We start from the raw sequence: 115,343 nt of genomic DNA, 5'->3' as shown, positions 1-115,343 counted from the left end.
ATGCAAGCCTGTCGCAATTGAGAGCACTTGGTGGTCTCGATTTTGTTATTGCTGTGATTGAAGATTATCTTAAAGACACAACACAGTTACATCGCGATATTAAAGCTGCATTTGAAGCTCGGGATGCTGAGCTGTTACGGGCAAGTGCACACGCGCTTCGTTCTGCTTCAGTGAATCTTGGGGCAACGGAAGTTGCGAAACTGAGTGATGATCTGGAGAACTTGCCTGCGCCGCAAATACTGATCTTGGGTGAAGACATGCTGCGTAAGCTGTCAGGGAAGATAAAACGTGACCATGAAAATTTGAGTAGGTATCTACAGCAGCTCAAGCAGGAAGGAAATAATCCTATCAACCGCTTGAGCACATTGGATTTTTCTTAGAGACTGTGCGGTTCTAGAAAGCTTGCTTACGTACAGATGGAGCGCCAAGACGATCCTGAGCCTTGGTCAGGCGTTCCATCTTTTTCAAATCCTGATCGGACAAAGACAGAGCAGCGTCGACCCAGATTTCGACGACGTCAATCAGTTCTTCATAAGCAACTGGCTGCACGGTGCGGCCTGCGCGATAAATAGCAGAATGAGCGGTGTGTTTGCGTGCGTTCTTGGCGATGTACTGCTGAACTGCAAACGGCGCTTCGCCTTCTTCGACAACCTCATGAACAATTCCCATTTCATGAAGCTCTTCAGCTGAGTAGAGACGACCACTCATAAGCATTTTTTCTGCAGTGCGGCCATCAACCATGCGTGACAGGAAGCTGTAAGCACCCATGCCTGGGAACAGATTGAACAGAACCTCAGGAAGTCCGAATTTAGCTTGACGTTCTGCGATAATTACATCGCAAGAAAGCGCAGTTTCAAATCCACCACCTAATGCATCTCCCTGAATCATGCCGATTGTGACGATTGGCAGGTTTGAAGAGATGGCGTTGCGGTAAACAACATCAATGCAATCAACGGCATACTTGTGAAGCTTCTCGCGGTCTTTTTCTCGAATAAGCTGGATGAACAAGTTAAGATCACCGCCGAGATTGTAAACACCCGGAATGCGAGATGCGACGACCTTGAAGTTGATCGGGCACGGGTCAGCTGGCTGATAAGTCTCAAAAAGACGCTTCATCACGGCTTGTGACTGTGCAAGTTCGCTCAGTAACTCAGGTGCAAAACAAGGACGCCCTTCGCTTTTCATATAAAGCCAAAGAGCTTTTGTTGTTTCGTCGAATTCCAGATCAACCCAATTCAACTGAACAGACGCAAATTGCTGCGCAATTGAAACAGCGGCGACATCCATAACTGGATGTGTGCCAGACTTTAAGGATGGCTTTGTTGTTCCAATTAAGGAAGGAAAGTTGGATCTATGCCCCGTTAGATCAGACATCTCAGCCCCTACAAAATTTGCCTATGCGTTACAGTGGTTTTGGCACACCCCAGATCAGTCTATTTTTTGCTTTCGACTGTATTATGTGCAATCAAACATGGTAAATAATATATTAATACCAATATGTATGTCGAGTAAAAAAGTTTTTGCACTGCGAGCCTGAAGTAGTTACCCCGCGTCATTGTGACTAAAATTTTAGCTTTATTGTTAACCATAAATATTAACTGTTGGACTCTTGAAGCTTATAGATATGATTACTTAAGAGTTGGAGTGGGGGTTCCCAATAGGTAACATGAAACTAAGCTGAAGCTTGTAGTAAACAATTCAGTTATAAGTGGAAATGGAACCCGCATATACAAGCAAAAATAATCATCAGTTTTAGATCTCTCAAATTGTTACTTAAATCAAAGTATAATATTTAAAATATTAGTAATTCATACATTGCGAAAACTAGCTAACGCTCACTTGTTGCTTGTTTCGTGGGCTGAGCAGACAGTGTTCTCTGATTGAGATAGCGTATTTTATCACATGTTCTTGGTGCATAAGATCATCTTATGGACCTTTTAAGAAATCTGAGATCCATATAAAATATAATAAATACAATAGCTTATGTGATGTATGGGGCGCCTTGTGGGATTGTTGTCGTTGATTACTGCTATCACGATTTGCGGTTGCAGTTATCAGGCTTAACTAATTTTTCTAAGATGTTTTGCCTAAAAAATTGGCATTTATATGCTTGATGAACTTTTGCTGTCATAAGTGTCGAATTTTTTGCACAAAGCGTGGAAAACTGCTGAATTACGCTGATTTTGAGGTGTTAAACAGCAAATCACTTGTCCGGAATTACGTAAGAAGGACCGCTCTTGGTATAGCAGAGAGCGGTCCTAAGCTTCAGTTATGCACCTTTGGGAGCGTCAAATGCTGTGACGATTGGCGCTTCTTCTTCCAGTTTTGCAATGTCAACGAGGCACGTATTTGCAATGGTTGCCTGAGACAGTTTTGATGCACCTTTGTCAATGGTCAGAGTATTTGCATGGCCATACTTACAACGCGAGCCGATTTTGCCTGGCTCCTCTGGATCGTACCAGCCTCCTTCGCGCAGGCGGATAACGCCTTCGCGTAAGTCTGCTGTTACATATGCACCTGCGAGTGTCTCACCGCGTTCATTGAAAACGCGAACAACATCGCCGGTTGTGATGCCGCGTGCTGATGCATCGTCCTCTGATATCCATACTGGCTCACGGCCTGCGATGGTGTAGTTGTTGCGGGTGGAAATGTTGTTGGTCTGGGAGTGGATACGCTCAACAGGGTGTGGTGAAAGCATATGTAACGGATACTGTCTTGCTTTTTCAGAACCAAGCCATTCAACGGGTTCAATCCAAGTTGCATGGCCTTTACAGTCGTCGTAATCCATATCCGCGACGGTCTTGGAGTAGATCTCGATGAGACCAGATGGTGTACCTAATGGCTCAAGCAAAGGATCTTGGCGGAAATCTCCATGGCGGGTGTATTGTTTTGCTTCCTCAGTGGTTGGAAATTCAACATAACTTGTTGGATTGGACCAAAACTCGTCGAAACCGGGCATGTCGAGGCTCTTGGCTTTGCCCTGAGCCAATGCTTTGCCATAGAGTTCGCGAAGCCAATCTTTTTCGGATTTACCTTCCAGATATTTGTCGCCAAAGCCAAGTCTCTCAGCGATACCCTGATAGATGTCGAGATCATTCTTGGATTCGAACTGTGGTTCAACGACCTGATGCATAGGGAATAAGTATTTGCCTGAGGCTCCTCCGCCCATTTCCATGTCGTTGCGCTCAAAGGCTGTGGTTGCTGGCAGCACGATGTCAGCAAATTTAGCGGATGCAGTCCAGAAGATATCTTGAACGATTATGGTTTCAGGACGCTGCCATGCTTTCAGCATGCGGTTGCGGTCTTGTTGGTGGCTGAGGGGATTGCCACCTGTCCAGTAGATCAATTTGAACTCAGGATATGTGTACTTGCGACCGTTGTGATCGATGGTTTTACCCGGGTTCAGTAGAGCATCGGTGATACGTGCGACCGGCATTGCAGGAGGCATGTTTGCTGGTGCTTTTCCACCAGATAAACCAGGAACGATTGCGTTGTTTGCTGATGGAACACCTGCACATTCGTAGTGCCATGAATAGCCGAAGCCACCACCTGGTTTACCGATCTGGCCAAGCATTGCCGCAAGGGTGACCATCATCCAGTGTGGTTGCTCACCGTGGTCAGCGCGTTGCATGGACCAGCCACCCATGATCATGGTCGTGCCGTTAGCCATTTGCGCTGCGATTTCACGGATATCCTTGGCAGGTAACTCGGAGAGTTCGGAGGCCCATTCAGGTGACTTTTCGATGCTATCGGTTTCACCAAGTATGTAGGCTTTGAGTTCCTCGTAGCCAACGGTGAACTCTGATAGGAAGTCTTGATCTACCTTTTCGGTTTTGATCAACTCATGGGCGATTGCCATCATGGTTGCTGTATCAGAACCTGGACGCGGAGCGTACCATTTTGCATTCAGGTGCTTCGCAGACTCTGTCATCAGAGGATCGATAGAGATGACATTTTTTCCTGCATCACGCAATTGGTCCAGATAAGTGAAACCTTTGTGATCAGGAATGACCCAACCCATATTGAGCGTTTCTTGCGGATTACAGCCCCAAAGGATGATGTTGTCGGTATGCTCTAGAACGGTCTCATAGCTGGACATTTGGGCGTACACTTCCGGGTTGCCCATGATGTGTGTCATAATGATCTGAGCTGCGCCGGTGGAATAATCGCCCACGCCTTTGGTGTAGCCGCCGTTCATGTTGAGTAGGCGGTAAAGGCCTGCACGGCAGTTATGAAAGCGACCAACGCTCTTCCAACCAGGAGAACCGCCATAGATCGCTTCCGGACCGAATGTATCACGTACGCGGCTCAGTTCTTTGGCAACAAGCTCAAATGCCTGATCCCATGTTACGCGAACAAATTCGCCTTTACCGCGATCTTCAATGTTGGCCTGAGGACCGTTCTCAAGGAAGCCACGACGGACCATTGGGTACTTGATCCGGCTTGGTGAGTAAACAAGCTCAGGTGTGTTGGTAATATTTGAAGTCGGGCGAATGTCGTGCTCGAAAGGTTTCGCTTCAACAAATCGGCCATCCTTCACAACAGCGCGGAAAAGTCCCCAGTGCGCGCCATTCAAAACTTCCTTGGTGCCAGCAGCAGCAGCGTGAGCAACCTTCATCAATAATGGTGAACCCATGAACGCAATCGCAGAGGTGCTGAGCAAGGTAGACAGGAAACGCCTACGTGTCATCCCTTTGGTTGATCTTGTGTTTTCGGTGATCATGCTATTTTGAGCGGACATGATGTCCCTCCAATTTCCCAGTTTTATGTGTTTAGTGCAGGGTGCTAAGGTCACGCTCGATCTGAGCGCGGAGTAAGTTGGCGCAGGCGAGGTAAAATCCGTCACTGTCGTAGGTTGAACAGTCTTCGCTGAAGCCTTGTGAAAAGGATTTCAGATGCGTTTGTAGAAACGCTTTCAGTTCGATTTGCTTGTCTGGCAGTAAGGACAGCTCAGAGCAGAAGCTCAGCATGGTTGTGATGTGGTCAGCAGGTTCTGAGAAGCCTTGGTTAGGGGCCAGCTGATGCTCGCGATAGATGTCTTCTATTTCCACGACACAAGGGTGGTTGAGAGAAGTTTTACCGGTTGCATAGTAAGAGGCATAAGGCGGAGCGGATTTACGGCCGCCAGCTCCCAGAAACAAGCTTGAGAAGATGACACAAAGATCCATGATCGCGGATGCATTGTGGCTGCGCTGATCTAGATTGAACTTCAGAAGGTCTACGGCGTCCTTGAGCTGATTCTCGCAACGAAGCTCATCCAACAGCTGACGGAGTTCGCCGGAGGTTGCTGATTGCAGGAAGGACGTGTCTACCTCGGTGCCGAAGACACCAGCGAGAAAGCGATAAGCTGCTGCTCTTAAGAGGCTTTCTGTGGTGATGTCCGATAATTCATACATGGCATATTCCTTTGATAGAGGCGGTTGGTGCTGTTTGGATCAATGCTTGCCTTTGCCGCCTGTGTCCTGAGCATTGAGCTGCAGGTATCTTTGGAGAAGGCGTTGTTCGTCTTTGCTGAGTGCGGTGTAGCGCACCATCGATTTGAGAACGCCGATCCACTGGTTCGCCATGAAGTGACTTGGAGACGGTGCGTTATGACAAACAGAGCAAGAGTTTTCGTAGAGGTCGCCAGCGTAAGACCAGAGTGCTTTGTCCTCTGAAATCATGTTTTTTTTGTCCATGAAGCCAGTGAAGCTGACGGCTGTCCATTCCTGACCAGTGCTCTCAAGCGTGATGGTTTCGCCACGGTCAACAAGCGGGACTGCAGTTTTACTGAGTGCAGTATTGAAGATGCGCTGACCTTGCATTGCGTAGATGATTTTCTCTGCGCCTTTTTGGCTCCAGCCACTCACTTTTACCTTCACACGTTTGCCGCCGGAATCAACTGGTTCAACGGTTGTCGCAGGCAGGACGCGGCCAGCCGCTTTGCTGTCCTCGTCGTTGAGATAGATGCTCGCGGTTGCCAAAGTGGTGAGGTGAGATGAATTGTAATTGACGGTTTTGGATTGTTCTTTCAGCATTTCGAATGCTTGCTTGGAAGCTGCTGAAAGGTCTGGAAGTTTGTGTGCGATACCTTTGTGGCAATCGATGCAGGTGCTGCCCTCTTTTATGGCTTTAGGGTGCATCTTTTGTGCTTTTTCGCGCTGCCCATCTATTTTCATTGTTTCGAAGGAGTGGCAGTTGCGGCATTCACGGGAGTCTGTTTCTTTCATGGTCTGCCAGACATGCTTGGCGAGACGTAGGCGGTTTGCTTCGAACTTTTCTGGTGTATCGATCGAAGGGGCGATAAACTTGTGGTAGAGTTCGTTAGATGCCTGAATTTTGCGAATAATCTTCGGGCCCCATTCTTTAGGGACGTGGCAGTCGGGGCATTCAGCTCGTACGCCTGAGTTGTTCTGATAGTGAACTGAGGTTTTGTATTCTTGGTAGACTGGCTGCATTTCGTGGCAGGAGGTGCAGAACTCCAGCGAGTTAGTTACTTCCATTGCAGTATTGAAGCCGCCCCAAAAAATGACACCGCCGATGCCGCCTGCGATAATAAGAGCAGCCAGAGGAAGTGGGCTTGCTGCCCACATGTGTTGCCAGAGCCTTTTAATCATTTTTTTGTTCCTGAGTGCCCTACAGGAAATTGTGATCCTGCTGTCTGATTGGTCGCATTCCCAGCGACTGATTTATCTCTATGGTAGCGGGTGGATGTGAATTGGGTTCTGGCTTGGTATGAACAGACCGAAAGAAATTGTAAGAATTTGTAAGATCTTGATGGCAGCTCTTGTTGGCATTTCCCTCACGGGATATGCACATGCAGAAACTTGGACTGCAGTGACATGGGAGAAACTGCTGGATTTTTCGTCATCTCGAAAAAATGTTTCTTATGAACCACTTACTAAATCTCGGAAAGCGTGGCGTCTTTGTGCGCTTTATCCGCACTTGAAGGATTCATATTGGCTCAGCGTTAACTACGGCATGGTGAAACAGGCTGAGAAGCTGGATATAAGTCTTCGCGTTTATGAAGCGGGGGGGTACTACCAGTTGGGGCAACAGCAGAAGCAACTGCAGGCCTGCGCAGACAGCAAACCGGATGCGATCCTTTTGGGGACAGTTTCTTTTGAGGGGCACTATGATCTTCTTGAAGAAATCTCCAGGAAAACGCCAGTCATTGCTTTGGTGAATAACATCCGTAGTGATTTTATTTCTGCTGCCACTGGTGTTGACTGGGATGAAATGGGTAGCCGGACTGCACAAGTAATTACGCAGAGACACCCGGCTGGAACGGTGCCTGTGAATGTGAGTTGGTTTCCCGGTGCGGGCAAGCCCGGCATTTCCTCAACTAAGTTGAGTGCTTTCAAATCTGAGCTAAAAAAATCTTCGGCCAATCTATTGAATACACGCTATGGGGACACCGGAAAGCTTACTCAACTCTCGCTGATTGAGGATGAACTGGAGAGTGAAACTACTCCAGCTTATCTCATTGGGACTGGCGTTTCGGCAGAAGCGGCAATTGGTGCACTCAAAGTTCGCGGGCTTTCGGATGAAATTGAGGTTGTTTCTGGCTATCTGACACATGGTGTGTTTCGTGGCATCAAGCGTGGCAAAATCATAGCTTCACCCACTGATCAGCCGGTTCTACAGGGTATGATGGCTATTGATCAGAGCATACGCTTGTTGGAGGGCAAACCGTATCTCAAGCATTTTGCTCCTGAGATACAGTTGGTGACGAAGGGCAATATTGCCGAGATTGATTTGGAATGCTCGCTGTCTCCAGCTTCCTTTAGTCCAACTTATATGGTGGATGCGAAACGTAATGAAGAGAACAAGAGCAACTAGGTGATCCGTTGAATACTCGCAAAACCCGCATACTCGTTGTTGAAGACGAAGCGATTTCTCGCAGGAAGTTGGTTGCCTACCTACAGACAGAGAGCTTTGAGGTTTTGGAGGCCGCAGATGCTGGCCAAATGCATCATGTACTTGAAGAATTCACGATTGATATTGTCTTACTGGACATTAATTTGCCTGACGATGATGGGATCAATCTGGCCAGAACTTTGCGGGCTACATCCAATATCGGTATCATTTTGGTTACAGGTCGGACAGATGAAATAGATAGGATCATCGGCATCGAGGTCGGGGCAGATGATTACATCACCAAGCCTTATAATCCTAGAGAGTTACTTGCGCGTGTTAAGGCGTTGCTGCGCCGCTCCGGGCAAGTTCAGCCTCGTGTTGATGAAATCCATGCGCATCGATTTGGGCGGTGGACGTTGAACTTGATGAAGCGTGAACTGATGGCTGAAGGTGAGGATGGCTTTGCCTTGACGAGAGGTGAGTTTCAGCTGCTCAATACCTTTACTTCGAAGCCGGGAACTGTTCTGACCCGTGATTATCTAATGGATCATATCAGCCACCGCAGCTGGTCACCCAATGACCGCTCCATTGATGTACTTGTCGGCAGATTGAGGAAGATCCTGGAAGATAATCCGAGGAAGCCGACGATGATTCTTACTTCACATGGTGAGGGTTATATCTTTGTAGAAAGTGTTGAGGCTTTATAGTCTGCAAGGGCTTTAAGCGCTTTTTGCAGTGCATATGGCAGCGTATCAGGCTCTTGCTGTGTAGCTTCTACTCTTGCGCACAGCTCCCTTAGTTCCGAAAGGCCTAAACTAGCAGCAGCGCTTTTAAGAGCGTGGGCAGATCTTTGTTGCTGCTCGGGGGTTTGGGCTAAAAGAACACGATTCAGCAGCTGCTCAGATTCCGCCTTGAATAGATCAATGATTTCTACAAGAGCAGCTTCTCCTAACGTCTTAACGTCCTGATCGAGTGCTTCTTGATCAAGAATCTTTGTTTGCGGAAGCATGCAAGAGACTAGTGCGTTTTCAGCGGGTATTACTTTGTTGTCATGCAGTAGAGTAGAGCGAAGGATTTGATGCAGTTCTGTTTGCTCGAAAGGCTTAGCAATGAATCCATCCATGCCTGCTTCGTTGCATTTGTCGGCATCCACCCCAATAACATAAGCAGTTGTTGCAATAATAGGCGTTGTGGCGAGCGTAGTGTCTCGAAATTGCCTAATACGCTTGGTTGCTTCCAACCCATCCATTTCCGGCATACTGACATCCATCAATATTAAATCTGGATGTTCACTTTGTAGCAGCTGCAAAGCTTCTAGGCCGTTGTGCGCTTCAACAACCGTCATGCCCAGTTTGAAGAGCATACTACGTAGAATAAAGCGGTTGGTTTCGATATCCTCGGCGATCAAAATCTTAGCAACAGGTAGTTTTTCTTGATTAGACAACAATGGTTTACTGTGGTCGTGGTTGCACACTTCTATCGGCAAGGTGAAGGCAAATGTGCTCCCAACCTGAAGCTCGCTTTCAACGGCAAACGTGCCTTGCATTCCTGAAACCAGCTTGTCACAGATTGCAAGACCAAGCCCGGTTCCTCCATAACGGCGGCTGGTCGAATCTTCTGCTTGAGAAAATGCGTCGAATAATGATGGAATCTTATCGCTGGGAATACCAATGCCGCTGTCCGAGACTGAGAAGGTGAGTTCTGTTTGCTCAGAATTTGCGTTTACATGCAGTCTGATACCGCCAACCTCCGTGAACTTGATGGCATTGCTCAAGAGGTTAGAGAGCACCTGATAGAGGCGAGCAGGGTCTCCAAGGCATCCGTCCGGTACGTTCTGTGCAACATGATCGGTGAGGTTCAGGTTTTTTTTCTGGGTGAGCGGCGTGAAGAGAGAAATCAGGCGCTCGATAATGGTGTGTACTGAGAACGGAATTTGCTCAAATGCCAGTTGGCCTGCTTCAATCTTTGAATAATCCAGAATGTCATTGAGGATGCAAAGCAGGACGTTTCCAGACTCTGTAATTGTGCTTGTTAGTCGCTGTTGCTCTGTATTGAGCTGCGTGTCTTTCAGCAAAGATGCAGTGCCTAAAATGCCGTTCATAGGAGTTCTGATTTCGTGGCTCATTGTCGCCAGGAATGTAGATTTAGCTCGGTTGGCCTCTTCTGCCTGTTTGCGTGATTTTTTCAGTCTAACGGCCTCTTCTTCCAGCTGTTGGTTAACTTCAACAAGTTTTTCGGTGCGATCTTCAACAAGCTTTTCCAACTCGTTCTGGTAGCGCTGGAGTTCTTGATTGACCTTTACTTGCTGTTCTTCCAATCGACCTCGCACAACTGCTGTTTGTCGGAAGACTTCGAGTGTCTTGGCCATGGTGTGGAGTTCATCAGAGCCATAATCGTTGATCGTGGAAGATAAGTTCCCTGAGGCCAGTGTCGCCATGCCTTCGTGAAGGCGGGAGAGGCGTTTGAGGAGGTTGCCTTGCACGTAGAAGTAAACAACAGCGAAAGTGACGAGCAAGGAGATTGCGGCGAGGGCAACGAGTGTGATCTGCCCGGCGGTGATGGCTAAACCGGAATCTTTGATGGCTTGATTGATCCAATCCTGTGAGGAGGCGGTGATCCGCTCAACCGCGTTGGTGAGTTCTGTGCTATGTTCGGATGCTTCGATTGTGAGTAGTTCGACTTGTTTGTCTAATTTCAGCAATTGGTTACGCAGGTCAAAAACATCGGCGCTATAAGACCCTTCAGTCTCTATCTTTATGTGTTGAAGGAGCTCTGTGGCTTCAGACTGCCTGCCTGGGTCGCTGGCGAAGCGGAGGCGGCGTTCGATGATTTTCCAAGACTGTGCGAAGTCTTGTTTGAGTTGAGTGATGTTTGTGCTGTCCAGCTCTCTGGCGACTGTATTGAGTTTGTGCGTCAGCAAAGTAGAGAGAAGTCGCAGCTCTGTCATGCGCTCGAGCTGGTCGAGGTTGTCTTCAGCAATTCCATCTAAAGCACTCAGAAGTTTCTCTTCTTCCTGTGTTTCTTCAACAAGATCATAGGTACGGACGATGGCGGCCATAGAGCGGGTGTAGGCGTTCTCGACAAGCGTACGTGAGATTTGAGTTAATCGGTCAGAAGCGTTGAGTGCTTTTGTAAAAGCTGCGTTGAAATGTGAAAATACACGCACACGCTCAGCCATCAGCGCCTCTTGTTGTATGGTCACATTAAAAAGCGCATTTGCCGCGATGTGCACATGGTTGAGTTGTGGCTCCAACGTTTCGCGCTGAGTGAGATGGGTGATTTTGTCCTGAATGCTTGACTGGGCTTGTGAGAGAAAGCGACGTTGCTGAGCGAGTTCTTCGAGGTTTCTGGCGCGGGCTAAAGAGGGCAGGGAGGAGACGACGGCCTTGCTGGTTTCACTGATCTCCTGAGCCAGCAAGAGGTTCGGCAGTGCTTCCTGAGTGATGCGGTCTTTTGCATCTTCAACGGCGCTGAAGCCAAGCCAGCCGGTGCTTGCGGAAAGCAGCATGCATAAAACGATGGCGCCGAACGCCAATAGCAGCCGCCCTTTGATGCCCATTGCGATCATTATGCCATCCATAAATCCATCTCAGTTTTTGACTATCTGCCGGAGGGAGTACATGGCAACTCTGTATGACGCCGCAAGACAACGTGTCTCAGGGTGGAGGCTTGACCTAATTGTTGGGTATGGCTTCGTTGTTCTTTGCGCTCTACCTTTTTGGGGAGTTTGATGGGCTGCCTTGAGGAGAAAAATGCGGATGCGTTTGCGCCTGGTGCTTGGGGATCAGTTGAGTTTGTCTCTTTCCAGCCTGCGCGATGCCAAGCCGGGTGAGGATGTGATCTTGCTGGCGGAGGTGCGTGAGGAAGCGACTTATGTTCGTCATCACAAGAAGAAGATTGCGTTTCTGTTTTCGGCGATGCGCCACTTTGCTGAGGCGTTGAGGTCTCTGGGGCATCGCGTTGTTTACGTGAACTACGATAGCGCTGAGAATACGGGCAGCCTGTTTGGGGAAGTCCTTCGATTGATGGAGGCTGAAACTGTTTCTGAACTCATTGTAACGAAGCCTGGTGAATACCGCCTGCTGGATGAGATGGAGAGCTGGCAGGAGCGACTAGGTATGCCGGTTGAGCTGCGTGAGGATGACCGCTTTCTCTGTTCCTCTGAAGGCTTTCAAGAGTGGGCATCCGGGCGCAAGAGCTTACGGTTGGAGTACTTTTATCGAGAGATGCGACGTGATCATGCCATCTTGATGGAGAGTGACAAACCGCTGGGTGGACAGTGGAATTATGATCATGACAATCGCAAGAAGGCGCCAAAGGAGTTGGATGTGCCAGCTCCTTTTTCTGTTGAGCCAGACAGGGTTACAGAGGAGGTGCTGGCACTTGTTACGGACCAATTTCCCGAACACTTTGGTGATTTACAGCCGTTTTCTCTTGCAGTTACGCGTGAGGATGCACTTAAGACATTGGACCAGTTTGTTGCTGAGCGTCTTGGCAAGTTTGGGGACTATCAAGATGCGATGGTTCAGGGCGAACCCTGGATGTTTCACAGTCACATCAGCTTCTACCTCAACTGCGGCTTGTTGCTTCCGCTCGAATGTGTTCGGGCAGCGGAACGAGCGTATTTTGATGGAACTGCTCCGCTGAATTCTGTTGAGGGCTTTATCCGGCAGATTGTGGGCTGGCGGGAGTTCATTCGGGGGATCTATTGGCTCTCTATGCCTGACTATGCAGGACTGAATTATTTTGAGGCCTCTCGAAATCTGCCTGAGTTCTACTGGACTGGAGAGACACAGATGAATTGTCTGCACCAGTGTATTGTTGAGACAAAAGCAAATGCCTATGCGCATCACATTCAGCGGCTGATGGTGATCGGGAATTTCTCGTTGCTTGCCGGGCTTGCCCCCAAACAAGTGAGTGAGTGGTATCTCGCAGTTTATGCAGATGCTTACGAGTGGGCTGAGTTGCCCAATGTGAATGGAATGATCCTGTTTGCGGATGGTGGGCTGTTTGCTTCAAAGCCATACGCAGCCAGTGGAGCTTACATCAACAGAATGTCGAATTACTGTGAGCACTGCTCTTATTCTCACGCTACGAAGACAGGTGAGAAAGCCTGCCCCTTCAACTACCTTTATTGGAACTTTCTGCATCAGAATGAAGAGAAGCTCCGAGGCAATCCCAGAGTCTCGATGATCTACCGCAGCTGGGACAAGATGAGCGACAGCAAGAAAAACGAGATCAGAAGTGATAGCCGTCGTTTTCTTGCTCAATTGGATGGGACGCAAGCGTGATCTGAAAGTTTCCTCGCTGCGTAAGATCAATCAGAGAGGCGTTATGGCAGAACATGAGAAGCTTGTTTGGATCATTGGAGCGAGTTCCGGCATCGGAGCAAGCCTTGCCCTTTTGTATGCGCGTTCTGGATCTCAGGTAATTATCAGTGCGCGGAATGAGAAGAAGCTTCAAGCTGTTGCTCAGGATGCCAGCAATGTTGAAGTGATGCCGCTTGATGTGACTGATCGAGTGCAAGTTGCTGAGGCGTTGGAACGTTTTCAGCAGACCGGCAAACTGCCTGACCTCACGGTGTACTGCTCAGGCGTCTACTTTCCCGGTGGCATTGATGTGCTGAGTGAAGAGCACTCTGTGGCTTCCATGGATACGAATTATTTTGGTGCTGTGCGTGTGATTGCGGGGCTCTTTCCGTTGCTTAAACAGCAGGGGAATGGGCACATCGCAATTGTCAGCTCATTAAGTGGGTATTGCGGCCTTCCCAACGCTGCCTGTTATGGGCCAACCAAGGCCGCACTGATCAACCTTTGTGAGAGTCTGAAGCCTGACTTTGACAAGGCTGGGATTGACCTGTCGCTTGTAAATCCGGGCTTTGTAAAGACACCTATGACTGACAAGAACACCTTTGAGATGCCGTTTCTTCTGGAACCAGAGCAGGCTGCCAAGGATATCTATCATGGGCTTGAGAAGCGTAAGTTTGAGATTTACTTCCCATTCCGTCTTGCCGCTATCATGAAGATCCTGCGCTTGTTGCCATACGCTCTCTACTTTCCGGTTACGAGAAGGATGAGTAAACGATGACTGAGAGAGCTGATCTGAGGGCTACAGCAAAGAAATATGCGCTTTTCTTTGAAGAGGTTACGCCGGAACGTATCGAAGACGTTCATGAACTCATCAGTGATGATGTGCACTTCATTGATCCCTTTAATGATGTGAAAGGGCGCGCCAACTTCGAAAAGGTCTTTCACAAAATGTATGAGGATGTTCAGGAGCCTAGGTTCAATATTCTTGATCTGGCCTGGTCTGGTGATCTGTGTTTCATGCGTTGGGATTTTACCTGCAAGCAAAAACTGCTTGGCAACTGGGGCGTGCGAGGGTTGACAGAGGTGCATTTTGACAAGGATGCCAAAGTTTGTGCGCACTATGATTACTGGGATGCTTCACGCCATTTCTATCGCAAGCTGCCGGTTGTTGGTGCGATGATCAGGTGGATTGCATCGCGTGCTGCGATCTAAAGGAATGGTTGGGCCTGTATGGCCCAACTTCATCTTCTTCAACCTGGTTTCTTAATCTGAAACAAACCAACATTGATGGTTCCCTCAGCAAAGCCAGCTTCACAATATGCCAGATAATAATGCCACATCCGCTTGAAGCGGTTGTCGTAGCCGAGCTTAGCAATTTCTGGCCAACTCTGGAAGAATGACTCTCTCCAACGGACGAGTGTTTTCTCGTAGTCAGCGCCGAAGAACTCGCGCGTCACGAGTTGCAGTTTTTGTTGTTCAATTTGTCTTGCAAGTTCCTTAGCTGAAGGCAGTAAGCCTCCTGGGAAGATGTAGCGCTGAATGAAATCAACGTTCTTGCGGTAACAATGGAACTTTTCGTCCGAGATGAGAATTGCCTGAATGACAGCGGTACCACCCGGCTTTAAACGGGACTTCAGCTTTTCAAAATAACCGGCCCAGTTCTCTTCACCTACTGCTTCGATCATCTCGATTGAGACAATGGCGTCGTACTGGCCTTCCGTTTCGCGGTAGTCGCGCAGTTCGAAGGATGCACTTCCCTCAGTTTCTTTGGATTGAAGGCGGGATTGGGCAAATCTGAGCTGTTCTTGTGAGAGCGTGATGCCGTGTACATCACGACCGGCGGTGCATGCATGTTCAGCAAAACCGCCCCAGCCACAGCCAATTTCCAAAATCTGTTGGTCTGGCTGTGTGTCGGTCATTTGCAAGACACGGTCGTACTTTCTGCGCTGTGCTTCTTCGAGTGTTTCGTGCTGTTTAAGCTTGTAGGCCGATGAGTACGTCATGGTTTCATCGAGCCACTGGCTGTAAAAATCATTGCCAAGATCGTAATGGAACGCGATGTTGCGTTTGCTGCCGTTCAAGGTGTTTGCATTTGCCAAGTGACGCAGGCGTGCGAATGCGCGTGAAAGGAAGCCGCGCTTGGTGACTGACTGCATTATCTGTTTGTTGGCCACCAGCAAATCGAACAGGGACCTCAGGTCGCTGCATTGCCAGTCTTCTTCCAGATATCCTTCGGCCAGTGCCAGTGAGTTACCGGAAAGAAGCCTCCATAAAAGGCGAGTGTTTAAAATCTTTACGGTTACGACCGGGCCTTTCCCGGACGGGTTGCCATAGGAAAGCATTTGATCATTGGGAAGGATGATCCACAAATGACCTTCTGAGAGACGGTGGAGCACACGGTCTAGCAATGTCTTCCAGAGTTTTGAGGAGAGGTTAAGCTCCGTCATTTTTGCGTGGGTTAATGGGCTGAGGGAGGAGTGATCTCTGAGTGTCATGGTTGTCTCCCTGAGTGAATTTTTGTCTTTTTGAGTGCTGGAGCTTGCTTGTGCATACCCGTTACGATGGATGCAGGCGGTGATGGTCGCTTGTAAAAGCGGGCACCTTTGATCCAGAGCTTTAGAGCTTCAAAATGAATGAGACCGAGGATTTTTGCCGAATTCTGGAAGTATTGAAGGCCAATCTTCAGGAGGCGCGTGGTTGTTGCTGCCTTTTGTTTTCCCTGAAAACTAGCGGTTAATACAGGCGTACTGTCCTGTGTCAGCCGTATGATGAGTGACACATGATCTGTTGGAGGACGCGCAACAAAATGATAGTGGCCGGAGACTTCCAGAAACGGTGACACATGGAAGTTTTTTGGGCATGAGTGGCGGTAGGCCTGTTCAATGCCTTGATGTTCAGATGGCGCTATTTCAACGGCGTAATGGTGCATGTCACCAAAGGTGTTTCGAACCTGATAAAGAATGGCTTCCAATCTGCTCTTCGAATAGCAGTAAAACACACTGATTGGATTGAAAGCTCTTCCTAAAAATCTGGGGTAGGCGAGGAGCCGTATTTGCTCCGGAATGGTGGTTATCTGCGCTTGTTTCAACACAGCTTCTACATAGTCGCGCAGGGATGAATGACCATCTTCCATGTGATCTGATGGATGGAAGCTGAATAGGTTGAACCGGCCAACGGACAGCAGGCGTGACATCTGGTTCACATCCTGCAATCGGTCGATGTCGATTGAGAAGGAAACAGCCTTATAACTGAGTTTGTGTTTGATCTGATCATGACGGCAGTGCACGACATCTCCCAGGTAGATCCTGAGCGGTGCATTTGTGGATTTCTGCTGTCGTCTTGTCAGGATCATTCCGCAGCCTCCTGATAGCTTCCGTAGGGCCAGTCTTCAGGCAGGCTGATACGTCCGTTCGGATTTTCGCATGTCCATGGTCGCTGAACGTCACCAAGTGCTTCGGCCACGGCCAGACCAGATTGCAGTCCGTCCTCATGGAAGCCATAACCCAGGTAAGCCCCGCAGAACCAAGTCCGTCTTTCTCCCTGAATTTGCCAAAGTTGCCTTTGAGCGGACAATGCAGTTTGGTCAAAAACGGGGTGAGAATATTGGAAGGTTCGCAATACGGAACCTTCAGCAGGCTGATGGCTTGGGTTGAGGGTGACAAACACATCCTCAGAGGTGTTCAGTCTTTGAAGGGCATTCATCCAATATGTCACGCACAGAGCATTATTTCCCATCTGATTGCCGATGAAGTTCCAGGCGGACCAGGTTGTTTTGCGTTTCGGCATGAGGGAAATGTCGCGATGCAGGATGGCGATGTTTCGCTGATACCGGATTGATCCGAGGATCTGGCGTTCAGCCCGAGAGGCGTTGCCTTCCGCATTGAGCAGTGCAAGTGCCTGATCTGAGTGACAGGCAAACACGACATGGTCGTAGGAGGTTGCGTGACCGTTTCTCGCGTAGACTGTGATTGATCCGGGTTTGCGCTGAATATCTGAAATGCCAGCATTCAAAATAATTTTGCCGGAAATCTCTGAGGCGAGTTTTTGAACGTAGTTGCGCGACCCGCCTGAAACGGTGCGCCATTGTGGTCTGTCACGCACTTGTAAGAGGCCATGATTGCTGCAAAAGCCGATGAATGCACGGAATGGAAACTGCAAAAGCTGCTGTGGGGGCATGGACCAGATGGCTGCTCCCATAGGAAGCAGATGTTCATTGATGAAAGTGGCTGAGTAGTTGTTTTGGCTGAGATAGCTTCCCAGTGATATAGATTGGAGTTTTGAATCCTCAGCATCTTGAGGTGCTTCCTTATAGAAGCGGAGTGTCTGAGAAATCATGCGCAGGAAGCTGGGGCGGAAGAGGTTAGATTTCTGGGCGAACAGTCCTTTTAAACCTGAGCCAGAATACTCGCGCGATCCTTGTTCCAGAGAAACTGCGAAGGACATCTCGGTTGGGTCTGTCTGAACATCCAAATGATTGAAGAGTGCAGTCAGATTGGGATAGGTTTTCTCATTGTAGACGATGAAGCCGGTATCGACGGCTACGTCTTCGCCGGCAATTTTCACACTCTGTGTATTGGCATGCCCGCCAAGACGATCATCCTTTTCATAGATATCTACATCGTGGCTTTTTGAGAGAAGCCAAGTTGCGGAAAGGCCGGCAATTCCACTCCCAATGACTGCGATTTTCATAGCTCACATCCAATCTAAAGTTTCTCTTTTTAGGAGCGTTGATTGGAAATGGATCACCTTAGGCAGGAAAAAGTGATCCAATTGACAAGCTGTTTGGTAAAAAGACTATGTGAGACAACCCGGCGGTTTGTAGAGCGATGGTTACGATGCAGCTTCAAAACAATGATGGTGAGAGCGAAAATATCCTGACCTCTGCAGATTTGAGCGCTTTGCTCCAGTCGCTTGGACGGGAGCGGTCTCGTGAGATCTTTCGCCAGCTCTTTGAGTTCTTCGCTCCTCGTCTTAAGACCTACTTTTTGAAAGGTGGGGCAACCTCGGAACTTTCTGAGGAGTTGGTGCAGGAAACATTTGTGATTGTGTGGCGAAAGGCTGAGATGTTTGACAGTCGTAAGGCTTCAGCTTCGACATGGATTTATACGATCGCTCGTAACCTTCGGATTGATCGTTTTCGTAAAGAGCGGCGATATCTTTACAAAGATGATCAGTTTTTTGCCAATGAACTGGTTGGAGAAGAGACACAGCTTGATGACCACTACCAATCACAGCTTAGCGAGCGGGTGAAGAAGGCGCTTCCCCTGTTGCCAGCAGAGCAATCGACCATCATCAAGCTCGCGTTTTATGAAGATGCCAGTCACTCAAAAATTGCTCAGTATTTAGAGCTGCCGCTTGGGACCGTCAAATCCCGGATGAGACTTGCGCTTGCGCGTTTACGGAAACTTTTGGAAGGGGTGGACCTATGATCAACCATCACCTTAGCGATGAAATCGTATGGGCTTATGCGACAGGGTCTTTGCCTGCAGGACATGCCTTGCTCGTCTCCTGTCATCTGGAGCTTTGCCAAGGATGCAAGGCCCGCTTAGCTGAAGCTGAAGTCCTTGCAGGCGCGATGCTTCAAACGAGTGAACAGCAAAAACCTTCTGATGATATGTTCGATCTTTTGATGGCCCGAGTTGAAAATGAACCAACCCTATCTGCGGGCGCATATCTGGCCGAGCCCAAGCCCGAGAAGGGCGTGCCATCGGCGCTTTGGGATGTGCTGGGGCACGGCTATAACGGTATCAAATGGAAGATGGTTGGCCCGGGAATCAGACAGTTCATCTTGCCGATCAAGTCAAGCGAAGGCGAGAGTGCTCGCTTGTTGAAACTGTCTCCGGGTTTCGTCACACCTGAGCATTCACACCACGGATCAGAAATGACGTTGGTGTTGCAAGGGTCCTTTAGCGATGAAACCGGACGCTATAAGATTGGCGATGTTCAGGAAGCAGACGAGCATGTACATCATCAGCCAATCGCAGATACAGAAGAAGATTGCATCTGCCTTGCTGTGACTGACGCACCGTTGGACTTCAAAGGCTTCTTTCCCAAACTTCTGCAGCCACTCTTCGGGATATGATGTGATGTTGTGGCTGTAGTTGTTCTGAGCTGCTTTTGGGTGAGTTGACCTGAGAAATTTTCATAAGAAAGAATAGGCATAGCGTTGTGTTTTGTCTGCGCATATGGTGTGGGGCCTGTTGCATGGAGCGCCGATGTTGTACCTCAGGTTTGTCCTCGCTGTTGTTGCTTTGTCTCCTGCTTTATTGCTTTTGAGTTGCTCCAGCGACAAGGTGGAAGAGATGCAAGCGCCGTTGAATGATGTTTCTCGCTGGGGCGTCCAACTGCAGGATATTGAGATCAAAAAAATTCATAGATCAGATCTTGATCTTGTGGTGATTGATTACTCCAAGGACGGCACTGCGCAGGGTCGGTTTTCCAGTTATGAAATTGCAAAGGCCAAAGAAAAACCGGATGGTTCGAGACGTCGTGTGCTTGCTTATCTCAGCATAGGTGAAGCAGAGGATTATCGGGATTACTGGAAAGATACCTGGCAGGAGAGCCCTCCCGAATGGCTTGGTGATGAAAACCCCAATTGGCCCGGTAATTACACCGTCAAATTCTGGCAACCAGAATGGCAAGGCCTCATCATGGCCTATCTCAAGCACATCATTTCCGCCGGATATGATGGTGTATATCTGGACGGTGTTGATGTTTTCCAGCGGTATGATGAGCGTGATCTAGCGCAGGCCAGAATGGCGAAGTTTGTTGGCAAAGTTTCCAGGCTGGCGAAAGCGCAAGAGCCCGGGTTTATTATCGTTGCTCAGAATGGGGAAGAGTTGCTGAGGTTTCCAGAGTATCGCGATGAGATTGACGGGATCAGCAAGGAAGATTTGCTTTATGGGGCCTATAAAGATGGAGCCCGTAATAGCCCTCAACTGATTGATTGGAGTTGGGGCTTTTTAGCTGAAGCGCGCAGGGATGGCTTGTCTGTCTTCGTAATCGAGTACCTGGAGGATGGAGACAAGCGCAGGCGCGCGCGCGAAGAACTTGATGAGTTGGGTGTGATCTCTCTCTTTACCCGCAGGCCTTTGGATACGTTGGTCGCCTTTTAACGAAGAGCTTCGTACCAGGTGTTGGGTCTCAAGGAGAGCCGTGCCTGAAAGAAGATGTGCTGGTCCAGCTTTCTGAAGGCATTTTGCAATGTCGCCACAGCGAGGAAACTTGCGGTCAGGCAGGCGACAAAGTAGCCGAAGCCAAGATATTCCCGAGGAAGAAACAAGGTTGTGTAGGTACAGCTGGCGTTGAGCAATAAAAATGCGAGCTGCAGCAGCATATTCTCCATGTTTTTATTGATGAAAATGAGTGTTGTTGACGCTGCGAAAAACAGGAATTGAAAGAGCACACTGATTGCCGCAATTCGGATAATCGCAGCTTGTCGGTATTCAAAATTCAGATATTCGACCACCATTGGCGAGAACAAGACTAGCAGTGCACACAGCGCTAGCTGGATTAGAGTGATGCGTCCCAATGTATAGATCGCTTCTGTTTTCAGGTTTTCTGATTTCTCGCGGATCTCGACGAGGGTGCCATGTCCCGTGATTGTTTGGATGTAGGATCTGAAGTTTCGAAAGAAGTTGGTTTCGGCTTCAATCAGAAACAGCGCCAATGGCGGGATTAAAAGAAGCTGGGCTATGAATATTGAGCTGTCATAGGCGGGGGCATGCCGCAGGCCGCTGGGCAGAAGCTGGCCCTCTGCACTTTGCCAGATGATGACCTTGTCGACCCATAGGGCACTGATGTTGAATATTGCGGCCAGTGCGAGGGGCCAGTAACGCTTCATGGCCCCTGCAACGTATGTCAGCGTTGCTTTGAAAGCATAGTGCGATGTGGGGAAGGTGAAGAGGACTTCGATTGAAAGCCAGAGAAAGCACAGCAGGAAACCCAGACTGAAGGCGCTCAACAAATGAAACTCGCTGGGATTATGTACTGTGCTGTAAATGATGAGCCCGGTTGTCAGAAGTAAACCAGTTGCAAAAGAGAGGCTGACGCTTCTGTAGCTTTGCAAGCTTGAACTAAAGCCAAGGGCAATCCAGAGCAGGCTGGCGATCACACAGGAAATGATGATGCATATCACGTCATGAAGGGGGACATTCAGGAGCATTATCAGGATTGGTGCACTGACAATTGCAGTCACCAACGCGCAGACATAGAGCGCGCCTAAATAGATTTGCGGAATAAGATGGAATTTTCTGAAATATATGGAGTCTGAGGCCATCCTTATGGCGATGATCAAGACGGGTGCGCTTGTGAGAAGCGATAGGCCGAGGATGTAAATCAGTTTTGTTCTGAAGCCGGTGAGCAGCGGCAAACCTAGTTTCTGTTCAGTGAGAAGTGAGATGAACAAGACACAAAGGATGAACATGAGCCAAGGGCCTGCGATGACCATGCTTGCGTGGAAGACAGCCCGTACATGAGACGACAGATCGCCTTTGTGAGTTAGACGTTGCAGCTCAAAGCCGATGCCTGCCATTCAAAGTCTCCGGTTCCGTGATATGATCTTAAGTTTTATGCAAGCAAGCGCTTTGCTTTTGGGTGCTGTGTTTCGAAGTTTCGCTCATACAAGTCTCTGTAGGATTTGAGTGCTTGCTGCTCGTTGTAATCACGTTCTATGCGTTGCCGCAGCTGGGCTCCGTATTGCTGGCGAAGCTCATCGTCTCGGAGTAGTTTGGCCATGGCTTGTGCTGTTGCGGATGGGGACACGAGCTCTGTGATGATGCCGCCGGATCCGAGTGGGTGGGGATCATCTGCTCGCCCCTCCAGAACCTCTCTGCATGAGCCAACATCTGTTGCGACACAGGGAATTCCAGCGGCTCCTGCCTCTAGAAGGACGAGGGGTTGGGCTTCGCTCAAACTGGTGAGTGCGACGAGGTCGATGGAAGGTAGGTACTCGGCGACGTTGACCGGACCTGTGAATGTGATTGTTTCTTCTAGGTTCAGCTGCGTTGTAAGCTTCTGACATTCCTCGAAGTAGGTGGGCTCTTCGTCTGTTGGGCCCAAGATGAGTGCAGTCACATCAGGTAGTTCATTTCTCAACAAGCCAACCGCATGAATGAAGCTTTTAACGTCTTTAATTGCGACCACGCGCCCAATGAGCGCTACGGTTGGTTGGTGGTTGTTGTAGCCCGCTTGTATGGCCTTGAATTTGTTGAGGTTGATCCCGTTGGGGATGACTTGCACTTTGCTTTGGCAAGCTCCCTGAGACAGCTGCATCAGCTGGTTGTCTTTGTATAGTGTGGTGATGTCTGAACAGCTGTTGTAGCAACATCTTGCAAATGCTTCGAAGGCCGAGATCCAGAGATCACGCAGGTCGAGGCGAGGGTCATCCAGCGAAAACCCTTTATTGATGCTGTCTTCGATCCAGTCGGCAAGCAGGATCTCAATGCGGCGTTCGTTGGTGTAGATGCCGTGCTCGGTGATGATTGCCGGTGCATGTGTGCTTAAAGCTGCTCTTGCTGCAAAGAGGCCTGCGTATCCCGTTGAAATGGTGTGGTAGACCTTGGCTTGAGGCATGGGGGCTTTGAGGATTGCGAACAAGCCGCCGAATAGTGTGTACCAAGCCCAGAAGAAGTGATGGAATGAGGTCTCTGGCAGGATCTCCTCGTACATCTGGCAGATGACGTTCCATGTGAGATCTGAGTTTGTCAGCTGGTTTATGGACCAGGGGTGCTTTGTGGAGTTTACGAGACGATCAAGATTATACAAGCGGGCTTTGCTGCCGTTTTTCAGGAAGGCGCGAAGCTCTCTTGAGATGCCTTGTGTGCTGGATGAACTGTAATCTGGTGCGGGTGCTGGATCATGGATATCGAAGAGAGCAAGTTCCTGATAGTGCTTCACATTTGGGGGTAATTTGTATTTGGGTGTACCGTTTTGTGAGCTGGAGAGAACCGCAACAACAGAGAAGGTGAGATCTGGCAGGCCTGAGACAAGCCAATTGATCCAGGAGGATACGCCTCCCGCAACATAAGGGTAGCAGCCCTCAACGATTATGCAGACGTCTGTTGTTGACGAAGAACGCATACTACTCACTCTCTCAGTTGACCAAGGCCTTTTCGTGCGCGGGCAGAACTGCTCTTCGTTCAAGCCTTGTTTTTATTCGCTGGTTCATTGCACAGGCTTCCAGATCTTTGACGCGCGTTAACTGCTTCAGGCAAAGCTGTGCTTCTTTGAGAGCTTCTTTTTGAATGAGCCGGTCTGCACGCAAGAGGGTTAGAGCTTTCTCAGCTTCGGGGCGTACATCCGTTTTCAGGAACTTGCGCAGCGTGGATGTCACTTGCTCTCGCTGGGATATGTCGATGAGTTGAGAGAGAGCTGCAGCCTGTAAACGTGTGATTGCGTCACGTCGTTGCTCTGTTGATGCTTCAGCAGGGAGTGTGACGATCTCTGAGATATCGTTTTGAAAGCGTTGCTTGAGTTTGGTGTAAACAGCGGCTGCCTGAACGCGGATCTCTGGCTTGTCGTTTTTGAGTGCGGCCTGAAGGAACTCCAGCAACTCGGGCTTGTATTTGAGCGTAATTATGGAAAGAGCTCTTTTGATATCCTGAGTGTTTCCTGACGCAAAGATCTTCTGGAATGGCTTTGGTGAGCCATTTGTCATGTCCAGCGACCGGTTGCTTATGATCTTGCTGAAAACGTCGGCTTGTCTGGTTGGCGCATCCTCAAGCACAAGAGTTGTGTGCCATCTGGCAAGCTTGGCGGTTTGTCTTCTGCCATCCAATTGCATCAGGACAGAAGCTAGCAATCCTCCAAAGGGGCCAAACAATGCGAAGAGAAAGATGCCATAATCAAAAAGCGCAAATCCGATGCTGTGTATGTTTCTCATGAGCAGAAGGCAGAGCATTACCGACAGGCAATGAAACGCAACAGCAGGCCCGATTACCTCGGACTTTTGGCTGATCTGCGAGACGAACCAAGCCTCGATAATCGTTGCGGTTACGACGACAACCGGCAGCACGATTATTGAGAGGCTGAAAGGTTGCTTGGTGGTTGGTGTATCGAGCAACGTATCCTGAACCATACTAGATCACCGAGTTGTCGAACCTGTTGCTCGTTTGGGGAGCGTTGATTGAATAGAAGGCGACGAGGTTATCTGGTGCTGGTGTTATGTTGTGGTGAAGGAGGTTATTTGAGAGTGCGCTGCTGATGGCTTCTAACAGGACAGTGGAGTCTTCTTCGAGGAGGTGTGCTTCCAGTTGATGGAAGATGATTGCTCCTTGTGGTGTCCTGGTGTCCGTCTGTGTGCTGTTTGAGCTTGGAGTTCCAAATAGAAACATCAGACTCCCTTTGGGTGTGTGAGACCTGATCAGTCTTTTATCATTGGCCGAAGAGGTTGGTTTAGCGGTGTCCGGATGGTGGATCAGCCATGCTTGTTCTTGCTGCTCACGCGAAGGTTTCAGCTCAGATAATGTCGTGATGTTAGAATGAATAAGACCGAGGCGCTCATTTGAGTACTTGAAGAGGCTGTATCTGGTCGTGCCGATCAAGTTGGCGAGAATGTTGTCCAGCTGTTTGGTGTTGCTTTGAATATCCAGAGTGCTCAGCTCGTCAATTGCCCTGCACACGCTCACCGGGCTTGTGGTTTCCATCGAAGCAATACGACTTTGCAGGTTTTCGGCTTCAAGCGTGAGTGTGGTGCAGTAATCAGAGATTGTGTCTCGTTGTCCCAGGGCATGGGCCAACTGGCTTTGGAGCCTTTGATTTTTGCGAAGCAGCGATGTCCTGAACTCCCCGAAGATAATAGCTGTCAGAAGCCAGAGGGTTGGTTCCAAACCTGTATTTGTGAAGTACTGAAAGAAGCCTTGCCCGCCCATAGTTTGTGGTGGGATGTACCAAAGAGTGACTGCAAGTGCTGTCAGAACTGCAAGAATTCCGGAACGGGTTCCGAGAATGGAGCTGGCAATAAGTATCGGGATCCATACAGGGCTCGGTGAGAGGCTCCAGAGTGAGAGTTCGGCATGCAGCGTGGACAGTACCGGGAAGGGGAGGAACAGCAGGAAGACTTCCAAGACGTGGTATCGCTTCTCGGGTGCACGTTTTGTTTTCTTCTTTTTATGATGTCCAGTGTTACTTGAAAAATACTGATCCGAATACATCACGAATAAATAGTCCTATTGTCAAAAATATCAGTATAGATTGTGTTTAAAATCTTTGTTTATGGCCGGGAATATTTACTTGCTGTTTTATTTATATTCAACTCTATGGAAAGTTAGGGTATTAAGTTCGGGGTTGGATATAAAATGATTTGTTTGCAATAAGTATACAGTCTTAAATTACTTATTGGTGTCTTCAGGATGCGTGAAGTGCGTAACGATTGTTCTTTGTACTCCTTCGATATTGAAGGTAAGTGGCAATTGTTTTTAGGTGGAATTACTAGGCAGGTTCGCGCCCTTATTTTCTACGGTTTTGCGCTGTTTTGCTTTGTATGTTTCATCAATAATTCGCAGGCAGGTTTGGTGAAGCGAGAGATTATCGGGTTGTACGATAGCCTTCGTGAAGCGGAGCCATCTGCAACGGCAATACATAATTTCCTTGAGATGCCATTGAACCATCTTGGTTATTCGATCCGGTATGTTGACGTGAATGCGGGTTTGCCGAAGGTGAGCCAAGCGGAAAACGCGGCGGCTGTTGTGAGCTGGTTTCAGGGTGCATTGGTTGACCCTGATTTATATTTTGAGTGGGCTGATAAGCAGGCGAGTTCTGGACTGCAGTTTCTTGTGTTTGGTGAGACCGGAATTCGTGATCTGGAGGAGGATGGAGCAGCGTTGAATCTGTTTCTGCGGCATCTGGGGCTTCGGTTTGAGACGGGTTTTGTGATGCTGACAAGCGCCTCGTCAGAGCTTCGTCTGGATTCAGAACTGGTTGCCTTCGAGCGGCCCTTTTACAAGATACTTCCGGGATACTCACTGGTTACGCGCATATCCCCAGATGGGCTGTCGATTGCTTCCGTTCAGCCGCCCGTGCGTGTCGCGGCGGAGAGAACAGAGTTGGCGTTTATTGGAGCTGGAGGAGCTTATGTTCAACCCGGATTTGCGATTGCCACAGACGATGTGCTTAACCGGCAGAAGTGGTTGATTGATCCGATTGGATTTCTTCAACGTGCGCTCAAACAGGAGCGCTTTCCTATTCCGGATACGTCGACGCTGATGGGGCGCCGAATTTACTTTTCGCACATTGATGGCGATGGTTGGAACAACATCTCTTATTCCTCCAAGTATCAGGGACAAAAGGCATTATCCGGCGAAGTGATGCTGCGAGAACTGATCGAGCCCTATCCTGATTTACCAGTCACTTATGGTTTGGTGACGGCGGATGTCGATAGGAGTGAGGGAGGCGATGATCGTGGCGTTGGTCTGGTCAGAGAGTTGTTTGCTCTTCCGCAGGTGGAAGTGGCCAGCCATACCCATTCGCATCCGTTTCATTGGGCTTTCTATCGGAATTATGACCGTGCAAAAGAGCTGGCGCTTATTCGTGAGAAGAATGTTGCGCAAGAGCCAGCTGCCGTAGGGCCTGTAAGCTGGCTTTCCAGACGTTTCTTTGGTGAGAGTGGCAAGGCTTCTTTCAAGAACTATCTGGCACAGAATGTGTCTATGCCTCGCTATTACATGCGCAAGCCGTTTTCGCTTGTGGGGGAGATCGGCGGTTCTCTTGCTCAGGCTGAGAGCTTTGCACCGAAGGGCAAAAAGGCGAAGTTGTTCTTGTGGTCTGGTGACACGCAGCCGTTTGAGGAAGCACTCGCGCATACACGCATGCTTGGTGTTTACAACATGAATGGCGGTGACACACGGTTCGACCGGGACTGGCCTTCTCTGAGTTATGTGGCCCCCTTATCCCGTCAAGTTGGCGCAGAGCGGCAGATCTATGCTGTCTCCAGCAACGAGAACACATATACGAATGATTGGACGGGGCCGTTCTATGGATTTTCTCAGTTACATCAGACGGTTGATAATACTGAGAGCCCGATCCGGTTGAGGCCCTACAATGTGTATTACCATACATATTCTGCGGAACATGACGCATCGCTCAGAGCGGTTCGGAAGCATTTGGACCGTGCGCGTGATGGGGCTTATCTGCCCATTTTTGCCTCGCAGTATGCAGCGATTGCGAATAGCTTTTTTGGGGTGAAACTCTATCAGACTAGTGATCGCAGCTGGCTTGTTTTGAACCGGGGGCGTCTTCAGTCGTTTCGTTTTGATGATGCAAGACAATGGCAGATTGATTTAGCGAAGAGCAAAGGTGTTATTGGTTCTAAACACCACCAAAACTCGTTGTATGTCTCGCTGGATCCGGCAGTTCGTGTCCCTGAGATTGTGCTGAACTCATCGCATAACGCAGGCGATGAGCATGTCGCCAGCATCACGGAAGCCCGATGGCAGGTTTCCGATTTGGTGCGCCAGCCTTGTCGTATTGGTTTTCGTGCATTTGGGTTTGGGGCTGGGGAGTTCCAGTTTCGTGGACTGTCTTCGAGCCTTTATCGGGTGAAGGTGAGGAGAGAGAATGAGCTTGTCTTGAGTGATGACGTTCAGCCTTTGCCAGATGGATCTTTGCGTTTGGATCTGGCTGTATCCGGCATGGAACCGTTGGATATTTCATTGATATGTAAAAACTGGGCTTCGACAGCACGCATGGCGGTGAAGGGGAGGCAGCCATGATCCGCTTCCTCAAGTATCTGTCGCTTTATCTGCTGTTTCTGGGGATCGGTTATGCGCTTGTTCCGGGGCAAACAGAGAAGATTGCCGTCCAGATTAAAGAGCAAAAGTATCATGAGGCTCGGAAGCATTTGCTGGCCTCATTTGAGGAAGACGACAGTAGCCCGGAGGAGTTTCTTCAGCTTGCAGAAATTGCAGAGCAACTGGGGTTCGTTGAGGAAATGCACCGCATGCACGAGGCGTATATTGAACGCTCCCCTGATGATCTTTGGGTGCTGCGTAAGATTGAGCTTTACCATCGATTGGCAGGTGACTTTCGGGGATACGTGGAGACCTTAAAGGCGATTGCACGGTTGAGCGATGAGCCTGAGGATCGTGATAAGTTGCTCGCTACATTGCAGTTTGAAGGGCTTTATGAGGAAGAGCTCTCAGAGCTTTCCTTCTTTGAAGCCAAAGGGGTGTTGAAGCCTAAACAGCTCGGCCGGTTGGGCATGTTGCACTTTCAGGGAGAGAGGATGGAAGAGGCTGCTGCGGCTCTTGCCATGCATCACGAAAGTGCTTCTTTAGCACCTAAGCACTGGCCTGCACGTTTGGCTTATTTTCATAGTCTGCTTGAAATTGGTGACTTTCTCAGAGCCGAAACTGTTGCTCTCAGTCTGCGAGAGACCAAGGAGCCTTGGGCAGATTTTGACTTCCGGAGCGAGTTTTTGCGGTATGGCCGCGATGAATACATGCGGGAGGCCGAGGTGCCTGAGGGGCTAGCCACCATTTTGTCTTGTGTCATCAGACCCAAGGAGGGTGATCAAGACTGTCCATGACATCGTCATTTGAGAGGCTCTAGCTGATGCTTTTGAAGATGCACCAGCCTCAGTTGTTGGCGTCTCTAATGCTCTCGGCTACGCACTGCCGCGGATGACCAGTTCAGGTTCTACCACGACAGACATTTCCTTCTGGTCCGGGTCTGCAAGGCGGGCTTCCAGTGTGTTCATGAGGTTTTGGACAATCTCATCGATTGGATTGGTTGCTGCGGTGAGGTCAAAGCAGGGCCAAGCTGCCATTGGCATGTTGTCCGACCCAACAACGGCAACATCTTCCGGAACGCGCAGGTTCAATATGGATTTTGCTGCATTCAAAACTCCAAGAGCTGCAGCATCAGAGACACAGTAGAAAGCGTCGGGTGGATTATCACTTTGCAGAAGGTTCAATGCTGCCTGCAGGCCGCTTTCGAAATCAAACCGGGTTTGTGAAATGCCGTGGGGTTGGAGGCCCGCTTCGCCTAGTGCTTCCAGATATCCTTCGCGGCGACCAGTGTCCGCTGTGATGCCTTCAATACCGCCGATGTACGCAATCTTTTTACACCCGCGTTTGATCAGATGCCGTGTACCGAGTAAGCCGCCACGTTTGTAGTTCAACCACACACAGTCTGCGCCTTTTACGGTTGGACCCAGTCCTGTGTAGATCAGCGGCACGTGCATTTTCTTACTGTTCTCGATCACTTGCAGATCCACCGTACCAGCACGGACTATGGCGGCTGAGACTGGATACATCAGCGCTTTGCCAAGTGTTTCGGCAATATTTTCTTCTTCCTCAGAGCGAATTTGAAGGGCCCATTTTCCGCGCTTTTGCAGGGCGGTCGACAAGCGATTGAAGAAGTCTTTGTCGTACATGCCATCGGTGTTTCCAAAGACGACAGCTACCAGATCTGATTCTTGTTTGATGAGCGAACGTGCAAGTGCGTTGGGGCGATACCCCAACTCAGAAGCGACTTTTAAAATGTGATCGCGAGTCGCTTTGTTGAGGCGATTCTCTGCTGTGAACGCACGGGAAACGGCAGAGACAGAAACGCCTGCGGCACGTGCAACATCTTTACCTGTCAGTCTTTTCATCGCTTCTTACTATCTTGGATGATTGTCATTTTAACTTCAAAGAAGTCGCTTAGAAGACCTCTATTGCAATCGATTGCCAAAACTCATAGCATAATGCTTTGGTTGCTTAAAGGGGGGCAAGTTTCCGGAATGGTTGGCGTAGGAATCGAAATCGAAAAGCTTTGTGTTGGTTACGACAAGACCCGTGTTCTTCATGACATTGATCTTGAAATCAACTCTTCTGAGTTTGTTGCGCTGCTGGGTTCATCCGGCTGCGGAAAGACAACTCTTCTGAAAAGTCTCTCCGGTTTCATCAAACCCATGTCGGGACAGATCCGCGTTAACGGGAATGATGTTGCACAGTTACCACCCGAGCAACGCAACATGGCAATGGTGTTTCAAAGTTATGCGCTGTGGCCTCATATGACGGTTCGTCAGAACATGGGGTATGGCCTGAAGCTGCGTGGGATGTCCAAGGAGCAGATCAACCGGAAAGTTGATGAGCTGTTGACGCTGCTGGGACTTGCGGACTTTGGGGACCGCAAAGTACCCAACCTGTCTGGTGGTCAGCGTCAACGTGTGGCCCTTGGCCGTGCACTGGCCGTCGATTCCCCGATCCTGTTGCTGGATGAACCGCTTTCCAATCTTGATGCACGCATTCGCTTGTCCATGCGGCATGAGATCCGTTCTCTGCAACAGCGTATGGGGCTGACAGCTGTGCATGTGACCCATGACAGGGAAGAGGCGATGGTGATGGCTGATCGCATTGTTATTCTCAATGGAGGGCACATTGCGCAGGTGGGCACACCGCTGGAAGTTTATGAGCAGCCAAAGTCCAATTTTGTAGCGACTTTTATGGGTGCTGAGAACGAAATTGCCCTCAATGTTGAGCGTGCAAATGGAACTTTGAGCATTGCAAGGCAGGAAGCCGTCAAGGCTGCCAGCTTGAGCGTTTCAAACGAGATTGGTGATGGAGGTGTGAACTGGCAGGCATCAGCTGCCGGATCTGTTCGGGGGCGTTTCCGCTCCAGTGCAGCACATTTGCGTGCCGATGAAGCCGTACCTGAGGGGCATTTGGCTCTGGCCGGTAGGGTGACACAACTCAGCTATCCGGGGGGGGTATTTCGCTACGAAATAGAAAGCGCCGGGCAGCTCTACATGATCGACGATCCTTGTCGATATGCAGTTGGCGATGTGGTGACGATCTGCGTGCCAGCTGGTGGGCTTCACCTTTATTCCGAGGCGGCCTGACACCTTTTTTAACGTGAATAGAACTTTTTTCTCAACGATCTTAACCCAGGAATTTTGAGTGATGACACTTAAGTCAGTTCTTACAGGTGCAATCTCAAGTGCTGTGATTGCTGTTGCCCTGCCTGCGTCGGCTGAAACCCAGTTGAACGTGATGACTGGCGGCTCCCAGAACATGGTTGAATATGTGACCGACTATCTGGGCCCGCTTTTTGAAGAAAAATACCCAGGCGTGAAAGTTCGCGTCACTGGGACCGGTCCGGGAGATGCTGGTTCTCAGAAAATTCTTGAGAAGCTGGAAGCGCAGTCTGCCGCGGGTAAAGAGCAGTGGGACATCGACGTTATCGTTGCTGCACAGAAGAAAACTGGTGAGATGAAAGAAAAAGGCCTGCTGGCTGATTTCCGCAATAACATCGAAACCGGCAAACTGGTTACGCGTGCGACTGCTGAAAATGCGCTTGGCGTTTATGTTGGTGGTTATGTGATGCCAATGTTCCATAGCCAGACGGCGATTGCTTACAATCCGGCTTTGGTGCCAAACCCACCAGAGTCTTATGACGAGCTGCGTGCATGGGTAGAGAAGTACCCAAAACAGTTCGGCTATAACGGCATCAAAAACGGTATGTCCGGCGTCGCGTTTGTGACTGGCTGGATGTACACCTACGCTGGCGATACCAAGACTTTGCAAAGCGGTCCGTATGATCCGGCGAAGAAAGACACCTGGGCGCAGGCTTATGCTGATCTGAAAGCGTTCAACGAGAACGTGACTTTCACTCCGGGTAATGCTGGTACTCTGGACATGTTGAACCGTGGTGAGATCGTCATGGGTCCGGTTTGGGTCGACATGTTCTATTCCTGGCAGGGCGATGGCCGTATTCCACCAAATCTGAAGCTGAAACTGATTGCTCCGGGTATGCCTGGTCAGCCTTACTACTACGCAACACCAGCGAAGGCTGCGAACAAAGATCTGGCTGAAAAGTTCATCGAGTTGGCAACCAGCCCTGCTGTGCAGGCCGAAGGAATTGTGAACCGCTTCAACTGGTACCCAGGCATCGATGCAGACCACGTGAAAGCAGCTTTGGACGAGGAAGTGTGGACCAAGCTATTCACTGACGTCACACCTCTTGAACTTGCTCAGAAGGGTAAACCGTTCCCGATTGGCCCTTACTTTGACGACATCAAAGAAGGCTACGAGAAGCAGGTTTCTAACTAAGCACATCTGAGAGAAACCGGGAGAGGCGGCCTGTCTCTCCCGGCATGTTTGGTTTTGGTGAGAGGTGGTGTCCATGAGTGGACAAAGTATGTCAGTTGGGCCGGGTCGGATGGGAGCAATATTACTTGTTGCACCTGCATTGTTGATGATCGGCTTTTTGTTTGTTTATCCCTTTGGCTATTCTGTGGTTTCAGCCTTCACAGACAATGGCGAAGGCAGCTGGCATATCGCCAATTTCACCAAGGCTATTGAATTCTATTCCAAAGATATTCTGTTCACGATTGTGATTGTCAGCCTGTCTACGGTTGTTATCGGCGTGCTGGCTGTTGCAATTGCGGGCTATCTGACGCTTGGCGAAAACCCGACGGCTGTTGCAGTCCTCAAGTGGCTTTATCGGTGGCCGTTGTTTATTCCGTTTATTGTGAGTGCGCAGTTGATGCGCACCTTCTTGGCGAAGAACGGGATGATGAACAACATCCTCACAAGCTCCGGCATCATTGAACCATTGGCCGCCCAGAGCTATCTGGACTGGCGAGGGATTGTGATTACCTTTGTCTGGAAGCAAACGCCGTTTGTAGCACTGCTTGTTGCGGGCGCTATGGCTTCCATTGACCGCACCACGATTGATGCTGGCCGGATTTTTGGGGCTTCCCGACTACGCATTCTGATTGAGCTTGTGGTACCGCAGATTGCGACGACCCTGATGGTTGGATTGATCCTGTCTTATGTGGTGATGCTGTCTGTTCTTTCTGTGCCGCTCATGATCAACGCGCAGTCGCCGACTATGCTGACTGTTGATATGGCGTGGCGGATCAACTCCTACGGCGACTATGGTGTCGCTAATGCGCTGGGCATCATGTCCTATCTGTTCACCGGGGTGGTTGCGTGGTTCTATCTGCGTCAGAGCCTGAAAGATAAGGGAGCATAAGATGGTGCAAGCTGCTCTTTCTTCCACTTGGGTGCGCACAGTTACCCGCGTTCTCACCATGAGCCTGCTGGCTTTTGCGATCTTTGGTCCAATCACCAACATGCTTTTGTGGGCTGTTGCTGAGGTGTGGTACTTTCCTTACAAGCTGCCTTTGGAGTACGGCTTTTCCTTCTGGGAACGGGTTTTCCGCCCTGAGGGCAATGCGACTGAGGCCTTGTTCTCCAGTATCTGGATTGCACTGCTGACTGTGGTGGTCAGCCTGGCGATTGCCATTCCAGCTGGATATGCTTTGGCGCGTGGGAAAATGCCTTTCCGCTATCTCATCATGCTGCTGTTTCTATTGCCGCAGGCCTTTCCGGCGGTTGCTGTACATATGAATGTTGCGCGCATTTTCTATGGATTGGATCTGACTGGTTCAGTTGCTGGTGTTGTGCTGGTTCACGCCAGTCAGGGGCTTGTGTTTGCAGTATGGATTGCAACGGCTGCCTTTGCTGCTGTGGATGCGGAACTAGAAGCTGCTGCGCGTAACATGGGGGCAGGGCGTTGGCGGACGTTTACGGACGTGACATTGCCGCTGGCTCTGCCGGGTGTCATGGCGAGCGCGATCTTTGTGTTCCTTATCTCCATGGATGAGTTTACCGGAACCTACTTTGTTGGTGCGCCGGACGTGGTGACGCTGCCGATGTTGCTGTTTACCTCCAGCATGGAAGGCAACTATCAGATCGCGTCCATCTCCTCCCTGATCCTGCTGGTGCCATCCGTCGGCTTCATGCTGTTTATTGAGCGGTTCCTGAAAGCGGACGTGCTTGCGAAGGTGGGGAACTGAAATTGTTCCTTACCTCAAATGTTGTACCCAGGTCTCAAAGCGGCGGCCTTCGGTTTCTTCTTTTGTTGCGTGAGCAAGAAGCGCTCCTTTTTGCTCACGTGCATCGCTTGGAGACATGCCGAAGCGTTGCTTGAAAAGGCGGCTGAAGGAGCTTTCGTTGGTAAAACCGTATTCCTGCGCAATCTGATAGATCGACGTGAATTTATTGGTTGATGACAGGATTGCACGGGCAACCGCTCTTAATCGATACTGACGGATGTAGGAGCTTACGCCGCCCAGTGGTTCAAATAAAACGTAGAGGTTTGCTCGGGTAATTCCTAAGGATTTGCAGAGGTAGGCGGGGGTGAGATTAGGATTGTTCAGGTTTGCTTCGATAATCCGGCGGGCTCTGCCAAGGAGAGCTATCTTGATGCCGGATTGCTCCTGATCACTGTGACGTTCGTTTGATTGTAAGCAAGCAGCAAGAAGTCCGATAGAGGCGGGTATTATGGCCTGTGCTTGCTCGTAGCTCATGGATAAGCTTTGCTTTGCAAGCAGGCAGATGTGTTCCTTGAGAAGCGTCACCAATGGATCTGCCGCGTGCAGAATAGAGTTGTGCAGGTCTGCAGCATCTTTCACAAGAGGGTCTAACTTCGAGCGCGGAATGAGCATTGTGAAGTTTGAGTAGGCGGTTTGAGTTGAGAACGCCTCTTGAGAGAGGTCGACAAAGATGCAGTCACCTGGCTTGGATTGGTGGCGGGTTTTATTAGACCAGAACTCACCACTTCCAGATTTCTTTATGAGTAACAGATAGTGATCAAGGCCGTCGCGGGCCATTGCTGCTGAGCTGCGATTGGCGAGATGGCTTTGTGCTTTCGCGTCGGACAGGATGACGTTTTCCAGCAAAACCGATTTGATGTCACCAAAGAATGTCTGCCTGCTCTGTTTGCAGCTTGCTTCAACCTCATAAAGGCAACCGAGGCTCTCTCGCCAAAGATCAAACCGCTCGTGTTGTTCTACAACATTTAATGAGAAGTGATTTCGGGGAAGAGTAGATGCATCACTTTGTTGCGCATTCATCAAAAGGCTTTCAAAAAAAGGCGATAAGAAACTCTAAATACGAGAGTAAAGCGAAAAACATGTGTCATGCAAATTGTGGGTTTTAAACTTGTGCCTTTATCATGAGCAGGTGTGCTTCCTTATCCATCCGGGAGGCTGCTTTCTTCCGAATTTTTAGGGAAAGTATTATACAATTCAGATTGTTACGTGGTAACCGAGCAGTTACATCTGCTGTGGGATGTTCCGAGGATGTATCCTTCATAGGTGTAGTCGAATGCTTCAGCCTTTTTCACGGTTCAACCGCCGCTTAATTTTGATCGGATACGGTCAAAAGCTCTTTCAGGTCTCCTAATGGTAGTCAGGCAAGGCTGAGTGATGCCGATGGAAATGAATGCACTGCTTGTACTTCTCATTGAAGACGACATGGATCTGGCGGCGACGGTTGGTGATTTTTTGTCTTTTGAGAATATCGAATGTGACTTTGCCTTTAATGGTCAGGCAGGCCTCGATAGCGCACTGAAAAATCAATACGATCTTATTTTGCTTGATCTCACGCTGCCTAAGGTTGATGGGCTATCGGTTTGTCAGCAGTTGCGAGCACAGAACATCACCTGTCCGATCCTCATGCTGACTGCGCGTGATGCGGTGAGTGATCGCGTTGCCGGATTTGAAGCGGGTGCGGACGACTACCTGATCAAGCCCTTTGCCTTTCCTGAGTTGGCGGTACGTATTCGTGCTTTGCATCGCAGGAGTAAAGGCCATTGTAATGCAGTTACAATCGGGGATCTGGAAGTCAATTTGAGTGCTCGGCAGGCGGTGCGAGCTGGGCGTCAGTTAAAACTGTCACCGACTGGATGGATCTTGCTTGAGCAACTGGTTCGCAGCACCCCCAATGTTTTGAGCAAACAAGAGCTTGAGAGAGCTGTTTGGGGTGACCAGGTACCTGCCAGTGATAGTCTTAAAGTGCACCTTTATAAACTTCGCCGCCAAGTCCAGCGCCCTTTTGAAACGCAGCTTTTGCATACAATTGCGGGCTCCGGCTTTGTATTGAGGCCCTGAGGGAAGTGTCAGATGTTTCTATTTAGGCGAAAAAGAAAGAAGGCAAAGACCCTGAAGAGGGAGCTGCGCAACTGGCTGCTTGCTTTCGTTGGTTTGCTTGTCATCGTCTATACGATCGGTCTGTTTTCTTATCTGATTGCTGGGTTGAAGTTATCAAATAAGGTTGAGCTAAAGAGCTTTATACTTGCCTATGAAAAAGCATTAGAGAAGCAGCCAGCACACTTGCCTCCTGAAGACGCAAGGATCTTCTCGACCTTCAAATATGAAGATCTGCCAGAGATGGTAAAGAAGGCTTTTCCAAAAGATGAAATTGAGCTTGGCCATGCTGATATCGAACCAGTTGGTGAAAGCGGGAGAGCTCCAGAATTCGTCATCTTTTTCCTGGCTGAGCGTCTTAATGATGGTCGTACGCTCTATGTTGTTCGCATGTTAAAATTCAATGAGAATCTGGATACTGGGGGGATTCTGGATTTTGATTTTCTTGAGCGCGTCATGTTTGTTGGTGGCGCTATTATTCTTGTTCTTGTGTTTCTGTTGTCGCAGTTCCTTAATCGTCGTATCAATCGCCGCATTGCTTCATTGCAAGAATGGGCTGATACGTTGAATGAGACGAGTGCAGTCGAGCGACGGCCCGATTTTCATTATGATGAACTGAATAAAATTGGTGATCATCTGAGTGGTGCTGCGCGGAGACTGGGACGATTTGTTGAAAGAGAACATTCCTTCCTGCGTCATGCCAGCCACGAGTTGCGGACCCCGATTACGATCATCTCTGGCAGTACCAGTGTCATGGAGAAGATTGCGACAGATGACAAGCAGCGCAAAGTAACTGCGCGGATCAAACGTGCAAGCCATTCGATGGAAACAATTGTGGCGACGTTGTTGTGGCTGGGGCGGGAACAGGAACCTAATCCGGACTTTGAGAAAGTGGATCTGTCGGCACTTCTTGATGAAGTGATTGAGGATCATAAATACTTGCTTTGCGGGAAGGACATTGTGCTGAATGTGAACCTTCCAGCTCTAACTGTTGACGCGCCCAAGGTACCATTGAGCATTATTGCAGCGAACATCATTCGCAACGCTTTCCAGCACACACAGTATGGCCAAATTGATATTTCGGTTAGTGCTCAGAAAATCGTCATTTCCAACCAAGCGGCTGACCTTTCAGAACAGGAAAGTGAGATTGTTTTTGAGGAGAGTTATGGTGTTGGTCTGTCGCTTATTCGCCGGATTGCAAGCCGTTTGAACTGGACATTTCAGATAGAGCAGATTGGCGATCACGTCACGACACGTTTGATTTTTTGACGGATGTATCTGGAATAGTGTGTAAGCATAGAAGTGATTATTTATTAATAGGTTACGTCGTTACTCTGCGATAATCCCCATTGGGATATTTCTCCCCTAAGAATTTATAGGGGTTAGGATATGCGGTCTTTATCGCACATGCTCATTTTTGCTGCATCGGGTATTTTGCTGGCAAGTTGCGCAACCGGGTTGAGCACTCAACGGACGACGTTTACGGAAGAAATGGCCGTGAAACAGACACCCGCTGAGTGGAACCAAGGTACGTCTTCTCAAGCGCAAAACCTCTCGTCACTGCTTGCATTGAGTAGTGACAAGAAGCTGAACACACACGTGGATGCGGTGTTGGCAAACAACATCTCTCTTCGTCAGTCAGTGCTTGATTTACAAAAAGCAGAGCTGGAGCGAGATAAGGCATCTGGTTCACTTTGGCCAACACTAACATTTAACAGCAGCTCAGATCGACAACGCTCAAAGTCTGCCCAAGGGACGTCTTATGCCAGTTCTGTTGGCGGAGACCTCACCGTTAATTGGGAAGCTGATCTTTGGGGCAAGCTTTCTGATCGCGCGCGCGCATCTGGCCGGACCCTGAACGCGAGCGAACATGATTTGCAGGCGGCACGGGCTTCTCTTGCAGCGCAAGCGATGCGGAACTGGGTGCAGCTCACTGCATTGGAAAAACTGGCTGATCTGGATCGTTCCCGCATTTCCAGCTTAGGGAACACTGAGCAGATCATTTCTGATCAATTTACGCGTGGCATCGGGGAGCTGAGTGATTTGGAAGCGGCACGATCTGCCACCGCCAATGCGCAATCCGATCTGGCTGATCGTAAGCTGCAGATTGATCAACTTAAACGGCAAATGCAGGTTGCTGCCAGCCAGATGCCGAACACTCATTTTCGAACTGGTAGCTTGCTCCCCAACGTCAAGCTGCCTAAAGGCGCCATGCCAGCCACCACACTTGGACGGCGGCCAGATCTTTTAGCTGCTTATGAGCGGGCTGCAGCTGCGGACCTGCAACATAAGGCGGCTTATAAGGACTTGCTTCCGTCTTTTTCTGTCAACTTTACTGCAAGTGATCAATCTGCAAGTCTTGCAGATTTGTTGAATGGAGGTCCGGCATGGCGTCTCCTTGGTTCTCTGTCTGCACCAATACTGGATGGCGGCAACCGCCGGCTCACAGCAGAGCAAGCTGATCTGGATGCTGCCCGCCTTTGGCTGACTTACCGTCAGACGTTATTAACGGCTGTTATGGAGGTGGAAAATGGCCTTCAGAATGAACAAACATTACGTAGCCGCGAGCAGATTCTAGGCCGAGCGCTGAAACATTCTCAAAGCAATTATGAGCAATACGAGCGAAGGTATCGTGATGGTCTGACCGATATCGTGACCTTGCTGTCTGCGGAGCGTGATGCATTTGCTGCCCGGCAGGCGGTGGTCAACATCCGCAGCAGCAGAATGCAAAATCGTGTTGATCTGGCTGTTGCTTTTGGCATCGGCCTTTAGGCGGGCACTTTTATTCCTTCTCAAACTAACAAGCAGTTCCCAATATGCGTAGTACCCTTCGACCATTTTTGGCTTTCGGAGCATATCCTTCGAAAGCACTTCAGGCTGTTTGCCTTTCGATGCTGGCTCTTCTGGCTGGGTTGGCTGCTTCACAGCCTATTATGGCACAGGAAGCCACAACACCTACTTTGCCACGGCCTTTGGTCTCAGTGGTCACGCGAGAGGCCAGCCCCGAGGCTGTTGAGTTTACAGTCTTTGGTGCTGTGAGTGCGCACTATCAGCAGCAATTGACGAGTGAGGTGACGGGCCGGGTTGTGGGTCTATCCTCGCAACTCGAACCGGGTTTGATGCTCACAAAAGGCGATGTTCTGGCTGAGATTGAGGATAGCAGCTATCGGGCAGCACTGGCGACTGCTGAAGAAAATCTTGCTAGTTCAGAGCTCTCCTTGTTGCAGGAAGAGCAGCGCGGCAAGCAAGCGGAGCTGGATTGGGAACGGGCGAACATCAAAGGAAGAGAAGCTTCTCCGCTGGTTTTGCGAAAACCGTTTTTGAAGCAGGAGCAATTGAAGCTCAAAGCTGCTGCGGCCAATCTGGTAGAAGCACAGCGTAACCTTGCAAACACCCGCATTGTAGCTCCGTTTGATGCTGTCGTGATCTCGCGGAGCATTGCGCCTTCCAGCTACGTTACTGCAGGTACGCAAATTGCCGAGATTTATTCGACCGATACATTGGATGTTGAGGTGGCTCTGACGCCTGTTCAATGGCAATTGCTGCTGACCGAGAAGGGTAATTCTCTCAGTGTCAATGAGATATCGGCACGCGTGTTGAATGAGGCTGGTGTGGAATGGCCCGCCAAGATCACTTCAATTGGGGCAACTGCGAATGCTCAAACACGTCAGCAATCCTTGCGATTGCAGATTGAACCTCGCAATGCACAGGGCACTGTCATGCGCCCGGGTACATTTGTGCGTGTGATGCTCATAGGGCGAGAGATTCCAGACATAGTCATGGTTCCGGCATCCGCCATAACCTCTCAAGGATATGTCTGGACAGTTTCTGATGACAGCCAGTTGGAACGGCATCTTGTGACGCCTTTGTTTACCCGTGTTGACGAGGTGGCTTTGGATGTGAGCGCGTTCCCTTCGCGAGGGCCCTGGAAGATCGTGGTGAACCCGATCAGTCGTTATCTGCCACAGCAGATTGTAACCACTCAGGCTGCGGAGTAAGCCATGCAACAGAGTAACCACAAAGGGTGGATCGCCTGGTTTGCGCACAACCCGGTTGCGGCGAACCTGCTTATGATCTGCATTTTTGTTGCTGGTGTTTACACGGCAATGAACATTCGCACTGAGGGTTTCCCGGGATTTGAAGCCAATCAAGTCACCATCAGCGTTGAATACAAATCAGGTGCTGCGCAGGAAACCGAACGTGGTGTGACGGAGAAGATTGAGCGTGCATTGACGGGGACCGAAGGTATTAAAAAGGTCACCAGCACCTCCACGGCGAGCAACTCTTCGATTGTAATTGAAAAGTCGTCAGGCACTGATCTGGATAAGCTTCTTTCGGACATCAAAACCAAGGTGGATGCTGTTTCTCTTCCTTCCACTGCTGAAAAGCCAGTTGTGGTGCGCGCGGAAGAGATTGAAGACGCCATTCAAGTTGAGCTCTATGGTGATGCGGATCCAGATGTTCTGGATACTGTTGCACGACGTATCAAAGATCGCTTACTTGAAGACGCACTGATCCCTTCTGTCACCATCAGTGGCGAGCGGATACAGGAGATATCGATTGAAGTGCAAGAAGAAGCATTGCAGCGGTACAAGCTCAGCTTCGATGAACTGGTTCGGCAGGTAGGTAACTTCTCGCTCATTTCTCAGCAAGGCAGTTTGAAGAGTGAAAACGGTAGGATCCTAATCAAAGCTGACAGGCAGGGTTATTTTCTGCAAGACTTTGAAAGCATTCCGGTTGTGACTCTTTCTGATGGCACCGTTGTGCGATTGCAGGATGTTGCAAAGATTACGGATGCTTACACGGATGATCGCTCAATCTACCGCTATCAAGGACTACCTGCCAGAAAGCTGAGCGTGCAGCTGATCGGGAAAGCCAATCTTATTCCTGCTGCAGTGCGAGCACGTGAAATTATCAATGAGGTTGAAGCCGAAGACAGCTTGCCCACGAACATCAAGTTTGATTTTTGGGAGGACGAGAGCGAGAACATCTCAGACCGTCTTTCGCTGATGATGAAAAACGGCCTGATGGGGATGGGGCTTGTACTTGTCACTCTAGCGCTATTTCTCAACTTACGTACGGCTTTTTGGGTTGCGATGGGACTACCAATCGCTTTCGCAGGCGCACTCACTTTGATGGGAGATTCCTTTTGGGGAATGACACTCAATGAGATGACCACGTTTGGGTTCATCATTGCGCTTGGTATCGTGGTTGATGATGCGATTGTGGTTGCTGAGAGCGCACATAGTGTGACTGAGAAAGAAGGCGATGGGATTGATAACGTCATCAAGGGCGTCAAACTGGTCGCCACACCTGCAATCTTTGGTGTGCTGACGACAATTGCTGCTTTCTACCCAATCACGCTGGTGACTGGACGGCTGGCGGAAGTGTTCTCGGTGTTCTCCTGGGTGGTGGTCTTCTGCCTTGTGTTTTCGATCATTGAATCCAAGTTCATTCTGCCTGCGCATCTGGCTCATCTGAAGCATAATGCAAAGCCTGCTAATCCGCTTTCTCGTGGTTGGAAGGTTATTCAGAACGCTGTCAGCGGCGGCTTGGAGCGGTTTAAGCAAAGTGTTTATCGCCCCTTGGTGAAGCTCAGCCTCAGAATGCGTTATCTGTCTGCCTTGTGCTTTGTGGTGCTCTTTGTGGCGGTGGTCTACATGGTGCCTTCTGGGATTGTGCGTGTTGTGTTCTTTCCAGAGATCCCACGTCAAATCGTGACTGCGACCTATAAAGGCGAGCCTGACCTTGGTTATGGGCGACTGTTTGCTGAAGCGAACCGGATTGAAGCGGCGGCTCATGAATTGAAAGCGCAGTTGGATGCTGAAGTAACGTCTGGTGTTTCTCCGATCACTGGCATTGAGATGCAGGCCAGTGACGATGGAAACGTGACTGTGCTGGCAATTGCTACACCGCCAAGCGAGCGTGACATTACCGCAAATGAGATTGCAGAGCGCTGGCGCAAGCTGGTTGGACCTGTTGAAGGGGCGCAAACGATTAAGTTTGCGGCTGATGACTTTGATTTTGCTGATTTCAGAGTGGAGCTACTACTGGATGATGTTGATCAGTTGATTGCGGCTAGTCAGTACGTTGAGGATAGGCTCTCAACCCAGAACGGCGTTTTGTCGGTTACCAATGACTTCAGGGCTGTGCGTGGGCGATTGAACATTGAACTCACTGATTATGGACGCTCCGTTGGCCTGACGACCTCTGCCATTTCTGAGCAGGTGTTTCAGGCTATCGGCGGCGCAGAGATACAGGAGTTCCAGCGGAACCAGCAAGAGGTGAAGGTTAGGGTGCGTTACCCAGAGGCGCAGCGGAGCTCTGCTGCAGCCTTGCAAACGCTCTATGTTCGCACTCCGGCTGGTGATCCTATCTTGCTGTCCTCCGTTGCAAACTTGCATTCTGATCTGACTGTAGATGAGATCTATCGCAGTTCACGCAAGCGGGTGGCGACACTGGATGCGCAGATCAATAAAGACGAAATCGCCGCTGATGCATTGGTTACCTATTTCAATCAGGAAATCTTGCCAGAACTACAGGCAATGTATCCCGGTGTTGCCGTTGATTTTGGGGGAGAGGTTGAACAGCAACGGGAAGCAATTGGTGGGCTGATGACTGCCTTTGGAATTACGATCATCGCGATCTATGTTCTGCTTGCGGTGCCGCTCAAGTCTTACACCCAGCCGATTGTGGTCATGATCGCTATTCCGTTTGGTATTACGGGAGCGATTATCGGGCACTGGATTGTTGGTATCCCCGTTTCCATCCTCAGCATCAACGGGATACTTGCTCTCAGCGGTATTGTGGTGAACGACAGTCTGCTTCTGGTTTCTGCCTTTAATGACAATAGGGCTGTCGGTATGCCAATGCGTCAGGCTCTTGTTGCAGCAGGAACTCAGCGCATGCGTGCCGTGATCCTAACCTCGACGACCACGTTTGCCGGGCTGGCACCAATGATCTTCGAAACCGCTGAACAGGCTCAGTTCCTCATTCCTGCAGCGGTGTCCTTGGGCTTTGGAATTCTATTTGCAACCTTGATCACCTTGTTCCTGATCCCAACGTTCATGATGATCCTGGCTGATGTCGGGAGATTCAAAGCGGGGGTGATGAGGTTGTTTTTTCCAAGGCCAGAAGCTCCGAAAACACCTGAAGTTTCGGTTGCTGGTGAGTGAATGCAGGAAGCCTGAGGCTGATCTCAGTTAAGAAAACTGGTGCAAGCAAACGGTGTAAGCTGTTTGCTTGCTTTTTTTTGCATGGCATCACTAGAAGTAAGAAACTTGAGTGCAATAATCATAATAATGTTGTGCTATTAGGTGATAAAGATATTTGATCCGTTTGGCTGCAGAAGTTGCTGCACTCCTCCTTTCTGGGAAAAGAATATGCTGAAAAAAGCAATGAATGCGTTTGCGTTTGCGATCACCTACAGTGCACTTACTCTTGCCAGTGAAGCTGCTTCTGGGCAGAGCGGAGGCAATGAAAGTAAACTGGCTGAGAAGGTTCCGGTTGAGCTTTTGATGACAGATCATCCTCTCGTGGATACGGTCTGGGATTTGAAAACAGGCAAGCAAATCTCTCAGGCTGAACTGTGGAAGCGTGCTGCCGACAAAGATCATATTTTGGTTGGCGAAAAACACGACAATCCGCGGCATCATGAAATTCAAGCTGAAGCTCTCAAGCAAATGGGTGCTGCTGGCCGTAACCCATTTATTGTTATGGAGATGATTGAGCCAAAGTATCTTAAGTGGTTGAAAGAGCTTAAGCCTGAAGATGTTGCAGGATTAGCCGAAAAGCTGGAATGGGAACAGCGCGGTTGGCCAGCATGGCATATGTATGAGCCGATCTTCAATGAAGCGGCAGAGTTTGGCATGCGTGTTGTGCCGGGGGCACCTGAACGGGAGCTGCTTCTTAAGGTCGGTCAAGGGAAGCAACCTTCTGAAGAGAACGCCAAGAGCTTCAGATGGAACCAGCAATATAGTGAAGAGCAAAATAACAGTCTGCTGGATGAGCTTGAGCGCTCGCATTGCGGCGTTGTACCTCGCGAGAACCTAGGACCAATGGTGGGGATGCAACGCATCAAAGATGCCTCAATGGCATCGTTCATGCGGACAGCAAAGAACTCTGAGCGTGGTTCCATTCTGATTGCAGGGAATGGCCATACCCGTAAGGACCGCGGTGTTCCATGGTGGCTTGATAGCAAAGATAGCACACTGAATCTTGCGGCTGTTGAGGTGGGCGCTGGCAAAGATCAACTGAGCGACTACAGCCTCGCTGATGTAAACCGGTTTGATTACGTCTGGTTCACCGGCAGAGTTGAGACGACTGATCCTTGCGAAAAGTATGCTGAACTGCTGGAAAAAATGGGTAAGAAGCATACTCCGAAGAAATAGCGTTCAGGGCTGGCTTGAGGTTTAGTGAACTGGCTGTAAGCGAGAAGCAATTAGTTATTATCAGGACAGGTTATCAGCAGTGTAAGTTAACTGGAAAAAAGGCTGCAATTACAGAATTGCTACAATTTGAATTGACATGTTCTATTTATGCAACTCTAGATGGTGCTGTTTTGTCGGTTCTAATTTTGGTTATGGAATGAAGTATACACGTTTGTTTGTTTTAGGTTTGGCCCTGCTTGCTGCCGGTTGCCAAACAGTGACGGTTCAACAGGTGCAGTTTGACAAAAAACCAACAGCTGCACATAAGAAAATACTGATTAATGCAGTAAAAGAGAATTTTTATGATCCGTACAGCATTCGAGATGCTGAGCTTTCTAATCAATTAAATTTTTCTAACGGAAGTATTGGTTACTGTGGACGTTTAAACGCTAAAAATACGTTTGGAGGCTACACAGGGCGACTATATGTTCGAGTGATCATAAAGGGCAGCCTTATTATGCATTATCAATCAAATAGTATCTGGTGCAAGGCGAACCAAAGTCAGATTAAGTGGAATAGATTTCCCGAACTTGAGAGGCTTTAGCCGCAAGTTCGAGGGGCCATTATCGACCTAGAGGGCGCTTGTTGAGCGCCCTTCACGCATCAAGATGTTATATGAGGCACCAGCTTCTGTTGAGATTGATTGGATTTTGGGTGCTACTAAGGATGAGCTGAGCGAGATTGCAGATCAGGAGTTCTAATAACCGCTATCATGTTACAGCATCCAACCTGGTATTTTCCTGCTTTGTTAGTCGCCTCGGTCAGCCTCGCGTTGCGTTTTCCGCAAGCAGAGGGCGACGGAAATGGTCTATTTCTTGCTAAGTCGTGTGCTGAATTGGGAGATTGGTAATAACTGCGCGAGTGGAGGCAATGTCACTGCCGAATGCCACAGAAAAGCGCTAGCAGATACCCATGAACTTCGTGGCTCGCAATGTCTAGAATAAGTGATACTTGAGTGAAGCGTTTTTTGATTTGAAAATAGTGAATTGAAAAGTGTTTAGAAGCGCTTTGGGATCTAAAAACAAAAAAGACACCTTACGGTGCCTTGTCGTCTCGATCTTCGTTTGAAGAGAGATGGTAGCGAGGGAGGGACTTGAACCCCCGACACGCGGATTATGATTCCGCTGCTCTAACCAACTGAGCTACCCCGCCATCCGGTGCGCTATGTTGCGGTGTTGACCGCCGCGCTGTGAAGGGGTGTATAAGGCCCCAGAGGGATGGCGTCAAGCGTTCTTAGGTAAGTTTTGTGGAAATATGATCTCTTGTGAAAAACTCCATGAAAACCTAGGGTTAATGCCAATTTCGTAGAGCAATAACTGCCAGTTGTAGTTGTCAGGAACAAGAAAATCTCATTTTTTGCCAAGTTGGAAATTCTGGAGTAGCTTTTCTAGGATTTGTGGAGTGGTGTCGTGTTGGGGCTGAGCAAGGTACAGGCTAGAGAGCTCAAAATAAAACGCCCCGGTGACGATCAGGTCAGGCGGGGCGGTTTGAATAATTCGGTTAGTTGGCAATGCTTTAGCTTGCAGGAAAGCCTGCTGCTTCCCAGCCTTTTCCGAGCAGTGCTTTGAGGGCTGCTTCTGCGCCTTCTTGCTTCTCGGCCCGCTGAATCCAACCGCCGCCGAGAACGCGTGCTTCCTGACCGTCTTTGTCGAAGAAAACGCAAGCCTGGCCTGGGGCCACGCCGAATTCGCCTGCTACCAGCTCGACAAAAATGTTTTCGCCGCTCTTGCGCAGAATGGCTTCTGTTGGTGGGCGGGTAGAACGCACCTTTGCATAAACTGTGATGCCGTCTTCCGGCAGATCATCCAGTGTACCTGGGCCAATCCAGTTTACTTCGCGCAGTAGTAGGTTGTGGGTTGCTAACGCTTCTTGCGGACCAACAATCACGCGTCGTCCATCTGCATCCAGATGAACAACATAGAGAGGGTCACCAGTTGCAACTCCGATACCGCGGCGCTGACCGATGGTGTAATGGATGATGCCATTGTGTCGGCCAAGAATGCGGCCATCCACATGCACGATATCACCTGGTTCTGCTGCGTGCGGGCGAAGCTTGGCAATAACGTCTGTGTAGCGGCCTTCCGGCACAAAGCAGATGTCCTGACTGTCATGCTTGTCAGCAATTGCCAGTCCAAACTCATGCGCAAGTTCGCGAACTTCTGGTTTGGTCATGCCACCTAATGGGAAGCGCAGAAAATCGAGCTGTTCCTGTGTTGTTGCGAACAGGAAGTAGCTTTGATCACGGTCCAGATCGACAGGACGGAACATGGCAAGCTGATTGCCTTCCACGCCTGTACGGACATAGTGACCTGTGACCAGGACATCAGCGCCCAAGTCCTTGGCAGTTTCCAGAAGGTCTTTGAACTTGACGGTCTGGTTACATGTTACGCATGGAATCGGTGTTTCGCCATTGATATAGCTGTCCGCGAAGCGTTCTATGACCTGCTCTTTAAAGCGGGATTCATAATCCAGAACGTAATGCGGAATGTCGAGTTTTTCTGCAACACGGCGGGCATCGTGGATGTCTTGCCCGGCACAGCAAGCGCCCTTGCGTTGGATTGCTTCGCCATGATCGTAGAGCTGTAGAGTGACGCCGACCACATCATAGCCTTCGCGTTTCATCATTCCGGCAACAACCGATGAATCAACGCCGCCTGACATGGCAACAACCACCCGTGTGTCTTCTGGGCGGCCGGGCAGGCCAAGACTGTTTAGCATTCCAATTACCTCATCCTGTAGGCGCGTTTAAGTGAGAGCCGTATCTATAACATCACGAGCAGATTTCAATCCTGGGAGACATTGAAGTCTGAAGCGCAGATTAGTTTCTTTTGCTTGCTTAGTGCTTGCTGCGCTCTGGCGATGGCTAAACGCGGGCTCTCTTTTAAACGCTTCGCATGCGTACGCTTCGAGCGTGCTAGTTGGCGGGAATATACCTAAAACTCGACGGAAGGCCAATCTTTTTGATTGATGTTTTTACTTGCTGGGCATTTGTTGCCGAGGCAGGGGCAATAAATGATCTTGTTGTCTGTTCTTTGAAATGTTGAATTTAATTTATCTATTTGAAATTGTTTATATTTTCTTGGTTATGTGATTGGCCCGCTAATTGCATATCTGCGCGCAAGATGTCTTGACCATCGTTGCTGATGGTGTGTGCTGCGTAGTTTGAGGAATATATGTCGCAATCTGCTTTGCTGAGTTTAACCGGTCCTGTTCAGCCGCAAACGCCTTTAGGCCCCATTGTGGGGCAAGGTGGTAATGCGCTGCTTGGTGAGAGTGTGCTCGGCCAAAATGCCGATACTTTCTCCGGTCTGCTCGCCAAAGCTTCTGAGGGAGATGGTGCAGCGGCAACTGCAGTGGATCTCTTCTCTGGTGCTTTAACTACTGGCGGCGATCTACCGGCTTTAAGTCCAAATCTCATCAAGGATGAAAATGGTGAGAGTACAGTTGCTGGTTTGGCTGGTGATCTGCCGCTTTCCACTGTTTCTCAGGTTCCATTGTCAGGCGCGGTTCCGGGATTGGGGGCAGTTGCGACCACTAATGATGAAGCGCGTCGTGTCAATGGTGGCGAAGGGAAAACACCTTTTGTTGCTTTGCCACAAAATGTCCAGGAAGTAGGCAGTCAGCCAGCCTTAGCGGAGAAAGCAAGCGGAGCGGAAGTCGATCAGCCGGTCACTCATGTCCAAAACGCTGCTCCTGTTGCAGGTGAGGGTGAGGCTATCTCTTCCAAGACAGGTGAGAGTGCAGTTGCAAATCTTGGTACCTTACAGCTGGCGGAGCGTGGTGGGCAGATCTTGCCGCAGGCGGATGATAGACCGGTAACAGCTCTGGCGGGTGCTGCTGCTCAAGAGGCAGGCGTTGTAAGTGCTGCGCAGGAATCTAAAGACAACACTCGTAATGCTTCAGGCTTGCAATCGGGCGTAACGTCCGAGCGGCAGGTTACCACTGTCAAACAAAGAGATTCATCTGGGCCTCAGTTAAATGCGCTGGAACTCCCTGCTTCAGATCAAGTAGCTAAGGTTTCTCCTGAGCTGATTGCACGTTCTCCAGAGGTCTCTGAGCAGTCTCCGAACTCTGCTGCTTCACCACAAGTTCAGCCAGCGAGCAATGGGGTTAAGGCAGAGCAAGTCGCAAATATAGCTGGTAATCGTGCTGTCACGACTTCAGAGAGCGGAAGCGTTGAAACAACCGTTAACTCAGTCAGTGCTCCTGTCGAAAAGACCACTGCAGCGGCTCGTGTTGCGGTTGAGGCAGATGTCCGGTCATCTCAATCTGTCGCTGGTCGTCAGGTTAGTGAGCTGGCAACAGCGTCAGAAGTGAAGAGCCTCAAGGTTCAATCCGAGCCTGTGCAGGCGCAATCTGCTGAGGGTAAGGGAGCTGTTCAGACTACTCGCGGGGATGTTCTTGTTGCTGACGTTGAGGCAGACGCTTCCTTAGAAAAGCCGGTGCTTGTTCGACAAACTGATCGTGCAGGTTCAAGCTTTGTAGGAAACCAGCAACGAATAGCGCAACCTGCATCTGTTGACGGTGATGGTGACATCATTTTCCCGAATGTGACTTCTAAGCCTGATGCTTCTTCAGAAAAGAATGGCCAGGTTTCGCAGGTGCAGAAGGTTGTTGAAGTCGCCTCGGCGCAAGATCATGAAATCGGCGTTCGTTCTGCGGAACAGGTGAGCCGGACTGCTGCTGTGACCACAGCTGCGGCACCGATGGTTGGGAAAGACAAAGCCGCTGGTGGAGTTGTGCAAGTGACATCTAGCTCTGAAGCCGTCGCCGCGGTTGGTGATGCTCCCGAGACCGATGACCTTACTAGTGCTCTGACCAAGCCTGCAGAACAGACAGCATCTGCTGAAAAGAAAAATACTGCGTCTGCTGTCAGTATTCAGGTGAAGGTACCACAGGCAAATGAGCAGGCTGCCTCAACAACGGCACTCGGTTGGGGCTTGGCTGCCGGTCCATTGGATGGATCTGACACTGAATTTGATTGGGAAAGTTCTGAAGCAATCTCCAGCACTGCTGCACGTTCTGACACGGCATTCCGTTCAGTGGGTTCTCTGCCAACCTCTACACTGAGAAATGTTGCGAATGCTGTGTGGCCTGAGATTGCCCGGCAGGCAAGTGGCGGCGTTGATCGTTTTGAAATCCGGCTTGATCCCAAAGAACTGGGTGGAGTCGATGTTTCTCTTGAATTTAGTAAGGATGGCCGCGTACGGGCGCATTTGATTGTTGAGAGACCTGAAACTCTTGAACTTTTGCAGCGAGATCAACGTGGGTTAGAAAAGGCTCTTCAGGAAGCTGGGATCGAAAGCGATAAGAGCTCTCTTCAGTTCTCACTTGGAGGGCGTGGCTCGCAGACTTCAGATCAGCAAGAGAACCGACAGGCCAATGTTGGACAGCTGGATCGAGCGTCAGAAGGCACTGAGTTGCCAGATGAAAATTATCTTGCACATAACAACTTAAATAGTGCTGCCCGCGCTGGTGGACTGGATATCTCGGTTTGATGCCGCGCACGAGGATATAGACAATGACTACAATTAACGCTCTGACACCGAATGCAGACACCTCTGGCGCAAGCACCCAGAACAGCATCAATGCCAACTTCGATCTGTTTATCTCATTGCTGACCACACAGGTGCAAAACCAGGATCCGTTGGAACCTCTCGATTCGGCTGAATACACGAATCAGTTGGTTCAATACACGATGGTTGAGCAACAGGTTGCAACTACAGAGAAATTAGAGGAGCAGCTCACTCAGCTGAAAACGCAAAGTGCGAGTCAGTTTGTAAACTATATCGGTAAGGAAGTGACTGCTCAGAGTGCGTCAGCGCAGCTCAAGGATGACAAAGCATCTTGGAACCTTGATGCAGTTTCCGAAGGTAAGGCAACCATTACTGTTAAAAATAGTGAGGGTGCTGAGGTCTATCAGGAAGAGATTGATCTAAAGGAAGGTGACAACACCTTTGAATGGGATGGTGTGGCGACAAACGGCACAAAAGCTGGCGATGGCGCCTATTCCATTGATATTATTACCAAGGATGCCAACGGTGAGCCTTTCGCAGTTCAGACTGAAGTGAAAGGGAAAGTGGATGCTGTCGACTTCAGTACTGGCGACATCATTCTGCACATGGGCGACCTCAAAATTCCCGTGGGTGAGGTCACTGGAGTCAATGGAATTCTGTAGTAGTTAATATCCACTAAGATCCCCGGTTATGAATCTTACCAAAACATTGATGGGGGCTTAGCCAAATTTTAAGCGCCTTGTTCTATTCTCATCCTCAGCTTGGTCATGGTTTGTGTGAGAGTAGAATGACCGAACATATACGTTCACGAGTAAAATACGTCATCGGCCCCGATGGGAGCCCTCTGACGATAGCGGATCTTCCTCCTACCTCTACAAAGAGATGGGTTATCAGGAGAAAAGCTGAAGTGGTTGCAGCTGTGCGCGGAGGCTTATTGTCTCTGGATGAAGCATGTAACCGGTATACTTTGACGGTTGAAGAATTTCTGTCTTGGCAGAATTCGATTGACCGACACGGTTTAGCCGGCTTGCGCGCTACACGCGTTCAGGACTATCGCAGCAACTAGTAAGCTTCAGGCAAAAAGGGTGTCATGCCCAAACAGGTTTGAGGTTCTGAAAAGGCCGGCTGTCTCAGCCGGCCTTTTTGTATGCGGAAGCCACATTTTGTACAATTTTACAGATTAACCATGATGTCTTAACTGCTTCGGCAAAATCTGCCGAACAGGCCGCACAAGATTCATTCGACTCTTCAAAAGCCTAGTCAAAGGCCTTTCCTGCGATATTCCACAATGCTTCTTTGTGGGTAGATTTCCCGTTTACCGATTATTAGGGTTTCGTTAACCTTTTGTTAACTCTAAGGCGGGCAATTTTTACCTACCAGCAAATCAGGGGCAATTCACGCCAATTTCCAAGGTGTTGAGAGTATTGCTGGTACTTTTTGAATGAGCGATTTGAACGTACGGGGCGGCAACTGTGAGTGGAATCCTTGACTTCTTGAAAGGACTTGGGCCCGCGCGACTGGCAGCGATGGGGGCGATGGCTGTTACGTTGATCGGCCTGTTCGGTTTCATCATTGTTCGTGCGACAGCACCGCAGATGGTACCACTGTTCACGGACCTTACTCTTGAAGATGCTGCTGCGATTGTTAGTCAGGTTGAATCTCAAGGTGTTTCTTATGAGTTGGGTGTCAACGGACGTAGTGTTCTTGTACCTCAGGAGAACGTTCATCGTCTGCGCATGACAATGGCGGAAGCTGGCCTGCCATCTGGTGGTGGTGTTGGTTATGAAATCTTCGATAAGACAGATACGCTTGGTGCAACCAGTTTTGTACAGAACCTGAACCGCCTCAGGGCTCTTGAAGGCGAACTTTCCAGAACTATACGCAGCATTGGCCGTATTTCTTCTGCGCGTGTTCATTTGGTGATCCCTGAAAAGCAGTTGTTCCAGCGTGATCGGGAACCGCCGACAGCGTCTATTGCAATTAAGGTGCAGGGATCTTTGTCTGGTGGCCAAATCCGGGCCATTCAGCATCTTGTGGCTACGGCTGTTGAAGGGTTGGAGCCTTCTTACGTTTCTATCGTTGATGAGCGCGGCACTTTGCTTGCCAGCGGAACCGGCGATAAAGAGGGGCTTGCTGGTGGCTCTTCGCTTGATGAACGACGTTCGACAATGGAGGCTCGCCTGCGGCAACAGGTTGAAGAGATCCTCAATAACGTCGTTGGAACCGGTCGTGCTCGTGTACGGGTTGCTGCAGAAATCAACTATAACCGCAAAACCGAGACGCAGGAGCTGTTTGATCCTGATGGGCAGGTGTTGCGTTCCTCTCAGAGTAAAGAAGAGAACGCCTCTTCCACCAATGGTGAGGAGACGGTTTCTGTTGGCAACCAGTTGCCGAATGCAGACGCAGCTGGCAGTGCGACCGGGTCCAAGGATGCCTCTAATGTTTCTGAGGAAATCCTGAACTACGAGATCTCCAAGAGTACTGTGACGGAGATTTATGAAGCGGGTGGTTTGGAGCGGTTATCTGTAGCGGTTCTGGTTGATGGTACCTACACAACAAGTGAGGATGGCACGCAGACCTATCAGCCGCGTAGTAAAGATGAGCTGGAGCAAATTGCTACTCTGGTTCGGACTGCTGTTGGCTTTAACAAGCACCGTGGTGACACTGTTGAAGTGGTCAATATGCGCTTTGTCGAGGCTCCGCTTCAGGACTTTGGTGATAGCGACGGTGGGCTGTTCGACTTTACACGCGCTGACATCATGAAGTTTGCCGAGCTGGGCGTTCTGTTTGTGATCACCATCCTGCTGTTGATCTTCGCCGTCTCTCCGCTGATGAAGCGTATTCTTGCTAAAGAAGAAGAGAGAGCGGCAGCTGCAGAAGGTGGTGTTCAGATGCTGCCAGATGGTACGCTGGTTGCTGAGGGCCCTGCGCAAATTGGAGGTGTTGTTGGTGAAATGGAGGAGGTTCCTGCAGAAATGCCAACAGCAGAATGGATTGAAGACGCCAAAATGCAGGCAGCTCTCCATCAAAGTTCAATTCAGCAAATAAGTGAGTTGATCGAAGATTCTCCGAGCGAAGCGGTCAATATCGTTCGCGGTTGGTTGAACGAGGCAGCGTAGGATGAGTGAGGAGATACTGCAGCAGGAATCGACCGAGCAAGCCTTATCAGTCTCATCCGGAGTGGCTGAACGAGAGCTTGGAGGAGCAGAGCGCGCAGCCGTTCTGCTCTTGGCGCTTGGGCAAGAGTATGGAAAGGCCATTTGGGCCGGACTGGATGAAATTGAAGTGCGTCAGGTTTCTAGTGCGATGGCGAGCCTTGGCCCTGTGACGCCGACCATGCTGGAAGAGCTGTTTGTTGACTTCCTGAAGCGGCTTTCCACCCGTGGTGCATTGAACGGGAACGTGGATGTTACAGAGCGCCTGCTGAACTCTTTCCTGCCAACGGATCGTGTTGCGATCATTATGGAGGAAATTCGGGGTCCTGCAGGTCGGAATATGTGGGAGAAACTTTCCAACGTTCCTGAAAATGTTCTGGCGAACTATCTAAAGAATGAGTATCCGCAGACCATTGCAGTGGTTCTTTCCAAAATTCAGAGTGACCATGCAGCTCGCGTTCTTGCGCTTCTGAATGAAGAGCTGGCGCTGGATGTGGTGAACCGCATGCTGCGCATGGAGTCAATTCAGAAGGATATTCTGGAGAAGGTTGAGCAGACACTGCGGGTCGAATTCATGTCGAATCTGTCCCAGACCAGTCGTCGTGATAGCCATGAGATGATGGCCGACATCTTCAACAATTTCGACAGACAGACCGAAGGCCGCTTTTTAGCTGCGTTGGAGGAAGATAGCCGTGAGTCTGCAGAGCGTATCCGCAATCTGATGTTTACCTTCGAAGATCTGCTGAAGCTCGATTCCGGTGCCTGCCAAACCTTGCTGCGCAATGTTGAGAAAGATCAGTTGGCAATGGCCCTCAAAGGGGCGTCCGAGACTGCTGTTGTGTTCTTTACGGCCAACATGTCTTCACGTGCAGCAAAGATGCTGCAAGAGGACATGGATAACATGGGACCTGTGCGCCTGCGTGAAGTGGATGAAGCGCAGAACGGTCTCGTCCTCAAAGCAAAAGATCTGGCAGCTTCCGGTGAGATCACCATCAACAAGAAGAAAGGGGAGGACGAACTTGTCTACTAACCTCTTCTTTCCTTTGATCATTCCGGGGGCTTGCTAATGGTTACTGTGATGCCTCAAGGCGCTGTCCGGCAACGCTTTTTGTTCGACACAAAGTCAATCGATGAGGTTGAGGCCGATGCAGCTGTTGAGGATGTGCCGCCGCCGGAGCCAACCATTACTGTTGCTGAGCATAAGCAGCTTTTAAAAGCTGCTGAAGAGGCTGCGTTTGCTCGCGGTGAGATGCAGGCCCGGCAGGCGATTGCTGAGCAGCAGAAGCTGAGTGCACAAGAAGAACTGGTGGTGTTGCGGGAGCGACTGGAAGTTGCTCTGGGTGATCTTGAAAGCCAGATCCGCGCTCAAGAGCAGAACCTGGTCTCTATGTGCTTCCTGATTGCGCGCCGTCTTTGTAGTCACCTTATTGCGCGTGAGCCGCTTGCTGAAGTTGTGGCATTGCTTGCTGAATGTCTGGCTCCCTTGCGCAAGATCCCTCAGATTTTGATTGAGGTGCCGACAGAAGATACGCACGCGCTGGAAGACATGGTTGAAGGTCTGGTTCTGAACAGCAGCTTTGAGGGCAAGGTGCATGTTGTGAAGTCCGAGAGCATGTCGCGTGGCGATTGCCGAATTGAATGGCCAGATGGTGGGATTATTCGTGATCGTCGCAAGACGGTTGAGCATATTGAACAAGTCATAAAATCCCATTTCGACGCCCGTGAGCGGGCCAGTCGAGCGGCGTGATTTTAGTTTTTGCCTATGACCGGGCTGGCGATGGCCGGTGCGGGATCAGAAAGGTTGATTATGAGCAGTGATGAACAGGGAATGGTGCTGGACCAACACCAGAGTACCCAGCGCGCTGGTGGCCTGGATGAAGAAGGTGCAGGCGGCGTTAAGGCAGCTGAGGATTTAGAAGCTGTTTTTGATGTTCCGGTCCAACTGGCTGCTGTGCTTGGGCATACAAAGATGAAGGTTTCCGACCTTTTGCATTTGGATACCGGGATCGTCATGGAACTCGACCGGAAGGTCGGCGAGGCCATCGACGTTTACGTGAATAACAGGCTGATCGCACGCGGCGAAGTTGTGCTCGTGGAAGACAAGCTTGGTGTCACCATGACTGAAATCATCAAGGCGGATAAGTGATTGTCATGGGGCGTAATGGAAAGGAACTGACATGCGGCTCTTGATCGTTGGGACCCTTGGCGGTCAGCTGACGACCGCAACCAAGATCGCGATGGAGCGGGGGGCATCTGTTACCCATGCGCCTGGCGCTCCTGAGGCCATGAAAGTCTTGCGCTCTGGTCAGGGTGCGGATCTTCTGATGGTGGATGTCAATGAAGATATCGGTCAACTGGTAGAACTGACAGAACGCGAGCGTATCCATGTGCCACTCGTTGCGTGCGGGTTGGGAACGGATGCGCGCGCGGCTGTGTCTGCCATTCGGGCTGGTGCAAAGGAATACATACCGCTGCCGCCTGATCCGGAGCTGATTGCTGCGGTACTGGCTGCTGTTACGGAAGAGCGCGAGGATCTGATCTACCGCGACGCAGCAATGGCAAGCGTGATCAAGCTGGCCGAGCAAGTTGCTCCTTCTGATGCATCGGTTTTGATTACGGGTGAGTCCGGGTCTGGTAAGGAAGTGATTTCCCGCTTCCTGCACAGCAAGTCCAGTCGTGCTGATAAGGCGTTTATCTCCATCAACTGCGCTGCAATTCCTGAGCATCTTCTTGAATCCGAGCTTTTCGGCCACGAGAAAGGTGCTTTTACCGGAGCTGTTGCGCGCCGTGTTGGTAAGTTTGAAGAAGCCAATGGCGGCACCTTGATGCTTGACGAGATTTCCGAAATGGATGTTCGTCTGCAAGCCAAGTTGTTGCGCGCTATTCAGGAGCGGGTGATTGATCGCGTTGGTGGTAGCCGTCCGGTTCCCGTTGATATTCGCATCATCGCAACATCCAACCGTGATTTGGCTGAAGAAGTGCGGAATGGCGGCTTCCGTGAGGATTTGCTGTACCGTCTGAATGTTGTGAACCTGAAGCTACCGGCACTGCGGGAACGTCCTGCGGATATTCTGGAGCTGGCAAGTCACTTCATTGAGATTTATGCGAAGGCGAATGGCACAAAAGCTCTGCCGATCTCTCAGGAAGGGCGTCAGCTTCTGCTGGCGAACCAATGGAAAGGGAACGTACGCGAGCTGGAAAACACCATGCACCGTGCTGTCCTTCTTTCCTCTGGTGCTGAGATTGATGCGGACGCTATTCGTATGCCTGATGGATCGCCAATCGCGATGGGGGCTGGGCAGCAAACCGCTGCGCGTGCGGCTCATGCAGCTGAAGCAGTCTCGCGCGATATGGTTGGGCGTACCGTTGCTGATGTGGAGCGTGATCTCATTCTGGATACGCTGGATCATTGTTTGGGGAACCGTACCCACGCTGCAAAGATCCTCGGTATTTCGATCCGCACGCTTCGCAACAAGTTGAACCTTTACACCAAAGAGGGTGTTGAGGTTCCAGGGCCAGGCGAAGCACGCGCTGGCACTGCAGACGCATAAGAACGGATAGGGCGCGGCGATGTCTGAAGAGACAAATACACAAGCAGCTCAAGGGGGAAGCGACAGCGCTCCTTCTGCTGCTCGCGTGCCCGGATTAGGTGCTGCTGGTAACTCAGCGTTCTTTCAAGATCTTTGGGGCGCCATAAAGCAAGGCGACCTTGGACTTGCAGCAGGTGTGATGGTCATCCTTGTGATGCTCATTGTTCCGATGCCTGCGATGCTTCTGGATATGTTCCTTGCCATTTCGATCATCTTTTCCGTGATGATCCTGATGGTGGGACTTTTCATTCAGAAGCCTTTGGAGTTTTCTGCTTTTCCGACCGTGTTGCTGATTGCGACCATGTTGAGGTTGGCGTTGAATATGGCGTCGACGCGACTGATCCTGTCGCACGGACATGAGGGATCAGATGCTGCAGGCAATGTGATTGCGGCCTTCGGCAGTTTTGTGATGGGCGGTAATTTCGTGATCGGAATTATCGTGTTCGCAATTCTTGTGATTGTGAACTTCATCGTTATTACAAAGGGTTCTGGCCGTATTGCTGAGGTTTCTGCCCGCTTTACGCTGGATGCTATGCCCGGTAAGCAGATGGCGATTGATGCGGATCTGGGTGCAGGCCTGATTGATGAGGAGACTGCGCGGACCCGTCGTAAAGAGCTGGAATCTGAATCTACCTTCTTCGGCTCCATGGATGGTGCCTCCAAGTTTGTGCGCGGTGATGCGGTTGCCGGTCTGATGATCACGTTCATCAACGTGATTGGTGGTATCGTTATCGGTGTGATGCAGCAGAACCTGACGTTCGCTCAGGCTGCCGAAAACTATACGCTGCTGACAATTGGTGATGGTCTGGTCTCTCAGATCCCAGCACTGATTGTTTCCACCGCTGCGGGTATTCTTGTTTCTAAAGCGGGCGTTGAGGGTGCTGCTGATAAGGCGCTCGTCCGGCAGTTTACCGGCTACCCAAAAGCGCTTGGCATGTCTGCCTTCGTGATGGTTGTGCTGTCGTTTTTGCCGGGCATGCCGATGTTACCGTTCCTGGCATTGGCGGGTGCTGCTGGTTATCTGGCGCGCCAAGCAAGTAAGAAGCATGCTATCGAAAAAGCGGTGGAAGTCGCTGCAAAAGTAGAAGCTGAAGTGCCTGAGGAGCCGCAGGAAGCACCAATTTCCGACAGCCTGAAAATGGATGTGCTGCGGATTGAGCTTGGTTATGCACTGCTGCCAATCATTAATGGGCGCAATAAGCAGGAAACGGATCAGGTTACCGAGCAGATCAAAGCGCTGCGTCGTCAGATTGCCTCTGATATGGGCGTGATCATGCCGTCTGTGCGCATCCTTGATAACATTCAACTTGGCGCGAATGACTACATGATCAAGGTGAAGGAAGTGGACGCAGGTGGCGGGTCCCTGTTCCCGAACCAGTTTATGGTGATGGATCCTGCTGGTGGGCAAGTTCGCCTGCCGGGGACACATACCACTGAGCCAACCTTTGGTTTGCCTGCGACCTGGGTGGAAGCGCAGTATCGCGAAGAAGCCAATCTGCTTGGGTATACGGTGGTTGATCCGGCAACGGTTATTTCTACGCATCTGACAGAGACCATCAAGTCTCACATCTCCGAGCTCCTCACTTACGCAGATGTTCAGGTTCTGTTGAAGAAGTTGGATGAAGAGCAGTCCAAGCTGGTGGAAGATATAGTTCCGACCCAGATTTCCATCTCTGGTATTCAGCGTGTGCTGCAGGCTCTACTGGAAGAGCGCATTTCTATTCGTGATCTGGGAACAATTCTGGAAGGGATTGCGGAGGCGATTGGCTCAACGCGGAACCCGAATGCCATTGCGGAGCATGTTCGTACTCGTCTGGCACGCCAAATCTGCTCTGCCAATCAGGCGCCCGGTGGTTATCTGCCTTTGATCAGTCTGAGCCCCGTATGGGAGTCTGCATTCCTTGAAAGCATCATTGGGGATGGAGATGATCGTCAGTTGGCTATGGCACCTTCCAAGCTGCAGGAGTTCGTTGGTTTGGTTCGTGATGCTTATGATGCAGCGGCTAATCAGGGTGAAGTCCCTGTGCTGTTATGCTCAGCTCAATCACGTCCATTCGTGCGGTCCATTGTTGAGCGTTTCAGAGCGCATACGTTTGTTATGAGCCAGAACGAAGTTCACCCGCGTGCGCGCCTGAAAACAGTGGCAAGCATATAGGATCTCAAGTGTTTCGTGAGATCGGGACACTTGCGGCCTTTGTTTCTTCCCGCTACCCAGAGTGCATTGTTTCTTCCTAATTTGAGAGAGCGAGATGGCGCATATTCAACTGGATCTTGATGGATACACAGACTTGCCAGAAGGCAAAGTCGCGACTGTGGTGACGCATCTGGAGATGTTGGAGAAGCCTGCTCTCAAACCGATTGAGCGGCCTGACCTTACGCTGGAACGGGCCGGAAAGATCGACTGCACGGAATATCGAGCCCTCTTTAAACGTGTGGGTGAGCCGTGGCTTTGGTTTGGTCGTTTGGTGATGAATGATGCTGAGCTGGAAGCGACACTGAGCAAGCCGACAAATGAGTTCTATTGGGCTGTGAAGGACGGTGAGCCTGTTGGTATGCTTGAGCTGGATGTCGCCAAGGAAGACGAAGTCACGCTGAGCTATTTCGGGCTTGTGCCAGAAGCTGTTGGCGATGGGGCTGGTCGTTGGTTGATGAACCATGCGATCAGCAAGGCTTTTTCACGTCCTGAGGTGAAGCGCTTCTGGTTACACACATGCACAGGGGATAGCCCACAGGCACTGCAGTTTTACCTCCGCAGTGGCTTTAAGCCCTTCAAACGGTCCATTGAAGTTGCTGATGACCCGCGCCTCAATGAGATTCTTGACAGATCCTGCGCTCCTCACATCCCCTTTTTGCCATAGGCTAGAGCAGGTTGAGGGCTAGGAGTATCCGGTAAGCCTGATGCAATCGCGCTTGCATGCAGTGGTTTTCTTGCGCAACCTTGAAGTTGTGCGGCAGAAATCCTTCAGGGTTGGTGTTGGAAAAGTGGCCCAAAACGGGACAGTTAATGAGGTTTCATTAGAGTTTTATCTAGGATGTGTTAGTTTCCTTTTACCATGTACCTTTGATTAATCGTGGACGATGTGTGAGGGCTGCACGCAAATCGATTGGTTATACGTAGGTTGAGGGGCGGTTGAGACGGGGTGTGTTCAACCGGATATTCGGGAGCTGCCATGTCAGAGCTACATGACAACGTTGTGCCTCATGAGAAGGTGCGGTCGCTGAGAGATAGTATTCGCAAAGTGCGCGTTGCGGAGATGGAACGGACAGACGTTGTTGTGAGCCTTCAGGAGAGCGAGAAAGCACGCCTTGAACTGCTCAGCGAAGAGCTGATTGATGTGTTCAAGGAAGTCCCTGAAGACGATGACCAGTTTGCCTTCCAGATTGTTCCTGGTACCCAGCCTCGCCTATGGATCGACATGACCAGTCATGTGTTGATGGGCCGTGACCGCCACTCCTATCGCTTTGTAAAGGAGACCCGTCTGGGACGGATGGTCTTGCTTGAGACTGCCGATATTGATGATATGGCGGACTGCATCACCGAATATATTGCCGAACGGATTATCGAGAAGGAACGTGCGCTGGAAGCAGACTGGATGCTCAACCGTATTCGTCAGCAGGATGTTCCAACTGGTAAAGGGCTGGATCAGCTTAAGCAGGAGAATGCGCGTAAAGCTGTTACAGTCAAGCGTAATAAGGCGCGTGACTTCTTTATTCTGATCTGCGGGCTTTTATTGGGAACTGTTATCGGGGCAGCAGGTCTTGTTGCGCTGGCGCTTTATGCCAACCCGTTTGCTGGTTAAGCGCCTTCTTTGTGAGAGGCACCAGAATGCCTCTCTATTTTCACGCGTAATCTTGATCTGAAAGCAGGACCCATTTCTAGCATGCAGGCTCTACGCTGCCTGCCTTAAACCGGGTATGGACAGGTCGTGCTGTGCTATGTGATGCACGCCTTCTTCTGCCGTTGTAAAACCGCGTTCTTCCATAATGCATGACCAGCCATCGCCATCTTTTTCAATGGTGAAGAGGTTGTAGCGAGCGGGTGGCTTATGGCCACTCAGGCCATTTGATGCGGATGGAACGCAAATCACTGGCACCGGACCCTCTGGTCCGTTGATTTCCATGCGGGTTGCCCGGTGGGTGTGGCCATGGAGAACCAACTCTGCGCCATGTTCTGCAATGACATTGCGGAAGCGGCTGGAGCCTACAAGGCGCTTGTACCACGCTGTGGCGTTGCGCACAGGCGGATGGTGCAACATGACAACACGGAAATCACCGCGCTCTTTTGCGCGTCTTAGCTGATCTGCCAGCTCCCGCAGTTGGTTGCTGCTGATGTGGCCTGTGGCCATGAAGGGGCCAGTTGCTTTGGCAGTGGAGAGGCCAATAATCGTGACGTTGCCTCGTCTGCGAGCAAATGGAAAATGTGGATCAGTTCCCAGCGGCGGTGTCAGCCCTAAACCCGGATCGCTTTGCATGTATGGACGCCAAGCGCCATAGGCTTGCTTTAAAGCGCCAGGGACATAGGCATCATGATTGCCAGGTGTCAGGGATAAAGTCTCGGGGGAGCCAACGGTTGCGAGCCAATCTTTGGCTCCAGCAACCTCTTTAGGCAGTGCGATATTGACCAAGTCTCCGCAAAGCGCAATATGATCCGGCTGTTGTGCATGGATATCGCGGATCAGCGCATCAAGATAAGAGTTGGTCATTGCATGGGCGCGGTTGCGCCGCCAATTTATGTAGCCAAGAATACGCTTCGAGACCAACTGGACTGGCTGAACGTCCGGCAATGGACCCAGATGTGGGTCGGATATATGTACAAGCTTAAACATAGCCTGCGCATCATCGCTGCATTGCGCCTGAGGTCAAGGAGTTTTCCTTAATTCTGGGAATTACCCTCAAGCGCCTTTAACAGATCGGCAATGCTGACTTCCAATTTGCCTTAAAGGCAAGAAGATGGACGCAAAACAGCAGTGTCGTGGGTGTTTGCAGAATTAACTGCTGGTGCCCAATGGAAGCGTTTTGTACGACGGAAACGAGCGAGAACTTTAGTAAGCATGACGTGTTACTCCTGCGATCCGGGAAACGCGGATTGGGTGTCTATTATAAGTAGGTGATGGGGCCGCCCTGATTAATTTTTGGGCGTATGCTTATTCTTTGATCTCTTTCTACGCCTATCCTGTGGGTTGTGTAGTGTTAGTTTTGCAAGGGTGGTATGCACTTTTTGCATGAATGATATTTCAGAATATAGTGCTGTTATATCAGTGTTTTATATTGATTGTGAGGCCAGACGTGGCAAGCTTTAAGACGCGAATTATCAATATACTGGTGCAATCGGTGGCTCTTTTGAGTCGTGGAATGACGATGGGTGCGCGCGTTGCGGCATTTGATGCTGAAAACCGAGTCCTTCTCGTACGGCATCAATATCTGCCGGGCTGGTATTTTCCTGGTGGCGGTGTCGATTCCGGGGAGACGATGGCGGAGGCAGCTCGCAGGGAACTGGCGGAAGAAACAGGATATGGATGCGGGCCAGATGTGGCGTTGCTTTCCATGCATCTTAATCGTGGTGGAACAGGTCGGGACCATGTCGGCTTCTTTAAGGTGAGCCTGACTGAGCAAGATCCAAACTGGAAAAGACCGGCTCTGGAAATCTCAGATCTACAACTGTTTGCGTTGGATGCTTTGCCTGATGATGTGAGCCCGGCGACGCTGCGTCGTCTGCAGGAAATTGCGGGTGAAGCTGAGCCTGATCCCTATTGGTAGTTGTTTTTCAAGGACCTACATGAAAGTGGCCTACAACTAACGAATACGCATCTGCACTTAGTTTTGTGCTTTACGACAGAAAATTTGCGTGTTAGTTAGTCAGATGAAATTATATTTCGTGTGCGCTGGCATGCGATGAACCGAGAAATTGGGGTACGGGCCTTATGGCTATTTGCTGGGAACAGCGACGACGAATGAACGCGCGGGACTTGCTCTCGCGTGGTGCATCGTGCCGTCCTGTTCTCAGTGTGCTCCCAACATCGGTCTAACTGCCCGAGTCACACGGATCGACGGTCTTCCTCCTTCGATTTGTGGTATGTGACATGATAGTTTCAAAATGGCTGGTGCGGCAGGAAACCCCAGCAGATTTCTCCGAGATTGAGCAGATGCAAGCAGAGGCGTTTGGCCCTGCGCGTTTTGAGCGGACGGCGTTCAAGATCCGTGAAGGCGTTCAACAAGCTTCTCAGTTATGTTTTGTTGGAGAACTCAACGGTGAGATTGCCGGGTCTGTGAAACTCACTCCCATCATGATTGGCAATAGTCAGAGCATGTTGCTGGGGCCGTTGACCGTGAAGGCTGCCTATAAAGGGCAGGGGCTGGGTCGTCTTCTGCTGACGACAGTTGCGGCTGAGGCCAAAGCGCAGGGCGTTCAATCCATCCTGCTGGTTGGTGATCATCCTTATTATGGGCCTCACGGTTATGAGCAGGTGCCTCATGGACAGATCACTTTGCCGGGACCTGTTGATCCGGACCGGTTGCTCGTTTTGAAGTTGCAAGGTGGGCAAATGCCGACTGGGGCCGTGGTTGGTGGCTATGTGAAGCCTGCGTTGGTCGCCACAAAGCAGAGCGATAGCCAGCTGGTTGACATGATGCAGGGCTCGCTGGCAATGGCGACATGAAAGGCTGAGCAGGAGAATTAGATCATCCTGTAGATTACTTTTCCGTCTAAGATGCTTTTCTATCGTCCTTCGCGGTACCAGGTGAAGGACAACAGCCCTAACAGCAAGGCGAGGCCGAGGAAGCCGATGAGGAGTGGATAGCGGTCTATGCCATTCAAGATGCTGGCATCTGTTCGTTTGATGCCGATCCAACCATTCCCATGATATTGAGCGGATGACCGTTGTGCGATGACATTGGGTAGTGATAGGGATGCGCCGTCGTCGCCGCCGATCCGTAAGGCTGCTCCGCCTGTTTGTTCAGTGATGCCAGACAGTTTGTCTGCGGTGGAGACCACCTCGAGAAACTCTTTTGGATTTGGCGGGCCGACGTTGATCAGTGCGGTGTGTGCACCATCAGTTGCTGAATAGAGGCCGAGTTCATCTGCTTTGATGGATGCGGTCCAGTGTCCTGACGTATCCTTTATCAGCTCCAGCTGTTCTGTTTTGCCAGAGGGAGTTGTGAGGGTGACCGGATCAACCAGATTTGCAAGGGTTTGTCGTTCTGTTAGCAGATTTGAACCGCGCAAAGACAAGCGCAGGGCTTCTTCTTCCAGATCCGGTTCTTTCATGAGCCAATGCGCTAGCCTACGCAGAAGCGGGACGTGCGGGCCTCCACCTTCATATCCTCTTGCCCAGAGCCAGACATGATCAGAGAGCAGGGCGGCAACGCGGCCTTTGCCGACGCGGCTGAGGACGAGCAGAGGCTTGTCGCCCAGCGCAGTCATGATGGGCTGACCTTCTTGCACATTTGCGCCGACGAGGCGGAACCATTTGCTCCACTGTGGCGGGCTTTCGCCTGCTCCAGGTAAGTCGCGTGTTACGGGATGGCGCAGGCCGAGCTCTGAGACATTGGCAAAGAAGGGTTCTTCAAAGACCTCACCAGTTGGAGATGCTGGAAGCACACGGCCCAGCGGTGTTCGGAAGATGCTGTTGGCTTCTGCATAGTCAGGGCCACCTGCAATGAGGACTGCACCGCCGTCACTGACGTATCGTGCGATGTTGTCGAAGTAGAGCAGGGGCAGGACACCGCGGCGTTCGTAGCGGTCGAAGATGATGAGGTCGAACTCGTCGATTTTGACAGAGAACAGCTCACGGGTTGGAAAAGCGATCAGAGACAGCTGGTTGATTGGGGTTCCGTCCTGCTTTTCTGGTGGGCGCAGAATAGTGAAGTGGACGAGGTCCACGGAGGCATCTGATTTGAGCAAGTTGCGCCATGTGCGCTCACCTGCATGAGGAGAGCCGGAAACCAGCAGGACGCGAAGATTTTCGCGGACGCCATCAATGGTGACGAGTGCGCGGTTGTTCAGCGGTGTCAGCTCGCCATCGAGTGCTTCCACCTCAAACTCATAGATATTCTGGCCACCGTGTTCGATCTCAACAGCGATCTCAGCTGGATAGCCTGAAGCGATAAACTGTTTGGACAGGATGTCGCCATTGCGGCGCACTATGATTTCAGCGCGATTGCCGAACGGCTGCGGGGTTCCTTCCTCAATCAACTCCAGCTGGACAACCTGTGTTGAGCCGACCAGACCAAAGCGTGGGGCTTTGGCGACTTTCAAGCGGCGGTCAAACTCGCCTTCGCGGCCTGTGATGAGTGCATGAACCGGAGCGGAGAAGCCGAGCTTTTCAGCTGTGACTGGCACATCGTGTATCTGACCATCGGTGATCACAATGGCTCCGGCTATTCTTTCTGGTGGGACGTCTGCCAGCTCATTGGAGATTGCAGTGAAGGCGCGGGTGCCATCGCCGCTTTCCATGGAAGTGTCATTGAGAGAAACTTGGCGCAAATCAATGCCATCGAGGGCTTTAAGTTGGTTGACGATACCCTCTCGTGCAGCCTCGGTCAGCTCTGCACGGTTCTCCAGCTGTTGGCTTTGACTGTTGTCGGAGACGACGACAACGGTACTTGGCAGGTACTCTCGATCCTCTCGTAAGACTGCCGGGTTGAGCAGGGCCAGAACCAGCAAAGCCAGGGCGGCGGAACGGATCAGAGCACCGCGCATGCCGACGAAGAGGAGGTAGGCACAGACCAGAGCTATGATCACTCCAAGCGCGATAATTGCCGGAAGGGGCAAAAGCGGGTCGATGGAAAGAGACCATGTCATGTGTGTAGCTGTGCTCCGCGTCTTGTTTACTGGCTTACTATTGGCCGATACGTTCCAGCAGGGCAGGGATGTGAACCTGATCTGCCTTGTAGTTGCCTGTCATGGTGTACATGAGGATGTTGATGCCTACACGCGCCGCCATCTCACGCTGATTTCCGTCTGCGGGAATGGTTGGATAGAGGTAGTTCCCTTCCGTATCGATGGCCCATGCTGCGGCGAAGTCATTGCCACTGATCATGATGGGCGAAACGCCATCGCCTGCACGCACGGGGCGGCTGCCGTCAGAGGTGGTTGCGCTGGCCTGTACCCACATGGGGCTTTGATTGTAGCGACCCGGGAAGTTATCCAGAATGTAGAAGGTTTTCGTCAGTACATGATCTTGCGGAACAGGTTCCAGGCTAGGGATGTCCAATCCGCGTAAGAGCTGCTGAAGCTTCAGCTTGTTTGGTGAGTTTGAGCCGGTTCCAAATGCATCTCTGGTATCAAACAGGATTGTGCCGCCGTTGCGCATGTAGGCGCTGATCCGTGACATGGCTTCTGGGCTTGGCATCTGCATGCCAGCATCAATGGGCCAATAGATAATCGGGAAGAAGGCCAACTCGTGGTTTTGCAGGTCCAGACCAATTGGAGCTTCAGGTTCTAATGCAGTTCTGTCTGTGAGCAATCTGGTGAGTCCGAATAACCCGGAGCGGCTGATTTCGTCCACCTCTGGCACGCCTGTTAGCACATAGGCAAGGCGCGTATCTAATGAGGCGTCAAGGGCGAACTGTTCTGCGTTGTCTTGTGCCCGTGATTTATCTGCGCCTGTCAAGCTCAGGCTGGAGGCGATGAGCAGGAGAATGGCTGCGTGCGTGAACTGGCGGCGGCGTAGTTTACCAGAGAGCCAGAGAAGCGCGAGGGTGTCCAGCAAGGCAAGCAGGATTGCGATGGAGAAGAACCAGCCACGAAGGTCCAGCGGTTTTTCTGAAGGGTAGTCGAGTATCTTTGCCATGGACAGAGGCTTCAGATCGAGTGGGATCAGGTTGTCCTCATCTTCCATGAGGTTGAGTGCGCGGGCTGCATCGTCGGTGCCGTAGAGACCCGGGGGGGTGTCGCGGCCCGGATGGGTGGTTGCAAAGTCGCGCTCCAAAATAGGTTTATGATTGGCAGAGGGCGGCGTGAGTTTGCCATAGCCATCCAGCATTTTAAGCAGAGGCAGGGCAGATGCAGATGTTGTTCCTTCTTCGTCATCTGGATTGAAAACTGCGGTTGATGAAATGCTTGTGATGGCCCGTAGCATATCCACAAACCCACCGGACAGAGGCAGGTTGGACCACTTGGTATCAGGAGTGACATGGAACAGGACAATGGTTCCGTTACCATGTTTCTTAGCCGTGACGAGAGGTGTTCCGTCTTCCAGAGAAGCCCATGTTCTGTCAGGTAGGTCAGCAGTTGGCTCTGCAAGTACCTGGCGATTTACGGTGACGTCTTTGGGCAGGCTGATTGAGCGGAACGGGCTGTTTTCAGAAAAGGATTTGAGTGCCTGCGGCTCTTTCCAGGAGAGGGAACCTCCCAGTTTACGATCGCCCAATCGGAGGGCAACGGGGATGAGAGAGTCTTGCTTTTCCGGCAGCTGTGGGCCAGCGAAGCGTATCAAAGTGCCGCCCTTGGAAACCCAACTGGCGATGTCAGCCTCTGTGGTTTTAGGCAGGGTGCCGACTTCAGCAAGGACTAGAACGGAAATGCCTTTGTCAAAGTAGTCGGAAATGGCCGTGGTGATGTCTGTGCTTTTTGCTGGTGGAAGGTCTGCGAAAGGAGCCAGCGCGCGTTCTAGATAATAAAGTGGCGAGAGCAGAGGCTGGGAGCGGTCAGAAAAGCCGCCAGCGAAAAGACCAACCTTACGGCGCCGCCATTGTTCATCTACGAGTACAGTGCTGCCAGCGCTGGCCTTGCCTAAAATGGAGAGCTTAGTGATATCGTTGCGCAGCTCTGATGGCAGTTCCAATGAAATTTCGGCGGTGCTTTGGCCAGCTTTCATCTCGATGGTTTGTTCTGCAATAGCCCGTTGCTTGCGATCAAAGGCTCGGACCGTCAGTGTCTCGGCCAGTGGCGCAGGATGGCGGAGGACTGTAGTGGTCATGGCGCCAGCGGTGTTTTGTAACTGTTTGAGCGCGTAGACCGGGGTTTCGGAGCGATAAATGAGGAATGAGCTTTCGCGCACATCTGAAGCTCTTGCAATGCTGGCCAATCCCCTTGCAAAGCTTGTGGTGGATGGTTCTTCTAAGGGAGAGGAGAACCACAAAATTGCACCGGGAGCGTTCTGTTCTGCTTGCTTTTGCAAGGCTGGAATGAGCTCTGACCGGGCAGCTTGCCAACCTTGAGGCGTTAGGGCGCGAAGTTGATCGGCAACCTCCTGCGCACTGGAAAGGCGCATGGGCTGGGCTGGGCCATCTGCGGTGGTGACCAGCATGACGGTTCTGTTGTTCTGCGCTGCGCCGTCAACCATCAGCTCTGCCATGCGGATTTGGCGATCCCAATCTGCGGAGGCATCCCAGCCATTGTCGACAATGAGCCAAAGTGGGCCTGTTTTAGGCTCTGCAATATCCAGCGGTTTCCAGACAGGGCCAGCCATGGCGATGATCAGGATTGCTGCCAGCATAAGGCGCAGCAGGATTAACCACCATGGGGTGTGCTGCGGGGTTTCCTCTTTATTGCGAAGAGAAAGTAAGAGACGCAGAGGCGGGAATTTGACGTGTGCTGGCTGTGGCGGCGTGGTGCGGAGCAGCCACCATAAGACGGGTAGAGCCGCGAGTGCGGTGAGAACCCATGGCGCAGCAAACCCGATTGGGAGAAGAGAGCCCATCATTGATGATCTCCTCTCATTTTGTGTTGTGGTGCGTCTGCCAGACGGGAATGAAGCAACATTAACGGCTCGACCGCTGGGCGGTCTGTGTGGTGCAACGTATAGCTCCAGCCGAATTTACGGGCGAGTGAGTTGATCTGGTCTTTATGCGCAGCGAGGCGGTGCAGGTATTCTTGTTGCCAAGTTTGCGCGCGGCCTGCCTTAAGCTGCTCTCCATTCTCTGGGTCTTCGAACTGGGTAGGGCCAGTGAAGGGAAAGGTTTCTTCAATCGGGTCCAGCAGTTGAATGAGATGCCCCTTGGCGCCTGTGCTGGCGATGTTGGCCATCCACTCTTCCAGCTTTTCCGGTGGGTCGAGCAGGTCAGAGAAGAGCACAATCTCAGAGAAGCGGCGGATACCTTCCGGATTTGGCAGTGTTGCCTCTGGGTTTTCGTGGGCTAGAGTTTCAGCAATGGTTTGCACACCATTTCTACTGGCAAGTGGTCTTGTCAGGCCTGCCAGGCCGACACGCTCGCCTGCTTCATTCAAAGCATAAGTAAGAGCCAACATGAGAAGCAGAGCGCGGTCGCGTTTGGAGGCGGTGGCTTGTCTGCTTTGGAAACGCATGGAGGCGGAGAGGTCTGCCCAGACCCAGATGGTTTGGGCTGCTTCCCATTCGCGCTCACGCACATACAAGTTGTCGTCTCGGGCAGAGCGGCGCCAGTCAACTTGCTGGGCGGCTTCACCAGAGAGGAAAGGGCGGAATTGCCAGAAGGTTTCACCGGGGCCTGCGCGGCGGCGTCCATGCCAGCCTGCGGTGACATTGGCTGCAATGCGTTTTGCCTCAACCAGCAGCTCTGGCAGGGTATCAGCAAGGGATTGCGCTTCGCCCGTTAAGCCGAAGATGTTTTCCTGTCTGTCTTGAGGAGTGGTCCTCGAAGATAACATATGCGATCCTGTCGGCTTGTTGTTAGGCGATGCGTTCTTTTATGTCTTTGAGCAGTTGCGGAATGGTTTTTCCGTCGGCTCTGGCGGCAAAGGTGAGTGCCATGCGGTGCTGCAGCACAGGTTCTGCCAGTGCCATGACATCATCAACGCTTGGAGACAGGCGCCCGTCCGCTAATGCGCGAGCGCGAACAGTCAACATGAGTGCCTGACTGGCGCGCGGACCGGGACCCCATGCGATATAGGGCGTGAGGTCTTCAAAGCCATCGGCTTCGCCGGGGCGGGCTGCTCTGACCAGTTTCAAGATGGCGTCCATGACGGTTTCGCCGACCGGAATGTGACGCACGAGTTGTTGCATCTCGCGCAGCTCTTCAAGTTGCAGCACCTGTTTGGATTTGGCTTCCGTTGCACCTGTGGTTTCGAGCAGAATACGGCGTTCTGCATCCATGTCCGGATAATGGACATCAATCTGCATGAGGAAGCGGTCGAGCTGGGCTTCCGGCAGAGGGTAGGTGCCTTCCTGTTCAAGCGGGTTCTGAGTGGCCAGTACGTGGAAGGGGGCAGGCAAGTCGTGGTGATGGCCTGCGATCGTAACGTGGTATTCTTGCATGGATTGCAGGAGAGCGGACTGGGTTCGCGGGCTGGCGCGGTTGATCTCATCCGCCATGAGTAGCTGGGCGAAGACCGGGCCGGGAATGAAGCGGAAGGAACGCTTGCCGTCCGGGGCTTCCTCCATCACTTCTGAACCCAGAATATCAGAGGGCATCAGGTCTGGTGTGAACTGGATACGGCTGGAATCGAGGCCGAGCACTGTTCCCAGAGTTTCTACCAGTTTGGTTTTTGCAAGACCGGGAACGCCGACCAGCAGGCCGTGCCCGCCGGAGAGAATCGTCACCAAAGTGCGTTCGACAACGCTTTCCTGACCAAATATGGAACGGGCGATTTCCTCTTTTGCCTGTCGGATTTTCTCACAAGCCGCCTCTGTACGTGCGACTATATCCTCTGGTTTGGGGGGCATGCCTGTCATATTGGTGTTCATCGCTGCTCTCTTTTCGTCGCGCGTTGCAACCCTGCCTAGCTCACCTTTGCATCATACTCGGTTTTAAAAAAGGCGATCCCTAGCAAATTTATAGGCCTGTACTTTTCAGCAATAGGCTGACTATGCAGGCAGAAGTGCAATGCAAGGCGCGAAAGCCAGTTTCAAAATGTTTTGATATGATCGGGGTCAGAGCATCCCTGGGTTATAGTTTGGTTGGCTCTACCCTAACGGCATTTCTGTGAACAGATAGTGAGTCTGAGGGCTGAGAATCCGTTAGCCCCTGAGAATTGAGAGCATTGCGTGCTGAGTTGAGGACGCCAATGACGTTTCTATCTTGTAGCCTTGGTGCTTATCGCAAAGGTATAACTTGGCGCGGGCTTTGGGGGAGGGTAGCGTTAGAGCTTGCGTGACACCATATTACCCCAATAGTGGTGTGTTCCGATGTATTGGTAGAATGACCGTGGTGAGCGAACTTAAAGAAAAGAGCATTCCGGAAATCAAAGAGATGCCCAAAGGGCTTCAGGCTTTGATTTCGCGTGCAGGACAGTCCAAGAGCCTGCCTCCCATCCATCTTTGGAACCCGGAGTTCTGTGGTGATCTGGATATGCAGATCAAACGGGATGGATCCTGGTATTACATGGGCACGCCCATTCTGCGTGAGGCTCTGGTGCATCTGTTTTCGACTGTGTTGAAGCAGGAAGAAGACGGCAAGTACTATCTTGTAACGCCAGTTGAGAAGATTGGTCTGACCGTTGAAGATGCGCCGTTTGTAGGCGTGGAGATGGATATTCACCAGCAGGACGGAGAGCAGGTGATTACCATTCGGACCAATTGTGGTGATGTGGTTGAAGCAGGGCCTGATAACCCGATCCGGTTTGTGCAGCAGGACGAAGATGGTGGGTTGAAGCCTTACATCCTTGTGCGTGATCGGCTGGAAGCGTTGTTTGCGCGGACACTGGTTCATGAGCTCGCACCGCATTTGCAAGAGCGGGAAGGCGAGGGCGGACGGGTTGTTGGCATTGAAAGCCGTGGTGCATTCTTTGTGGTGGATACGGTCCAGAACCTTGGATTTTAGGAAGAGACATTAGGACGGCGTATTATCTTGTCTGAGTTTACAGCAGAGAATTTCAGGTCTCGGGTGATGGATCGGCTGACCGACCAAGCCTATGAACCTGCAGGAGATCACATCCTTAATCCGGATCTGCCTGATTATGGTGAGGATCTGGAGCAAGTGCGGGATGCTGCTGTTCTGATCGGTATTGTTGACCGGGGAACAGAGGCGTCCATTCTTTTGACGCAGCGCACCGCACACCTGCGTTCTCATGCAGGGCAGATTGCTTTTCCTGGCGGCAAAATTGACGAGGATGATGACGGGCCTGTGGGTGCTGCCTTGCGAGAGGCGCATGAAGAAGTTGGCTTGGAATCTGATCTGGTGGAGATCCTGGGAGATCTCGGAGATTACTATACTGGTTCCGGTTATCGGGTTGTTCCGGTTATTGCCACTGTCAAACCGCCGTTGATCCTTTCTCCCAACCCGGCAGAGGTGGATGAAGTATTTGAAGTGCCTTTGTCTTTTTTGATGAACCCTGAGAACCACCAGAAAAAAAGCGGAGAATTCAGAGGCAAAACACGCTACTATTATGCCATGCCGTTTGAGCAGCGTTACATATGGGGTGTCACCGCTGGCATCCTGCGCGTGCTTTACAATAGGGTTTATGCCTGATGATACGAATGCTCCTGACACATGGGTTGTTGTTCTTTGTTCCATTTATCGCCTACGCGGTGTGGGTGATGGTGGTACGCAAGGCAAAGAAAGACAAGCGGTTTCGCGATGGCCCGATGTTGTGGTTGAGCATCAGCGGAATAGCTCTTGTCATCGCCAGTCTGATGCTGCTTGCAGAAACAAGCCGTGCGCCGCTTGGGTCGCAATACCGACCAGCGCAGGTGGTTGATGGTGAGTTTGTTCCAGGTGGATACGAGACACCTCAGAAATGACCAGATTACAACAGAGCAGCTGGCTGACGAGTGCGGCTGTTCAGCGAGCTTTTGACGTTCTGGAACAGGACGATGATGTTGCGCGTGCGGTTGGTGGAACCGTGCGCAACTCCTTGCTTGGCGAAGTGGTTGATGATGTTGACATTGCCTGCACTGCCTTGCCGGATGTGGTGCTTGCCAGAGCGGACGCTGCTGGCGTCAGAGCCATTCCTACTGGTGTTGACCATGGAACGGTGACGCTGGTTATTGATCGCCAACCGATTGAAGTGACCTGCCTGCGTGAAGATGTTGAGACGCACGGGCGTCATGCGACGGTGAAATTTGGACGGGACTGGACAAAAGATGCGCAGCGCCGCGATTTCACAATGAACGCGCTTTATGTAGACCGTCATGGTGAACTGTTTGATCCATTGGGCGGGCTTGAGGATTGTCTCAACCGACATTTGCGTTTTATTGGCGATGCGCATGCGCGTATTCGTGAGGACTATCTGCGCATCCTGCGGTTCTTCCGGTTCTTTGCGACTTACGGGCAAGGTGAGATCAACGCGGATGGGTATGCTGCCTGTATTGAGCTGAAAGATGGCCTTTCTCACCTTTCCAAGGAGCGAATTACCAAGGAAGTTCTGAGAACGCTGTCTGCACCGCGTGCTCTCGATTCTTTGTTGCTGATGGAGCAGGGCGGTATCCTGCAGCTTATTTTGGGTGATGAGGCTGCGAGCTCTCGTTTAGCGCGCCTTCTGGAACTTGAAGAACTGCCAGAAGCAGCTCGTCAGCCGGTGTTGCGGCTTGGTGGTGTTGCAGGACCGCAAGTTGCTGAGCTCCTGCGCCTTTCTAATGCGCAAAAGAAACAGATTGAGATTGCTGCTGATATTGCGGAGGTGCTGCATTCACGCGGGCAGAGCAAACAGCAGTTGAAAGCGCTATTGGTTGCTCATGGAACGGATGCTGTTGTTGATGGCGTTTTGACAGCATGGATGAACGATGATGTGTTGAGTGAAGCGGAGCTGAAAGAGCTGTTGGCTTTTGCGCAGAACTGGGAAATCCCTAGTTTTCCACTGACAGGCAAGATGATGATTGCTGGTGGTATTCCTGCTGGACCTGATATGGGCAAAGCGATGCGGCTGGCACAGCAAGTCTGGGCTGATGCGGATTATCAGCAATCTGCTGAGAGTTTGCTTGAGAAGGTGAAAGTGCTGCTGGCTGATGAGGTGAAGTGATCATGAGTGTCAAGCTGCGTGGCCATCACTTGCTATGCGTGCTTACATTTATCGGGCACGGCTATTCTCCTGCGTTTTCCAAGAACTACGAGGCTGTAGTGAAGCGTCTGAATGCAGGAGAGGCTGCTCTACTGGTTGAGGGGCCGGATGAAATTTGTGCGGTTCTGATCAATGAAGAAGAGCAGCCGCATTGCTTTAACTGCAGCGTGGTGGAACGAGATAGTGCGGCAGTGAAGCTGATCTCTCGTCTGCTTGGGACTGAGCTGTGTGTTGGTGATGAGATTGTCATGAACTCGCATTTGGTTGCTAAAATGCGGAAAGCATATGCTGAGGATGTTTTTAAGAAGGCCTGCCAAAACTGCGAGTGGGTGCAGTTTTGTGATGAAATCTCCTCATCTGGCTTTCAAAAAGTCTTACTTCGCCATCCAGAGCATCACTGAAGCCATTTACCTTTATTTTGAGTGGCTTAAGCCGCTTCAGGATTCTTATCTGGCGCGTATTCTTGCGCGAAAACTGGCTTCTACTTTTCGCGAATGCAGTTTGGTCTTCAAATTTTAACAGAATGCCCCCATATGGAGGGCAACATGAGTTTACGGGCAGGTTTAGGGGTTACATGCTTGCATTGAATAAGTTTCCAAAGTTTCTCACCTTATTGGTGTTCTCGATCGGTCTGATCTTTGTGACAGCTGACTTTGCTGAGGCAAAGCGCGGGTTCAGTTTCGGTAGCCGTGGCTCTCGCAGCTACTCAGCGCCGAAAGCGACCAAGACTGCGCCGACAACAGCTCCGGTTCAGCGGACCATGACACCAAACAACGGTACCAACGCAGGTGCGCAGCAGCAAAATGCGGCTGCAGCTTCCAAGGCAGCTGCAGGCCAGCGCCGTGGTTTGTTTGGCGGTGGTTTCCTCGGCTCCATGTTGGGCGGTCTGGCGCTAGGTGGATTGCTGGGTATGTTGTTCGGTTCAGGGTTCGGCGGTATGGCCGGGTTATTCGGCATGATCATGCAGGTGTTGCTGATCGGCGGTGGTATCATGTTGTTGATGCGCTTCTTGCGGGGCCGCCAACAGCCACAGGCCGCTGGCGCTGCCCATGGATACCAGCAGGAGCCACAGCAGAACCAGTCGTTCAGCTTTAATGATGCGGGTGCGCAGGATGCGCCGCGTCGTTCAGGATCTTCTGGCATTCCGAACACCGGTTTTGGTGGCAGTCAGGCGTCTCAGTTTGAGGAAAAACCTGTCTTTTCTACCGAAGCGGATGATGAAATCGGGCTGACTGCAGATGACTTTGATGCGTTTGAGACGCTGCTGACAACCGTTTGGACTGCTTACGGCTCCGAGGATTACGGTAAGATCCGCGAAATCGCGACGCCTGAGATCATGGGTTACTTTGCTGAGGAACTGGGCAAGGCTGCATCCAACGGTCTTGTGAATGAAGTGCGCGGTATCAAGCTGCTTCAGGGCGACCTGAGTGAAGCGTGGCGTGAAGGCGACAAGGACTACGCGTCTGTCGCAATGCGTTATGAGTCCATTGATGTGATGCGTGAGCGGGCCAACAACAAAGTGGTTGAAGGCAATCCGGATGTGCCGGAAGAGCGGACCGAGATCTGGTCGTTTGTTCGCGATGCCGGTGAGAACTGGAAGCTCTCAGCTATTCAACAAGCTGATTAATCAGAGCAGATAATAGAAATTGGAAAGGGGCCTCATGGGCCCCTTTCTCTTTAATGGTTCGATGGGTCTTGTGCCGCTAAAGCAGTTCGCGTTTTAACTGAAACACCTGATCTGCTTTAGCTTTTGCGTATCACCGGTGTTCAATTTTCGAAGACATGCTTTAGGTTGCGACAGAAAGCTTTACATCGATGTTGTTGCGGGTTGCGTTGGAATATGGGCAGACCTCATGCGCCGCAGCGACGAGCTCTTCTGCCTTGGCTTTGTCCATGCCTGGTACGGTAACAGCCAGAGCAATTTCCAGACCGAAACCACCTTCTGAACGTGGGCCAATTCCAACGGTTGATTCTACGTTTACGTCAGCAGGCAGAGCGATGTCTGATTGCTGAGACGCTACGAACTTCATAGCTCCGATGAAACATGCGGCGTATCCAGCAGCGAAGAGTTGCTCTGGATTGTTGCCTTCACCACCTGCGCCGCCCAGTTCTTTTGGGGTTGCAAGTGTCAGTTCCAGAGCACCGTCCTTTGTTTTTGCAGTGCCGTCACGGCCACCGGTAGCAACTGCGCTTGTTTCGTAAAGAACGTTAACTGGCATTTGGTATTCCTCGTTGTTGTTATGTATCGTGCACGATTAAATCCTATGCGATATAGTTAAGGAGAAATATGGGGTGCTGTCAATCAAAACGTGAATTAATCGTGTACGATTTAGTTTGACGGCTTTTATCCTGATGGGTAGAACGAGGAAAGAAGATGTTATTCAGGACTGGAATACGGTAATGGCCGAGAAGAAATCTGAAGAATTTCAAGGCTTTGGTTTAGATCAGCATTTGTGCTTTGCCATCTATAAGGCCAACCATGCCTTCAATCGGTTCTATAAACCGGTGATGAAGCAGCTTGGTATTACTTATCCGCAGTACATCACTTTGCTTGCTCTTTTAGAAAAAGACCATCAGCGCGTGTCTGAGCTGGGGGAGCGTCTGTTCCTTGAGTCGAACACTCTGACTCCGCTGCTTAAGCGCCTTGAAGAGATGGGCTTTATTGCTCGCGAACGCTCCAAAGAAGATGAGCGGCAGGTCATTGTCAGCCTGACGAAAGAAGGGCGAGATCTGAGCGACGGCGTGATTGACGTGCAGCACTGCGCCTTTTCCAATCTGAATGTGCCGGTGGAGACCATCGGTCAGCTGGTTGAGCAGCTCAACGATATTCAGGAGATGCTGACGGATGCCAAGGAAAAGGTTTCCGGTTAGGGGTCAGCTGCCGGGCAACATTTCCTTTTCAAAAGGATCACGGCCATGTTGGTCAAACAGGCAGCACAGTTCCTGCACTTCTTCCTTTAGCAAGACAAACTGAGAAAAGCCAACGAGCTCTCCCTCTATATGGATGGGAGAAACGGTGACGAGAATGGTTGTGGTTCCATAAGGATTGGCCACGTAGCGCACCGGGTCTTTGCGGCCATCTTTGAACAGCTGCAACATTGCATCAAATCGCGGGTTGGTTATGGTCCGGCGATGGTTGTCCTTCACGTTGTGCCCAATATGCCGGGGCTTGCGATCCAGATTTTCTGAGGCCCATTTGTTGTAGTAGAGCAGCTTGCCATCTTTATCGATGATGGTGACACCGATACCAGCCTCTTCCAGCAGGCGGTCCGCCCAGCCGGATAACCTCCATGCCTCCAGAATGCGTTGTTCAGTGACTTCCGGCAGTTCGTTTTTATTGTCAGTCATGCCTGCTTACTCGCTGTTCGCAGAAACTCTAGCGAAGGCGAGTAAGCAATTGCTTTCAGAAATATGCGGGTTTTCTAAAACTATGAGAATGCAGCTGCCGTTTTGAACTTGCGCTGGCGTGCCCAGAGAATGCCCAGTGATCCGGCTGTCATGATGACGCCTGCCAGAATGGCGATTGGAACTGGCAGTGTTTGAGGCAGGTAGCCAGCTTTGTCAGCGAAGAGCTCAAACAGCAATGAGGTGAACGGCAGAGCGGCGATTGTTGCGACATAATTCTGACTGCCGACCAGATTGATGGCCTGCATGGACAGGAACATGGACACACCACGCAATGAGATCCCGACAGCGATTGCTGCCACCCACATGGTTGGGCTCCAGACCTGTGTCAGGTCGATGAGTGGTAGATTGCTGGTCCAATCTGCTGCTTGTTGCGTTGCTGCAGTGCCATCGGTGATGAGGGAGAGGGCGGCGAGGGCGATGAGCATGATCAACGCGCTGGCAACCAGCATCACGCCGCTGAGCGAGGCGCGTTTTTTGAGGTCATCCCCCTGATTTTGTGGATGAAACTCAGCAATAATAACGGAGGCAACCACTGCGAACTCTGAGAAGATCATCAGATAAACGGCTGGGTTGGTGTAGGTGCCTTCCAGAGATGAGATTAGCAGGATAACGCCGAGAATAATGACCAGATGACCGGGAAGTTCCAGAGCGGTGGGCAGCCGGAAAAACAGGAGAGCAAATGCGAGTGCAGAAAACGGGACGGACACAAGGCCGAAGAAACCTGCGTTTGCGGCGCTGATGTAAAGCAGAGAGGCTGTGAAACAGGCTGCGGAGAGGACACGGGCAACACCATAAGCCCAGGTGTATGGGCTTTTGAGTGCGTCCATGGTTGCGCCCAGCTTTCGGCTGACAGCGATGAGGAACAGGCCGCCAAACATCAACTGAATGATGGTGAAGATCCACGGATCTAGATTGTAGGTAAGCAGCAAGCCTTTGCTGATAACAATAAGAAACGCCCAGCTTACCATGGTGGCAAGGCAGACAATCAAGCCCTTGGGGGTCAAACTTAGTACTCCTCTCCGACGAACTCGCCGGTGATTTTCAGGCCATCAATTCCGGTCTGGCCGTTTTCTTTATAAATGCGTCTTGGATACGCCCCTGCGTGATTGGCAATATGATCAGCAAGTTGCTCAGAATGTGTGACGAGCCAAATCTGGCTTCTTTCTGAGGCTTTGGCGATGACTTTTGCCAGAGGTTCCAGCAGATCAGGGTGCAGGCTTGCCTCGGGTTCGTTGAGGGCGATGAAGGAAGGCAGGCGGTAGGACAACATGGCCCCAAGCAAGGCCAGATACTGCAGTGTGCCGTCAGATAGTTCCTGAGAGGGGAAGGCGCGCCGGATCTCTGGTGTTTGCAGAGCGAAGCGGCAATCCTGCCCATTGGCCTCAATGATCAGTTGGCTGCCGGGGAAGGCATCATCCACGGCCTCTTGCAGATAAAAGGTATCCTTGCGGATTTCCTTGAGGGTGGCGAAGACCGCTGCCAGATCATTTCCGTCTGATGAGAGCGTGGGGGTGGTGACATTGGGGCTTGGACGGCGCAGCAGGCTGTCTCGGTCACTGCGGAAGGTGTGATAAAAACGCCAGTCTGCAATTGCGCGGCGGACCAGATCCAACTCAGGAAACTGACTACCATCGCGAATACTGGCGAGCGCTGTCTCGGAAGGCAGAAGCTCGTTGTCGTAGGTTACTCTGCTGCCGTTGCTGGCGCGCAGAAAGGCACTTGGGCCTTTGCGGTTCATCAGCACGACAGACTTGGCGCCCGTCATCAGCGTGAGTTCTTCTTCTCTCACCATGGTCTCATAGGGAAGAGCGGGATCGGAGATAGGGTTGGGCAGACCCAGCTGGATGCGATAGGAGAGATCTCCCAGATCAGCGCGCAGGATGATGCGTTTTTTCTCGTGGGTCTTCAGGTCACCTGCCCACATGACGCTGTCTACGCCACCTTCCTCTGAAACGGCGCGGGTGATACGGCCCAGCGCAGCCTGTTGCAGAAGCTCGAGCGACTTGTAGAGATTTGTTTTGCCTACGCCATTGTTGCCGACAAATACATTGACGGCACCAACACGCATGAAAAGCTTATGTACGGACCGGTAATTCTCAATACCGATCGCCGAAAGAGGGGGCATAGACATCTGGTGAAACTTTTTTGATATATCTTCGGTAGGTATGATTGAGAATAAGCAGGTTGGCTCACGAATGTAAATTGAACCACAGTGGTCATGCACCGGAAATTCACGTTTTGTTCGCCTGTGGTTGAAGATACCCTGTGCTTCATGGCAGGGTTGTCCAAACTGCTTTATGGTTTCGTTGTCGTGTGTTCTCGCCTGAGAGGGATCGTTCCTTTTTCGAGACTGCGCTTAAGAGGAAAGTGTCAATGTCTGATCAAAATTCTGATGGTATGCGGCAGGAATCCGATAGCTTTGGTGTGCTGGATGTGCCCATTGGCAAGTATTGGGGCGCGCAGACCGCACGATCTCTGATCAACTTTCCCATTGGCCGGGAGCATCTGCCGCCTGCGCTGGTCCATGCATTGGGCGCGGTGAAACTGGCTGCTGCCAAGGTGAACATGGAAGAGGGGCGTCTGCCAGAAGATCTGGGCAAGGCCATCTGTCAGGCCGCGACCGAGGTGATTTCTGGCAAGCTGGATGCGCATTTCCCGCTGGTGATCTGGCAAACAGGGTCTGGCACACAGTCCAACATGAACACCAACGAGGTGATTGCCAACCGAGCCATTGAGTTGCTTGGCGGTCAGATTGGCACCAAATCTCCTGTTCACCCCAATGACCATGTGAATATGGGGCAGTCTTCCAACGACACCTTCCCGACGGCCATGCACATTGCGGCAGCTTGTGAGATCAACAAGGTGTTGCTGCCCGCGCTGACACATCTGCACGACACGATGGAAGCCAAGGTGGCGGCTTTTGCGGATATTGTAAAAATTGGCCGGACCCATACGCAGGATGCGACGCCTTTGACATTGGGGCAGGAGTTTTCTGGCTATGTGGCGCAGTTGGAGTATTCCAAAGAGCGTATTGAGCAGAGCCTTGTGGGGCTTTATCGGCTTGCGCAAGGTGGTACGGCTGTAGGGACTGGGCTCAACTCAACGCCAGAGTTTGCCAGTGCTTTTGCTACCCATGTGAGTGAGGTTACTGGTTTGCCGTTTGTGACGGCGGTCAATAAGTTTGAAGCACTGGCCACGCATGATGCGGCTGTGTTTGCACATGGTGCGTTGAATACATTGGCGTGCTCACTGATGAAGATTGCCAATGACATTCGCTTTCTTGCTTCTGGTCCGCGTTCTGGTCTTGGTGAGATCAGTCTGCCGGCCAATGAACCGGGTTCCTCCATTATGCCGGGTAAGGTGAACCCGACCCAGTGTGAGGCTGTGACGATGGTTTGTGCTCAGGTGATGGGCAATCAGACAGCAGTGAGTGTGGCTGGTGCGACAGGGCATTTTGAACTGAATGTGTTCAAGCCTGTAATTGCCAACAGCCTGTTGCAATCCATCGAGCTGCTGGCAGATTGTATGGTGAGCTTTGCGGACCGCTGTGTTGTTGGCATTGAGCCGAACATGGAGCGGATTGAAGAGCTGTTGGAGCGGTCCTTGATGTTGGTGACAGCGCTTGCGCCCACTATTGGCTATGATAAAGCAACCGAGATTGCCAAATCAGCGCATAAGAACGGCACAACGTTGAAGGAAGAGGCTCTTCGTCTTGGCTATGTGTCTGCGGAGGAGTTTGACCGTGTTGTCCGGCCAGAAAAGATGGTCAGACCTGGGTAGGGTGGTTGCCACCTATCATGATGTCCAACACGTGTTTCAGGCAGGCTTTTGCGTCTGCCTCCTCTAGCTGCTGAGCCCCAATGAGCGTTGCGTAAAGGATCTGGCTGTTGGTCTTTGCATGCTTCTTGGTCTGCGGGATTTGTGAGAACAGGTTCTCGACGTATTCCAGTCGCCGTTGATCTATCTTGCTCATATAGGTGCTGGCAAGTTCATCAAACTGTGCCCAGTTGCGGATCGCGGCAGAAACGCCGTTTGCGCCATACTCCAATGAGACTTCCTGTGCTGCGATCTCAATCAGATCAAAGAGACGCTGTTTGGGGTCGGGGCTACCTGCATCCACTTGCGCGATGATTTGTTGTGTGGCCAGTTGCTCCCAATGGTCCAGCATTGCTTTTTTTAAAGCAGCCACATCCTTGAAATGCCAGTAGAATGAGCCCTTGCTCACCTTCAGTGTTCTGGCAAGTGCTTCTGCCTTCAGGCTTTGCGGCCCTTTTGCTGCCAGGGACCGAAAGCCGCCTTTGATCCAGTCTACTGCTGCGAGTTTGGTTTTCTCTGTCATTTTGCCACCATACGCTACCGTATTGACATGGTCCAGCTTTAAGCTACCATACGCTACCGTATGGAATCAAAAATGAGAGAAGTCCTATGAATAAATGGCTGTTCGCTTCTGGTATCTTGTCGTTGCTGTTGATGCTGGTACATGTGTTTTTAGGTGGGCCAGAGATCCACGATCCTGTACTAGGCAGTACTCTTAATCCGAGAGTTATTGCGGTGTTGTCGGTGGTCTGGCATGGGATCACAGTGGTGATGCTGGTGAATGGTGTGTTGTTGCTGGCGGCGGCATATCGACCATATTTGGTTATCGGTGTCGTCTGGGTGGTGATCGGCCAATATGGCGGCTTCGCCCTGCTGTTTATCTTTTACGGCCTCTCCCATCTGGGAAACCTGATGGCTATGCCGCAGTGGGTCGCGTTTACGATTATCGCTGGCTGTGTGGCGATGGGAATGCGAAGAGCTGGGAAACAGAATGCCATAACGGGTGTTACTGTTTAAGCTTCTGAAGCTGTTGCATTGCGAAGAGAGCTATTTAGCCTTGGGTTATTGCACGGTAATTGAGATGGGTCAGATTACAGACAGCAGGAACAGCTGCCTCCCCTGGAAGCCCGCAATCTGACCAGTCGTTTGAAGATGAGGCGGGGCGTTTATGCTCTGATTAAGTAGGATGCTCCCCCGACCCTTAGGCCGGGGAGCTTGTTGTGTTTGGTCTGGCTTATGGCCACTTTACCACTGGTGGCATGGAGGACAGGATGGAGGAGACGTTTCCGCCTGTTTTGAGGCCGAAGATGGTGCCGCGGTCGTAGAGGAGGTTGAACTCCACATAGCGGCCACGACGGACCAGTTGTTCCTCGCGCTGTTCCAATGTCCATGGGGTCAGGAAGTTTTTGCGGATCAGTTTTGGGTAGATGTCGAGGAAGGCGTTGCCGACGGATTTGGTGAGGGCAAGGTCTGCATTCCAGTCGCCGGTGTTGTGGCGGTCGTAGAAAATGCCGCCAATGCCGCGTGCTTCGTTGCGGTGAGGCAGATAGAAGTACTCGTCACACCACTTCTTGAAGTGATCGTAATCTGCGCCCGGATGGTCTGCGCAGGCTGCTTTCATGGCCTCATGAAATTCGACAGTATCCGGATCTTCCTGCGTGCGGCGTGCGCTGAGCACAGGTGTCAGGTCCGCTCCACCACCAAACCACTGCTTGGTGGTGACGACCATGCGGGTGTTCATATGCACGGCTGGTACATTTGGATTGTGCATGTGAGCGATCAGAGAGATGCCTGAGGCCCAAAAACGCGGGTCTTCGCTGGCACCAGGGATCTGGTCGCGGAACTCAGGTGAGAACTCGCCGTGTACACTGGAGACGTGAACGCCAACCTTCTCAAAGACACGTCCATGCATCAGGGACATGACACCGCCGCCACCGTGGCCACCGCTGTGGTCTGTGCGTTCCCATGGGGTGCGTTCAAAACGCCCGGCAGGCTGATCTGAGAGGGGGCCGTCCTTTTCCCCGACTTCTACTTCCAGCTGCTCAAAGGCATTGCAAATGTTGTCACGCAGCTGACTGAACCACGCGGATGCTTCTTGTTTTTTGTCTTCCAGATCGGCAGGAAGCGTATTTTGTGTCTCGCTCATAGTCCCTCCTTGAGCGCAAAGCGTTCTTTGCTGTTCTATGTAAGGGAGCGCAACTGAGAAGTACAGGTGAGGAGGGCCGGGCTATTTGGATCTGTCGAGGATGACCGGATACTTTTCCGGCTGGACGTAGTTGCCGTCACATTGGGGCTTGGCGCGGAACTCTATCAGGTGCGGATAACCGTCAGATGAGAACTTGTGAACCTCGTAGGTGCCACAATCTCCAAGCCCGCGGCCTTTCATAAAGCTGGTCAGATCTCCGGTTTTGATGTCCCAGACACCGTTGAAGACCACATCCGGGTCGCTGTTGTCTTCTTGTTTTGGGCGTTCGAAGGTCAGCAGTTTGGCTTTGTTGGGCTGTTTGGAATCTACACGAATATAAAGGTGTGCCATATTGCAGGGGCTTACGGAACAGGCGAATTCGAGAACCTGCACATCTTTGCTGAACTGTAGGAGGTAGTTGCCGGTCAAGTCGTAGGCGTCTTCCCAATCACAGGGGTAGGCTGCATCCAGCATGTTTATGTAGCGGTTCAGAACAGACGGGTCATGCTGTGTGACGGGTTCGACAGGTTCGGCGTGTAACGAGCTTGTCAGTAGAGCTTCGAAGAGAACAGTTGCTGCAAAACAGGCTGTGAACGTTCGGGGCAAGGTTTGGAACACGGCGATCTTCCTCATTAGACAACCCTAAAGCAGTTCGCATTTAAGTTGAAACATGTGAACTGCTTTAGTCTTTGTTTTTGCGTATCTTTATCCGAAAACCGATATCCACTTTTCGGAGATACGCTGTAGTCTTCTGGCTGTGTTTCTGAAGATGCCTTGCTCGCCTTACTCTTGCGCTAAAACTTTTGGTTTCATCACGCTTACCAAGAAGCCTCGGGCTTTAAGTGTTTTGTTGGCTGCTCTTACTCAGCGGGGAAGATCAGCGGGTAGTCCGTTGGCTCTCGGAATTTGCCGTCACACTCGCGCTTGGCGCGATACTCCACGAGTTCCAAATAGCCTTGGGATGTGAAGCGGTGGATTTCAAAAGAGCCGCAATCAGAGAGGCCGCGATCCACTGTGAAACTGGTGAGGGCGTTTCGATTGTGGTCCCAAAAGCTGTTGAACAGAATGTACCGGCTGGTGTTGGGCTGGCCCTTTGGTCGGTCCAGAGAGATGAGTTTGGCAGGCTGCTTGGTATTGCTGGTGCGACGGATATAGAGGTTTGCCAGATTGTGCATGCCCACAGTGCAGGAGAATTCCAGCACCTCGACGCCATTGCCGATGTCATAGAGGTTATACCCGCTGCGTGTGTGTGCATCATGCCAATCACAGGGGTATATCTCGTCCAACAGGTGAAGATATGGTTTTAGTACGGCTTCGTCATGCAGGTTGGCATGGAGGACGGGTTCCACCGGTGCACCTGCGAAAGTGGACTGTGGAACTGATAGCAAAAGTGCAAAGCAAAACAGATGAGCGAATTTTCTCGAAAAACTCTCAAACATCGCAATAAAAACCTAAATCGCGCAAAGCAACGCATTCAATAACGCAACTAGTTTAGGTTGTGTTTTAATCAAAAACAATCTGTTTGACGAAGGGCTTCTCCCAGGACCATGCCAGTGGAAACAGCCATGTTGAGAGACCGCATGCCGTTCTTCATAGGAATCAACAGTCTTGCATCTGCAATTTGATGGATATCCTCCGGAACGCCGGAACTTTCGCGGCCCATTAGGATCAGATCATCTTTCTTGAACGCAAACTGCGTATAGGGGCGTGATCCTTTGGTGGTCATGAGGATAAGTCGGCGCTTTTCTGCTAACTGCCATTCACGAAAACTCTCCCAATCCATATGGCGTTGGAGTTTGGCGCGCTCGATGTAATCCATCCCTGCACGTTTAAGTGCATGATCTGACAGCGGGAAGCCTGCCGGTTCGATCAGGTGTACCGTCACATCCATGCAAGCGGCCAGCCGTAACAGGGTTCCGGTGTTCTGCGGAATGTCTGGCTGGTAAAGGGCAATATCTGGCATGTTGTCGGGTGCTCGCGTTGGGTCCTAAAAGAATGGCTTATGGAAGCATCTCTTGGGCATCTAGAGGAACCCGGGGAAAATCTCCAGAAAAATCATAGAGTTTGTTGATAGGTGAGGCGTTCCGCTGGGCGAAACCTAATGGAAATCAAGAGGTTTCATCGGAATTCGTGATATATGTTGCGAAAAAGATACACCACATCCTAAAGTGGTTTTCCGTATTTTTTGGGGCTAGGCATCTCTCCGCCTTTATGAGTATAAGCATCTCGCACCGGCCGAGAGCCCTCATCTCACTTGACGAGACTCTCCGAGTTGCTGATCGCCCGATCAGCTATTTTTTAACGTTGGAACTAGGGAGACATACATGAATACTGAATTTGTGCTCGTGAACGTAAATGTTCTCCCAGCGACTGGCGCATGCGCTATGCATCCCGCCAAAAACGCAGGCTACGCCGTTTCCGCTTAGAAGGCGGATTTCCAACACTTTCTAGCTCGTATTTTCTTAATGCAGCCCCTTTCACGGACGTATTGCGTCTGCGGTTGCATGCATATGTTGTCGGAGTATCTCCAATGATTACGTCATTTATCTGGGCGCAGATCGCGTCCCGTGACGGTTCTGCATCTCAAATTCCGGTCGATGGTGGCCGGTATGTGCGCTCGGCTGATTCTGAAAAAGGATCATTTTCTCAAAGCCTGGGGCACGCGTTCTGGTTCTTGATGATTAGTGCCGGAGTTGCATTTTTTACAATTATTCCAACGCTTTACGCTGAGTTGGCGTCGGTTGAAATTGTAAGAGCAAACGGAATCGATGAAGCTGGCTCTCTGTTTCAGGGACGTCTGGTGGATACCCTGGTTGGCGCTTTTGCGGTTGGGGTTGGAATTGCCAGTGTGATCTGGACTTTTTCCGGCTCTCCGAGAGACAATCGGGATCCTTACGATCGAGATGAGCGGCTGCAGTAAGCAGCCGTCATCCTCTTACCATGTTGACGTGGTAGCGCACCTCGCAAACCAAATATCTTAATTGGGATTTGTCATGTTCTCTTATTTTGAGAAGCTTATTGACCCATTCAAAATGGAAGAGATCGAGACCCCTCCAAGTAAATTTTGGGGCTTTATCTGGTATTATACCAAGCCTGTTTCAATATTACTTGTTGTAATCGCCTTTTTCGCTGCGGCTATTGCCGTTCTTGAAGTGGTCATCTTTACGTTTATGGGTGATTTGGTGAACTGGTTAGGCACCGAAGACCCTGAAACGTTCTTCGCTGACAACTGGGGACACCTGATCTGGATGGGTGTCGTTCTTCTTGTAATATCGCCAATCATGTCAGCAGTTTGGGAGATGTTCTTCCATCAAGGGTTGGTTGGTAACTATCCAATGCTGATTAGGTGGAAGGGGCACCGGCAGTTACTTCGGCAAAGCTTGACTTTCTTCCATAATGACTTTGCTGGTCGCATTGCTAACAAGCTGATGCAGACCTCTCTTGCTGTGCGAGAAGTTATTACGCGTATTGTCGATATCTTTGTCTATGTCATTGTTTATTTCCTGGCTGCGCTTGTTGTGCTTGCGAGCGCGGATTGGCGTCTTGCATTGCCTATGATTGGCTGGCTGACTTCTTACTTCCTCGTCATGTACGTGTTTGTTCCCAAGCTTAAGCGTATTTCGAAGAAGCAAGCGGATGCCCGGTCTGTGATGACTGGCCATATTGTTGATGCTTATACGAATATCTCGACCGTAAAGCTGTTCTCGCATGCATCGCGCGAAGAAAATTATGCCAAAGGTTCCATGAGCACTTTCATGGATACCGTGCATAAGCAGATGCGGAATGTGACCAAACTGAACATCTGCCTGACACTGATCAACAATCTGCTCTTGTTGTCTCTTGGTGCTCTGTCCATCTGGCTTTGGCAGAGGGCTTTGGTGACAACTGGTGATATTGCGATTGCGATTGGTCTTGCCTTGCGTTTGCAGGGCATGTCTCAGTGGATCCTTTGGGAAGTTGCTGGTCTGTTTGAGAATATCGGCACTGTGCAGGACGGACTGGGTATGTTGTCTCGACATACGGAAGTCACTGATAAGCAAGATGCGAAAGCGCTTGTTGTTTCTGATGCGGAAATTCGCTTTGAAGGTGTGAAGTTCCACTATGGCAAGGGCAGTGGCGTTCTGGAGAACCTTTCGCTCAACATTAAACCGGGTGAGAAAATCGGGATTGTTGGTCGCTCTGGTGCGGGCAAATCTACCCTGATGAACTTGTTGCTGCGCTTCCATGACTTGGAAGGTGGGCACATTGCCATTGATGGTCAGGATATTCGCGGCGTGACGCAGGAGAGCCTGCGTCAGAATGTTGGTGTGGTTTCTCAGGATACTTCTTTGCTGCACCGGACGATCCTGGAAAACATCACCTATGGCAAAGACGGTGCAACTCTGGAAGAGGCAACTGAAGCGGCGAGACGGGCTCATGCTCTGGAGTTTATTGATGGCCTGAAAGACCCTGAAGGGCGGACTGGCTTTGATACTCTGGTGGGCGAGCGCGGTGTGAAGCTCTCTGGCGGTCAGCGTCAGCGCGTCGCTATCGCGCGTGTCTTGCTGAAGGATGCTCCGATCCTTGTTCTGGACGAAGCAACGTCTGCTTTGGACTCAGAAGTGGAAGCTGCGATCCAGGAAAGCCTGTTCGAATTGATGGAAGGTAAGACAGTTATTGCAATTGCCCACCGACTTTCCACAATTGCGGCAATGGATCGCCTCATTGTCATGGATCAAGGCAAGATCGTCGAGATGGGTACCCACGAGGAACTTCTGAAATCTGAAGGTATCTATGGAAACCTCTGGAACCACCAATCTGGCGGTTTCCTTGCACAAGTTGCCGCCGAATAAGGATTCCTGACAGGGAATCAAGCGGTTTAAACCAAAAGTGGTTCGGGGAGAGTTTGCGTCCTATGGTCCCCGAACCACTCGACTTTTGACTCATATTTGCGTGTCAAAATCTCAATTGATCCCGTTTTTTTCCTCTTATGCCCAAGTTGTCTGCGACAATAAGTCCGCAAATTTTTAACCAGTCTAGACAAGTGCGACCATTGGTGGCAGATAGCATCCGTCAATATAAGTGCGTATTTAGCGCATTTTCACCTATGTCTTCTTTGCGGTGTATAGACAGTGACCGGTTTTGACTGGTTGCGGGCCTGTCCTCACAGAAGAGATCGTAGGTGTTCTCTTTCAATTTTGTTTCGAGAGGACGCGACCTTGGAACACACGGACACGGCTGAACCGTCACGCCGCGATTTTCTTTACATCGCGACCGGTGCCGTGGGCGCGGTCGGTGCGGGAGCTCTGGCTTGGCCCTTTATCCATCAGATGAACCCCGATGCATCTGCACTGGCTTTGGCTTCTATCGAAGTTGATGTTTCTGCGGTTGAAGTTGGGCAATCCATCACTGTGACCTGGCGTGGTAAGCCGGTCTTTATCCGTCAACGTACGGAAAAAGAGATCGCTGAAGCGACAGAAGTGCCTATTGCTGATCTACCAGACCAGTTTGCACGTAATGCTAACCTAGAAGATGGTGCGGACGCTTCTGACGCAAACCGCGCTACGACAGGCAAAGAAGCCTGGCTCGTTATGGTTGGCGTTTGTACGCACCTAGGCTGTGTGCCTCTTGGTGAAGCTGGTGAATACGGCGGCTGGTTCTGTCCATGTCACGGCTCCCACTACGACACTGCTGGTCGTATTCGTAAAGGCCCGGCTCCAGAAAACATGCTCGTGCCGCCTTACAAGTTTTCCGGCGACGACGTTGTTGTAATCGGCTGACGAGGCCCTTTCAGGAGGCAGCTATGGCTGGTCATTCTACTTATGAACCGCAAAACGCTGGCGCCAAATGGCTTGAGCGTCGTTTGCCGGTACTCTCCCTTGTACATGGGAGTTTTGTTGCGTTTCCTACCCCGAAGAACCTGAACTACTGGTGGACCTTCGGCGGTATCGCATTCTTCGTGCTCGTTGTTCAGCTCATTACCGGTATCGTTCTGGTGATGCACTACACGCCGAATGATGCGCTCGCATTTGCTTCCGTTGAGCACATCATGCGCGATGTGAACTACGGTTGGTTGATGCGTTATCTGCACTCAAACGGTGCATCCATGTTCTTCTTTGCTGTGTACATCCATATCTTCCGCGGTATGTACTACGGTTCTTACAAAGAGCCGCGCGAACTTGCATGGATCCTGGGCGTACTGCTGTTCTTCCTCATGGTGCTTACTGCATTCATGGGCTACGTGCTTCCTTGGGGCCAGATGTCTCTTTGGGGTGCAACGGTTATTACGAACCTGTTCTCTGCAGTTCCAGTTGTTGGTGAAGCAATCACCACATGGCTCTGGGGTGGTTTCGCAGTTGGTAACCCAACACTGAACCGCTTCTTCTCACTGCACTATCTGCTGCCGTTCGTGATCCTGGGCGTTGTGATGCTGCACATCTGGGCGTTCCACGTTGCTGGTAACAACAACCCAGTTGGTGTTGATCCTAAGTCCGAGAAAGATACAGTTCCATTCCATCCGTATTACACGTTGAAGGATCTGTTCGCGATCGTTGTCTTTATGATCCTGTTCTCCTGGTTCGTGTTCTACCTGCCAAACTATCTGGGTCATGCTGATAACTACATTCCAGCGAACCCAATGGTGACACCAGCGCATATCGTTCCAGAATGGTTCCTTCTGCCATTTTACGCGATCCTGCGTGCGATCACTTTCGATGTTGGTCCAATTCCTTCCAAACTCGGTGGCGTGATTGCCATGGGTGGTGCGATTGCGATCTTGTTCGTGTTGCCTTGGCTTGACACTTCCAAAGTTCGTTCAGCGAATTACCGTCCTGTTTACCGGTTCTTCTTCTGGCTCTTCTTCTTCACCACAATCATGTTGGGGTGGCTTGGATCTAAGCCTGCTGAGCAGCCATACATTGCCTGGATCCAGTTCTTTACGGTCCTCTACTTCGCACACTTCCTGATCGTTCTTCCAGTTCTCGGACTGATCGAAACGCCTCGGAAAGTTCCTGACTCAATCAACGATGCAGTGCTGGGTAAGTCCAGTGATGCGGCTTAAGGGCAGGGGATTTTAAAGATGAAAAATCTATTGTTCAAAAGCGCTCGTGCTCTGGCTGTTGTTGCAGGTCTTGCTGTAGCTGGTCCGGCTCTTGCAGCTGGCGATGGACCTCACGTAGAAAAGCAGCCTTGGTCTTTTGCTGGCCCATTCGGTCAGTTTGACAAAGCGCAGTTGCAGCGCGGCTTCCAGGTGTACCAGGAAGTTTGTTCTGCCTGTCATGGACTGAGCTACGTCGCATTCCGTAACCTTGCTGAGGAAGGCGGACCAGGTTTCTCTGTTGATGAAGTGAAGGCTCTTGCAGCTGAATACTCCATCGAAGATGGCCCGGACAGTGAAGGTGAAATGTTTGAGCGTGACGGCAAGCCGTTCGACAAATTCCCATCACCATTCCCGAACGAGCAAGCGGCACGTGCTTCTAACAATGGTGCTTACCCACCAGATCTTTCTTTGATGGCAAAAGCGCGCGCTGCCCTTCGTGGTTTCCCTTGGTTTGTTCTTGATGTTGCTACGCAGTATCAGGAAAACGGCCCGGATTACCTGTACGGCCTGCTCACTGGCTACCATGAGGCACCTGAGGGTGTTGAGGTTCCAGAAGGTCAGTATTACAATCCTGGCTTCATTTCAGGGTCCACGCTTGCAATGGCGCCTCCGCTTTCTGATGAGCTGGTTGAGTACTCCGACGGTTCTCCAATGACTGTTGATCAGTATGCTCGTGACGTTTCTGCATTCCTGATGTGGACTGCTGAGCCTCATCTGGAATCACGCAAGCGTATCGGCTTTGGTGTGATGGCATTCCTGATCCTGTTCGCATCGCTGCTGTACTTTACAAAGCGTAAGATCTGGAGAGATGTTGACCACTAAGGTCACATTTATAAATTCAAAAAGGGCTATCCTAATCGGGTAGCCCTTTTTTTTGGGGTTGGTGGCTGGATTTGATGTACCGCCAACTTCCCATCAGTGAATCAGGTAAGGTTGCGCCGACACAGGCAAAGCGGAGAGAGCAATATGCAGGCGGTTCTGGGCATTATCGGAGGTTCTGGCCTCTACAATATCCCTGGTTTTGAAAATGCCCGATGGGAACGGATCGAAAGCCCGTGGGGTGAGCCAAGTGATGATGTTTGCATCGGCGAGATTGGTGGTCTGAAGGTTGTTTTCTTACCTCGTCACGGTCGCGGACATGTGCACTCTCCAACCGAGATCAACTATCGCGCAAATATTGACGTGCTTAAGCGGGCTGGTGTTACTGATCTGATTTCCGTCAGCGCCTGCGGATCCTTGAAAGAGGAGTATGCTCCGGGAACTTTCGTTCTTGTTGACCAGTTCATTGATCGTACGTTTGCGCGTGAGAAGAGCTTCTTTGGCACAGGCTGCGTGGCGCACGTCTCCGTTGCTGACCCTGTTTCGCCGCTGCTGGTTGATGTTGTTGAAAGTGCTTGTCAAGAAGAGGGCCTTACGTATAGCCGTGGCGGCACTTATCTGGCTATGGAAGGTCCGCAGTTTTCTTCCAAGGCAGAAAGTCATCTCTACCGGTCCTGGGGCTGTGACGTTATTGGCATGACAAACATGCCAGAAGCCAAACTGGCCCGAGAAGCAGAAATCAGTTATTCAACTGTGGCGATGGTAACGGATTACGACAGTTGGCATGCTGACCATGGAAATGTCGATATCAACGCGATCATCAAGGTTTTACATGAGAACGTAGAAAGCGCTCAAAAGCTTGTGCTCGCTGTTGCCCGGAAACTGCCGAAGGAGCACCAGCAATGCCCAGTTGGCTCCAATACGGCACTTGATTTTGCGATTATGACTGCTGACGACAAAAGAGACCCGGCACTGCTTGCAAAGCTTGATGCTGTTGCTGGACGTGTGCTGCGCAAATAATCGAGCACAGATCGCTTATGGGGCTCTCATTGAAGGGCCTCTGACAGAAAATAATGCAATTCAAACGCGGAAATGACCATGACTGACAAATTTAATACAATCTCAGAGGAGCTGATTGCGTCCATCCGGACCATCCCAGATTATCCGAAGGAAGGTATTCTGTTTCGCGACATCACCACTCTGCTGAGCGAGCCTCGTGCGTTCCGCCGTGCCGTCGATGCATTGGTGCAGCCATGGGCTGGTTCGAAGATTGAACAGGTTGCTGGTATCGAGGCGCGTGGTTTCATTCTTGGTGGTGCCGTTGCGCACCAGCTCTCCGCCGGTTTCTTGCCAGTGCGCAAGAAGGGTAAACTGCCGTTCAAAACCATCGAGCAGGAATATGAGCTGGAGTATGGTACCGATACCATCGAAATCCACTGTGATGCTGTGAAGCCGGGTGACAAAGTCATTCTGGTTGATGACTTGATTGCGACTGGCGGAACTGCAGAGGCTGCTGTGAAGCTGCTCAGAAGCGCTGGCGCTGATATTGTGGCTGCGTGCTTTATTGTCGATTTGCCAGAACTGCAAGGACGTGCAAAACTGGAAGCACTCGATATTCCTGTCAGGACATTGGTGGAGTTTCCCGGTCATTGAATGACGCCTTTGTAGAGAATGGCCCGCAATTTTCTGAGGCCTTCAACCACGATTTTGAATTGCTTTTGAAATGGCGCCGGGATGTGCGCCATTTTAAGCAGGACATTATTGATCGCGAAACCGTTGACGAGCTTTTGCGATTAACTGATCTTTCCCCGAGCGTCGGCAACAGTCAGCCCTGGCGCTTTATAGAGATGAGCCAACCTGCAAACAGAGAGGCTGTTTATCTCAATTTCCAACAGGCAAATTCAAAGGCTTTGAAAGGCTATAAGGGTGAGCGTGCGGAGAGCTATGCCAAGCTCAAGCTGCAAGGTTTGACCGATGCTCCGCTGCAATTTGCCGTTTTTTGTGATCTTGATCCAACACAGGGAAGTGGGCTCGGGCGGCAGACTATGCCAGAGACGCTGGCTTATTCTTGTGTTAGCGCAATTAATTGCCTCTGGCTTGCTGCTAGAGCAAAAGGCATTGGCGTCGGTTGGGTGTCTATTCTCAACCCGGACAGTATCGGGCAGTTGTTTGGTGTTCCTGAAAACTGGAAGTTTGTTGCCTATCTTTGCATAGGTTACCCCTGTGAGAACAACGAAGTCCCCGAACTGCAGCGCACTGGCTGGCAGGCACGTACTGCCACTGAATTGCGAATGTTAAAAGATATTGATTTAGTCAGGCCAGAAGCCAAACAGGAGTCTTCTTCGTGTCAATCCAAGTAAGAGCAATTGAACCAGAAGATCGAGAGCAGGTTGTTGAACTGCTCGTTACCCGGTGGACCAGTCCTGAGCAATTGCTTGATGGTGAAACGGTGGATGCCTCACGTCTGCCTGGATATCTCGCTCTGGATGAAGGGCGTCTTGTGGGGATGATTACCCTGATCAAACGTGATCAGGAATGGGAGATCCTCACGCTCGATTCGCTGCAGCGTTGGGGCGGCATTGGTACGCTTCTGCTGGATGCTTCCGTCGATGCTGCACGGCAGGAAGGCCTTGGCCGGATTATGGTGCGGACCTCAAACGACAATCTCGATGCATTTCGGTTTTATCAAAGACGCGGCTTCCGTTTAGAAAAAGTGGTGCAAGGCGTCATTGACGAGGAGCGTAAGTTAAAGCCCGAAATACCAGTCACAGGCTTGCACGGCATCCCGCTGCGTGATGAAGTGATTTTTGGCCGCGACATTACCGGAAATCGATCTTAGCTTTACATTCAAACGGTCTTTGATTAATTTTATGAAAGATTGAATAAAATTGTACATGAGGGTTGTGTTGTGATCGTCCGCATAATCGAATTGGTGCGACGCTATAGAACGATACGGCTCTCCTTACTGGCCACTGTACTGGATTGCTCTGTCGATGAGATCCTGTATGCCGTTGATGGCCTGGAAAACAACAATATCATGCGCGTGCGAGGCAGTTCCCTGGTTTCGAATGAGGCCATTGCAGAGAGTGATATCAGCGTGCGCATGCATTCTCGGTTTGCCGAGAAGAATGCCATTGGCAAACTTGCAGCCAGTCTGATTAAGGATGGTGAGCGTTTGCTGATTGAGGCGGGCAGTACGCTTTCCCTTTTTGCCAATCATCTGAAAGAGAAGAAAGATCTCTCCATCGCGACGACGAGTCCGCTGATAGCGGAGAGTCTTGTCCGCCATAGTCGTACGTGTAGCGTTGAGCTGATTGGCGGTAGGCTGGAAGCGCATACCACTGCGCTTCATGGTGAAGAGACGCAGGCGCGTATTCGCGACCTGCAGGTGGATTGGACCATCCTGAGCCCTACGAGCATGTGTATTCAAAAAGGGGCCTGCTACTTCCACAAGGTTGATGCTGAAACCAGCTTACTGATGCAGCGTAGTGCGAAGAAAACCATGATGCTGAGCGACAGTTCTAAGTTGGGTGTCCCTAGTCGTTACACAGCGCAAACAATGCAAGGTGTTGATGTCTTTATTACTGATAATAATGGGGAATTAGGCTTTGCTGAAGTGGATCATCATCTTAGAAAAGCACGCGTTTTTCATGCGATTTCAGAGGATGCTGACAGCGAAGATTTCATTCTTCTGAATAGTTGATAAATTTTAATCTTTTTCGATAAAAATGAACGTTGTTTACTACCGGAATAGTATCTTGGATCTAGGCCAATTTAGATGATTAATGACTTAATGGTGGACGTTCTTGCCAATCTGGTTAAACGCCACAGACGTATTTCATTGACTGCCGCGGCAGATATTTTAGGAATGGATTTTGAGGAGCTCACCAGTCTGGCAAAGGTCTTGTCGGATCGTGAGGAGTTTGAACTCTTCGATAATTCAATTTGCTTCCTCATGCCACGAGACCAGGATGCCTATCGGGTAAGGCTTCGCAGCCATTACATTGAGAAGTATGCAATTGGTCGGCTGGCAACCTCCTTCTTTAAGACTGGTGACCATGTGGTTGTTGAGTCCGGAAGCACAATGACAATCCTGGCGCAGCATCTTGCTCAGGTGCAGCAAATCAAGGTTTCGACCAACTCATATGCAGTCGCCTCTATGATGATTGGGGCTGAGACGGCTGCAGACATCCATGTGATTGGCGGCAATCTCTACACAGACGGGCAGGGGGCTTTGGGGCCGATTGCTCTGGATACTGTTGAGAGCCTTGAGGCGGACTGGGGAATCATTTGTCCCGTCGGTTTGTCCACCGAAGGGGATCTCATGTACTACGTGGAAGAGGAGGCTAAGTTTGCGCGGGCGGTCATGGCGTCTTGCAAACGAACTATGGTGCTGTGTAACTCCAGTAAAATTGGTGTCCCGAGCCGGTTTGTTGCCAATTCATGCGCTCAGGCAGATATGCTGATCGTGGATAGTGGTGTTGAGCCGAGTATTCTTGATAAGCTGATTGCACAGGGCGTGAAAGAAGTCCATGTGGCTGATGTGGAGGCTGAGGCTTCCAGCGAGATCGTATTGCTGGATATCTGATTTTTATCTCATTGATTTTTAAATAAAAAAGGCGCTCGATTGAGCGCCTTTTGTTTTATAGCGATTGTGCCATAAATCTATGTGTTGAATTTGAAGAGCAACACATCGCCATCCTGAACGATGTATTCCTTGCCTTCATCGCGTGCTTTACCTGCTTCTTTAGCTGGGTTTTCGCCGCCAAGCTCAACGTAGTCGTTGTAAGCGATGGTTTGCGCGCGAATGAAGCCGCGTTCAAAGTCCGTATGGATGACGCCAGCAGCCTGAGGGGCTTTGGTGCCTCTTGATACGGTCCAGGCGCGTGTTTCTTTCGGGCCAGCTGTGAAGTAGGTGATCAGGTGCAGCAGGTTGTAGCCTGCGCGGATCAAGCGGTCGAGACCAGGCTCTTCCAGACCCATGTCAGCCATGTACTCACGCTGTTCTTCGTCTTCCAGCTGTGCAATTTCAGCTTCAATCGCGGCTGAGATGACAACAGAGGCTGCGCCTTGCTCTTCTGCCATAGCCTGAACCTTAGCCGATAGGCTGTTGCCTTTGTCTGCAGATTCTTCTTCCACGTTACACACGTAGAGAACTGGCTTTGATGTGAGCAGGTTCAGCATTTCCAGCTGTTTGACGTCTTCTGGGTCAGTCAGGCCAAGTGCGCGCACTGGCTTGCCATCCTGAAGAATTGCGAGAGCCTGTTCCATGATCGGAAGAGCCATCTTCGCGTCTTTGTCGCCAGACTTTGCTTTTTTAGCGAGCGGCGCAATACGCTTTTCGAGGCTTTCCATATCAGAAACCATGAGTTCGGTTTCTACGGTTTCTGCATCAGCGATTGGATCGATCTTGCCATCAACGTGCGTGATGTCATCGTCTTCGAAGCAGCGCAGAACGTGTGCGATTGCGTCTACTTCACGGATGTTTGCAAGGAACTGGTTGCCCAGACCTTCACCCTTGGATGCACCACGTACGAGGCCTGCGATGTCTACAAAAGTCAGGCGGGTCGGGATAATCTCTTTGGAGCCCGCGATTGACGCGATCTTGGACTGGCGTGGATCTGGCACAGCAACATCACCAGTGTTTGGCTCAATGGTGCAGAACGGATAGTTTGCTGCCTGTGCCGCTGCTGTCTTTGTCAGAGCGTTGAAGAGGGTAGACTTACCAACGTTAGGCAAGCCGACGATACCGCACTGAAAACCCATTTACTCTTGTCCTTTCGATCCAAACAGCTGCTCAAGCGCTGACGCGAGCGGCCCTTTTTTGTTAGCTTCTTTGTCTTGGTAGCCCGTTGCCTTTGGAGCTGGCTTTTTTTCTGGTTCAGGCTTGGCGGTGTCCTGCTTCTTTTTAGCAGCAGCCTCGCGAGAACCATCCTTTTTGTAAGGTTTGCCAGAGCCTTCCGGGCGAGTTGCCAGTGTCACCTTATTGGCGAACTGGTTGTCGTTATGTTGTGCAAGCAATGGAGCGTTATCTGCAACGGCCTCCAAAAGAGGCTCCAGCCACTCCTGATCCGCTTTTGCAAAGTCACCCAAGACCCATTGATGTACGCGGTCTTTATGGCCGGGATGGCCAATGCCAAGGCGTACACGACGATAGGCATCTGTGATGTGTGCTGTGATTGAGCGCAGGCCATTGTGACCTCCGTGACCCCCGCCATTCTTCATGCGAAATTTCGCAGGAGGCAGGTCCAGCTCGTCATAGAGCACGACAACGTCTTGTGGGGTGAGCTTGTAGAAACGGAGTGCTTCACCTACAGAACGACCGGATTCGTTCATGTAGGTCATTGGCTTCATCAGCAGGACTTTTTCGCCTGCCAGAGTGCCTTCAGAAACCTGAGCCTGAAAGCGAGCCCGCCACGGGCTGAATGAGCTATGGCGGCGATGAATTTCATCTGCCGCCATGAACCCGATATTGTGACGATTACTCTCGTATTTAGGGCCTGGATTACCGAGGCCGACTAACAGCTTCATAGGTATTGTCCCAAGCCCTAGTTAGAGAATTACTCTTCGCCTTCACCTTCTTCAGAAGCGTCGTCGTCTTCTTTCAGACCAGCTGGTGCAACAATCGTGGAGATTGTGAAGTCGCGGTCTGTAATGGTCGGAGCACAACCAGCTGGGAGCTTAACAGCAGAAATATGCTGAGAAGAACCGAGGTCGGCAGCGCCAAGATCGATTTCGAGAGCTTCTGGGATAGCGTTCGCAGGAACAGTCATTTCAACGGTGTGACGTACAACGTTGATAACACCACCGCGTTTCAGGCCTGGGGAAGTTTCTTCGTTCAGGAACTTCACTGGGATTTCAACGGTCAGAGTAGCATTTGCAGAAACACGCAGGAAATCAACGTGCATCAGAGTGTCTTTAACTGGATGCAGCTGGAAGTCTTTTGCAATTACAGAAGTCTTTTCGCCGTTCAGGTCGATTGTACCGACGTGAGACAGGAAACCGCCCTTATGCAGGGTCATGGTTGCTTCTTTAATTGGCAGGTTGATAGACACTGCTTCTTTTTTGTCGCCGTAGATTACTGCTGGTACAAGACCTTCACGACGAGCTGCACGAGCGGCCCCCTTGCCGGCCCGTTCACGCACCTGTGCTTTCAGCTCATAGCTGTTTGCCATGGTGGAATCTCCTAGTTTGATTATAAAAGTAAGGCCGCGGGAGCGACAGAATTCTGCGCTCAACTACGGCCAACTCCGCACGCCTCCTCCAAGGGTGTCGACGTACGCGGCTCGTATAACCGATACTCCCAGAAAGAGCAAGGGCAACTGCCGAGCCTACAATAAGAAAAACCGGGGCGTACCCCGGTTTCTCAAAGCTTGTGATTAGAGCTCGTCGCGTTCATTTGCATTCACGCATCGTACTCTAACACCTTTGTTGGAGCGAATTCTTGTCGTTTGATTGAAACCAATCAAACGGAACGCGCTCTAAAGCGAATTATGAATCGAACAAGCTGGAAACAGAACGTTCCTGCGATGTGCGGTTGATCGCTTCGCCCATGAGTGGGGCAATAGAAATAGTGCGGATGTTTGGAGCGGCCTGAACAGCAGCGGTTGGCTCAATGGAATCGGTGATTACCAGTTCCTTGAGCTTGGATGCTGAAACGCGTGCAACTGCGCCACCTGAGAGCACGCCATGCGTAATATAGGCCGTGACTGATTTTGCACCAGCAGCAAGAAGCGCATCCGCTGCGTTGCAAAGGGTTCCGCCTGAATCGACGATATCATCCACGAGGATACAATCGTAGCCGCTCACATCACCGATGATGTTCATGACTTCGGATTCACCAGGCTTGTCGCGGCGCTTGTCAACGATGGATAGAGGAGCTTCAATGCGCTTTGCTAGTGCACGCGCACGAACCACACCGCCAACATCCGGAGAAACAACCATGACGTTGGTTGTGTCATAGTGCTCTTTGATGTCACGGGTCATCACCGGCGCACCGTAAAGGTTGTCGGTTGGGATGTCGAAGAAGCCCTGAATCTGCGCAGCATGCAGATCGAGTGTGAGAACTCTGTCTGCACCAGCATTGGTGATCAGGTTGGAAACGAGTTTCGCAGAGATTGGCGTACGAGGCGCTGACTTACGGTCCTGACGGGCGTAGCCAAAGTATGGAACCACTGCGGTAATACGACGTGCTGAAGAACGGCGGAGTGCATCAATGATGATCAGCAGTTCCATGAGGTGGTCATTTGCCGGATAGCTTGTAGGCTGAATGACAAAGACGTCCTCACCGCGCACGTTCTCCTGGATTTCAACGTAGATTTCTTGGTCTGCAAAGCGGCGAACCTGGCACTTCGCCAATGGTACATCAAGATACTTTGAAATTTGCTCGGCCAGCGCGCGATTGGAGTTACCCGCGACGATTTTCATAACCCGCAAGTCCTTCTTGGGCTTTGATCTCACCCTGTGACATTCGTCGGTGGTGAGGTGGAAATTTGCGTCCCTTGGTGGAACCCGATTTCTTCTGGTAAGGCGTCCTGACAGGTCGCCTTGCGCGCCTTTTAGCAACCTCGTCTTACGCCGACAATAGCCAGAACGCACAGCAGCTCAGCTTTTTTGCAAAAGCTGAGCTGCATAATCGTGTATCCTATTGATTTTATTAGGTCACTTGCTGTGTAACCATGCTTCTAAAGAAGCAATTGTTCTGGTCGCAATTCTTCGCAGCGCGTCACTTGAAATCGATGCCCATGGGTCACCAGAGTTGCCGCCAGTTTGCTCCTGACCATCAATCCGATGAACACGGTTGCCATTTGCATCAATAATATCAAATACATAGAAGACGGTGGTGGTATACTGGTCTCCAGCTGCGGTCAAGAATCCTTTGACTCGGTACGTTGCTGGTGCACCAACACGTCTGACGAGGTTGAGATTCGCTGCTGCTGCGCGATTCCCCAGTTGCCCAGAAAGATCGTCGGCAATATTGCCAGGCAGTCCGGTTAGCTGCTCAAATGCAAAAGTTGCTTTTGCCGGAGAGACAGTTGGAGGAGCTGACTTGGTTTCAATCATGTCCCCGATGCTGGAAGGGGGAAGAGGGTTTGCTGCACAGCCTGCAAGAATTGCCATAGCGGCAATGATTAATACCCGAGGTAAAAGTACGAGCTTCAGCATGTCAGTCCTTAAAGTCCACTCAGAGAATCAGCGTGGGGTGCCCCAATAGATTCGTAAAGGTTAATTATGGCAGTCTTTACCCTGCCTTCACAGGGAGGTCGAGAGAAAGCTGTGATAAGCTTTCAGGCCCATCTGCGTGTGTGATGTAGGTTTGGCCCAAAGTCATAGCGGTTTCGCTGTCTGAATCCATGATGATCATGTGCATAAACAACACCATGTTTTCCTGAATTTCATGTGCATTTTCTTTGAAAGCCATATAGGGCGGCTCCATCCAGCTTGGTGTAAAGCGGGCACCAAGTGAATATCCGCAGGCATTGAGGCGGTGTGGCATCAGGCCGCGATCATCCAGAATGTTGGCGTGTGCAGCAAACAGATCGCCAAACGTATTGCCCACCTGCATGGCTTGTTCAACAGCCAAGAGAGCATCTTTTGCAGCGCGATGGAGTTCCAGATGGCGCGGTGTTGGCTCTCCGAGAATAACGGTGCGGATGGAGGCTGCGTGATAATGGCGGTAAACGCCCGCCCATTCTATGGTGAGCTGATCGTTTTCTGAGAGCGTTCTGCGGCCAGATTTGTAGCGGCAGAGCAAGGCGTCAGGGCCTGAGCCAATGACAAATTCGTTGGCCGGATAGTCGCCGCCGCCTTCAAATACTGCGCTTTGCATCTTTGCCAGAATGCGGCCTTCGTCGGCTCCAGGTTTGATTTCTTCCATACCTGCAAGGAAAGCGGCATCGGCAAGCTTGCCGGCTGTGCGCACATATTCGAGCTCTGTTGGAGATTTGACCAGACGGAGCTCTTTTATGATGTCGGAGGCGTCCTCTACGTCTGCGAAGGAATGGAGAGATTCGTCTAATAACCGGCCATTGGCAGCGGTGAGGCCGTGGGTGTCATATTCTACGCCGATGCGGGTGCCGAGCAGATCGAGATCAAACAGAAGCTCTTTGACCTGACCAACCGGAGATTTGCCAGCCACATCCATCCAGAGGCGAATGTCTTTGAGGTTGGAAGTGTTGCGGGCTTGTCGCAGGTCAGCAGAGCGGGTGAGTAGGATGGGCTCTTCACCGGGGCGGTAAATCAAACACTGGAAGAAGCAGTAACCGAAGGTGTCAAAACCTGTCAGCCAATACATGCTCTCCTGTGCGAAGATCAGCAGGCAATCGAGATGACGCTCTTTGAGTTTGGCGTCCAGAGCAGCACGGCGCTCAGCAAATTCTTCCGGTGCAAAGTGCAGGGCCATGGTCTTCTCCCAATCCATAGTTCGCAAAGCAATCTGAAACAGAACTTACTCTTGCTCGCCCGTCAGCACAATCAGGCGGTCAACATGATAGTTGATATCTGGCGTCCGTAATCTGGTTCTTTGTTATGGGTGGTTCTTCGGTAGGAGAAGAACCTATCCGCATCTGCATATGTGCATAGTTCGAGGTCGATGACGTCTTTGAGGCCGAGTTTGTCGAGTTGAGCTTTGATGAAAGCTGGCAGATCAAACATGCTATGCAGTGGCTTTTCTGAGGGAACGAAGAAGCGTTGGTTGTCCTGAGACTGTTCGAGGAAGCGCACCACAAACTCCGGGCCAACCTCATAAGCCTGCTGCGAGATCATCGGGCCCATCACAGCGGTGATGTTTGATGGGGTTGCACCCAGTTGCTGCATGGCTTGAATGGTGTTGGGCAGGATGCCGTCGACGGCGCCTTTCCAGCCTGAATGGGCTGCACCGATAACTCCGTTGTCCGGATCAGCGAACAGGATCGGGCCACAGTCCGCAGTCAGGATGCCGATGGCGAGGCCGGGCGTGCTGGTGACGAGAGCGTCTGCGCGTTTGTCATCCTCATCAGCAAAGGGGGCAGATACGCTCAGAACCTTGGTGGAGTGGATCTGGTAGGGCGTGACCATCCGTTCAGGCATTGTGCCGAGCTGGGCGGCGACGCGGCGGCGGTTTTCCAGAACGTCTTCGCGGTTATCGCTTGAGCCCAAGCCGACATTGAGGCCTTTATAGATGCCGGAGGAAACGCCTCCTTCGCGGGTGAAGAAGCCATGTGAAAGGCGTTGCATTGCTTCAAGCTCAGGCACTTTAATCATTGGCTTCTCCTTGTTGTGGTGGGTTCAATTCTGGAATGGAATTGGTTTTTCTGATGTGTTGATGATGCAGAGGACTTTGAAGAGGTTTCCCATCTGATCATCGGCAGCGAGGCGCTCCACGTCTTTACGGATCTGGTCCTGATCCAGCGTGGACTTGCCGGTTCCAAGTTGTCCGGCGCGCTCCAGCAATCCAAGGCCGAGCAGAAACTCGCCCTGACCGATTGGGCCGTGGACATTGGCTCCTTCTGCAGTGGCTGCGCTGGCGAGTGCCTGAAAGTTGACGTGGGCGGTTAAGTCCGCTTCGCCGCAATGTTCCAGTGTGGAAACGTACTCGTGTTTTTTGAGGGCCTGGAAGGTGTCGCCGGTGGCAGTTTTCGCATAGCCGTAGTCGATGAGCAGAGCGGCGCCACCATTCGCTTTGAGACGCTGTCCAATTTGTGAGGCAATCGCGGTGGAGGCGGGAGACAGCTCCAGCGTATCGCCCATTTTTGCCTGCAATCCGGCTTTTGCGACATCGGCTGGAGACAACGTACCTGAGCCTATACCGAATGTGAGGTTGCCATTATCATCCAGTCCAACACAGCGTTCACGCCAGCCGTGCTCGGTGAGTTGGTACTGGTGGATCGGCAGGGCATCAAAAAGCTCGTTGGCAACGAGCAAGGTTGGACCATCCGGGATGGTCTCCAGCGTGTCGTGCCACTTGATTGTGTAGGCTTTGAGCAGCTTACGCTGTGCTTTGCGTAAGGATGGGCTGGTTTCTACCAAATGGATCTGAATGTTGGCGAGCAGCTGCGGGCGCAACGAGATAACGCGCAGGATGTCTTTCATCAAGGTACCGCGGCCCGGACCCATTTCGATCAGATGCACCGGACCTTTCAAATCCTGTGAAAGCCATTGATGCATAAGCCATGCGCCAATTAACTCGCCGAACAGCTGTGAGATCTCCGGCGCAGTGGTGAAGTCACCTTTCGTCCCGAATGGCTGCTGGCGCATGTAGTAGCCATGTTCGGGATCAGACAGGCACATGCCCATGTATTCGGCGAGGGGCATTGGACCATGGTCCGCGATGCGCTTTTTGATTTTTGCCTGAAGAGGCGTGGCCGCAGAGCTGGTCATTTTGCTTCTTTGTTTTCTGTGTTTCTTTTGAGTGCCCAAATCACGACGACAATGCCGATCAAAACCATTGGCAGGCTCAACAGCATTCCCATGGTAAAGAAGCCTGCGAGGTAGCCGATGTGTGCATCTGGTACGCGGTAGAATTCTACGAAGGTGCGTGCCAGACCATAACCGATGGCGAAGCTGCCCGCGAGTACGCCGGGTTTTTGCAGCAGTTTGAAGCGGTGGGACAACAGGCGCAGCACGAAGAACAGAAGTGCTCCTTCCAGCGCTGCTTCATAAAGCTGGCTTGGGTGTCTTGGTTCTGGTCCGCCGGTTGGGAAGACAACGGCCCATGCCACATCTGTTGGGCGGCCCCAAAGCTCTGAGTTGATGAAGTTGGCGATACGCCCGAAAAAGAGGCCGATTGGGGCTGCTATAGCGGCCAGATCAAACATGGTCCAGCCGGACAGGCCGCGTGCTCTGGAATAGATGATCAGCACAACAATCATGCCCAACAAGCCACCGTGGAAGGCCATGCCTCCCTCCCAGACAGCCAAAATGTCTGCTGGATTAGCGAGGTAGTAGGGCAGATTGTAGAACAGGACGTAGCCGAGGCGACCACCCAGAACAATGCCGAGCGTTGCCCACATGACGAAGTCGTCGATGTCCGTTGCTGTGGGATGAGCTGTCTTGTTCCAAAGAGGCGAGTTGCGGACGGTTACGATCATGTAGCGCCATGCAAGAAGAATTCCGGCGATATATGCCAGTGCATACCAACGGATGGCCAGTGGTCCGAATTCAATCAGAACCGGATCAATCATCGGGAAAGGTATTGCTAAGAGCGGCATATGAAACCCTTCTATTATTAAAGTGCCTTGCGCTCAGTGGCCCTCGCGCACTTCACTCTAATTCGGTTTATTTGAGCGCATTGCAAGTGTTTGATCGGAGGTTATCAAACCTCATGCGCTTCAGTTCAGCGAGCATTCCGATAAGTGAAGGATTTGGTCAAGTGGTTTGTGGCAGGTGTTCAACACAAGCTTTCGGCATCTTACTGACAGGTTCTTTAGGGTTCTGGGTGCAAATCGGCTCTCAGCGCTTGAAACTGACGGGCCGGACCAATACTTGTTTGTAAGAGATAAATTTAAAGAGGACGCCATGAGCCAGTCTCCAAATCGCATGTTCGACGAGTTTGCAAAGCTGATGACCGATGCCGCTGGTGTTGCGCAGGGTGCCAAGCGGGAAGTAGAAACCGCATTCCGAGCGCAGGCCGAGCGTTTCATGTCGGATATGGATTTGGTTTCGCGTGATGAGTTTGACACAGTCAAAGACATGGCGATCAAAGCGCTTGATGAAGTTGAAAAGCTTGAAGAGCGCCTTGCAGCAGTAGAAAAGCGCCTTGCCGATCTAGATGAAAAAGCTGCGCCAGAAGACAAAGCGTAGGTTTGGCTGAAAATTACATGTGAATATGCTGTGGGCGGCTTTGAGTCGTCCACAATTTTCGCAATGATCTGTCTATTCCCCCTATAGGGGAAAGGCCAAATCTATCGGTATATTGGCAAAAAAGGGATTCGATGTCCTGCATCAATAGTTCCGGTCTGGAACTTCCTTTGTAGTACATGCTTCTATCCAAGAGCACGTAAGTGTCTGGTCCATGATCACTCAACCCGCGTCCGTCCGGAGTGGGTAGACAAACCATTCCTCAAACGGAAAGAGGACCGGAAATGAGCCTTATTGAGTTTGGCACGGAACGCCCCCTGAATCCGGTTGATACCATTGAAAACCTTGCAACCGGTAATGACTGGTCCTTTGAACGCCTTGGTGATGACGAGATTTCCATTTCGGTTACAGGGACTTGGTGTGATTACCACGTAACCTTTTCATGGATGGAAGAGTTGGAAGCACTGCATATGGCAAGTGCATTCGACCTCAAGGTTCCTGCTCCCAGAAAAGATGAGATTGTTCGTCTGCTTGCGCTCATTAACGAGCAGCAGTGGATGGGTCACTTTGATATCTGGGGTCGTGAAGGTGTTGTTATTTTCCGTCAGTCGCTTTTGCTGGCTGGTGGTGCAGAAGCCAATTCATCTCAGATAGAAGTCCTTTTCTCCAATTCTCTTGATTCATGTGAACGGTATTATCAATCGTTCCAGTTTGTCGTGTGGGCTGGCAAGACAGCACAGGAAGCGATGGAAACTGTGATGTTTGAAACTGCCGGTGATGCATGAAACTAACGAATGAACGCCCGCTTGTTCTGATTGGAGCAGGCAAAATGGGTGGTGCCATGCTTGCCGGCTGGATGAAGCAGGGTATGGCACCTGAGCATGTTGTGGTTGTTGACCCCAACCCACCATCTGACACCCTTGAAACCATCACTGCAAACAGCATCACCTGGCACAAGAGCGTGCCAGAAGGTGTTGTGGCCGGTGTGTTGCTGATGGCTATCAAACCGCAAATGATGGAAGCTGTGCTGCCAACACTCACCAATGTGGCGGATGAGAGCAGCATCATTCTTTCTGTGGCAGCTGGGACAACGATCAAGCGTTTTAAAGATACGTTTGGAGCTGCGCAGCCTGTTGTGCGCGTGATACCGAATACGCCTTCTCAGGTAGGGCGAGGTGTGACTGCAGGTTATGCTTCGGTTGAAGTTCAGGATGAGCAAAAGGCTCTGATGAGCTCCCTGCTTGAAACAATCGGCGTGTTTTACTGGGTGGATGCAGAGGAACAGATTGATCTGGCAACAGCTGTCAGCGGTTCCGGTCCTGCCTATGTGTTCTATCTGGTTGAGGCTATGAGCGAGGCTGGTCAGCGATTGGGGCTGAATGCCGAGCTTGCAGAGGCCTTAGCCCGCGGAACAGTTGCAGGCTCTGGTGAGCTGCTTCATCAATCTTCTGAGAATGCCGATGTTTTGCGTAAGAATGTGACCTCTCCCGGTGGTACGACAGCAGCTGCACTTTCCGTGCTGATGGGGGATGACGCTTTGACAAACCTGATGAGTGACGCTGTTGCAAAGGCAGCTCATCGCGCCACAGAACTTGCTGACTAAAACAGCACTTCTTTGTTGAGGTGCTTTAGATTTTGCTGCGGCGTATCTTTATCTGAGAACCAGTTTCCACTTCTCTGAGATATGCTTTCAGCAGGTTCCAAAATTGCTCGATATTGAAGTAAAGCCTCGGTTACTAGACTAAGGCTTTTTCTTTGTATCTGGGTTGCTCCTGTGTGTATGATTAGGTGTTGATGCGTAGTTAGAGCAGGTCGCGTTCATTTACATTCACGCTCCGCACTCTAACTTCTTTAGTAGAGCGAGTTCTAAGTGTTTGATTGACGCCAATCAAACGGAACGCGCTCTGGAGTGTTGGCCATACAGGAGCGTGCCATGCCCACCGAAAAGACCCATCAGAAAGTCATCGCAAGTTTTATTGAGTTGCTGGAAACACACAGGATTGAAGAGATCACTTATACAGCGATCGCAGATAATGCTGGTGTGAAGATTGAGGTGGTGCGGGCGTGTTGCAATGGAAAGCTGGATCTGCTGGCAGCCTTTATGCAGGACATTGACCAGAAAGTTCTGAAAGAGCGTGATCCTGACCTTATGGATGAAACACGGCGTGATCGGCTGTTTGACGTCCTCATGTGCCGGTTAGATATCATGGAACCGCATAGAGAGGCGATCCGTAACCTACGCAAGACAGTGGTCAAGGACCCGGCTTTGGCCATGCATATGCACAAGCTGGTGACACGCTCGATGAAGTGGATGCTGGTGGCAGCTGGCATTGAAGAATTTGGTTTGCGCAGTGTCGGCATGTCCAATGCTTTGGCTTTGGGTTTTGAGCGGTTGGTTCGTGTTTGGCTTGAGGATGACGCACCGGGGCACCCGAAAGTTATGGTTGCCGTTGACGATATGCTAGCGAACGGTGAAAAATGGATGGGCCGTGCTTGCCGCGTTGAGAAAGTGGCAGCTCCCTTTATTGAAGGCCTGGGACGTTTGTGCCAGAGACCTTCGCGCCCAGCAGGTAAAAGCACACCTCCACCTGAAACTGCGAATGGTGGGGCTGAAGCCAGTCCCTAAAGCAGTTTGTAGTTAAGCTGAAACACGCGAACTGCTTTAGCCTTTGTTTTTGTGTACCTTTATTCGAAAATCGGTTTCCACTTTTCGGATAAAGATGCGTTGTAATTTGAGTTATTGAGAAGAATATGGACCAAAAAGAAGATACGAAAACCATCGGTATTGATGATTTTTTGAATGTGGATGTGCGTGTTGGCACTGTTGTTGAAGCCGTTGATTTTCCCGAGGCCCGCAAGCCCGCGTACAAACTGAAGATTGATTTTGGTGATGATATTGGTGTGAAGAGAACGTCTGCTCAGATCACTGCTCACTATACGCCTGAGGCGCTTGTTGGTCGTCAGGTTATTGCTGTTGTGAATTTCCCACCACGCCAGATCGGGCCATTTATGTCTGAAGTTTTGACACTTGGGTTAGCGGATGAGAATGGAGATATCGTTCTGCTTCATCCCGACAGCAAGGTGCCTAACGGTGGCCGGATGCACTAAAGCAGTTCGTATTTAGGTTGAAACATCTGAACTGCTTTAGCCTTTATTTTTGCGTATCTTTATCCGAAAACCGGTTCCCACTTTTCGGCGATACGCTGTAAGACGCTGGCATTCTGTTGACTGTGATGGGTATCCAGAGTGACTGGTTGGTTGCTCTGGGACCTCAACCGTCATGCCGGGAAAGCGGAGCGCTGATCCGGTTTCCAGTGCGAAAGGTGCTGGCGTTGGTGAGTGTAGCTCTGGATCCCGCATCAAGTGCGGATGACGAGGGAGAGGGGGGGCTCTAGGTCCCGCATCGCGCTACGCTTGTGCGGGATGACGGTGGTGGGCAACAGCAGCCCCCAAAACCACCAAGGCTATCCTGCACTTGATGCGGAATCCAACAAACTTCACGCGCCCTCAATGTCCTCCAGAAAACCAAGCCGCAAACGCCCAAATCACCCTGCGCCTCACTCCTCGGTGTCATCCCGGGCGGAGCGTCGCGGAGACCCGGGACCCATAACCGCTTGCTTTACTATTTTGCTGAGACGTTCGAGCAATCTCTGACACTGGGGGTATGGGGCCGGGGTCATCGCCCGGGATGACATCGATGGGTGGGGCAAAGACTGTCTCAAAAAACTTATTCCCCTCCCAGTTTTCTCCCATATTCTGAGAGACATGCCCACGCAACGGGCTGCTGGCGGACCGTCCGTCAGTGAGGCGTGGGTTGGGCGGGGCTATCAGAAGAGGTAACGCATCTTTCTGGTGGTCCGGTGAACCGAACTTCAAACGTGACCGCATGGTTTGAGGGGAAGGGCCCAGGACTATAGGGTATCATGCGGTGATAGATACACGAGCACCGGCAGGGGAACCTGTTTTTGCGAAGGTATTTGTCAAAGACGGAGGAACTGTTTGGTCAGGGAAACCTGACTGGATAAGCCATTGTCTTTCCGGGAAACCGGCTATCGTGCCTTATAGGCAAAAGAGGCGACGTTGTTCATCCAAAGAAAGCCCGGGCGAGGCGAGCAGCCACTGCCGAAGACTCATTACTAATAAATAGCGCAGGTATTGCCTGCCGCCTTGCTCATCCCGACCTTCGGGAACTCTGGTTCAACACTGCATGACAGGTCATGTGGTGCTCTTCGCATGTCCTGTACATTGTGGGCTAGATCGGAATGCGTATGCGAACGCGCAGGCCGCCCAGTGGAGATTGACGCAAGAAGATTTCCCCCCCGTGACTTCTCACAATATCTCTTGCAATCGCCAGGCCGAGGCCTGAGCCACCGCTGTCCTGATTGCGGGCCGTATCCAGCCTGTGGAAAGGACGGAAGACGTTCTCTCGTTCTTCACGCGGGATGCCCGGGCCATCATCATCAACTGTGATAATCAGCCAGTCAGGTGTTCGATTGCCCTTGATGCGCAGCGTCTTGCCATAGCGTGCGGCATTGGAAATCACGTTCAGCAGACAGCGCCGGAAGGCTCGGCCTTTGACGATGACAAGTGGATCTCCGTCGAAGGAGGATGCAACGTCTGCACCAACAACCTCTGCCTCAACCTCCAGATCTTCAAGCATGAGCGAGATATCGACTGGGGCAGGCGGCTCGTCACCATAGCCTTTGGAGAAGGAGAGATAGTCCTCCAGCATGCGGTTCATTTCGTCGACGTCTTTACGCAGAGCATCCGCCTCAGGAGATTGAGGAAGCAGAGCAAGCTCAAGACGGAACCGCGTGAGGATGGTTCGCAGGTCATGGCTGACACCAGCAAGCATGGTCGTACGCTGATCAACATGGCGCTCAATTCTGCGGCGCATGTCAACGAAAGCAAGAGCCGCACGGCGGACTTCACGAGCGCCATGTGGGCGGAAATTGGAGACTTGCCGACCCTTGCCAAACTCCTCAGCAGCGTCTGCCAGTTGCTCGATTGGCCGGATTTGGTTTCTAAGGAATAAGACCGCGATGATGATCAGAACCAGCGAGGTGGCGACCATCCAGACGATGAAGATATGGGAGTTCGACGCATAGGTCTGGCTGCGACGGGCGATGATACGAAGCGTTTTGTCTTCGAGCTGGATGCGGATTTCGACGTACTTTGAAGCGCCGACGGTATCAATCCAAAACGGTTTGCCAATGCGTGCAGCAATTTCACGGGTCATGTACCGATCCACCAGATCAAATAGCGGTCTTGGTTTTGGTGGTGGTAGAGGTTCTTTGGGAAGAACTGTAACGGATAGACCCAGTGCACCCGCGCTGATTTGCTTCAGTGTCGCGTAGTTGTCGTCATGATTGTAGGTTTCAGTCATGTCGACAACAGCAGCAATCTGCCGAACCACCGCCTCAGACAGGCGGCGCGTGACCAGATCGTAGTGGCGCTCCATGAAAACGAAAGCGAGGACTGATTGCAGGATCAGGAAAGGGATGACGATGATCAGCAGTGCACGGACATAAAGGCCCTTCGGTAGCCGATAGTGCAGCCAGCTTGTCACCGCGAAGTAGGGCTTTAAGAGCGTTCTGATCCATTGTGGGAGTGTGAACCGGTTTGAAAAGCCCATCGTCCTCTCGCTGATTGCGTGTGTGCTGGCTGATATAATGGCAGCTAGTTGGTAATAAGCCGATAACCTATCCCACGCACAGTCTGCAGGTACAAGGGATTGCCGGGGTCTTCCTCAATCTTTCTTCTCAAGCGGTTCACCTGAACGTCGATTGTGCGCTCGCCAAGTGCAGCATCTGCTCCCACCAGATCAGTTCGTGCTACAGTTTGACCAGGTTTTTCTGCGAAGGTGTTGAGGATCTGCTTTTCACGGTCTGTCAGGCGGACATGCTCGTCATTGCGTTTCAGTTCGCCGCGTTCTGCGTTGTATTGGAACGGGCCGAACGCCAAGACTTCGAGCTTCATTTTTGGCTTTGGGCCACCTCTGCGGAGGATGGCAGAAATTCTAAGGAGCAATTCGCGTGGTTCAAACGGTTTTGAGACATAATCGTCGACACCAGCTTCCAGTCCCTCAATCCGATCTTCAATATCGGAGCGAGCTGTAAGCATGAGGATAGGGACAGCTTTGGAACGGCGCAGGTCTTTTGCGAGCTCAATTCCGCTTTCGCCTGGCATCATGACGTCCAGAATGAGCAGGTCGAACTCCAGGCCGGATAATCTGCGACGGGCTTCTTCTGCGTCTCTTGCGACGGTTACCCGAAATCCACTTTCACCGAGAAACCTTTGGAGCAGGTCGCGGATACGACTGTCATCATCAATCAGGAGAATGTGAGGTGCATCATCTTCCAGAAGAGCAGAGCGGGCCACGGTAATTCCTCAATCTGTTTGTTTGGTGATGAGACGGGCAACTTCGCTACGTTCATTCTCATCAATCATAAGATATAAAAACTGGCGGACAATCTCATCACTGCCATCTGGCATCATTGAGATCGCCTTATTAATACGTTGGGATTGGAGTTTGGATAACCGGGCACAAAATTCTGTACCCTTTTCAGTGGTATAAAGCAGGCGCTGACGGCGGTCCAACGCTCCTGGTTCCTGACAAATGAAGTCATCATCCACCAACTGTTTCAAAACACGTCCCAAACTTTGCTTCGTGATTTTTAAAATGTCGAGCAGGTCAGAGACTCTGATTCCGGGGTTTCTGTGCACAAAATGAAGAACACGGTGATGGGCACGACCAAAACCCAGCTCATCGAGAAGCACATCCGGATCACCCGTAAAATCGCGATAAGCGAAGAAAAACAGTTCAATAAGGTCAAACCGTGGTGAATCGCTGTCTTTTTTATTCATTTCCTGTCCCGGATAACTGCCTATTTTTTAATCTTACAAAAAATACGTCAGTCATGTTGACTTATTTCAGAATGATAGTTACAAGTTACTCATCGCTGAAGAAAGGAAAGAACTCAACACGTCGCATGTGCGCAATAGTTGAAAAATTAATTTCTTCATCGGTTTTACATCGTGGATAGGTATTGATCATCTGTAGTTGTAATACGGCTGCTCTGTACACCTATCCTTTCAGAATTCATTGATTTAGCTAGAACACACCTTGACTGGCAAGGCCTTGCTTTGCCTGCACCGTGAATTGTTCGCCATATGGAGAAGAGAAATGGCGGGTATACCCTTTGATCAACTAGAAGGCTCAATCTGGTTGGATGGAAAAATTGTTCCGTGGTCAGAGGCCAAGGTGCACGTGCTCACGCACGGTTTGCACTACGGAAGCAGTGTGTTCGAAGGTCAACGCGCCTATGGCGGCGAGATCTTCAAGCTGGAAGAGCACACCAAGCGCTTGCATGCGTCTGCAGAAGTTCTGGGCTTCACTATTCCGTGGAGCGAAGAACAGATTAACGGTGCGTGTAAACAGATGCTGACTGAGAACAATCTGACAGACGCTTACCTGCGTCCGGTTGCTTGGCGCGGCAGTGAGATGATGGGCATTTCTGCTCAGTCCAACACTATCCATTTGGCAATTGCTGCATGGGAGTGGCCGAGCTACTTCTCTCCAGAAGAACGTTTGAAGGGTATTCGTCTGGATTTGGCGGAGTATCGTCGTCCTGATCCAAAGACTGCTCCGTTCAAATCAAAGGCTGCTGGTCTGTACATGATCTGCACGATTTCGAAGCATGCAGCGGAAGCCAAAGGTTATTCTGATGCGCTGATGCTTGACTGGCAGGGCCGTGTTGCTGAGGCTACTGGTGCGAACGTGTTCTTCATCAAGGACGGTGCAATTCATACTCCGATTGCTGATTGCTTCCTTGATGGCATTACGCGCCGCACTTTGATTGATCTGGCGCGTGCTCGCGGTATTGAGGTAATTGAACGCCGTATCATGCCAGAAGAGATGGAAGGCTTTGAACAGTGCTTCCTGACAGGATCTGCTGCTGAAGTGACACCGGTTTCCGAAATCGGACCGCACAGTTTTGCTCCGGGTGAAATCACTAAGCTGATGATCGAGGATTACATGGCTGCGGTGCAGCCTGCGAAAGAAGAGTTGCTTGTAGCAAGCTGATTTCTTCGCTGCATAAAAATTCAAAGCCCGCTGCTCTGACTGAGTAGCGGGCTTTCTTGTTTTATTCGGCTGCGAGCTGTTGCTCGTGTTGCGGTCTGAACAGTTTGCCGTTTTCAGTGATCAGCACGCAGATCAAGCCAAGTATTGAGAATAGTGCCACACCATATACGAGAGGTAGTTCGGTCCCGTCATATAGCTTGCCAATGCCAGCGCCGAGTAGGGCTCCGATCAGGGTCGTGATGAAGCCAATCATGGCTGAACCTGCGCCAGCAACGCGGCCCAATGGTTCCATTGCCATGGTGTTGAAGTTTGGACCAATGAAGCCGAAGAAGAACATTGCCAGAGATTGAATTGCGATGAACGAAACAATGGTCAATGAACCGCTGTAGGCGATTGCTGCTGTCAGGACTGATGTTGCCGTGAAGCCGAGAAGTGCCATGTGAGACATCTTTCTCAGACCATACTTCTCTACCATCTGAGAGTTCAGGTAGGAGGAGAGGGCCATTGCGATTGAGATGGCTGCGAAAACTATTGGGAACAGGTCAGCGAGTGCAAAGCGTTCCATGAAGACTTGTTGTGCGGAATTGATGAACGCAAAAAGACAGGCAAAGATGAATGTCATTGCCATCATGTAGCCAAGGGTCACACGTGTGGTGAGAGCTAACCGATATGCACTGAGGACAGAACGCAATTCCAGTGGGCGTTGGTTCACTGGGGCGAGGCTTTCAGGAAGGCGCATGGAGCACCATACAAGAAGGAGCACGCCAAACAGCGTGAGGGCGGCGAATACGCCTTGCCACGGAGCGACCCAAAGGACGATCTGTCCGAGGAATGGAGCGATCACTGGGGCAATCTGGAAGGCAACCATGACCAGGGACATGACCTTGCCCATTTGACGACCACTGTACCAGTCCCGGATCATTGAAATGGATGCGACGCGCGGTGCTGCAGCGCCTATACCTTGAAGAGCTCGAGCCGCGAGCATGTGCTCATAGCTTACAGCGAACGTCGAATACACTCCGCCAATGATGTACAGGCTGAGGCCGATTAACAGTGTGGTTCGGCGACCGATCGTATCCGAAAGTGGACCGAAAAAGAGCGAAGCAAAAGCGAGACCAAGCATGTAGGCGGTGATCACCAATTGGCGATCATTGTCGGGGACAGACAATGCAGCGCTCATGGCCGGAAGAGCCGGGAGCATCATTGACGTCGCAACCGCGTTCAGCGCCATAAGCGCTGCAACAAGGCTGACAATTTCCCATAAGGAAAGCCCAGGATGAGGTGCTCGCTCATGCTGCAGATCAGAAACTGCAGACATCAGAGACCTGTTTGTTGGGTGCAAAAAAGGTAAGAGGTCGCGATTGCGACCTAATAAACTCAAATTAGCTTCTATTTGAACTGGCAAACATGGCTATGTCAAGGCAAGTGCCAGCTCATTGTTGCGCACTGCATATTTATGAATCGCTGAAACTATTTGGGTTTGTCTTCGTTCCAGCGCGCTGCATCGGCATCATCAACTGCTTTGGCCTCGACCCAAGTTCCATCAGAAGCCTCTTTGAGATGCTCTTTCTTCCAGAATGGTGCCTGAGTTTTTAGGAAGTCCATTAGAAAGTCAGAGGCTTCGAAGGCTGCGCGACGATGTGAGCTGGTTGCTATGACCAATACAATATTGTCACCTGGAGGAATTTTGCCAAAGCGATGGATGATCGTGAGGCCTGTCAGAGGCCAGCGTTCAACGGCTTGCTGCGCAAACTTTGAGATCTGAGCTTCGGCCATGCCCGGATAGTGTTCAAGTTCCAGCGCTTCTAGTGTGCCGCCTTCATCCCGGCAGAGGCCTGTGAATGTAACGATAGCTCCGACATCTTTGCGGCCTTTAGTGAGGATTTCGGTTTCTGCTAAGACGTCGAAATCTTCAGCCTGAACGCGGACTGTAAATTCTGTGGTGGTGCTGTTTGTCATGGTACTCGCAGACTTTGAGAGATGCTGGAGGGAAGGTGCTCCTCAACCGCCCGTCATTGGCGGGAAGAATGCAACTTCTTCAGTTCCAGACAAAACGTGATCTTCTTCCACGTGTTCCTGATTGACTGCAATGCGAATGGTTTCTGGTTGTTCGAAGGCAAACGCATAACCTTCATCACGAGCTGCGAGCCAACTCATCAATTCGCCAGCGGTTTTAACAGTTTCTGGAAGCTCAATGGTTTCCTCAGAGGTTCCTGTGCGCTCACGCAGCCAAGCGAAATAACGAATTTTCATGAGAATGAGCCCCGGTATTGTGTGGCTTCCTTTTTGTGGAAGCCTTGTCTTTTACAGGAATTAGTCTTCAATCAGATGGCCAATTCCGGCGCGGAAGTAGTCATACCCCGTATATAAGGTCAAAATCGCTGCGACCCAAAGTAGCACTATACCAGTTGATGTGGTGTAGGGGAAAACAACATCGCCCGCATCACCTGCGAGCAAAAAGCCTAAGGCAACGAGTTGGACAGTGGTTTTCCATTTAGCCAGTTTGGTAACAGGGACCGAAACACGAAGCTCAGCAAGGAACTCACGCAAGCCAGAAACAAGGA

106 protein-coding genes and 1 tRNA gene (2 of these 107 only partly in view) are annotated in these 115,343 nt (G+C 51.0%); 61 read left to right on the top strand and 46 right to left on the bottom strand.

Annotated features, from left to right (window positions below; all coding sequences use genetic code 11):
• A protein-coding gene (locus BM231_RS08190; RefSeq protein WP_093518386.1) for a hybrid sensor histidine kinase/response regulator crosses the window boundary here: on the top strand, positions 1–380 show its 3' portion. The gene continues 2,224 nt to the left of window position 1, outside the view; the window shows 380 of its 2,604 coding nt (coding positions 2,225–2,604); the start codon falls outside the window, past its left edge; it ends in the stop codon at positions 378–380.
• 13 nt (positions 381–393) lie between these two features.
• Here the strand turns inward: BM231_RS08190 and BM231_RS08185 are convergent, their stop codons facing one another.
• The 4 genes from BM231_RS08185 to BM231_RS08170 all read right to left on the bottom strand — a co-directional run bounded on the left by BM231_RS08185 (position 394) and on the right by BM231_RS08170 (position 6,596).
• The gene (locus tag BM231_RS08185) at positions 394–1,374 is read right to left on the bottom strand and encodes a crotonase/enoyl-CoA hydratase family protein (protein ID WP_093518384.1); all 981 of its coding nucleotides are present in this window, start codon (positions 1,372–1,374) and stop codon (positions 394–396) included.
• Between the two features lie 895 nt (positions 1,375–2,269).
• Positions 2,270–4,741, bottom strand: coding sequence for a trimethylamine-N-oxide reductase TorA (torA, locus tag BM231_RS08180; protein WP_093518382.1), 2,472 nt, complete (start codon positions 4,739–4,741; stop codon positions 2,270–2,272).
• A gap of 31 nt (positions 4,742–4,772) precedes the next feature.
• The gene (locus tag BM231_RS08175) at positions 4,773–5,396 is read right to left on the bottom strand and encodes a TorD/DmsD family molecular chaperone (protein WP_093518380.1); all 624 of its coding nucleotides are present in this window, start codon (positions 5,394–5,396) and stop codon (positions 4,773–4,775) included.
• Between the two features lie 39 nt (positions 5,397–5,435).
• Positions 5,436–6,596, bottom strand: coding sequence for a NapC/NirT family cytochrome c (locus tag BM231_RS08170; RefSeq protein ID WP_093518378.1), 1,161 nt, complete (start codon positions 6,594–6,596; stop codon positions 5,436–5,438).
• Between the two features lie 160 nt (positions 6,597–6,756).
• On the opposite strand from BM231_RS08170, the gene torT reads away from it, so the two are divergent.
• A complete protein-coding gene (torT, locus tag BM231_RS08165; RefSeq protein ID WP_208860190.1) occupies positions 6,757–7,821 on the top strand; it encodes a TMAO reductase system periplasmic protein TorT in 1,065 nt (354 codons plus the stop codon).
• 8 nt (positions 7,822–7,829) lie between these two features.
• Positions 7,830–8,546, top strand: coding sequence for a response regulator (locus BM231_RS08160; protein WP_093518374.1), 717 nt, complete (start codon positions 7,830–7,832; stop codon positions 8,544–8,546).
• Here BM231_RS08160 and torS read toward each other — a convergent pair.
• Positions 8,513–11,419, bottom strand: coding sequence for a TMAO reductase system sensor histidine kinase/response regulator TorS (gene torS, locus BM231_RS08155; protein ID WP_208860189.1), 2,907 nt, complete (start codon positions 11,417–11,419; stop codon positions 8,513–8,515). The two genes, BM231_RS08160 and torS, sit on opposite strands and share 34 nt — an antisense overlap.
• A gap of 178 nt (positions 11,420–11,597) precedes the next feature.
• Here torS and BM231_RS08150 point away from each other — a divergent pair, with 178 nt between their 5' ends.
• From BM231_RS08150 to BM231_RS08140, 3 genes are read left to right on the top strand one after another with little or no spacing between them, the layout of a single operon-like run.
• Positions 11,598–13,130 (top strand): cryptochrome/photolyase family protein, encoded by a 1,533-nt coding sequence (locus BM231_RS08150; RefSeq protein ID WP_093518532.1) that lies wholly within the window; start codon positions 11,598–11,600, stop codon positions 13,128–13,130.
• Positions 13,084–13,926, top strand: a complete 843-nt coding sequence (locus BM231_RS08145) for an SDR family NAD(P)-dependent oxidoreductase (protein WP_208860187.1) — start codon at positions 13,084–13,086, stop codon at positions 13,924–13,926. Before BM231_RS08150 ends, BM231_RS08145 begins: the two co-directional genes overlap by 47 nt.
• Positions 13,923–14,360: a nuclear transport factor 2 family protein gene (locus BM231_RS08140; RefSeq protein ID WP_093518372.1), complete on the top strand. Its 438-nt coding sequence runs from the start codon at positions 13,923–13,925 to the stop codon at positions 14,358–14,360. The genes BM231_RS08145 and BM231_RS08140 overlap by 4 nt, the downstream gene beginning before the upstream one ends.
• 38 nt (positions 14,361–14,398) lie before the next feature.
• On the opposite strand, the gene BM231_RS08135 is transcribed toward BM231_RS08140, so the two are convergent.
• The 3 genes from BM231_RS08135 to BM231_RS08125 are packed head-to-tail and all read right to left on the bottom strand — an operon-like array spanning position 14,399 to position 17,837.
• Entirely contained in the window at positions 14,399–15,643 is a 1,245-nt protein-coding gene (locus BM231_RS08135; RefSeq protein ID WP_093518370.1) for an SAM-dependent methyltransferase, read from the bottom strand.
• A complete protein-coding gene (locus BM231_RS08130) occupies positions 15,640–16,500 on the bottom strand; it encodes a DUF1365 domain-containing protein (protein WP_093518368.1) in 861 nt (286 codons plus the stop codon). The genes BM231_RS08135 and BM231_RS08130 overlap by 4 nt, the downstream gene beginning before the upstream one ends.
• A complete protein-coding gene (locus tag BM231_RS08125) occupies positions 16,497–17,837 on the bottom strand; it encodes an NAD(P)/FAD-dependent oxidoreductase (RefSeq protein WP_093518366.1) in 1,341 nt (446 codons plus the stop codon). Before BM231_RS08125 ends, BM231_RS08130 begins: the two co-directional genes overlap by 4 nt.
• Before the next feature lie 146 nt (positions 17,838–17,983).
• On the opposite strand from BM231_RS08125, the gene BM231_RS08120 reads away from it, so the two are divergent.
• The 3 genes from BM231_RS08120 (at position 17,984) to BM231_RS08110 (ending at position 20,263) form a co-directional block, all read left to right on the top strand.
• Entirely contained in the window at positions 17,984–18,577 is a 594-nt protein-coding gene (locus BM231_RS08120) for a sigma-70 family RNA polymerase sigma factor (protein WP_093518528.1), read from the top strand.
• The gene (locus BM231_RS08115) at positions 18,574–19,230 is read left to right on the top strand and encodes a ChrR family anti-sigma-E factor (RefSeq protein ID WP_093518364.1); all 657 of its coding nucleotides are present in this window, start codon (positions 18,574–18,576) and stop codon (positions 19,228–19,230) included. Before BM231_RS08120 ends, BM231_RS08115 begins: the two co-directional genes overlap by 4 nt.
• A gap of 133 nt (positions 19,231–19,363) precedes the next feature.
• Positions 19,364–20,263: an MJ1477/TM1410 family putative glycoside hydrolase gene (locus BM231_RS08110; protein WP_208860186.1), complete on the top strand. Its 900-nt coding sequence runs from the start codon at positions 19,364–19,366 to the stop codon at positions 20,261–20,263.
• Here the strand turns inward: BM231_RS08110 and pelG are convergent.
• Genes pelG through BM231_RS08090 form a run of 4 tightly spaced genes read right to left on the bottom strand, consistent with a single transcriptional unit; the run spans position 20,260 to position 25,213 of the window.
• Positions 20,260–21,681, bottom strand: coding sequence for an exopolysaccharide Pel transporter PelG (gene pelG / locus BM231_RS08105; RefSeq protein ID WP_093518360.1), 1,422 nt, complete (start codon positions 21,679–21,681; stop codon positions 20,260–20,262). The genes BM231_RS08110 and pelG overlap by 4 nt on opposite strands.
• Positions 21,682–21,716: 35 nt before the next feature.
• Positions 21,717–23,228, bottom strand: a complete 1,512-nt coding sequence (pelF, locus tag BM231_RS08100; protein ID WP_093518358.1) for a GT4 family glycosyltransferase PelF — start codon at positions 23,226–23,228, stop codon at positions 21,717–21,719.
• Positions 23,229–23,241: 13 nt separating this feature from the next.
• Positions 23,242–24,225 (bottom strand): hypothetical protein, encoded by a 984-nt coding sequence (locus BM231_RS08095; protein ID WP_093518356.1) that lies wholly within the window; start codon positions 24,223–24,225, stop codon positions 23,242–23,244.
• Between the two features lies 1 nt (position 24,226).
• Positions 24,227–25,213, bottom strand: a complete 987-nt coding sequence (locus BM231_RS08090; protein WP_208860185.1) for a hypothetical protein — start codon at positions 25,211–25,213, stop codon at positions 24,227–24,229.
• Positions 25,214–25,660: 447 nt separating this feature from the next.
• Here BM231_RS08090 and BM231_RS08085 point away from each other — a divergent pair, with 447 nt between their 5' ends.
• Complete coding sequence (locus BM231_RS08085; RefSeq protein WP_208860184.1) at positions 25,661–27,856, top strand: polysaccharide deacetylase family protein; 2,196 nt, start codon at positions 25,661–25,663, stop codon at positions 27,854–27,856.
• Positions 27,853–28,671, top strand: a complete 819-nt coding sequence (locus tag BM231_RS08080) for a tetratricopeptide repeat protein (protein WP_093518351.1) — start codon at positions 27,853–27,855, stop codon at positions 28,669–28,671. Before BM231_RS08085 ends, BM231_RS08080 begins: the two co-directional genes overlap by 4 nt.
• Positions 28,672–28,749: 78 nt before the next feature.
• Here the strand turns inward: BM231_RS08080 and BM231_RS08075 are convergent, their stop codons facing one another.
• On the bottom strand, positions 28,750–29,739 hold the full coding sequence (locus BM231_RS08075; protein WP_093518349.1) for a LacI family DNA-binding transcriptional regulator: 990 nt from the start codon (positions 29,737–29,739) through the stop codon (positions 28,750–28,752).
• 129 nt (positions 29,740–29,868) lie between these two features.
• Here BM231_RS08075 and BM231_RS08070 point away from each other — a divergent pair, with 129 nt between their 5' ends.
• The 4 genes from BM231_RS08070 (at position 29,869) to BM231_RS08055 (ending at position 33,933) form a co-directional block, all read left to right on the top strand.
• Positions 29,869–30,969 (top strand): ABC transporter ATP-binding protein, encoded by a 1,101-nt coding sequence (locus BM231_RS08070; RefSeq protein ID WP_093518347.1) that lies wholly within the window; start codon positions 29,869–29,871, stop codon positions 30,967–30,969.
• Between the two features lie 61 nt (positions 30,970–31,030).
• The gene (locus BM231_RS08065; protein WP_093518345.1) at positions 31,031–32,179 is read left to right on the top strand and encodes an ABC transporter substrate-binding protein; all 1,149 of its coding nucleotides are present in this window, start codon (positions 31,031–31,033) and stop codon (positions 32,177–32,179) included.
• Between the two features lie 109 nt (positions 32,180–32,288).
• Positions 32,289–33,107, top strand: coding sequence for an ABC transporter permease (locus BM231_RS08060; RefSeq protein WP_063290166.1), 819 nt, complete (start codon positions 32,289–32,291; stop codon positions 33,105–33,107).
• 1 nt (position 33,108) lies between these two features.
• Complete coding sequence (locus BM231_RS08055; RefSeq protein WP_093518343.1) at positions 33,109–33,933, top strand: ABC transporter permease; 825 nt, start codon at positions 33,109–33,111, stop codon at positions 33,931–33,933.
• A 9-nt stretch (positions 33,934–33,942) separates the two neighbouring features.
• Here BM231_RS08055 and BM231_RS08050 read toward each other — a convergent pair whose 3' ends face one another.
• The gene (locus BM231_RS08050) at positions 33,943–34,992 is read right to left on the bottom strand and encodes a helix-turn-helix domain-containing protein (RefSeq protein ID WP_093518341.1); all 1,050 of its coding nucleotides are present in this window, start codon (positions 34,990–34,992) and stop codon (positions 33,943–33,945) included.
• Positions 34,993–35,352: 360 nt separating this feature from the next.
• Between BM231_RS08050 and BM231_RS08045 the strand changes: the two genes are divergently transcribed.
• From BM231_RS08045 to BM231_RS08015, 7 genes are all read left to right on the top strand, one after another.
• Positions 35,353–36,030 carry a response regulator transcription factor gene (locus BM231_RS08045; RefSeq protein ID WP_167550279.1) on the top strand — a complete coding sequence of 226 codons (678 nt, stop codon included), beginning with the start codon at positions 35,353–35,355 and terminating at the stop codon, positions 36,028–36,030.
• A gap of 12 nt (positions 36,031–36,042) precedes the next feature.
• Complete coding sequence (locus tag BM231_RS08040; protein WP_093518337.1) at positions 36,043–37,335, top strand: sensor histidine kinase; 1,293 nt, start codon at positions 36,043–36,045, stop codon at positions 37,333–37,335.
• Between the two features lie 120 nt (positions 37,336–37,455).
• Positions 37,456–38,838: a TolC family protein gene (locus BM231_RS08035; RefSeq protein ID WP_093518335.1), complete on the top strand. Its 1,383-nt coding sequence runs from the start codon at positions 37,456–37,458 to the stop codon at positions 38,836–38,838.
• Positions 38,839–38,882: 44 nt separating this feature from the next.
• Entirely contained in the window at positions 38,883–40,064 is a 1,182-nt protein-coding gene (locus tag BM231_RS08030) for an efflux RND transporter periplasmic adaptor subunit (protein ID WP_093518333.1), read from the top strand.
• 3 nt (positions 40,065–40,067) lie between these two features.
• Positions 40,068–43,241 (top strand): efflux RND transporter permease subunit, encoded by a 3,174-nt coding sequence (locus BM231_RS08025; RefSeq protein ID WP_093518331.1) that lies wholly within the window; start codon positions 40,068–40,070, stop codon positions 43,239–43,241.
• Between the two features lie 207 nt (positions 43,242–43,448).
• The gene (locus BM231_RS08020; RefSeq protein ID WP_093518329.1) at positions 43,449–44,456 is read left to right on the top strand and encodes a ChaN family lipoprotein; all 1,008 of its coding nucleotides are present in this window, start codon (positions 43,449–43,451) and stop codon (positions 44,454–44,456) included.
• A 196-nt stretch (positions 44,457–44,652) separates the two neighbouring features.
• Entirely contained in the window at positions 44,653–45,039 is a 387-nt protein-coding gene (locus tag BM231_RS08015; protein ID WP_139226343.1) for a hypothetical protein, read from the top strand.
• Positions 45,040–45,570: 531 nt separating this feature from the next.
• Here the strand turns inward: BM231_RS08015 and BM231_RS08010 are convergent.
• A tRNA-Met gene (locus tag BM231_RS08010) sits at positions 45,571–45,647 on the bottom strand.
• A 363-nt stretch (positions 45,648–46,010) separates the two neighbouring features.
• Positions 46,011–47,213 carry a tRNA 2-thiouridine(34) synthase MnmA gene (gene mnmA / locus BM231_RS08005; RefSeq protein WP_093518325.1) on the bottom strand — a complete coding sequence of 401 codons (1,203 nt, stop codon included), beginning with the start codon at positions 47,211–47,213 and terminating at the stop codon, positions 46,011–46,013.
• 455 nt (positions 47,214–47,668) lie between these two features.
• On the opposite strand from mnmA, the gene BM231_RS08000 reads away from it, so the two are divergent.
• The 11 genes from BM231_RS08000 (at position 47,669) to BM231_RS07950 (ending at position 60,556) form a co-directional block, all read left to right on the top strand.
• Positions 47,669–49,993 (top strand): flagellar hook-length control protein FliK, encoded by a 2,325-nt coding sequence (locus BM231_RS08000; RefSeq protein WP_093518323.1) that lies wholly within the window; start codon positions 47,669–47,671, stop codon positions 49,991–49,993.
• Between the two features lie 23 nt (positions 49,994–50,016).
• Positions 50,017–50,673, top strand: a complete 657-nt coding sequence (locus tag BM231_RS07995; RefSeq protein WP_063312609.1) for a flagellar hook assembly protein FlgD — start codon at positions 50,017–50,019, stop codon at positions 50,671–50,673.
• A 125-nt stretch (positions 50,674–50,798) separates the two neighbouring features.
• The gene (gene sciP, locus BM231_RS07990; RefSeq protein WP_054784903.1) at positions 50,799–51,077 is read left to right on the top strand and encodes a CtrA inhibitor SciP; all 279 of its coding nucleotides are present in this window, start codon (positions 50,799–50,801) and stop codon (positions 51,075–51,077) included.
• Positions 51,078–51,483: 406 nt separating this feature from the next.
• Positions 51,484–53,130: a flagellar basal-body MS-ring/collar protein FliF gene (fliF, locus tag BM231_RS07985; RefSeq protein WP_093518321.1), complete on the top strand. Its 1,647-nt coding sequence runs from the start codon at positions 51,484–51,486 to the stop codon at positions 53,128–53,130.
• A 1-nt stretch (position 53,131) separates the two neighbouring features.
• A complete protein-coding gene (locus BM231_RS07980) occupies positions 53,132–54,196 on the top strand; it encodes a flagellar motor switch protein FliG (protein WP_093518319.1) in 1,065 nt (354 codons plus the stop codon).
• A gap of 36 nt (positions 54,197–54,232) precedes the next feature.
• Positions 54,233–54,913, top strand: coding sequence for a FliH/SctL family protein (locus tag BM231_RS07975; protein ID WP_093518317.1), 681 nt, complete (start codon positions 54,233–54,235; stop codon positions 54,911–54,913).
• A gap of 60 nt (positions 54,914–54,973) precedes the next feature.
• The gene (gene fliN, locus BM231_RS07970; protein ID WP_093518315.1) at positions 54,974–55,312 is read left to right on the top strand and encodes a flagellar motor switch protein FliN; all 339 of its coding nucleotides are present in this window, start codon (positions 54,974–54,976) and stop codon (positions 55,310–55,312) included.
• A gap of 31 nt (positions 55,313–55,343) precedes the next feature.
• Positions 55,344–56,717 carry a sigma-54-dependent transcriptional regulator FlbD gene (gene flbD / locus BM231_RS07965; protein ID WP_093518313.1) on the top strand — a complete coding sequence of 458 codons (1,374 nt, stop codon included), beginning with the start codon at positions 55,344–55,346 and terminating at the stop codon, positions 56,715–56,717.
• A gap of 19 nt (positions 56,718–56,736) precedes the next feature.
• Positions 56,737–58,911 carry a flagellar biosynthesis protein FlhA gene (flhA, locus tag BM231_RS07960; RefSeq protein WP_093518311.1) on the top strand — a complete coding sequence of 725 codons (2,175 nt, stop codon included), beginning with the start codon at positions 56,737–56,739 and terminating at the stop codon, positions 58,909–58,911.
• A gap of 94 nt (positions 58,912–59,005) precedes the next feature.
• Positions 59,006–59,614, top strand: coding sequence for a GNAT family N-acetyltransferase (locus BM231_RS07955; RefSeq protein WP_093518309.1), 609 nt, complete (start codon positions 59,006–59,008; stop codon positions 59,612–59,614).
• Between the two features lie 312 nt (positions 59,615–59,926).
• Positions 59,927–60,556: a hypothetical protein gene (locus tag BM231_RS07950; RefSeq protein WP_063312604.1), complete on the top strand. Its 630-nt coding sequence runs from the start codon at positions 59,927–59,929 to the stop codon at positions 60,554–60,556.
• Positions 60,557–60,646: 90 nt separating this feature from the next.
• Here BM231_RS07950 and BM231_RS07945 read toward each other — a convergent pair whose 3' ends face one another.
• Entirely contained in the window at positions 60,647–61,582 is a 936-nt protein-coding gene (locus BM231_RS07945; protein WP_093518307.1) for a metallophosphoesterase family protein, read from the bottom strand.
• Between the two features lie 526 nt (positions 61,583–62,108).
• Here BM231_RS07945 and BM231_RS07940 point away from each other — a divergent pair.
• Both BM231_RS07940 and BM231_RS07935 read left to right on the top strand, forming a co-directional pair.
• Complete coding sequence (locus tag BM231_RS07940) at positions 62,109–62,513, top strand: NUDIX domain-containing protein (RefSeq protein ID WP_093518305.1); 405 nt, start codon at positions 62,109–62,111, stop codon at positions 62,511–62,513.
• Positions 62,514–62,836: 323 nt separating this feature from the next.
• A complete protein-coding gene (locus tag BM231_RS07935) occupies positions 62,837–63,412 on the top strand; it encodes a GNAT family N-acetyltransferase (RefSeq protein ID WP_093518303.1) in 576 nt (191 codons plus the stop codon).
• Between the two features lie 59 nt (positions 63,413–63,471).
• Here the strand turns inward: BM231_RS07935 and BM231_RS07930 are convergent, their stop codons facing one another.
• From BM231_RS07930 to BM231_RS07915, 4 genes are read right to left on the bottom strand one after another with little or no spacing between them, the layout of a single operon-like run.
• Positions 63,472–65,556 carry a hypothetical protein gene (locus BM231_RS07930; RefSeq protein WP_093518301.1) on the bottom strand — a complete coding sequence of 695 codons (2,085 nt, stop codon included), beginning with the start codon at positions 65,554–65,556 and terminating at the stop codon, positions 63,472–63,474.
• 37 nt (positions 65,557–65,593) lie between these two features.
• Positions 65,594–68,398: a DUF4159 domain-containing protein gene (locus tag BM231_RS07925; RefSeq protein ID WP_093518524.1), complete on the bottom strand. Its 2,805-nt coding sequence runs from the start codon at positions 68,396–68,398 to the stop codon at positions 65,594–65,596.
• A complete protein-coding gene (locus BM231_RS07920) occupies positions 68,398–69,324 on the bottom strand; it encodes a DUF58 domain-containing protein (RefSeq protein WP_093518299.1) in 927 nt (308 codons plus the stop codon). The genes BM231_RS07925 and BM231_RS07920 overlap by 1 nt, the downstream gene beginning before the upstream one ends.
• 22 nt (positions 69,325–69,346) lie before the next feature.
• Positions 69,347–70,360: an AAA family ATPase gene (locus BM231_RS07915; protein WP_063312599.1), complete on the bottom strand. Its 1,014-nt coding sequence runs from the start codon at positions 70,358–70,360 to the stop codon at positions 69,347–69,349.
• Between the two features lie 454 nt (positions 70,361–70,814).
• Here BM231_RS07915 and BM231_RS07910 point away from each other — a divergent pair, with 454 nt between their 5' ends.
• The 6 genes from BM231_RS07910 to BM231_RS07885 all read left to right on the top strand — a co-directional run bounded on the left by BM231_RS07910 (position 70,815) and on the right by BM231_RS07885 (position 75,238).
• Positions 70,815–71,435, top strand: a complete 621-nt coding sequence (locus tag BM231_RS07910; RefSeq protein ID WP_093518297.1) for a DUF1285 domain-containing protein — start codon at positions 70,815–70,817, stop codon at positions 71,433–71,435.
• A gap of 27 nt (positions 71,436–71,462) precedes the next feature.
• A complete protein-coding gene (locus tag BM231_RS07905; RefSeq protein ID WP_093518295.1) occupies positions 71,463–72,083 on the top strand; it encodes a CoA pyrophosphatase in 621 nt (206 codons plus the stop codon).
• Complete coding sequence (locus BM231_RS07900) at positions 72,083–72,355, top strand: DUF6111 family protein (protein ID WP_208860182.1); 273 nt, start codon at positions 72,083–72,085, stop codon at positions 72,353–72,355. The genes BM231_RS07905 and BM231_RS07900 overlap by 1 nt, the downstream gene beginning before the upstream one ends.
• Positions 72,352–73,572, top strand: coding sequence for a CCA tRNA nucleotidyltransferase (locus BM231_RS07895; protein WP_093518293.1), 1,221 nt, complete (start codon positions 72,352–72,354; stop codon positions 73,570–73,572). The genes BM231_RS07900 and BM231_RS07895 overlap by 4 nt, the downstream gene beginning before the upstream one ends.
• A 2-nt stretch (positions 73,573–73,574) precedes the next feature.
• The gene (locus tag BM231_RS07890; RefSeq protein WP_093518291.1) at positions 73,575–74,012 is read left to right on the top strand and encodes a DUF1284 domain-containing protein; all 438 of its coding nucleotides are present in this window, start codon (positions 73,575–73,577) and stop codon (positions 74,010–74,012) included.
• A gap of 173 nt (positions 74,013–74,185) precedes the next feature.
• Positions 74,186–75,238, top strand: a complete 1,053-nt coding sequence (locus BM231_RS07885) for a TIM44-like domain-containing protein (protein WP_093518289.1) — start codon at positions 74,186–74,188, stop codon at positions 75,236–75,238.
• 160 nt (positions 75,239–75,398) lie between these two features.
• Here BM231_RS07885 and BM231_RS07880 read toward each other — a convergent pair whose 3' ends face one another.
• Positions 75,399–75,830: an organic hydroperoxide resistance protein gene (locus tag BM231_RS07880; RefSeq protein ID WP_057463616.1), complete on the bottom strand. Its 432-nt coding sequence runs from the start codon at positions 75,828–75,830 to the stop codon at positions 75,399–75,401.
• Between the two features lie 181 nt (positions 75,831–76,011).
• On the opposite strand from BM231_RS07880, the gene BM231_RS07875 reads away from it, so the two are divergent.
• Positions 76,012–76,482, top strand: coding sequence for a MarR family winged helix-turn-helix transcriptional regulator (locus tag BM231_RS07875; RefSeq protein ID WP_208860181.1), 471 nt, complete (start codon positions 76,012–76,014; stop codon positions 76,480–76,482).
• A gap of 3 nt (positions 76,483–76,485) precedes the next feature.
• Here the strand turns inward: BM231_RS07875 and BM231_RS07870 are convergent, their stop codons facing one another.
• From BM231_RS07870 to BM231_RS07860, 3 genes are all read right to left on the bottom strand, one after another.
• Positions 76,486–76,959 carry a PAS domain-containing protein gene (locus BM231_RS07870; RefSeq protein WP_093518287.1) on the bottom strand — a complete coding sequence of 158 codons (474 nt, stop codon included), beginning with the start codon at positions 76,957–76,959 and terminating at the stop codon, positions 76,486–76,488.
• An 80-nt stretch (positions 76,960–77,039) separates the two neighbouring features.
• Positions 77,040–78,023 (bottom strand): EamA family transporter, encoded by a 984-nt coding sequence (locus BM231_RS07865; RefSeq protein WP_093518285.1) that lies wholly within the window; start codon positions 78,021–78,023, stop codon positions 77,040–77,042.
• Between the two features lie 2 nt (positions 78,024–78,025).
• On the bottom strand, positions 78,026–79,150 hold the full coding sequence (locus BM231_RS07860; RefSeq protein ID WP_093518283.1) for an AAA family ATPase: 1,125 nt from the start codon (positions 79,148–79,150) through the stop codon (positions 78,026–78,028).
• A 242-nt stretch (positions 79,151–79,392) separates the two neighbouring features.
• Between BM231_RS07860 and fumC the strand changes: the two genes are divergently transcribed.
• Positions 79,393–80,799, top strand: coding sequence for a class II fumarate hydratase (fumC, locus tag BM231_RS07855; protein WP_093518281.1), 1,407 nt, complete (start codon positions 79,393–79,395; stop codon positions 80,797–80,799).
• Here fumC and BM231_RS07850 read toward each other — a convergent pair.
• On the bottom strand, positions 80,786–81,358 hold the full coding sequence (locus BM231_RS07850) for a TetR/AcrR family transcriptional regulator (RefSeq protein WP_093518279.1): 573 nt from the start codon (positions 81,356–81,358) through the stop codon (positions 80,786–80,788). The two genes, fumC and BM231_RS07850, sit on opposite strands and share 14 nt — an antisense overlap.
• An 86-nt stretch (positions 81,359–81,444) precedes the next feature.
• Here BM231_RS07850 and BM231_RS07845 point away from each other — a divergent pair, with 86 nt between their 5' ends.
• The gene (locus BM231_RS07845; RefSeq protein ID WP_093518277.1) at positions 81,445–81,852 is read left to right on the top strand and encodes a hypothetical protein; all 408 of its coding nucleotides are present in this window, start codon (positions 81,445–81,447) and stop codon (positions 81,850–81,852) included.
• A 217-nt stretch (positions 81,853–82,069) separates the two neighbouring features.
• Here BM231_RS07845 and hemF read toward each other — a convergent pair whose 3' ends face one another.
• The 4 genes from hemF to BM231_RS07825 all read right to left on the bottom strand — a co-directional run bounded on the left by hemF (position 82,070) and on the right by BM231_RS07825 (position 84,983).
• Positions 82,070–82,981, bottom strand: coding sequence for an oxygen-dependent coproporphyrinogen oxidase (gene hemF, locus BM231_RS07840; protein ID WP_093518271.1), 912 nt, complete (start codon positions 82,979–82,981; stop codon positions 82,070–82,072).
• A gap of 81 nt (positions 82,982–83,062) precedes the next feature.
• A complete protein-coding gene (locus BM231_RS07835; RefSeq protein WP_093518269.1) occupies positions 83,063–83,653 on the bottom strand; it encodes a DUF1176 domain-containing protein in 591 nt (196 codons plus the stop codon).
• 227 nt (positions 83,654–83,880) lie between these two features.
• A complete protein-coding gene (locus BM231_RS07830; RefSeq protein WP_208860180.1) occupies positions 83,881–84,369 on the bottom strand; it encodes a DUF1176 domain-containing protein in 489 nt (162 codons plus the stop codon).
• 158 nt (positions 84,370–84,527) lie between these two features.
• A complete protein-coding gene (locus BM231_RS07825; RefSeq protein ID WP_093518265.1) occupies positions 84,528–84,983 on the bottom strand; it encodes a tRNA (cytidine(34)-2'-O)-methyltransferase in 456 nt (151 codons plus the stop codon).
• A gap of 567 nt (positions 84,984–85,550) precedes the next feature.
• Here BM231_RS07825 and BM231_RS07820 point away from each other — a divergent pair.
• From BM231_RS07820 to BM231_RS07770, 11 genes are all read left to right on the top strand, one after another.
• Complete coding sequence (locus tag BM231_RS07820) at positions 85,551–85,940, top strand: hypothetical protein (protein WP_093518263.1); 390 nt, start codon at positions 85,551–85,553, stop codon at positions 85,938–85,940.
• 73 nt (positions 85,941–86,013) lie between these two features.
• Positions 86,014–87,852 (top strand): ABC transporter ATP-binding protein, encoded by a 1,839-nt coding sequence (locus BM231_RS07815; RefSeq protein ID WP_093518261.1) that lies wholly within the window; start codon positions 86,014–86,016, stop codon positions 87,850–87,852.
• Positions 87,853–88,218: 366 nt separating this feature from the next.
• Complete coding sequence (gene petA / locus BM231_RS07810) at positions 88,219–88,779, top strand: ubiquinol-cytochrome c reductase iron-sulfur subunit (protein ID WP_063312580.1); 561 nt, start codon at positions 88,219–88,221, stop codon at positions 88,777–88,779.
• Positions 88,780–88,802: 23 nt separating this feature from the next.
• Positions 88,803–90,059, top strand: coding sequence for a cytochrome b (locus BM231_RS07805; protein ID WP_093518259.1), 1,257 nt, complete (start codon positions 88,803–88,805; stop codon positions 90,057–90,059).
• A gap of 18 nt (positions 90,060–90,077) precedes the next feature.
• On the top strand, positions 90,078–90,920 hold the full coding sequence (locus BM231_RS07800; RefSeq protein ID WP_093518257.1) for a cytochrome c1: 843 nt from the start codon (positions 90,078–90,080) through the stop codon (positions 90,918–90,920).
• 144 nt (positions 90,921–91,064) lie between these two features.
• Positions 91,065–91,937, top strand: coding sequence for an S-methyl-5'-thioadenosine phosphorylase (locus BM231_RS07795; RefSeq protein WP_093518255.1), 873 nt, complete (start codon positions 91,065–91,067; stop codon positions 91,935–91,937).
• 78 nt (positions 91,938–92,015) lie between these two features.
• Positions 92,016–92,570 (top strand): adenine phosphoribosyltransferase, encoded by a 555-nt coding sequence (locus BM231_RS07790; RefSeq protein WP_063312704.1) that lies wholly within the window; start codon positions 92,016–92,018, stop codon positions 92,568–92,570.
• Positions 92,567–93,277: a 5,6-dimethylbenzimidazole synthase gene (gene bluB, locus BM231_RS07785; protein WP_093518253.1), complete on the top strand. Its 711-nt coding sequence runs from the start codon at positions 92,567–92,569 to the stop codon at positions 93,275–93,277. The genes BM231_RS07790 and bluB overlap by 4 nt, the downstream gene beginning before the upstream one ends.
• Entirely contained in the window at positions 93,262–93,756 is a 495-nt protein-coding gene (locus BM231_RS07780; protein ID WP_093518251.1) for a GNAT family N-acetyltransferase, read from the top strand. The genes bluB and BM231_RS07780 overlap by 16 nt, the downstream gene beginning before the upstream one ends.
• Before the next feature lie 69 nt (positions 93,757–93,825).
• Positions 93,826–94,620 (top strand): DeoR/GlpR family DNA-binding transcription regulator, encoded by a 795-nt coding sequence (locus tag BM231_RS07775; protein WP_093518250.1) that lies wholly within the window; start codon positions 93,826–93,828, stop codon positions 94,618–94,620.
• Positions 94,621–94,695: 75 nt separating this feature from the next.
• Positions 94,696–95,505, top strand: coding sequence for a DeoR/GlpR family DNA-binding transcription regulator (locus BM231_RS07770; RefSeq protein ID WP_208860179.1), 810 nt, complete (start codon positions 94,696–94,698; stop codon positions 95,503–95,505).
• Between the two features lie 77 nt (positions 95,506–95,582).
• On the opposite strand, the gene ychF is transcribed toward BM231_RS07770, so the two are convergent.
• From ychF to lgt, 9 genes are all read right to left on the bottom strand, one after another.
• Positions 95,583–96,683: a redox-regulated ATPase YchF gene (gene ychF, locus BM231_RS07765; RefSeq protein ID WP_093518248.1), complete on the bottom strand. Its 1,101-nt coding sequence runs from the start codon at positions 96,681–96,683 to the stop codon at positions 95,583–95,585.
• The gene (gene pth, locus BM231_RS07760; RefSeq protein ID WP_093518246.1) at positions 96,684–97,448 is read right to left on the bottom strand and encodes an aminoacyl-tRNA hydrolase; all 765 of its coding nucleotides are present in this window, start codon (positions 97,446–97,448) and stop codon (positions 96,684–96,686) included.
• Between the two features lie 29 nt (positions 97,449–97,477).
• Positions 97,478–98,092: a 50S ribosomal protein L25/general stress protein Ctc gene (locus BM231_RS07755; protein ID WP_093518244.1), complete on the bottom strand. Its 615-nt coding sequence runs from the start codon at positions 98,090–98,092 to the stop codon at positions 97,478–97,480.
• A gap of 316 nt (positions 98,093–98,408) precedes the next feature.
• Complete coding sequence (locus BM231_RS07750) at positions 98,409–99,344, bottom strand: ribose-phosphate pyrophosphokinase (protein WP_093518242.1); 936 nt, start codon at positions 99,342–99,344, stop codon at positions 98,409–98,411.
• Between the two features lie 234 nt (positions 99,345–99,578).
• A complete protein-coding gene (locus BM231_RS07745) occupies positions 99,579–100,082 on the bottom strand; it encodes a hypothetical protein (protein ID WP_093518240.1) in 504 nt (167 codons plus the stop codon).
• 76 nt (positions 100,083–100,158) lie between these two features.
• Positions 100,159–101,319 carry a M24 family metallopeptidase gene (locus tag BM231_RS07740; RefSeq protein ID WP_208860178.1) on the bottom strand — a complete coding sequence of 387 codons (1,161 nt, stop codon included), beginning with the start codon at positions 101,317–101,319 and terminating at the stop codon, positions 100,159–100,161.
• Positions 101,320–101,390: 71 nt separating this feature from the next.
• Positions 101,391–102,158 (bottom strand): peptidoglycan editing factor PgeF, encoded by a 768-nt coding sequence (gene pgeF, locus BM231_RS07735; protein ID WP_093518236.1) that lies wholly within the window; start codon positions 102,156–102,158, stop codon positions 101,391–101,393.
• A gap of 24 nt (positions 102,159–102,182) precedes the next feature.
• A complete protein-coding gene (locus BM231_RS07730) occupies positions 102,183–103,274 on the bottom strand; it encodes a class I SAM-dependent methyltransferase (protein ID WP_093518234.1) in 1,092 nt (363 codons plus the stop codon).
• Complete coding sequence (gene lgt / locus BM231_RS07725; RefSeq protein ID WP_093518232.1) at positions 103,271–104,104, bottom strand: prolipoprotein diacylglyceryl transferase; 834 nt, start codon at positions 104,102–104,104, stop codon at positions 103,271–103,273. The genes BM231_RS07730 and lgt overlap by 4 nt, the downstream gene beginning before the upstream one ends.
• A 307-nt stretch (positions 104,105–104,411) precedes the next feature.
• Here lgt and BM231_RS07720 point away from each other — a divergent pair, with 307 nt between their 5' ends.
• From BM231_RS07720 to BM231_RS07700, 5 genes are all read left to right on the top strand, one after another.
• A complete protein-coding gene (locus BM231_RS07720) occupies positions 104,412–104,696 on the top strand; it encodes an accessory factor UbiK family protein (RefSeq protein ID WP_057463662.1) in 285 nt (94 codons plus the stop codon).
• Positions 104,697–104,977: 281 nt separating this feature from the next.
• Positions 104,978–105,478, top strand: coding sequence for a type III secretion system chaperone family protein (locus BM231_RS07715; protein ID WP_014286739.1), 501 nt, complete (start codon positions 104,978–104,980; stop codon positions 105,476–105,478).
• On the top strand, positions 105,475–106,296 hold the full coding sequence (gene proC, locus BM231_RS07710) for a pyrroline-5-carboxylate reductase (RefSeq protein ID WP_093518230.1): 822 nt from the start codon (positions 105,475–105,477) through the stop codon (positions 106,294–106,296). Before BM231_RS07715 ends, proC begins: the two co-directional genes overlap by 4 nt.
• Positions 106,297–106,626: 330 nt before the next feature.
• Positions 106,627–107,319: a hypothetical protein gene (locus BM231_RS07705; protein ID WP_063293979.1), complete on the top strand. Its 693-nt coding sequence runs from the start codon at positions 106,627–106,629 to the stop codon at positions 107,317–107,319.
• Between the two features lie 125 nt (positions 107,320–107,444).
• A complete protein-coding gene (locus tag BM231_RS07700) occupies positions 107,445–107,801 on the top strand; it encodes a tRNA-binding protein (protein ID WP_057463587.1) in 357 nt (118 codons plus the stop codon).
• A gap of 1,144 nt (positions 107,802–108,945) precedes the next feature.
• Here BM231_RS07700 and BM231_RS07695 read toward each other — a convergent pair.
• From BM231_RS07695 to BM231_RS07685, 3 genes are read right to left on the bottom strand one after another with little or no spacing between them, the layout of a single operon-like run.
• Positions 108,946–110,328, bottom strand: a complete 1,383-nt coding sequence (locus tag BM231_RS07695) for an ATP-binding protein (RefSeq protein WP_063312564.1) — start codon at positions 110,326–110,328, stop codon at positions 108,946–108,948.
• Between the two features lie 44 nt (positions 110,329–110,372).
• Positions 110,373–111,074, bottom strand: a complete 702-nt coding sequence (locus BM231_RS07690; RefSeq protein WP_063298291.1) for a response regulator — start codon at positions 111,072–111,074, stop codon at positions 110,373–110,375.
• A gap of 9 nt (positions 111,075–111,083) precedes the next feature.
• On the bottom strand, positions 111,084–111,560 hold the full coding sequence (locus BM231_RS07685; RefSeq protein WP_093518222.1) for a MarR family winged helix-turn-helix transcriptional regulator: 477 nt from the start codon (positions 111,558–111,560) through the stop codon (positions 111,084–111,086).
• Between the two features lie 319 nt (positions 111,561–111,879).
• On the opposite strand from BM231_RS07685, the gene BM231_RS07680 reads away from it, so the two are divergent.
• Positions 111,880–112,779, top strand: a complete 900-nt coding sequence (locus BM231_RS07680) for a branched-chain amino acid aminotransferase (protein WP_093518221.1) — start codon at positions 111,880–111,882, stop codon at positions 112,777–112,779.
• A gap of 61 nt (positions 112,780–112,840) precedes the next feature.
• Here BM231_RS07680 and BM231_RS07675 read toward each other — a convergent pair whose 3' ends face one another.
• From BM231_RS07675 to pgsA, 4 genes are all read right to left on the bottom strand, one after another.
• Positions 112,841–114,097 carry a multidrug effflux MFS transporter gene (locus BM231_RS07675; RefSeq protein ID WP_093518220.1) on the bottom strand — a complete coding sequence of 419 codons (1,257 nt, stop codon included), beginning with the start codon at positions 114,095–114,097 and terminating at the stop codon, positions 112,841–112,843.
• A gap of 152 nt (positions 114,098–114,249) precedes the next feature.
• Entirely contained in the window at positions 114,250–114,738 is a 489-nt protein-coding gene (locus BM231_RS07670; protein ID WP_093518219.1) for a molybdenum cofactor biosynthesis protein MoaE, read from the bottom strand.
• Positions 114,739–114,780: 42 nt separating this feature from the next.
• On the bottom strand, positions 114,781–115,032 hold the full coding sequence (gene moaD, locus BM231_RS07665) for a molybdopterin converting factor subunit 1 (RefSeq protein WP_057463580.1): 252 nt from the start codon (positions 115,030–115,032) through the stop codon (positions 114,781–114,783).
• A gap of 60 nt (positions 115,033–115,092) precedes the next feature.
• Positions 115,093–115,343, bottom strand: partial view of a CDP-diacylglycerol--glycerol-3-phosphate 3-phosphatidyltransferase gene (gene pgsA / locus BM231_RS07660; protein ID WP_057463579.1) — the 3' end only. The gene runs 322 nt beyond the window's last position; only the last 251 of its 573 coding nucleotides appear in the window; its start codon lies off the right edge, out of view; the stop codon is at positions 115,093–115,095.

The sequence above is a fragment of the Pseudovibrio ascidiaceicola genome (assembly GCF_900114245.1).
GTDB classification, from domain to species: domain Bacteria; phylum Pseudomonadota; class Alphaproteobacteria; order Rhizobiales; family Stappiaceae; genus Pseudovibrio; species Pseudovibrio ascidiaceicola.
The sequence above is the reverse complement of the archived record's forward strand: the minus strand, read 5'-3'. Positions and strand labels throughout refer to the sequence as shown.

Bases quoted from the DNA above. Each gene is read 5' to 3' on its own strand.
- BM231_RS07700 (WP_057463587.1), top strand. From the start codon at position 107,445: ATGGACCAAAAAGAAGATACGAAAACCATCGGTATTGATGATTTTTTG.
- pelF (WP_093518358.1), bottom strand. From the start codon at position 23,228: ATGCGTTCTTCGTCAACAACAGACGTCTGCATAATCGTTGAGGGCTGC.
- BM231_RS07820 (WP_093518263.1), top strand. From the start codon at position 85,551: ATGATTACGTCATTTATCTGGGCGCAGATCGCGTCCCGTGACGGTTCT.
- BM231_RS07815 (WP_093518261.1), top strand. From the start codon at position 86,014: ATGTTCTCTTATTTTGAGAAGCTTATTGACCCATTCAAAATGGAAGAG.
- hemF (WP_093518271.1), bottom strand. From the start codon at position 82,981: ATGAGCGAGACACAAAATACGCTTCCTGCCGATCTGGAAGACAAAAAA.
- BM231_RS07995 (WP_063312609.1), top strand. From the start codon at position 50,017: ATGACTACAATTAACGCTCTGACACCGAATGCAGACACCTCTGGCGCA.
- BM231_RS08110 (WP_208860186.1), top strand. From the start codon at position 19,364: ATGTTGTACCTCAGGTTTGTCCTCGCTGTTGTTGCTTTGTCTCCTGCT.
- BM231_RS07750 (WP_093518242.1), bottom strand. From the start codon at position 99,344: ATGAAAATCGTCGCGGGTAACTCCAATCGCGCGCTGGCCGAGCAAATT.
- BM231_RS07885 (WP_093518289.1), top strand. From the start codon at position 74,186: ATGCTTGCATTGAATAAGTTTCCAAAGTTTCTCACCTTATTGGTGTTC.
- BM231_RS07680 (WP_093518221.1), top strand. From the start codon at position 111,880: ATGGCGGGTATACCCTTTGATCAACTAGAAGGCTCAATCTGGTTGGAT.
- BM231_RS08130 (WP_093518368.1), bottom strand. From the start codon at position 16,500: ATGATCCTGACAAGACGACAGCAGAAATCCACAAATGCACCGCTCAGG.
- pgeF (WP_093518236.1), bottom strand. From the start codon at position 102,158: ATGATTAAAGTGCCTGAGCTTGAAGCAATGCAACGCCTTTCACATGGC.
- BM231_RS07955 (WP_093518309.1), top strand. From the start codon at position 59,006: ATGGCGCATATTCAACTGGATCTTGATGGATACACAGACTTGCCAGAA.
- torT (WP_208860190.1), top strand. From the start codon at position 6,757: ATGGCAGCTCTTGTTGGCATTTCCCTCACGGGATATGCACATGCAGAA.
- BM231_RS08170 (WP_093518378.1), bottom strand. From the start codon at position 6,596: ATGATTAAAAGGCTCTGGCAACACATGTGGGCAGCAAGCCCACTTCCT.
- BM231_RS08095 (WP_093518356.1), bottom strand. From the start codon at position 24,225: ATGGTTCAGGATACGTTGCTCGATACACCAACCACCAAGCAACCTTTC.
- BM231_RS08150 (WP_093518532.1), top strand. From the start codon at position 11,598: ATGCGTTTGCGCCTGGTGCTTGGGGATCAGTTGAGTTTGTCTCTTTCC.
- sciP (WP_054784903.1), top strand. From the start codon at position 50,799: ATGACCGAACATATACGTTCACGAGTAAAATACGTCATCGGCCCCGAT.
- BM231_RS07900 (WP_208860182.1), top strand. From the start codon at position 72,083: ATGATACGAATGCTCCTGACACATGGGTTGTTGTTCTTTGTTCCATTT.
- BM231_RS07935 (WP_093518303.1), top strand. From the start codon at position 62,837: ATGATAGTTTCAAAATGGCTGGTGCGGCAGGAAACCCCAGCAGATTTC.
- BM231_RS07720 (WP_057463662.1), top strand. From the start codon at position 104,412: ATGAGCCAGTCTCCAAATCGCATGTTCGACGAGTTTGCAAAGCTGATG.
- ychF (WP_093518248.1), bottom strand. From the start codon at position 96,683: ATGGGTTTTCAGTGCGGTATCGTCGGCTTGCCTAACGTTGGTAAGTCT.
- BM231_RS07975 (WP_093518317.1), top strand. From the start codon at position 54,233: ATGGTTACTGTGATGCCTCAAGGCGCTGTCCGGCAACGCTTTTTGTTC.
- BM231_RS07675 (WP_093518220.1), bottom strand. From the start codon at position 114,097: ATGTCTGCAGTTTCTGATCTGCAGCATGAGCGAGCACCTCATCCTGGG.
- BM231_RS07795 (WP_093518255.1), top strand. From the start codon at position 91,065: ATGCAGGCGGTTCTGGGCATTATCGGAGGTTCTGGCCTCTACAATATC.
- BM231_RS08015 (WP_139226343.1), top strand. From the start codon at position 44,653: ATGAAGTATACACGTTTGTTTGTTTTAGGTTTGGCCCTGCTTGCTGCC.
- BM231_RS08075 (WP_093518349.1), bottom strand. From the start codon at position 29,739: ATGAAAAGACTGACAGGTAAAGATGTTGCACGTGCCGCAGGCGTTTCT.
- BM231_RS07915 (WP_063312599.1), bottom strand. From the start codon at position 70,360: ATGAACACCAATATGACAGGCATGCCCCCCAAACCAGAGGATATAGTC.
- BM231_RS07685 (WP_093518222.1), bottom strand. From the start codon at position 111,560: ATGAATAAAAAAGACAGCGATTCACCACGGTTTGACCTTATTGAACTG.
- pelG (WP_093518360.1), bottom strand. From the start codon at position 21,681: ATGGCAGGCATCGGCTTTGAGCTGCAACGTCTAACTCACAAAGGCGAT.
- BM231_RS07800 (WP_093518257.1), top strand. From the start codon at position 90,078: ATGAAAAATCTATTGTTCAAAAGCGCTCGTGCTCTGGCTGTTGTTGCA.
- BM231_RS07825 (WP_093518265.1), bottom strand. From the start codon at position 84,983: ATGCCAGATATTGCCCTTTACCAGCCAGACATTCCGCAGAACACCGGA.
- BM231_RS07950 (WP_063312604.1), top strand. From the start codon at position 59,927: ATGTCAGAGCTACATGACAACGTTGTGCCTCATGAGAAGGTGCGGTCG.
- BM231_RS08140 (WP_093518372.1), top strand. From the start codon at position 13,923: ATGACTGAGAGAGCTGATCTGAGGGCTACAGCAAAGAAATATGCGCTT.
- BM231_RS07920 (WP_093518299.1), bottom strand. From the start codon at position 69,324: ATGTTATCTTCGAGGACCACTCCTCAAGACAGACAGGAAAACATCTTC.
- BM231_RS08070 (WP_093518347.1), top strand. From the start codon at position 29,869: ATGGTTGGCGTAGGAATCGAAATCGAAAAGCTTTGTGTTGGTTACGAC.
- mnmA (WP_093518325.1), bottom strand. From the start codon at position 47,213: ATGCTAAACAGTCTTGGCCTGCCCGGCCGCCCAGAAGACACACGGGTG.
- BM231_RS07980 (WP_093518319.1), top strand. From the start codon at position 53,132: ATGAGTGAGGAGATACTGCAGCAGGAATCGACCGAGCAAGCCTTATCA.
- pth (WP_093518246.1), bottom strand. From the start codon at position 97,448: ATGAAGCTGTTAGTCGGCCTCGGTAATCCAGGCCCTAAATACGAGAGT.
- BM231_RS07835 (WP_093518269.1), bottom strand. From the start codon at position 83,653: ATGAGGAAGATCGCCGTGTTCCAAACCTTGCCCCGAACGTTCACAGCC.
- fumC (WP_093518281.1), top strand. From the start codon at position 79,393: ATGTCTGATCAAAATTCTGATGGTATGCGGCAGGAATCCGATAGCTTT.
- moaD (WP_057463580.1), bottom strand. From the start codon at position 115,032: ATGAAAATTCGTTATTTCGCTTGGCTGCGTGAGCGCACAGGAACCTCT.
- BM231_RS07875 (WP_208860181.1), top strand. From the start codon at position 76,012: ATGGCCGAGAAGAAATCTGAAGAATTTCAAGGCTTTGGTTTAGATCAG.
- BM231_RS08135 (WP_093518370.1), bottom strand. From the start codon at position 15,643: ATGACACTCAGAGATCACTCCTCCCTCAGCCCATTAACCCACGCAAAA.
- BM231_RS07695 (WP_063312564.1), bottom strand. From the start codon at position 110,328: ATGGGCTTTTCAAACCGGTTCACACTCCCACAATGGATCAGAACGCTC.
- flhA (WP_093518311.1), top strand. From the start codon at position 56,737: ATGTCTGAAGAGACAAATACACAAGCAGCTCAAGGGGGAAGCGACAGC.
- fliN (WP_093518315.1), top strand. From the start codon at position 54,974: ATGAGCAGTGATGAACAGGGAATGGTGCTGGACCAACACCAGAGTACC.
- BM231_RS07770 (WP_208860179.1), top strand. From the start codon at position 94,696: ATGATTAATGACTTAATGGTGGACGTTCTTGCCAATCTGGTTAAACGC.
- BM231_RS08175 (WP_093518380.1), bottom strand. From the start codon at position 5,396: ATGTATGAATTATCGGACATCACCACAGAAAGCCTCTTAAGAGCAGCA.
- BM231_RS07805 (WP_093518259.1), top strand. From the start codon at position 88,803: ATGGCTGGTCATTCTACTTATGAACCGCAAAACGCTGGCGCCAAATGG.
- BM231_RS08035 (WP_093518335.1), top strand. From the start codon at position 37,456: ATGCGGTCTTTATCGCACATGCTCATTTTTGCTGCATCGGGTATTTTG.
- BM231_RS07790 (WP_063312704.1), top strand. From the start codon at position 92,016: ATGACTGACAAATTTAATACAATCTCAGAGGAGCTGATTGCGTCCATC.
- BM231_RS08060 (WP_063290166.1), top strand. From the start codon at position 32,289: ATGGGAGCAATATTACTTGTTGCACCTGCATTGTTGATGATCGGCTTT.
- BM231_RS08040 (WP_093518337.1), top strand. From the start codon at position 36,043: ATGTTTCTATTTAGGCGAAAAAGAAAGAAGGCAAAGACCCTGAAGAGG.
- BM231_RS07845 (WP_093518277.1), top strand. From the start codon at position 81,445: ATGAATAAATGGCTGTTCGCTTCTGGTATCTTGTCGTTGCTGTTGATG.
- BM231_RS07910 (WP_093518297.1), top strand. From the start codon at position 70,815: ATGACCGTGGTGAGCGAACTTAAAGAAAAGAGCATTCCGGAAATCAAA.
- BM231_RS07925 (WP_093518524.1), bottom strand. From the start codon at position 68,398: ATGGGCTCTCTTCTCCCAATCGGGTTTGCTGCGCCATGGGTTCTCACC.
- BM231_RS08125 (WP_093518366.1), bottom strand. From the start codon at position 17,837: ATGAAAATCGCAGTCATTGGGAGTGGAATTGCCGGCCTTTCCGCAACT.
- flbD (WP_093518313.1), top strand. From the start codon at position 55,344: ATGCGGCTCTTGATCGTTGGGACCCTTGGCGGTCAGCTGACGACCGCA.
- torS (WP_208860189.1), bottom strand. From the start codon at position 11,419: ATGGATGGCATAATGATCGCAATGGGCATCAAAGGGCGGCTGCTATTG.
- BM231_RS08065 (WP_093518345.1), top strand. From the start codon at position 31,031: ATGACACTTAAGTCAGTTCTTACAGGTGCAATCTCAAGTGCTGTGATT.
- BM231_RS07870 (WP_093518287.1), bottom strand. From the start codon at position 76,959: ATGACTGACAATAAAAACGAACTGCCGGAAGTCACTGAACAACGCATT.
- BM231_RS08080 (WP_093518351.1), top strand. From the start codon at position 27,853: ATGATCCGCTTCCTCAAGTATCTGTCGCTTTATCTGCTGTTTCTGGGG.
- BM231_RS07730 (WP_093518234.1), bottom strand. From the start codon at position 103,274: ATGACCAGCTCTGCGGCCACGCCTCTTCAGGCAAAAATCAAAAAGCGC.
- BM231_RS07880 (WP_057463616.1), bottom strand. From the start codon at position 75,830: ATGCCAGTTAACGTTCTTTACGAAACAAGCGCAGTTGCTACCGGTGGC.
- BM231_RS07945 (WP_093518307.1), bottom strand. From the start codon at position 61,582: ATGTTTAAGCTTGTACATATATCCGACCCACATCTGGGTCCATTGCCG.
- torA (WP_093518382.1), bottom strand. From the start codon at position 4,741: ATGTCCGCTCAAAATAGCATGATCACCGAAAACACAAGATCAACCAAA.
- BM231_RS07930 (WP_093518301.1), bottom strand. From the start codon at position 65,556: ATGACATGGTCTCTTTCCATCGACCCGCTTTTGCCCCTTCCGGCAATT.
- BM231_RS08000 (WP_093518323.1), top strand. From the start codon at position 47,669: ATGTCGCAATCTGCTTTGCTGAGTTTAACCGGTCCTGTTCAGCCGCAA.
- BM231_RS08020 (WP_093518329.1), top strand. From the start codon at position 43,449: ATGCTGAAAAAAGCAATGAATGCGTTTGCGTTTGCGATCACCTACAGT.
- lgt (WP_093518232.1), bottom strand. From the start codon at position 104,104: ATGCCGCTCTTAGCAATACCTTTCCCGATGATTGATCCGGTTCTGATT.
- BM231_RS08050 (WP_093518341.1), bottom strand. From the start codon at position 34,992: ATGAATGCGCAACAAAGTGATGCATCTACTCTTCCCCGAAATCACTTC.
- BM231_RS08030 (WP_093518333.1), top strand. From the start codon at position 38,883: ATGCGTAGTACCCTTCGACCATTTTTGGCTTTCGGAGCATATCCTTCG.
- BM231_RS07705 (WP_063293979.1), top strand. From the start codon at position 106,627: ATGCCCACCGAAAAGACCCATCAGAAAGTCATCGCAAGTTTTATTGAG.
- BM231_RS08185 (WP_093518384.1), bottom strand. From the start codon at position 1,374: ATGTCTGATCTAACGGGGCATAGATCCAACTTTCCTTCCTTAATTGGA.
- proC (WP_093518230.1), top strand. From the start codon at position 105,475: ATGAAACTAACGAATGAACGCCCGCTTGTTCTGATTGGAGCAGGCAAA.
- BM231_RS08025 (WP_093518331.1), top strand. From the start codon at position 40,068: ATGCAACAGAGTAACCACAAAGGGTGGATCGCCTGGTTTGCGCACAAC.
- BM231_RS08120 (WP_093518528.1), top strand. From the start codon at position 17,984: ATGCAGCTTCAAAACAATGATGGTGAGAGCGAAAATATCCTGACCTCT.
- BM231_RS07670 (WP_093518219.1), bottom strand. From the start codon at position 114,738: ATGACAAACAGCACCACCACAGAATTTACAGTCCGCGTTCAGGCTGAA.
- BM231_RS07890 (WP_093518291.1), top strand. From the start codon at position 73,575: ATGAGTGTCAAGCTGCGTGGCCATCACTTGCTATGCGTGCTTACATTT.
- BM231_RS07755 (WP_093518244.1), bottom strand. From the start codon at position 98,092: ATGGCAAACAGCTATGAGCTGAAAGCACAGGTGCGTGAACGGGCCGGC.
- BM231_RS07715 (WP_014286739.1), top strand. From the start codon at position 104,978: ATGAGCCTTATTGAGTTTGGCACGGAACGCCCCCTGAATCCGGTTGAT.
- BM231_RS07745 (WP_093518240.1), bottom strand. From the start codon at position 100,082: ATGCTGAAGCTCGTACTTTTACCTCGGGTATTAATCATTGCCGCTATG.
- BM231_RS08045 (WP_167550279.1), top strand. From the start codon at position 35,353: ATGGAAATGAATGCACTGCTTGTACTTCTCATTGAAGACGACATGGAT.
- BM231_RS08115 (WP_093518364.1), top strand. From the start codon at position 18,574: ATGATCAACCATCACCTTAGCGATGAAATCGTATGGGCTTATGCGACA.
- BM231_RS07895 (WP_093518293.1), top strand. From the start codon at position 72,352: ATGACCAGATTACAACAGAGCAGCTGGCTGACGAGTGCGGCTGTTCAG.
- BM231_RS07740 (WP_208860178.1), bottom strand. From the start codon at position 101,319: ATGGCCCTGCACTTTGCACCGGAAGAATTTGCTGAGCGCCGTGCTGCT.
- BM231_RS08055 (WP_093518343.1), top strand. From the start codon at position 33,109: ATGGTGCAAGCTGCTCTTTCTTCCACTTGGGTGCGCACAGTTACCCGC.
- BM231_RS07860 (WP_093518283.1), bottom strand. From the start codon at position 79,150: ATGTCTATGCCCCCTCTTTCGGCGATCGGTATTGAGAATTACCGGTCC.
- BM231_RS07940 (WP_093518305.1), top strand. From the start codon at position 62,109: ATGACGATGGGTGCGCGCGTTGCGGCATTTGATGCTGAAAACCGAGTC.
- BM231_RS07850 (WP_093518279.1), bottom strand. From the start codon at position 81,358: ATGACAGAGAAAACCAAACTCGCAGCAGTAGACTGGATCAAAGGCGGC.